The 115,343-nt window shown below is 68.8% G+C and carries 98 protein-coding genes, 2 tRNA genes and 1 riboswitch (1 of these 101 only partly in view); of the genes, 56 read left to right on the top strand and 44 right to left on the bottom strand.

The window, feature by feature from the left end; genetic code table 11:
* Nucleotides 1–72 precede the first annotated feature (72 nt).
* The 3 genes from ACFUO4_RS33875 to ACFUO4_RS33865 all read left to right on the top strand — a co-directional run bounded on the left by ACFUO4_RS33875 (nt 73) and on the right by ACFUO4_RS33865 (nt 2,466).
* On the top strand, nt 73–516 hold the full coding sequence (locus ACFUO4_RS33875) for a hypothetical protein (RefSeq protein ID WP_383491988.1): 444 nt from the start codon (nt 73–75) through the stop codon (nt 514–516).
* A gap of 73 nt (nt 517–589) precedes the next feature.
* The gene (locus tag ACFUO4_RS33870; RefSeq protein ID WP_383491986.1) at nt 590–1,492 is read left to right on the top strand and encodes an LLM class flavin-dependent oxidoreductase; all 903 of its coding nucleotides are present in this window, start codon (nt 590–592) and stop codon (nt 1,490–1,492) included.
* A 77-nt stretch (nt 1,493–1,569) separates the two neighbouring features.
* A complete protein-coding gene (locus ACFUO4_RS33865; RefSeq protein ID WP_383491984.1) occupies nt 1,570–2,466 on the top strand; it encodes an HAD-IIB family hydrolase in 897 nt (298 codons plus the stop codon).
* Here the strand turns inward: ACFUO4_RS33865 and ACFUO4_RS33860 are convergent.
* The 5 genes from ACFUO4_RS33860 to ACFUO4_RS33840 form a co-directional block, all read right to left on the bottom strand.
* Entirely contained in the window at nt 2,463–3,527 is a 1,065-nt protein-coding gene (locus ACFUO4_RS33860; protein WP_383491982.1) for a M23 family metallopeptidase, read from the bottom strand. The two genes, ACFUO4_RS33865 and ACFUO4_RS33860, sit on opposite strands and share 4 nt — an antisense overlap.
* Nucleotides 3,528–3,811: 284 nt before the next feature.
* The gene (locus tag ACFUO4_RS33855; RefSeq protein WP_383491980.1) at nt 3,812–5,503 is read right to left on the bottom strand and encodes a GAF domain-containing sensor histidine kinase; all 1,692 of its coding nucleotides are present in this window, start codon (nt 5,501–5,503) and stop codon (nt 3,812–3,814) included.
* An 82-nt stretch (nt 5,504–5,585) separates the two neighbouring features.
* Nucleotides 5,586–9,164 (bottom strand): thiol reductant ABC exporter subunit CydD, encoded by a 3,579-nt coding sequence (gene cydD, locus ACFUO4_RS33850; protein WP_383491978.1) that lies wholly within the window; start codon nt 9,162–9,164, stop codon nt 5,586–5,588.
* 12 nt (nt 9,165–9,176) lie between these two features.
* Nucleotides 9,177–10,181: a cytochrome d ubiquinol oxidase subunit II gene (gene cydB, locus ACFUO4_RS33845; RefSeq protein WP_383491976.1), complete on the bottom strand. Its 1,005-nt coding sequence runs from the start codon at nt 10,179–10,181 to the stop codon at nt 9,177–9,179.
* Between the two features lie 18 nt (nt 10,182–10,199).
* Entirely contained in the window at nt 10,200–11,714 is a 1,515-nt protein-coding gene (locus ACFUO4_RS33840; protein ID WP_383491974.1) for a cytochrome ubiquinol oxidase subunit I, read from the bottom strand.
* Between the two features lie 228 nt (nt 11,715–11,942).
* Between ACFUO4_RS33840 and ACFUO4_RS33835 the strand changes: the two genes are divergently transcribed.
* Nucleotides 11,943–12,317 carry a cyclophilin-like fold protein gene (locus ACFUO4_RS33835; RefSeq protein WP_383491973.1) on the top strand — a complete coding sequence of 125 codons (375 nt, stop codon included), beginning with the start codon at nt 11,943–11,945 and terminating at the stop codon, nt 12,315–12,317.
* 44 nt (nt 12,318–12,361) lie between these two features.
* Here the strand turns inward: ACFUO4_RS33835 and hisC are convergent, their stop codons facing one another.
* The gene (gene hisC / locus ACFUO4_RS33830; protein WP_383491971.1) at nt 12,362–13,441 is read right to left on the bottom strand and encodes a histidinol-phosphate transaminase; all 1,080 of its coding nucleotides are present in this window, start codon (nt 13,439–13,441) and stop codon (nt 12,362–12,364) included.
* Nucleotides 13,442–13,870: 429 nt separating this feature from the next.
* Here hisC and ACFUO4_RS33825 point away from each other — a divergent pair, with 429 nt between their 5' ends.
* From ACFUO4_RS33825 to ACFUO4_RS33815, 3 genes are all read left to right on the top strand, one after another.
* Nucleotides 13,871–14,983 carry a LacI family DNA-binding transcriptional regulator gene (locus ACFUO4_RS33825; RefSeq protein ID WP_079083271.1) on the top strand — a complete coding sequence of 371 codons (1,113 nt, stop codon included), beginning with the start codon at nt 13,871–13,873 and terminating at the stop codon, nt 14,981–14,983.
* 222 nt (nt 14,984–15,205) lie between these two features.
* Nucleotides 15,206–16,288: a metallophosphoesterase gene (locus ACFUO4_RS33820; RefSeq protein ID WP_383491969.1), complete on the top strand. Its 1,083-nt coding sequence runs from the start codon at nt 15,206–15,208 to the stop codon at nt 16,286–16,288.
* Between the two features lie 193 nt (nt 16,289–16,481).
* Nucleotides 16,482–17,348, top strand: coding sequence for a hypothetical protein (locus ACFUO4_RS33815; protein ID WP_079307485.1), 867 nt, complete (start codon nt 16,482–16,484; stop codon nt 17,346–17,348).
* 71 nt (nt 17,349–17,419) lie between these two features.
* Here the strand turns inward: ACFUO4_RS33815 and ACFUO4_RS33810 are convergent, their stop codons facing one another.
* The 3 genes from ACFUO4_RS33810 to thiC form a co-directional block, all read right to left on the bottom strand.
* Entirely contained in the window at nt 17,420–17,947 is a 528-nt protein-coding gene (locus tag ACFUO4_RS33810; RefSeq protein WP_383491967.1) for a hypothetical protein, read from the bottom strand.
* 155 nt (nt 17,948–18,102) lie between these two features.
* A complete protein-coding gene (locus tag ACFUO4_RS33805; RefSeq protein ID WP_383491965.1) occupies nt 18,103–19,080 on the bottom strand; it encodes a hypothetical protein in 978 nt (325 codons plus the stop codon).
* Between the two features lie 99 nt (nt 19,081–19,179).
* On the bottom strand, nt 19,180–21,003 hold the full coding sequence (gene thiC, locus ACFUO4_RS33800) for a phosphomethylpyrimidine synthase ThiC (protein WP_383491963.1): 1,824 nt from the start codon (nt 21,001–21,003) through the stop codon (nt 19,180–19,182).
* Nucleotides 20,996–21,185, bottom strand: a riboswitch (TPP riboswitch). It overlaps the preceding gene by 8 nt.
* Before the next feature lie 71 nt (nt 21,186–21,256).
* Here thiC and ACFUO4_RS33795 point away from each other — a divergent pair.
* Entirely contained in the window at nt 21,257–23,080 is a 1,824-nt protein-coding gene (locus ACFUO4_RS33795) for a YibE/F family protein (RefSeq protein WP_383491961.1), read from the top strand.
* A gap of 134 nt (nt 23,081–23,214) precedes the next feature.
* Here the strand turns inward: ACFUO4_RS33795 and ACFUO4_RS33790 are convergent, their stop codons facing one another.
* The 4 genes from ACFUO4_RS33790 to ACFUO4_RS33775 form a co-directional block, all read right to left on the bottom strand.
* Nucleotides 23,215–23,652, bottom strand: a complete 438-nt coding sequence (locus ACFUO4_RS33790; RefSeq protein ID WP_079307495.1) for an SsgA family sporulation/cell division regulator — start codon at nt 23,650–23,652, stop codon at nt 23,215–23,217.
* Between the two features lie 99 nt (nt 23,653–23,751).
* Nucleotides 23,752–24,603 carry an IclR family transcriptional regulator gene (locus tag ACFUO4_RS33785; RefSeq protein WP_383491959.1) on the bottom strand — a complete coding sequence of 284 codons (852 nt, stop codon included), beginning with the start codon at nt 24,601–24,603 and terminating at the stop codon, nt 23,752–23,754.
* Between the two features lie 350 nt (nt 24,604–24,953).
* Entirely contained in the window at nt 24,954–25,166 is a 213-nt protein-coding gene (locus ACFUO4_RS33780) for a DUF5326 family protein (RefSeq protein WP_079307499.1), read from the bottom strand.
* Between the two features lie 147 nt (nt 25,167–25,313).
* Nucleotides 25,314–25,631, bottom strand: a complete 318-nt coding sequence (locus ACFUO4_RS33775; protein WP_079307501.1) for a cupin domain-containing protein — start codon at nt 25,629–25,631, stop codon at nt 25,314–25,316.
* Between the two features lie 60 nt (nt 25,632–25,691).
* Between ACFUO4_RS33775 and ACFUO4_RS33770 the strand changes: the two genes are divergently transcribed.
* The 5 genes from ACFUO4_RS33770 (at nt 25,692) to ACFUO4_RS33750 (ending at nt 29,410) form a co-directional block, all read left to right on the top strand.
* Nucleotides 25,692–26,069 (top strand): phage holin family protein, encoded by a 378-nt coding sequence (locus ACFUO4_RS33770; RefSeq protein ID WP_079307503.1) that lies wholly within the window; start codon nt 25,692–25,694, stop codon nt 26,067–26,069.
* A gap of 8 nt (nt 26,070–26,077) precedes the next feature.
* Complete coding sequence (locus ACFUO4_RS33765; RefSeq protein ID WP_383491956.1) at nt 26,078–26,569, top strand: low molecular weight protein-tyrosine-phosphatase; 492 nt, start codon at nt 26,078–26,080, stop codon at nt 26,567–26,569.
* Nucleotides 26,566–27,705 carry a cystathionine gamma-lyase gene (locus tag ACFUO4_RS33760; protein WP_383491954.1) on the top strand — a complete coding sequence of 380 codons (1,140 nt, stop codon included), beginning with the start codon at nt 26,566–26,568 and terminating at the stop codon, nt 27,703–27,705. The genes ACFUO4_RS33765 and ACFUO4_RS33760 overlap by 4 nt, the downstream gene beginning before the upstream one ends.
* A gap of 228 nt (nt 27,706–27,933) precedes the next feature.
* A complete protein-coding gene (locus ACFUO4_RS33755) occupies nt 27,934–28,839 on the top strand; it encodes a LysR family transcriptional regulator (protein WP_383491952.1) in 906 nt (301 codons plus the stop codon).
* Between the two features lie 88 nt (nt 28,840–28,927).
* On the top strand, nt 28,928–29,410 hold the full coding sequence (locus tag ACFUO4_RS33750; RefSeq protein ID WP_079307510.1) for an NUDIX domain-containing protein: 483 nt from the start codon (nt 28,928–28,930) through the stop codon (nt 29,408–29,410).
* 15 nt (nt 29,411–29,425) lie between these two features.
* On the opposite strand, the gene ACFUO4_RS33745 is transcribed toward ACFUO4_RS33750, so the two are convergent.
* Nucleotides 29,426–30,763, bottom strand: a complete 1,338-nt coding sequence (locus tag ACFUO4_RS33745; RefSeq protein WP_383492257.1) for a globin domain-containing protein — start codon at nt 30,761–30,763, stop codon at nt 29,426–29,428.
* Nucleotides 30,764–30,926: 163 nt separating this feature from the next.
* Nucleotides 30,927–31,559 carry an HAD family phosphatase gene (locus ACFUO4_RS33740; protein WP_079307512.1) on the bottom strand — a complete coding sequence of 211 codons (633 nt, stop codon included), beginning with the start codon at nt 31,557–31,559 and terminating at the stop codon, nt 30,927–30,929.
* A 221-nt stretch (nt 31,560–31,780) separates the two neighbouring features.
* Here ACFUO4_RS33740 and ACFUO4_RS33735 point away from each other — a divergent pair, with 221 nt between their 5' ends.
* Nucleotides 31,781–32,647: a GNAT family N-acetyltransferase gene (locus ACFUO4_RS33735; RefSeq protein WP_383491949.1), complete on the top strand. Its 867-nt coding sequence runs from the start codon at nt 31,781–31,783 to the stop codon at nt 32,645–32,647.
* An 88-nt stretch (nt 32,648–32,735) separates the two neighbouring features.
* Here ACFUO4_RS33735 and ACFUO4_RS33730 read toward each other — a convergent pair whose 3' ends face one another.
* Entirely contained in the window at nt 32,736–33,956 is a 1,221-nt protein-coding gene (locus ACFUO4_RS33730; protein WP_383491947.1) for an MFS transporter, read from the bottom strand.
* A gap of 142 nt (nt 33,957–34,098) precedes the next feature.
* On the opposite strand from ACFUO4_RS33730, the gene ACFUO4_RS33725 reads away from it, so the two are divergent.
* Together ACFUO4_RS33725 and ACFUO4_RS33720 are read left to right on the top strand one after the other, a co-directional pair.
* On the top strand, nt 34,099–34,557 hold the full coding sequence (locus ACFUO4_RS33725; RefSeq protein WP_079307516.1) for a MarR family winged helix-turn-helix transcriptional regulator: 459 nt from the start codon (nt 34,099–34,101) through the stop codon (nt 34,555–34,557).
* 9 nt (nt 34,558–34,566) lie between these two features.
* The gene (locus ACFUO4_RS33720; protein WP_383491945.1) at nt 34,567–35,019 is read left to right on the top strand and encodes a GNAT family N-acetyltransferase; all 453 of its coding nucleotides are present in this window, start codon (nt 34,567–34,569) and stop codon (nt 35,017–35,019) included.
* 52 nt (nt 35,020–35,071) lie between these two features.
* Here the strand turns inward: ACFUO4_RS33720 and ACFUO4_RS33715 are convergent, their stop codons facing one another.
* Nucleotides 35,072–36,457 (bottom strand): serine hydrolase domain-containing protein, encoded by a 1,386-nt coding sequence (locus tag ACFUO4_RS33715; RefSeq protein WP_383491943.1) that lies wholly within the window; start codon nt 36,455–36,457, stop codon nt 35,072–35,074.
* A gap of 61 nt (nt 36,458–36,518) precedes the next feature.
* Nucleotides 36,519–37,991: a replicative DNA helicase gene (gene dnaB / locus ACFUO4_RS33710; protein ID WP_383491941.1), complete on the bottom strand. Its 1,473-nt coding sequence runs from the start codon at nt 37,989–37,991 to the stop codon at nt 36,519–36,521.
* A gap of 458 nt (nt 37,992–38,449) precedes the next feature.
* On the opposite strand from dnaB, the gene ACFUO4_RS33705 reads away from it, so the two are divergent.
* Nucleotides 38,450–39,787, top strand: a complete 1,338-nt coding sequence (locus tag ACFUO4_RS33705; protein WP_383491939.1) for an MATE family efflux transporter — start codon at nt 38,450–38,452, stop codon at nt 39,785–39,787.
* A gap of 159 nt (nt 39,788–39,946) precedes the next feature.
* On the opposite strand, the gene rplI is transcribed toward ACFUO4_RS33705, so the two are convergent.
* The 4 genes from rplI to rpsF all read right to left on the bottom strand — a co-directional run bounded on the left by rplI (nt 39,947) and on the right by rpsF (nt 41,693).
* Nucleotides 39,947–40,393, bottom strand: coding sequence for a 50S ribosomal protein L9 (gene rplI, locus ACFUO4_RS33700; RefSeq protein ID WP_059194386.1), 447 nt, complete (start codon nt 40,391–40,393; stop codon nt 39,947–39,949).
* 18 nt (nt 40,394–40,411) lie between these two features.
* Nucleotides 40,412–40,648 (bottom strand): 30S ribosomal protein S18, encoded by a 237-nt coding sequence (gene rpsR, locus ACFUO4_RS33695; RefSeq protein ID WP_003949403.1) that lies wholly within the window; start codon nt 40,646–40,648, stop codon nt 40,412–40,414.
* Nucleotides 40,649–40,727: 79 nt separating this feature from the next.
* Nucleotides 40,728–41,321, bottom strand: a complete 594-nt coding sequence (locus ACFUO4_RS33690; protein WP_194078746.1) for a single-stranded DNA-binding protein — start codon at nt 41,319–41,321, stop codon at nt 40,728–40,730.
* Between the two features lie 81 nt (nt 41,322–41,402).
* Nucleotides 41,403–41,693, bottom strand: a complete 291-nt coding sequence (rpsF, locus tag ACFUO4_RS33685) for a 30S ribosomal protein S6 (protein ID WP_005482942.1) — start codon at nt 41,691–41,693, stop codon at nt 41,403–41,405.
* Between the two features lie 264 nt (nt 41,694–41,957).
* Here rpsF and ACFUO4_RS33680 point away from each other — a divergent pair, with 264 nt between their 5' ends.
* The 3 genes from ACFUO4_RS33680 (at nt 41,958) to ACFUO4_RS33670 (ending at nt 44,671) form a co-directional block, all read left to right on the top strand.
* Nucleotides 41,958–42,272: a hypothetical protein gene (locus tag ACFUO4_RS33680; RefSeq protein ID WP_079307524.1), complete on the top strand. Its 315-nt coding sequence runs from the start codon at nt 41,958–41,960 to the stop codon at nt 42,270–42,272.
* Nucleotides 42,273–42,452: 180 nt separating this feature from the next.
* Entirely contained in the window at nt 42,453–43,574 is a 1,122-nt protein-coding gene (femX, locus tag ACFUO4_RS33675; protein WP_059194383.1) for a peptidoglycan bridge formation glycyltransferase FemX, read from the top strand.
* A 65-nt stretch (nt 43,575–43,639) separates the two neighbouring features.
* Complete coding sequence (locus ACFUO4_RS33670; RefSeq protein WP_059194382.1) at nt 43,640–44,671, top strand: alanine racemase; 1,032 nt, start codon at nt 43,640–43,642, stop codon at nt 44,669–44,671.
* Between the two features lie 111 nt (nt 44,672–44,782).
* Here the strand turns inward: ACFUO4_RS33670 and ACFUO4_RS33665 are convergent, their stop codons facing one another.
* The gene (locus ACFUO4_RS33665) at nt 44,783–46,279 is read right to left on the bottom strand and encodes a glycosyltransferase family 87 protein (RefSeq protein ID WP_383491936.1); all 1,497 of its coding nucleotides are present in this window, start codon (nt 46,277–46,279) and stop codon (nt 44,783–44,785) included.
* Between the two features lie 154 nt (nt 46,280–46,433).
* On the opposite strand from ACFUO4_RS33665, the gene ACFUO4_RS33660 reads away from it, so the two are divergent.
* Nucleotides 46,434–47,006, top strand: coding sequence for a DUF6461 domain-containing protein (locus tag ACFUO4_RS33660; RefSeq protein ID WP_383491934.1), 573 nt, complete (start codon nt 46,434–46,436; stop codon nt 47,004–47,006).
* A gap of 86 nt (nt 47,007–47,092) precedes the next feature.
* Here the strand turns inward: ACFUO4_RS33660 and ACFUO4_RS33655 are convergent, their stop codons facing one another.
* Complete coding sequence (locus ACFUO4_RS33655) at nt 47,093–51,397, bottom strand: hypothetical protein (RefSeq protein WP_383491932.1); 4,305 nt, start codon at nt 51,395–51,397, stop codon at nt 47,093–47,095.
* Nucleotides 51,398–51,888: 491 nt separating this feature from the next.
* On the opposite strand from ACFUO4_RS33655, the gene ACFUO4_RS33650 reads away from it, so the two are divergent.
* The 3 genes from ACFUO4_RS33650 (at nt 51,889) to ACFUO4_RS33640 (ending at nt 53,177) form a co-directional block, all read left to right on the top strand.
* Nucleotides 51,889–52,071 (top strand): LuxR C-terminal-related transcriptional regulator, encoded by a 183-nt coding sequence (locus ACFUO4_RS33650; protein WP_383491930.1) that lies wholly within the window; start codon nt 51,889–51,891, stop codon nt 52,069–52,071.
* Nucleotides 52,068–52,553 (top strand): DUF2690 domain-containing protein, encoded by a 486-nt coding sequence (locus ACFUO4_RS33645; protein ID WP_383491928.1) that lies wholly within the window; start codon nt 52,068–52,070, stop codon nt 52,551–52,553. The genes ACFUO4_RS33650 and ACFUO4_RS33645 overlap by 4 nt, the downstream gene beginning before the upstream one ends.
* 207 nt (nt 52,554–52,760) lie before the next feature.
* Complete coding sequence (locus tag ACFUO4_RS33640; RefSeq protein WP_383491926.1) at nt 52,761–53,177, top strand: hypothetical protein; 417 nt, start codon at nt 52,761–52,763, stop codon at nt 53,175–53,177.
* Nucleotides 53,178–53,293: 116 nt separating this feature from the next.
* Here ACFUO4_RS33640 and ACFUO4_RS33635 read toward each other — a convergent pair whose 3' ends face one another.
* Nucleotides 53,294–55,912 carry a transglycosylase domain-containing protein gene (locus ACFUO4_RS33635; RefSeq protein WP_383491924.1) on the bottom strand — a complete coding sequence of 873 codons (2,619 nt, stop codon included), beginning with the start codon at nt 55,910–55,912 and terminating at the stop codon, nt 53,294–53,296.
* Between the two features lie 366 nt (nt 55,913–56,278).
* Between ACFUO4_RS33635 and ACFUO4_RS33630 the strand changes: the two genes are divergently transcribed.
* From ACFUO4_RS33630 to ACFUO4_RS33615, 4 genes are all read left to right on the top strand, one after another.
* A complete protein-coding gene (locus ACFUO4_RS33630; protein ID WP_383491922.1) occupies nt 56,279–56,968 on the top strand; it encodes a PadR family transcriptional regulator in 690 nt (229 codons plus the stop codon).
* Nucleotides 56,969–57,012: 44 nt separating this feature from the next.
* Entirely contained in the window at nt 57,013–58,095 is a 1,083-nt protein-coding gene (locus ACFUO4_RS33625) for an inositol-3-phosphate synthase (RefSeq protein ID WP_079307530.1), read from the top strand.
* 98 nt (nt 58,096–58,193) lie between these two features.
* Nucleotides 58,194–59,456, top strand: coding sequence for an MFS transporter (locus ACFUO4_RS33620; RefSeq protein ID WP_383491920.1), 1,263 nt, complete (start codon nt 58,194–58,196; stop codon nt 59,454–59,456).
* Nucleotides 59,457–59,580: 124 nt separating this feature from the next.
* Nucleotides 59,581–60,102 (top strand): hypothetical protein, encoded by a 522-nt coding sequence (locus ACFUO4_RS33615; protein ID WP_383491918.1) that lies wholly within the window; start codon nt 59,581–59,583, stop codon nt 60,100–60,102.
* Between the two features lie 112 nt (nt 60,103–60,214).
* On the opposite strand, the gene ACFUO4_RS33610 is transcribed toward ACFUO4_RS33615, so the two are convergent.
* Entirely contained in the window at nt 60,215–61,657 is a 1,443-nt protein-coding gene (locus ACFUO4_RS33610; RefSeq protein WP_383491916.1) for a CCA tRNA nucleotidyltransferase, read from the bottom strand.
* 265 nt (nt 61,658–61,922) lie between these two features.
* Here ACFUO4_RS33610 and ACFUO4_RS33605 point away from each other — a divergent pair, with 265 nt between their 5' ends.
* The 7 genes from ACFUO4_RS33605 (at nt 61,923) to trxA (ending at nt 71,641) form a co-directional block, all read left to right on the top strand.
* Nucleotides 61,923–64,295: a DUF6049 family protein gene (locus ACFUO4_RS33605; protein WP_383491914.1), complete on the top strand. Its 2,373-nt coding sequence runs from the start codon at nt 61,923–61,925 to the stop codon at nt 64,293–64,295.
* Nucleotides 64,296–64,339: 44 nt separating this feature from the next.
* A complete protein-coding gene (murJ, locus tag ACFUO4_RS33600; RefSeq protein WP_383491912.1) occupies nt 64,340–66,607 on the top strand; it encodes a murein biosynthesis integral membrane protein MurJ in 2,268 nt (755 codons plus the stop codon).
* A 138-nt stretch (nt 66,608–66,745) separates the two neighbouring features.
* Nucleotides 66,746–68,467: a protein kinase family protein gene (locus ACFUO4_RS33595; RefSeq protein WP_383491910.1), complete on the top strand. Its 1,722-nt coding sequence runs from the start codon at nt 66,746–66,748 to the stop codon at nt 68,465–68,467.
* Nucleotides 68,468–68,498: 31 nt separating this feature from the next.
* Complete coding sequence (gene sigM, locus ACFUO4_RS33590) at nt 68,499–69,224, top strand: RNA polymerase sigma factor SigM (RefSeq protein ID WP_079307541.1); 726 nt, start codon at nt 68,499–68,501, stop codon at nt 69,222–69,224.
* Nucleotides 69,221–70,129, top strand: a complete 909-nt coding sequence (locus ACFUO4_RS33585) for an anti-sigma factor family protein (protein WP_383491908.1) — start codon at nt 69,221–69,223, stop codon at nt 70,127–70,129. The genes sigM and ACFUO4_RS33585 overlap by 4 nt, the downstream gene beginning before the upstream one ends.
* 163 nt (nt 70,130–70,292) lie before the next feature.
* Complete coding sequence (gene trxB, locus ACFUO4_RS33580) at nt 70,293–71,261, top strand: thioredoxin-disulfide reductase (protein WP_079307545.1); 969 nt, start codon at nt 70,293–70,295, stop codon at nt 71,259–71,261.
* A gap of 47 nt (nt 71,262–71,308) precedes the next feature.
* Nucleotides 71,309–71,641 carry a thioredoxin gene (trxA, locus tag ACFUO4_RS33575; protein WP_007383275.1) on the top strand — a complete coding sequence of 111 codons (333 nt, stop codon included), beginning with the start codon at nt 71,309–71,311 and terminating at the stop codon, nt 71,639–71,641.
* Nucleotides 71,642–71,737: 96 nt separating this feature from the next.
* Here trxA and ACFUO4_RS33570 read toward each other — a convergent pair whose 3' ends face one another.
* From ACFUO4_RS33570 to rpmH, 9 genes are all read right to left on the bottom strand, one after another.
* Nucleotides 71,738–72,355, bottom strand: a complete 618-nt coding sequence (locus ACFUO4_RS33570) for a GNAT family N-acetyltransferase (RefSeq protein ID WP_383491905.1) — start codon at nt 72,353–72,355, stop codon at nt 71,738–71,740.
* A gap of 344 nt (nt 72,356–72,699) precedes the next feature.
* On the bottom strand, nt 72,700–73,800 hold the full coding sequence (locus ACFUO4_RS33565) for a ParB/RepB/Spo0J family partition protein (protein ID WP_079307547.1): 1,101 nt from the start codon (nt 73,798–73,800) through the stop codon (nt 72,700–72,702).
* Complete coding sequence (locus tag ACFUO4_RS33560; protein ID WP_079083284.1) at nt 73,797–74,870, bottom strand: AAA family ATPase; 1,074 nt, start codon at nt 74,868–74,870, stop codon at nt 73,797–73,799. Before ACFUO4_RS33560 ends, ACFUO4_RS33565 begins: the two co-directional genes overlap by 4 nt.
* A gap of 341 nt (nt 74,871–75,211) precedes the next feature.
* Nucleotides 75,212–75,931: a 16S rRNA (guanine(527)-N(7))-methyltransferase RsmG gene (gene rsmG, locus ACFUO4_RS33555; protein WP_079307549.1), complete on the bottom strand. Its 720-nt coding sequence runs from the start codon at nt 75,929–75,931 to the stop codon at nt 75,212–75,214.
* Between the two features lie 128 nt (nt 75,932–76,059).
* Nucleotides 76,060–76,572, bottom strand: a complete 513-nt coding sequence (locus ACFUO4_RS33550; RefSeq protein WP_079307551.1) for a R3H domain-containing nucleic acid-binding protein — start codon at nt 76,570–76,572, stop codon at nt 76,060–76,062.
* A 15-nt stretch (nt 76,573–76,587) separates the two neighbouring features.
* The gene (gene yidC / locus ACFUO4_RS33545) at nt 76,588–77,886 is read right to left on the bottom strand and encodes a membrane protein insertase YidC (protein WP_383491902.1); all 1,299 of its coding nucleotides are present in this window, start codon (nt 77,884–77,886) and stop codon (nt 76,588–76,590) included.
* A gap of 3 nt (nt 77,887–77,889) precedes the next feature.
* Entirely contained in the window at nt 77,890–78,267 is a 378-nt protein-coding gene (gene yidD, locus ACFUO4_RS33540; protein WP_079307554.1) for a membrane protein insertion efficiency factor YidD, read from the bottom strand.
* Nucleotides 78,264–78,635 carry a ribonuclease P protein component gene (rnpA, locus tag ACFUO4_RS33535; RefSeq protein WP_079307556.1) on the bottom strand — a complete coding sequence of 124 codons (372 nt, stop codon included), beginning with the start codon at nt 78,633–78,635 and terminating at the stop codon, nt 78,264–78,266. The genes yidD and rnpA overlap by 4 nt, the downstream gene beginning before the upstream one ends.
* A gap of 21 nt (nt 78,636–78,656) precedes the next feature.
* Nucleotides 78,657–78,794 carry a 50S ribosomal protein L34 gene (gene rpmH / locus ACFUO4_RS33530; protein ID WP_015659252.1) on the bottom strand — a complete coding sequence of 46 codons (138 nt, stop codon included), beginning with the start codon at nt 78,792–78,794 and terminating at the stop codon, nt 78,657–78,659.
* Between the two features lie 376 nt (nt 78,795–79,170).
* On the opposite strand from rpmH, the gene dnaA reads away from it, so the two are divergent.
* From dnaA to ACFUO4_RS33485, 9 genes are all read left to right on the top strand, one after another.
* Complete coding sequence (dnaA, locus tag ACFUO4_RS33525) at nt 79,171–81,210, top strand: chromosomal replication initiator protein DnaA (protein ID WP_079307558.1); 2,040 nt, start codon at nt 79,171–79,173, stop codon at nt 81,208–81,210.
* Between the two features lie 968 nt (nt 81,211–82,178).
* Nucleotides 82,179–83,309: a DNA polymerase III subunit beta gene (dnaN, locus tag ACFUO4_RS33520; RefSeq protein WP_126273083.1), complete on the top strand. Its 1,131-nt coding sequence runs from the start codon at nt 82,179–82,181 to the stop codon at nt 83,307–83,309.
* Nucleotides 83,310–83,484: 175 nt separating this feature from the next.
* Entirely contained in the window at nt 83,485–84,360 is an 876-nt protein-coding gene (gnd, locus tag ACFUO4_RS33515) for a phosphogluconate dehydrogenase (NAD(+)-dependent, decarboxylating) (protein ID WP_079307560.1), read from the top strand.
* Between the two features lie 53 nt (nt 84,361–84,413).
* A complete protein-coding gene (recF, locus tag ACFUO4_RS33510; protein ID WP_383491898.1) occupies nt 84,414–85,535 on the top strand; it encodes a DNA replication/repair protein RecF in 1,122 nt (373 codons plus the stop codon).
* Nucleotides 85,532–86,062 carry a DUF721 domain-containing protein gene (locus ACFUO4_RS33505; protein WP_079307564.1) on the top strand — a complete coding sequence of 177 codons (531 nt, stop codon included), beginning with the start codon at nt 85,532–85,534 and terminating at the stop codon, nt 86,060–86,062. The genes recF and ACFUO4_RS33505 overlap by 4 nt, the downstream gene beginning before the upstream one ends.
* A 392-nt stretch (nt 86,063–86,454) precedes the next feature.
* Entirely contained in the window at nt 86,455–88,518 is a 2,064-nt protein-coding gene (gyrB, locus tag ACFUO4_RS33500; protein ID WP_079307566.1) for a DNA topoisomerase (ATP-hydrolyzing) subunit B, read from the top strand.
* Nucleotides 88,519–88,560: 42 nt separating this feature from the next.
* Nucleotides 88,561–91,155 carry a DNA gyrase subunit A gene (gyrA, locus tag ACFUO4_RS33495; protein WP_383491895.1) on the top strand — a complete coding sequence of 865 codons (2,595 nt, stop codon included), beginning with the start codon at nt 88,561–88,563 and terminating at the stop codon, nt 91,153–91,155.
* Nucleotides 91,156–91,172: 17 nt separating this feature from the next.
* The gene (locus ACFUO4_RS33490) at nt 91,173–92,009 is read left to right on the top strand and encodes a DUF3566 domain-containing protein (protein WP_383491893.1); all 837 of its coding nucleotides are present in this window, start codon (nt 91,173–91,175) and stop codon (nt 92,007–92,009) included.
* Between the two features lie 100 nt (nt 92,010–92,109).
* Nucleotides 92,110–92,183, top strand: a tRNA-Ile gene (locus ACFUO4_RS33485).
* Between the two features lie 205 nt (nt 92,184–92,388).
* Here the strand turns inward: ACFUO4_RS33485 and ACFUO4_RS33480 are convergent.
* Together ACFUO4_RS33480 and ACFUO4_RS33475 are read right to left on the bottom strand one after the other, a co-directional pair.
* A complete protein-coding gene (locus ACFUO4_RS33480) occupies nt 92,389–96,402 on the bottom strand; it encodes an AAA family ATPase (RefSeq protein ID WP_383491891.1) in 4,014 nt (1,337 codons plus the stop codon).
* Between the two features lie 776 nt (nt 96,403–97,178).
* Nucleotides 97,179–97,553, bottom strand: coding sequence for a DUF6344 domain-containing protein (locus tag ACFUO4_RS33475; protein WP_079307600.1), 375 nt, complete (start codon nt 97,551–97,553; stop codon nt 97,179–97,181).
* Nucleotides 97,554–97,934: 381 nt separating this feature from the next.
* On the opposite strand from ACFUO4_RS33475, the gene ACFUO4_RS33470 reads away from it, so the two are divergent.
* Both ACFUO4_RS33470 and ACFUO4_RS33465 read left to right on the top strand, forming a co-directional pair.
* Nucleotides 97,935–98,063, top strand: a complete 129-nt coding sequence (locus ACFUO4_RS33470) for a DLW-39 family protein (protein ID WP_003999697.1) — start codon at nt 97,935–97,937, stop codon at nt 98,061–98,063.
* Between the two features lie 249 nt (nt 98,064–98,312).
* Nucleotides 98,313–99,590 (top strand): hypothetical protein, encoded by a 1,278-nt coding sequence (locus ACFUO4_RS33465; protein ID WP_383491889.1) that lies wholly within the window; start codon nt 98,313–98,315, stop codon nt 99,588–99,590.
* A 295-nt stretch (nt 99,591–99,885) separates the two neighbouring features.
* Here the strand turns inward: ACFUO4_RS33465 and ACFUO4_RS33460 are convergent, their stop codons facing one another.
* Both ACFUO4_RS33460 and ACFUO4_RS33455 read right to left on the bottom strand, forming a co-directional pair.
* Entirely contained in the window at nt 99,886–101,742 is a 1,857-nt protein-coding gene (locus tag ACFUO4_RS33460; RefSeq protein WP_383491887.1) for a protein kinase, read from the bottom strand.
* Nucleotides 101,743–101,988: 246 nt separating this feature from the next.
* Nucleotides 101,989–102,537 carry a DNA-binding protein gene (locus tag ACFUO4_RS33455; RefSeq protein WP_079312260.1) on the bottom strand — a complete coding sequence of 183 codons (549 nt, stop codon included), beginning with the start codon at nt 102,535–102,537 and terminating at the stop codon, nt 101,989–101,991.
* A gap of 183 nt (nt 102,538–102,720) precedes the next feature.
* Here ACFUO4_RS33455 and ACFUO4_RS33450 point away from each other — a divergent pair.
* Nucleotides 102,721–102,796: transfer RNA gene (locus tag ACFUO4_RS33450), tRNA-Ala, on the top strand.
* 337 nt (nt 102,797–103,133) lie between these two features.
* Complete coding sequence (locus ACFUO4_RS33445) at nt 103,134–103,277, top strand: hypothetical protein (RefSeq protein WP_383491885.1); 144 nt, start codon at nt 103,134–103,136, stop codon at nt 103,275–103,277.
* 127 nt (nt 103,278–103,404) lie between these two features.
* On the opposite strand, the gene ACFUO4_RS33440 is transcribed toward ACFUO4_RS33445, so the two are convergent.
* Nucleotides 103,405–104,106, bottom strand: a complete 702-nt coding sequence (locus ACFUO4_RS33440) for a DUF5324 family protein (protein WP_079312256.1) — start codon at nt 104,104–104,106, stop codon at nt 103,405–103,407.
* A 282-nt stretch (nt 104,107–104,388) separates the two neighbouring features.
* On the opposite strand from ACFUO4_RS33440, the gene ACFUO4_RS33435 reads away from it, so the two are divergent.
* A complete protein-coding gene (locus tag ACFUO4_RS33435; RefSeq protein ID WP_079312254.1) occupies nt 104,389–104,922 on the top strand; it encodes a peptidylprolyl isomerase in 534 nt (177 codons plus the stop codon).
* Between the two features lie 91 nt (nt 104,923–105,013).
* Nucleotides 105,014–105,901: a rhomboid family intramembrane serine protease gene (locus ACFUO4_RS33430; RefSeq protein WP_383491882.1), complete on the top strand. Its 888-nt coding sequence runs from the start codon at nt 105,014–105,016 to the stop codon at nt 105,899–105,901.
* A gap of 265 nt (nt 105,902–106,166) precedes the next feature.
* On the opposite strand, the gene crgA is transcribed toward ACFUO4_RS33430, so the two are convergent.
* Complete coding sequence (crgA, locus tag ACFUO4_RS33425) at nt 106,167–106,421, bottom strand: cell division protein CrgA (RefSeq protein WP_059194346.1); 255 nt, start codon at nt 106,419–106,421, stop codon at nt 106,167–106,169.
* 141 nt (nt 106,422–106,562) lie between these two features.
* On the opposite strand from crgA, the gene ACFUO4_RS33420 reads away from it, so the two are divergent.
* The 6 genes from ACFUO4_RS33420 to ACFUO4_RS33395 are packed head-to-tail and all read left to right on the top strand — an operon-like array spanning nt 106,563 to nt 110,699.
* A complete protein-coding gene (locus tag ACFUO4_RS33420) occupies nt 106,563–107,342 on the top strand; it encodes a DUF881 domain-containing protein (protein ID WP_383491880.1) in 780 nt (259 codons plus the stop codon).
* Between the two features lie 19 nt (nt 107,343–107,361).
* Nucleotides 107,362–108,063 carry a class E sortase gene (locus tag ACFUO4_RS33415; RefSeq protein WP_079312248.1) on the top strand — a complete coding sequence of 234 codons (702 nt, stop codon included), beginning with the start codon at nt 107,362–107,364 and terminating at the stop codon, nt 108,061–108,063.
* Between the two features lie 17 nt (nt 108,064–108,080).
* Entirely contained in the window at nt 108,081–108,278 is a 198-nt protein-coding gene (locus ACFUO4_RS33410; protein ID WP_165951216.1) for a hypothetical protein, read from the top strand.
* A complete protein-coding gene (locus ACFUO4_RS33405; RefSeq protein WP_079312246.1) occupies nt 108,275–108,913 on the top strand; it encodes an aminodeoxychorismate/anthranilate synthase component II in 639 nt (212 codons plus the stop codon). The genes ACFUO4_RS33410 and ACFUO4_RS33405 overlap by 4 nt, the downstream gene beginning before the upstream one ends.
* Complete coding sequence (locus ACFUO4_RS33400) at nt 108,910–109,947, top strand: class E sortase (RefSeq protein WP_383491877.1); 1,038 nt, start codon at nt 108,910–108,912, stop codon at nt 109,945–109,947. The genes ACFUO4_RS33405 and ACFUO4_RS33400 overlap by 4 nt, the downstream gene beginning before the upstream one ends.
* Nucleotides 109,948–109,961: 14 nt before the next feature.
* On the top strand, nt 109,962–110,699 hold the full coding sequence (locus ACFUO4_RS33395) for a class E sortase (protein ID WP_079312242.1): 738 nt from the start codon (nt 109,962–109,964) through the stop codon (nt 110,697–110,699).
* 80 nt (nt 110,700–110,779) lie between these two features.
* Here ACFUO4_RS33395 and ACFUO4_RS33390 read toward each other — a convergent pair whose 3' ends face one another.
* The 3 genes from ACFUO4_RS33390 to ACFUO4_RS33380 all read right to left on the bottom strand — a co-directional run.
* Nucleotides 110,780–111,787: a restriction endonuclease gene (locus ACFUO4_RS33390; protein ID WP_383491875.1), complete on the bottom strand. Its 1,008-nt coding sequence runs from the start codon at nt 111,785–111,787 to the stop codon at nt 110,780–110,782.
* Between the two features lie 167 nt (nt 111,788–111,954).
* Nucleotides 111,955–113,934: a Stk1 family PASTA domain-containing Ser/Thr kinase gene (gene pknB / locus ACFUO4_RS33385; RefSeq protein ID WP_383491873.1), complete on the bottom strand. Its 1,980-nt coding sequence runs from the start codon at nt 113,932–113,934 to the stop codon at nt 111,955–111,957.
* Nucleotides 113,935–114,103: 169 nt separating this feature from the next.
* Nucleotides 114,104–115,343, bottom strand: partial view of a peptidoglycan D,D-transpeptidase FtsI family protein gene (locus tag ACFUO4_RS33380; protein WP_383491871.1) — the 3' portion only. Its footprint extends 236 nt past the window's final position; the window shows 1,240 of its 1,476 coding nt (coding positions 237–1,476); its start codon lies beyond the right edge, outside the window; the stop codon is at nt 114,104–114,106.

Genomic DNA, 115,343 nt, shown 5'->3' with positions numbered 1-115,343 from the left:
TCGCCGAGCACCACCGACGAGGGCCCCGTAATTCCCTCCGCGGCCCGGGGCGGACCCGGCATGATCAGCGGCATGGACCGTCTTCCCACCACCGAGGCCGCCGTCACCGCCCTCCGCGCGCTCGCCGCCGAGTACGCGCTCGCGATCGAGGTGACCCATGACATCGGCGCCGACCAGACCTCGCGCCGCACGGCCGCGGGCGTCGGCGTCACCGCGGACCCCGACGGCTCCCTGCCCCACGAGGCCTACGTCGAGCTCGGCGGCCGCCCCCGGGTGGACGTGCGGCTCTACGCCGACGACGACGCGCTGATCACCGTCGACGGCGTCGAATGCCCCGACATCGCCCGCGACGACGTGCCCGCGTTCCTGCGCGCCCTCTACGAAGGACACGCCTGGGTCAAGACGCGCCGCTTCCCGCCGGGCAACTTCCTGATGGTCCCGCTGCCGGGCGACCGGGTGCACAAGGAGTTCATCCTGGTCGGCCTGAGCCCATGGCTGAGCGGCCGCGCGCGGTGACCCCAGGGCGGTCGGATCATGACCGTGGGTCACTGTTTCACGTGAAACCCGATCGGCCGCATACGCTCGAAACATGAGTCTGCGTCTGAGCACCGTGATCCTCCCGTACCGCCGCTGGTCCGAGGGGGGCCGTGCGGCATGGCAGCGGGCGGAGCAGCTCGGCTTCCACACCGCGTACACCTACGACCACCTGTCCTGGCGGACCTTCCGTGACGGACCCTGGTTCGGTGCCGTGCCGACGCTGACCGCCGCCGCGGCCGTCACCGACCGGCTGCGCCTGGGCACGCTGGTGACCTCGCCGAACTTCCGGCACCCGGTGACCCTCGCCAAGGAACTGATCTCCCTCGACGACATCTCCGGCGGCCGTGTCACGCTCGGCATCGGTGCGGGCGGTACCGGCTTCGACGCCACCGTCCTCGGCCAGGAGCCGTGGACGCCGCGCGAGCGCGCCGACCGGCTGGCGGAGTTCGTGCCGCTGCTGGACCGGCTGCTGACGGAGGACTCGGTGTCGTACGAGGGCGACTTCTACTCGGCGCACGAGGCCCGCAACATCCCGGGCTGTGTGCAGCGGCCGCGGCTGCCCTTCGCGGTCGCCGCCACCGGACCGCGCGGGTTGCGGCTCGCCGCACGGTACGGACAGGCGTGGGTGACCACCGGCGACCCCAAGCTGTACGAGAACGGCACTCCTGAACAGTCGATTCAAGCCATTCGCGGACAGGCCGAGAAGCTGGCCGACGCGTGCGCCGAGATCGGGCGGGACACCAACGAACTCGGCAAGATCCTTCTCACCGGATTCACCCCGGACCGCGGCCGGCCGCTGGAGTCGCTCGACGCGTTCGTGGACTTCGCGGGGCGCCACCGGGACCTGGGCTTCACCGAGATCGTGATCCACTGGCCCATCCCCGACTCGGACTTCGCCGCCGACGAGAAGGTCTTCGAGCAGATCGCCATGGAGGCCCTGGCGCAGCTGCGCTGAGACCACTGTGGGTGAGGGGGCAGGTGGGAGGCTGTAATCACTCACCTGTGCAGCCTCCTGCACGACCGTGCAGGCATATGCGGGAGAATGGCCGGGTGACTTCAGCGACTCGACAGCCCGAGACCCCGGCCGCCGCCGTCCCGCCGCGCCTGATAGCCACCGACCTCGACGGCACTCTGCTGCGCGACGACAAGTCCGTCTCGCCCCGCACGGTCGCGGCGCTCGCCGCCGCCGAGGACGCGGGGATCGAGGTCTTCTTCGTCACCGGCCGCCCCGCTCGCTGGATGAACGTCGTCAGCGACCACGTCCACGGCCACGGCCTTGCCATCTGCGGCAACGGCGCCGCGGTCGTCGACCTGCACGGCGGCCCCGGCGCCCACCGGTTCGTGAAGGTGCGCGAGCTGGCCAGGGAGAACGCGCTGGACGCCGTACGCCTGCTGCGGGACGCGGCGCCCGGCACGGTGTACGCGGTGGAGCAGACGTACGGCTTCCACCAGGAGCCGGACTATCCGAAGCTGCACATGGAGATCCCGGACGAGCTCCAGCCCGCCGAGAAGCTGCTGGCGGCGGACGGGCCCGGCGCCGCCGAGCCGGTCCTGAAGATCCTCGCCTTCCACCCCACGCTCGACCCGGACGCCTTCCTCACCCTGGCCCGTCTCGCCATCGGCGACATCGCCAACGTCACCCGCTCCAGCCCCAGCGCCCTGCTGGAGATCAGCGGCCCGGGCGTCTCCAAGGCCAGCACCCTCGCCCTGTGCTGCGCCGAGCGCGGCATCTCGCACGAGGAGGTCGTCGCCTTCGGCGACATGCCCAACGACGTCGAGATGCTGACCTGGGCGGGCCGGTCGTACGCCATGGGCAACGCGCACCCCGACGTGCTCGCCGCGGCCTCCGGCCGGACGGTCGACAACAACGAGGACGGCGTCGCGGTCGTCATCGAGCAGTTGGTGGCGCAGCGCGAGGGCCTGTCCTAGCCGACGGGCACACCCCGGGCCGCCAGCCACGGCACCGGGTCCACTCCCGAGCCCAGTTCCGGAGTGACCCGCACCTCGAAGTGCAGGTGCGGGCCGGTGGAGTTGCCGGTGGTGCCCGACTGACCGATCCACTGCCCCGCCGCCACGTGCTCGCCCTGGTCGACGGTGACGGCGGCGAGATGGGCGTACTGCGTGTAGTAGCCGCCCGGGTGCTCGATCACGATCTCGATCCCGAAGGCGCCCCCGCAGGAGACCGTCACCACCCGGCCCGCGCCCACCGACCGCACCGGCGTGCCGATCGGCACCGCGAAGTCCTGCCCGGTGTGCCGGTTGGCCCACCGCGAGCCACCGCTGCCGAAGCCCGCGGACAGCTCGTACGTCTCGACCGGCGTGACCCAAGGACTCGTGGCCTGGAACTCCGGCTGATCCAGCCGGACGGCTCCGGGACAGGAGCCCGCCGCGACCGAGGCGTCCGCCTGGTCCTGCAACTGCCGGCGCGCCTCTTCGAGTTTCTGCTCGATCCCCGTCTTCAGCTCGGCGAGTCCGGCGTTCCGCTGCTCCAGCGACTGCCACGCGGTCGCGGCCTCCGCCTCGTCCGCGGCGAGCTTCGCCTCGGCCCGCCGGCTCTTCTCGATGGCGTTGTCCACGGCCAGGTTCGTCTGGGAGAACACCTGCTGACCGCGCATCAGCTGCTCGGGGCTGCCGGCGAGGATGATCTGTGCGGTGAGCGGAAGGTCGCCGCCGCTGCGGTACTGGGCGCGCGCGATCCGGCCCAGATCCTCGTGCAGGGCGGCGATGTCCCGGCGCTCCCGGTCCAGCAGCGCCTCCAGCCGCTGTACCTTCGCCCGCTGCGCCTCCGCCTCCAGCCGCCCCGCCTCGTACTGCTGCGTCGCCACCGCCGCGTCCTCGTACAACCGCGCCACCTGCGCGCTGATCCCGGCATCCGTACCGCCGTCGACGGGCGCCTGCTTCTCCGCGGCATCCGTCGGGCGGGCCGCCAGGACGGCGAGCGCGCACAGCAGGGCCGGGACGAGCAGCGGATGGCGGCGGGACGGTCGCATGCCAGCGATCCTGACCCGGGCCCTCGCGGGCGGTCCTGTTGGAGTCGTACGGCCGGGGGACAGCCGGCCTCGGACGAGTCAGTCGTACGACTGAACGGCCGCCGTGGGGATGCGGAGTGACGGACCGTCATGCTGGGCGGCTCAGGCCTGACCGGCCGATCAGGTCGCAGGAGATCGGCGGTGCCTCATTGGCGCCGGCGAGCGGGGTCTGGCGCGTTGGAATGCGACACGGCAGGCCGGCGTGCCAGACCCCGCGTCTGCGGGCATGATCCGCCGGCCAGGCCCTAGGCGAGCGGTGCCTCCCACACCACCGTCGTACCGCCTCCGTCCGCTCCGATGCCCGGCCCGTGCCGGCTGTCGCCGCCGAGGGACTCCGCGCGTCGCTTGAGGTTCTTCAGGCCGCTGCGGCACCCGCCGAGCGGGATGCCCACGCCGTCGTCCGCGACGGTCAGGCGGACGCCCTTCCGGCCGTCCGGCAGGATCACGTCGGCATCCACGACGACCTCGATACGGGAGGCCCGGGCGTGCCGGAAGGCGTTGGAGAGGGCCTCGCGCAGGGCCGCGATGAGGTTCTTGCCGGTGAGGTCGCCGACCAGGGCGTCCACGGGTCCGACAAATCGGTGCGAGGGCCTGAAGGCGAGCGGCACCGCGGCCGTGTTGATCTCCCGCAGCACGCGGGTGCGCAGCCCCGAGGGCGCCTCGGCCGGCCCCTGCTGGAGCGCGAAGATCGCGGTGCGGATCTCCTGGATGGTGACGTCGAGTTCGTCGACGGCGTTGCCGACGCCCTCGCGCACCTCCGGCACGACCGATCTGCGCTGCGCGCTCTCCAGCATCATCCCGGTGGCGAACAGCCGCTGGATGACGAGGTCGTGCAGGTCACGGGCGATGCGGTCGCGGTCCTCGTAGACGGCGAGCCGCTCCCGGTCGCGCTGCGCGTCGGCCATCATCAGCGCGAGCGCGGCCTGCGAGGCGAACTGGATCGCCAGCGTGCGGTCGGTCTCCGTGAACGGCCGCTCCCCTCGCGCCCGCGGGGTGACCAGGGCGCCCAGGATCCGGCCGTCGCTGTGCAGGGGCACCATCATGGTGGGGCCGTAGCCGTGCGCCAGCGTGGTGATCATGCGGGGGTCGCCGGCCGCGTCCTCCAGGAACACCGCCTGTCCGTCGAGGAGTTCGGCGACGATCCCGCTCTCCGGCGGCACGACCGTGCCCAGCATGGCCGACGGACGGTCCGCGGCCACGGCCGCGATCTCCAGACCGCCCTCGTCCGCGGGCAGCAGCACGATGCCGGCGGCCGAACCCGACAGCTTGCGGGCCTGCTCGGCGACCACCTGGAGGGCGTCATCGGCGTCGCCGCCCGACAGCAGGGCGGTGGTGACGGCGACCGAGCCGTCGATCCAGTGCTCGCGCTGCTGGGCCGCCTCGTACAGCCGGGCGTTGCCGATCGCGATCCCGGCCTCGGTCGCCAGCACCCGGACCATGGTGAGGTCGTAGTCGTTGAACGGCTGCCCGCCGTGCTTCTCGGTGAGGTACAGGTTCCCGAAGATCTCCCCCTGGACGCGGATCGGGAGGCCGAGGAAGCCGCGCATCGGCGGATGATGCTCGGGGAAGCCGCAGGAGCGCGGGTCGGTGGTCAGGTCCGCGAGCCGCACCGGCTCGGGATCGCGGACGAGGGCGCCCAGCAAACCCCGGTGCCCGTCCGGCAGGCGTCCGATACGGCGCGCGGTCGCTTCGTCGACCCCGTGGTAGACGAAGTCCGCCAGGCCCCGCCCGTCCTCGTCGACGACCCCGATGGCCGCGTAGCGGGCACCTGTCAACTCCGCCGCGGTCTCGCAGATCCGGTCCAGCGTGGAGTGCAGTTCGAGCCCGCTGCCGACGGACCGCATGGCCTCCAGCAGCTGCGGCACCCGCGCGGTCAGCTCGGCCGACAGCGTGGGAGGCAGCGGACCGGAGCCGAGGCGGCGCGTGGTGTCGGACATGAGCCGAGCGTAATTAGTCCTATTTGATACAGAAAGTCGGAGACAGGTCGCGTGGGAGGCCGCGCTGAAGGTCGCCCGCTGCCTACGCCGTGAGCGCCGGCGCCTCCGCATCCGACTCCCGATCCGCCATCTCCCGCAACGGCCCCTCCTCCGCGGCCAGCTCCGCGTAGGAGCCCCGCTGCACGACCCGCCCCTCGTCGAGCACGACGATCTCGTCCACCGCCTCCAGCCCGGCGAGCCGGTGGGTGATGAGCAGCGTCGTACGCCCCTCGGTGGCGGCCAGCAGATCGGCGGTGAGCGCGTCGGCGGTGGGCAGGTCGAGATGCTCGGCGGGCTCGTCCAGGACGAGGACGGGGAAGTCGGCGAGCAGCGCCCGGGCCAGCGCCAGCCGCTGCCGCTGCCCCCCGGACAGCCGCGCCCCGTGCTCGCCGACCAGCGTGTCCAGCCCGTCGGGCAGTCCGTCGGCCCAGTCGAGCAGCCGGGCCCGCCGCAGGGCGTCACGGAGGTCCGCCTCGGTGGCGGTCTTCTTCGCGAGCAGCAGGTTCTCCCGCAGCGAGCTGTCGAAGAGGTGCGCGTCCTGGGCACACAGTCCGACGAACCGCCGCACGTCGTCCCCCTCCAGGCCGTACGCGTCCACGCCGCCGAGCGTGTACGAACCGGCCTGTGCGTCCAGGAACCGCAGCAGCACCTGCGCGAGGGTCGTCTTGCCGGACCCGGACGGGCCCACGACGGCGATCCGGCGGCCTTCCGTGACGGTCAGGTCGAGATCCACGAGGGCGTCCCGCTCCTGCCCGGCGTACCGGGCGGACAGCCCCTTCACGACGACCGGGAACGGCGACGCGGGCAGCTCGCACGGCCGCTCCGGCTCCCGTACGGGTTCCGGGGCGTCCAGCACCTCGTACACCCGCTCCGCGCTCCTGCGGACCCGCTGGCGGGACTGCACGGCGAGCGGGAGGCCGAGGACGGCCTCGAAGGCGGCCAGCGGGGTGAGGACGACGACGGCCATGGCGACACCGCCGAGCCGTCCGGCGGCGACCGCCTGAGCACCCGCGAGCGCGGTGGCGGCGACGGTGAGGCCGGAGACCAGCGCGGTGAGGCCGTCACCGAGGGCGGTGGCGGTGGCGCCGCGCGAGGCGATCCGGGTGAGCACGCCGTCGGCTTCGCGCGCTTCGGCGGTACGTGCGGGCAGGGCACCGGCGACGGCCAGTTCGGCGGTCCCGGTCAGCAGGTCGGTCACTCGCGTCGCCAGCACCCCGCGCGCCGGCGCCAGCCTGCGCTCCGCACGCCGGGCCACCGCACCGGTGACCAACGGCACCCCGGCCCCGGCCGCCAGCAGCCCCACGGCGAGTGCCGCACCGGCCTCGGGCAGCAGCCAGGCCGTGAAGCCGACGGACGCGGCGGACACGGTCAGCGCCGCACCCGCGGGCAGCAGCCAGCGCAGCCAGTAGTCCTGGAGAGCGTCTACGTCGGCGACGAGCCGCGACAGCAGGTCACCCCGGCGGGTCCGACGCAGCCCGGCGGGCGCCAGCCGCTCCAGACGCCGGTACACGGCGACCCGGGTGTCGGCCAGCATCCGCAGCACGGCGTCGTGCGACACGAGACGCTCGGCGTAGCGGAACACGGCCCGCCCGATCCCGAAGGCGCGCGTCGCCGTGACGGCCACCATCAGATAGAGCACGGGCGGCTGCTGCGAGGCCCGCGAGATCAGCCACCCGGAGGTCGCCATGAGCCCGACGGCACTGCCGAGCGCGAGGCTCCCGAGCAGCAGGGCGAGCGCGAGCCGACCGCGCCGGGGACCGGACATGGCACGGACGCGGGCGAGGACACGGCGGCTTTCGGCTGCGGGGACGGCCACGTCGGCGGGGTCGGCGGTCCTGGCTGTAGCGGCGCCCGAGGGGCCTGCAATCTCCACGGCGTCCGCGGCCTCTGTGGACGAACGCGTCGCCGCCTCGACCTGACGACGGCCCTGAGCCTCACCAGGGGCCTGAGTCGTGCCGGCCTCGGCGGGGACCGCGGGCACGGGCTCGGCCAACCGCACCACCCGGTCCGCCACCCCCAGCAACGCCGGCCGGTGCACGACGAGGAGCACGGTGCGCCCCACCGCCAGCCTCCGCACCGCCGCCACGACCTCGGCCTCGGTGGCCCCGTCGAGCGCGGCGGTCGGCTCGTCGAGCAGCAGTACGGGCCGGTCCGCGAGGAACGCCCGCGCCAGCGCGATCCGCTGCCGCTGACCGGCGGACAGCCCGGCCCCGTCCTCGCCGAGCACGGTCTGGGCGCCCTGCGGCAGCGCGCCGACGAAGTCCAGGGCCCCGGCGTCCGCGAGCGCCTGCCGTACGGCGGCGTCGTCCGCGTCGGGCCGTGCCAGCCGCACGTTCTCCGCGATGGTCCCGGCGAACAGCTGAGGCCGCTGCGGCACCCACGCGACCCGTGATCGCCACTGGTCGGGGTCGGCGTCGGCGAGATCGACTCCCCCGGCCAGCACCCGCCCCTCGGCGGGCCGCACGAAGCCCAGCAACACATTCAGCAGCGTGGACTTGCCCGCCCCGCTCGGCCCCACGAGGGCGACCGTCTCCCCGGGCTCGACAGCGAACGACACGTCCCGCACGGCGTCTCCGGACCGCCCCGGGTAGCGAACGGTGACGCCTTCGAAGGCCAGCGCACCGGCCGACGCTCCGCCCGGCACGACAGCCGTACCCGCCGTCGGCGCAGGCGTCTCCAGCACCTCGAAGATCTCCTCGGCGGCGGCCAGCCCCTCCGCCGCCGCGTGGTACTGCGCCCCGACCTGCCGCAGCGGCAGATACGCCTCCGGCGCCAGCACGAGGATGACCAGCCCGTCGTACAGGGCCATCTCACCGTGCACCAGCCGCATGCCGATCGTGACGGCGACAAGGGCCACCGACAGCGTGGCGAGCAGTTCCAGCGCGAAGGAGGAGATGAAGGCGATCCGCAGCGTCCGCATGGTCGCCTGCCGGTACTCGCCGGTGATGCGCTTGATCGACTCGGCCTGCGCCTTGGCCCGGCCGAACACCTTCAGGGTCGGCAGTCCGGCGACGACGTCCAGGAAGTGCCCGGACAGCCGGGACAGCAGCTGCCACTGACGGTCCATCCGGGACTGGGTGGCCCAGCCGATCAGCACCATGAAGACCGGGATGAGCGGGAGAGTGCCCACGATGATGGCGGCCGAGACCCAGTCCTCGGTGACCACCCGCGCCAGCACCGCCACCGGCACGACCACGGCCAGCCCCAGCTGCGGCAGGTAGCGCGCGAAGTAGTCGTCCAGGGCGTCGACGCCCCGCGTGGCGAGGGCGACCAGCGAACCGGTCCGCTGTCCGGTCAGCCACCCCGGCCCGAGCGCCGTGGCCCGCTCCAGCAACCGCCCCCGCAGTTCGGACTTCACCGCCGCACTCGCCCGATGAGCGGCGAGCTCGGTGAGCCAGGACACCAGGGCGCGACCACCGGCCACGGCGACCAACAGCAGCAGGGGAGTGCGGAGTTCAGCGGCCGACATCCCGTGCTGGAAGGCGCCCACCACCACCTCGGCGATGAGCATCGCCTGGGCGATGACCAGCGCCGCTCCGACGACGCCCAGACCGACGACCGCCGCCATGAAGAGGCGAGTGGCGCGGGCGTAGCGGAGCAGACGCGGATCGATTGGTTTCACGTGAAACACACCTCAATGCGTGGCTTCGGCGATGTGCTGCGTTCCGATGCGCTTGCGGAACACCCAGTAGGTCCAGCCCTGGTAGAGCAGGACGACCGGCGTGGCGATCGCCGCACACCAGGTCATGATCTTCAGGGTGTACGGGCTCGACGAGGCGTTGGTGACCGTCAGGCTCCAGTCCTCATGGAGCGAGGACGGCATGACGTTCGGGAAGAGCGACAGGAAGAGCATTGCCACGGCGGCCACGATGGTCACGCCGGACAGCGCGAACGACCAGCCCTCACGCCCGGCCTGATTGGCCACCAGGGCGGCGACCAGGGCGGCGACGGCCACGACCAGGGCCACCAGGCTCTTGCCGTCACCGCTGTCGACCTGCGTCCACAGCAGGAAGATCACCGCGAACACGGCCGTGACGAGCCCGACCTGGAGCGCCAGCTTGCGGGCCCGTTCCCGGATGTCCCCGACGGTCTTGAGCGCCGTGAACACCGCCCCGTGGAAGGTGAACAGCGTGAGCGTCACCAGGCCGCCGAGGAGGGCGTAGGGGTTGAGCAGGTCCCAGAAGGTGCCGACGTACTCGAAGTTCTCGTCGATCTTCACGCCCCGCACGATGTTGCCGAAGGCAACGCCCCACAGGAAGGCCGGGATGAGCGAGGTCCAGAAGATCGCGGTCTCCCAGTTGCGCTGCCAGTTCTCCTCGGGCCGCTTCGCCCGGTACTCGAAGGCGACACCGCGGACGATCAGGCAGACCAGGATGATCAGCAGCGGCAGGTAGAAGCCGGAGAAGAGCGTGGCATACCACTCGGGGAACGCGGCGAAGGTCGCGCCGCCCGCGGTGAGCAGCCAGACCTCGTTGCCGTCCCAGACGGGGCCGATCGTGTTGATCAGCACCCGCTTCTCGGGCCGGTTGCGGGCCAGCAGCTTGGTGAGGATGCCGACCCCGAAGTCGAAGCCCTCCAGGAAGAAGTAGCCGGTCCACAGGACGGCGATGAGCACGAACCAGACGTCGTGAAGTTCCATGACTCGATCTCCCTCGGCCTAGTACGAGAAGGCCATCGGCTTGTCGGCGTCACGGGTGTCGCCGCCGATCTTCGTGGGCGGGTTGAGGTCGGCCTCGGTGAGCTCGGGCGGTCCCGCCTTGACGTACTTCACGAGCAGCTTGACCTCGACGACGGCGAGGATGGCGTACAGCGTGGTGAAGACGATCATCGAGGTGAGGACCTCGGCCTGGGAGACACCGGGGGAGACCGCGTGGCGGGTCTGCAGGACGCCGTAGACGACCCACGGCTGGCGGCCCATCTCGGTGAAGATCCAGCCCCAGGAGTTGGCGATCAGCGGGAAGCCCATGGTCAGGACGGCGATCCGCCAGTACCACGTGGTGAGCTTCGGGCCGAGGGCCTTCTTGCCGCGGGGCAGCAGCACGAGATGCGGCACCTCGTCGTCGGCCACCCGCAGGTGCTGCGGCAGCAGGAACTTCTTGCGGGTCAGCCAGAGTCCGAGCAGGCCGATCGTGAAGGACGTCATGCCGAAGCCGATCATCCAGCGGAAGCCCCAGTAGGCGACGGGGATGTTGGGCCGGTAGTCGCCGGGCCCGTACTTCTCCTGCTCCATCTTGTTGATGTCGTTGATGCCGGGGACGTACGAGGTGAAGTCGTCCTTGGCCAGGAAGGACAGCAGGCCCGGGATCTCTATGGCGACCTTGTTGTGGCCCTTGTCGACGTCACCGACGGCGAAGACCGAGAAGGGTGCCGGCTTCTCGCCGTCCCACAGGGCCTCGGCGGCGGCCATCTTCATCGGCTGCTGCTCGTACATGATCTTGCCGAGGGTGTCGCCGCTGACCGCGGTGAGCAGACCACCGACGATGACGGTGACCAGGCCGAGCCGCAGCGAGGTCTTCATGTCGCTGATGTGCTTCTTGCGCAGCAGGTGGAAGGCGGAGACGCCGACCATGAAGGCGCCACCGGTCAGGAACGCGGCGGACAGGGTGTGGAAGGCCTGGGCGAGCGCGGTGTTCTGCGTCAGCACCGCCCAGAAGTCGGTGAGTTCTGCCCTCCCCTTCGCCTCGTTGATCTTGTAGCCGACCGGGTGCTGCATCCACGAGTTGGCCGCGAGGATGAAGTACGCCGACAGGATCGTGCCGATCGAGACCATCCAGATGCAGGCCAGGTGGATCTTCTTCGGCAGCTTGTCCCAGCCGAAGATCCACAGCCCGATGAACGTGGACTCGAAGAAGAAGGCGATCAAGGCCTCGAAGGCGAGCGGGGCGCCGAAGATGTCACCGACGAACCGCGAGTAGTCGGACCAGTTCATGCCGAACTGGAACTCCTGCACGATGCCGGTGACCACACCCATCGCGATGTTGATCAGGAAGAGCTTGCCCCAGAACTTCGTCGCTCTGAGGTACTTCTCCTTCTCCGTGCGCACCCAGGCGGTCTGCAGGCCGGCCGTGAGGGCCGCGAGCGAGATCGTCAGGGGGACGAAGAGGAAGTGGTAGACGGTGGTGATGCCGAACTGCCATCGCGCCAGTGTCTCCGGCGCCAGAGCCAGGTCCACGTCGTCAGTCTCCTTACGTGCCGTGGTACATCGGCAGTTTGCCCCTTATGTCACACATCAATGGAGCAACCGGGACACGCTTGTGAACGCGTTCACATTCACAAGCAATTATGACGCACTGATTTTCGACGCCGACCCGGGGGCCCCGATTGGGCCGTGTGGCACTGCACACACGGGCCGCGCGGCACCTCTTGGCAGCAACTTCAACATATTGTTGAATGACCGGCCATGCAGATACGGATCTCCTGGCCCTCCGGCCATCTCACCGCGACCCTCGACGACACTTCGACAGCCGAGGCTCTCGCCAAGGCGCTGCCGCTCGTCTCCACCGCCCACACCTGGGGACAGGAGGTCTACTTCGACACCGGCGTCTCGGTTCCACGTGAAACAAGCGCCCGGCAGATCGTGGAGCCCGGCACCGTGGCCTTCTGGACCGACGGCGACGCCCTCGCGCTCCCCTACGGGCCCACGCCGATCTCGCGGGGCGACGAGTGCCGCCTCGCGAGTCCGTGCAATGTTGTGGGCCGGCTGGACAGCGACCCGGATCTGTTGGCGTCCGTGCGGGACGGCGACCCCGTCCGCGTCGAACGGGTGGAGAGCTAGAGCTCCTTACGGACGGAGAGCTAGAACTCCTTGCGAAAGGAGAACTAGAGCTCCTTGCGGAACCCTTCCGCCACCTTCAGGAAGATGTCGTTCGCCTCGGCTTCCCCGACCGTCACCCGCACACCCTCGCCCGGGAACGGCCGGACCACCACGCCGTGCCGTTCGCACGCCGCCGCGAAGTCCACCGTGCGCTCCCCCAGCCGCAGCCACACGAAATTGGCCTGGGTCTCGGGCACCGTCCAGCCCTGAGCGCGCAGCCCCTCGACCACGCGGTTGCGCTCACACACCAGGGAGCCCACCCGGCCGAGCAGTTCGTCCTCCGCACGCAGCGACGCGATCGCCGCCTCCTGCGCGAGCTGGCTGACGCCGAAGGGCACCGCGGTCTTGCGCAGCGCCGCCGCCACCGGCTCATGGGCGATGGCGAACCCGACACGGAGGCCGGCGAGACCGTAGGCCTTGGAGAAGGTCCGCAGAACGCAGACGTTGGGACGGTCGCGATAGAGCTCCACGCCGTCCGGCACCTCGTTGTCGCGGATGAACTCGCGGTACGCCTCGTCGAGGACGACGAGCACATCGCTGGGCACCCGGTCGAGGAAGCGCTCCAGCTCCGCCCGCCGCACGACCGTGCCCGTCGGGTTGTTGGGGTTGCAGACGAAGATCAGCCGCGTCCGGTCGGTGATGGCCGCGGCCATCGCGTCCAGGTCGTGCACATCACCGGGCGTCAGCGGCACCTTCACCGAGGTCGCACCGCTGATCTGCGTGATGATCGGGTACGCCTCGAAGGACCGCCAGGCGTAGATGACCTCGTCGCCGGGTCCCGAGGTCGCCTGGATCAGCTGCTGGGCGACGCCGACCGAACCCGTGCCGGTGGCCAGGTGCGCGAGCGGGACGCCGAAGCGCTCGGACAACTCGTTCATCAGGCCCGTGCAGGCCATGTCCGGGTAGCGGTTGAAGGACGAGGCCGCCGCCGTGACGCTCTCCATCACGCCCGGAAGGGGCGGATAGGGGTTCTCGTTGGAGGAGAGTTTGTAGGCGACCGGGCCGCCGGCCGCGGCGGGCTTGCCCGGCTTGTAGGTGGGGATACCCTCCAGCTCGGCGCGCAGCTTGGGGCTCGTCTCGCTCACCGCAGTCCTCCTCGCGACCACCGGCGGCCCCGTCGCCGCCGCCGGCTTCCAATACTCCACACCTTATGAGGATTCGGCGCCGGTGCGTACAGGGGAGACGCAGGAGATCTCGAACCCCACCAGCCACACAGGCATCAGGGGCATCACCGCCCGAAGGCAGACGAATCGCAGGGCGCTCTCACATATATCTATGCGCCGGTGGTGCGCGCCGTGGCGCGCATCCCTCGTGAAGGTGAGTTGAGACCTCTTCGAAACATCGAGGACTTGGCAGGCTCATGCGTGCCGACAAGTCACGTAGTGGCATTGAATCGCTCAACTCCCTTTTATTCGAAGGGAATTGACGGGTAATGACCATGCAGAAACGTGCCTGTCAACGCGTGCATATGCGTCCGCACTACCCCACCGCATGAGCCCTACTATCGGCTCGCCATGACAGCAGCAGGGAAGCACCAGGTGAGCCGCGCGGAAACCTCACGTCGAGGCAGCCGGCCGGGCCGGGCGGGCATCAGAGATGTGGCCGCCGCCGCCGGAGTCTCCATCACGACCGTCTCCGATGCCCTCAACGGCAAGGGCCGGCTCCCGGACGCCACCCGGCGCCATGTCCGAGAAGTCGCCGACCGACTGGGGTATCGCCCCTCGGCGGCGGCCCGAACCCTCCGTACCGGCAAGTCGGGACTCATCGGCCTGACCGTGACGACATACGGGGATGAACCTTTCACCTTCACGGAGTTCGCGTACTTCGCCGAGATGGCCCGGGCCGCCACCTCGGCCGCGCTCGCCCGCGGCTACGCGCTCGTGATCCTCCCGGCCACCTCGCGCCACGACGTGTGGTCGAACGTCGCCCTGGACGGCACGGTCGTCATCGATCCGTCCGACCAGGACCCGGTCGTCAGCGAACTGGTCCGGCAAGGACTGCCGGTGGTCTCCGACGGCCGCCCGGCCGGCGAGCTCCCGGTGACCGCGTGGGTCGACAACGACCACGAGGCCGCCGTGCTCGGCATCCTCGACCACCTGGCCGACGCCGGCGCCCGCCGCATCGGCCTGCTGACGGGGACCTCGACCGACACGTACACCCATCTGTCCACGACGGCGTACCTGCGCTGGTGCGAACGCGTCGGCCAGGACCCCGTGTACGAGGCCTATCCGGCCCACGACCCGTGTGCGGGCGCCGTCGCCGCCGACCGGCTGCTGGCCCGGCCCGACCGGCCGGACGCCGTCTACGGGCTGTTCGACCCCAACGGCACCGACCTGCTCGCCGCCGCCCGCCGCTACGGACTGCGCGTACCGGAGGACCTGCTTCTGGTCTGCTGCAGCGAATCCACCGTGTACGCCAGCACCGAGCCGCCCATCACCACCCTCTCGCTGAAGCCGCGGCGCATCGGCACCGCGGTCGTCCAGCTCCTCATCGACGCCATCGAGGGGGTCGAATCGGACCAGCCGGTCGAGCAGGTGATACCGACCGAGCTGATCGTGCGCACGTCGTCCCAGCGCCGCCCGCCGCGGACGACCGTCAGCCCGCCCCGGTCACCGGAGGAGAAGTAGAACGCGGACGTCGTACGGCCGTCACCGGGTCGTCAGCAGGTGGCCGAAGCCCGGCCCAATCGGGGCGAAAGCCGCGGTGAACTGGACTCTTGCGCCGATTCACCACCCCTGGGTCATCACATGGCGCGATCCGCATTCCTATGATGGGCCCACGACACCGCGGGCCGCTGCGACCAGGCAGTCCGAAGCGGTGCAGATGCGGCGCGATGGTGGAGGGGTCTGATGACTCAGGGGGCCGGTCAGGGACCCGAGGCGGAGCGGACGGCGACGTTGCGCGACTTCCGGGTGCCCGCGTACGTCCACGAGACCGGTCCGTACGGCCACAGCACGCACCCCGGCGACGTCGCGCCGCCCCACGAGGAGGCGTACCCCGAGGCCTACCCGGAGGGGTACACCCCGACGGAACGGAACCTTCCGGTCGTCAACCGTGGTGACACGCTTCAGGTGAGCGTCGACCCGACCGTGGTCCCGCAGCCCGTGGACGGACCGGGCGCCCTGTTCGTCGTAGGCGATGTCCACGGCTATCTCGACGAGCTGGTGGCGGCCCTCCACGAGAAGGGCCTCATCGACTCCGCGGGCAACTGGTGCGCCGGCACCGCCCGGCTGTGGTTCCTCGGCGACTTCACCGACCGCGGTCCGGACGGCATCGGCGTCATCGACCTCGTGATGCGGCTGTCCGCGGAGGCCGCCGCGGCCGGCGGCTACTGCAAGGCCCTCATGGGCAACCACGAGCTGCTGCTGATCGGCGCGAAGCGCTTCGGCGACACCCCCGTCAACTCCGGCGCGGGCACCGCCACCTTCCAGGCGGCCTGGCTGCTCAACGGCGGGCAGAAGACCGACATGGACCGCCTCCAGGACCACCACCTGCAGTGGATGGCCCGCCTCGACGCCATGGAGGCCGTCGACGGTCATCTGCTCGTCCACTCGGACACCACCGCCTACCTCGACTACGGCGACTCGATCGAGGCGGTCAACGACACGGTCCGCGAGACCCTCACGCGCAACGACGCGGACGAGGTGTGGGACCTGTTCCGCAAGTTCACCAAGCGCTTCTCCTTCCGCGACGAGGGCGGCGCCGACCATGTGCGCTCCCTGCTCGATACGTACGGCGGGACCCGGATCGTTCACGGGCACAGCCCGATTCCCTACCTCCTGGGCGAAGTCGGCTCCGAGGACGGCGAGGACGGGGGCGGCCCCGTGGTCGAGGGACCGCACGTCTACGCCGACGGGCTGGCCATCGCGATGGACGGCGGCGTGACCATGGCCGGAAAGCTGCTGGTCCAGCAACTTCCGCTGAATATCTGAAGGTTCAGCGGGCAGACGATCCCCCATGCCGGAGCGATCGGAGACCGCGCAGGCCAGGGCCCAATTTCTGGAAACCCCCTGTCAACCTGTGCGGTGACCGCTCTACCATCGGCTTATCCGTAGCAGGCTCCCCTCCGTTTCTGCCCGACGGCTCACAGTCATGCGAGCCCCAAGCCCTACGGAGCATCGGGGGATGCACATGAACAGCGTTCCGCAGCACCTGCTGAGCGAGGACCGCCAGGAATACGAGCGGATCCTCGATGAGGCGCTGCGCTCCGCCCCACACCGCCCGGAACTGGCCGCTGTGGGACAGCGGCTCAATCCCGAACAGCTGCGCACCATGGCGCTGAACGCCACCGCGATCATCACGGCGGCCGCGGCGACCGAGTACCAGCACTACGTGAAGGTCCGCGAGGAACTGCGCCAGCCGGCGCCGTCCACCCCGACGTCCGTGCGCGAGACCGGCTCCGCGGAGTCCGGTTCCGGCGCGGCGGGGCTCGCCGCCACCATGGGAGAGGTCGCCGAGACCGCCGGCGCGGGCGCCGTCGCCGTCGTCGCGGTGCTGGCTCCCGTCCTCGCCGGAACCGCCGCGGCGATATTCCTGCTGGTCGGCTACATCCTCAAGATGCTCGACCCCGAACAGGCGTTCGCGAAGACGATGCTGACCACGGGTTGGGTCTTCGGTGCGATGACGGCGGTGGCGATCCTGGTCGCCGCCGTGGGGCTCCTCCTCACCGCTCTGCGCAACCGCCCCTCGCTCGTCGACACCGGGCCGTACGCCGAGCTGACCGGGGAGGTCGCCCGCGCCAGGGAAGCCTGGCACGACGCCCTGCTGGAGCGGGGTGTCCTGCCCTTCCTGCGGGACGCCCTGGCGGACCCCGGCACCGCGGCCGCCCTGCACCGCACGCCACCGCAGACGCCCAGCCGCATGCCGAACCTCGGCTACGACCGGCCGGGCTTCAGCAGCCCGGACGACGGCCCCTCGGGCTCCCGCCCCAGCTTCACCAGCCCGGACTACACCAGCCCGGACTTCGGCGGCCCCGAACACCAGCCGGAGTGACCTCCGGCTTGCGCCCCTCGCCGCGACCAACGCCTCCGGGGGAGCGCAAGCCGGATGTCCGGCGGTCGGCTTCAGAACGTCGCCCATTCCGAGGCCGGGAGACGGTGGTAGGCGTCGTCGATCCATTCAGGCGAGAGGAAGACCGGCCGGGTCAGGACGACGTCTCCGGCCCTCTGTCCGCACATCACGAGCCCGAGCGACTGTGAGCCGGGGTCGGCCCCGGGCATGAAGAAGAGTTCGGTGTAGGGCTCTCTCACCTCGGCCCGATCGATGAGCCACTGCTCCATCTCCGAGGGCGCCCGCCCAACCAGCGCCGTACCGTCGGACAGGACCTGAGGTCCAAAGCGCGCGTCCACCGTTGCGCCGGCCAAGCGGACCTCATCCGCGTAGTAGACCGTCAGGCCCACCCCGGTGAACCGCTCCTGACGCGTCACGGTGTCGCCCCACGGAATGCTCGTGGAGTGGTCGGCCGCCGCCTCGCCAAGTACATCGGCGACCTCGGCGGGGTCCATCCCGAACCTCAAAGGTCCAATGCCCATGAGTGGTTCCAGAGCCCATCGCAACCGCTCGTCGTCAGGCTTCACATCCCATATGCCCATGCCCGCAGCCCACCCGCTCCTACCGATCCAGCATCAGGCCGGCAGCCTACGGTGGCTTCGTCACCGAGCTGCTCGGCGAAGCGCCGTCGGCAGATCCACCCGGTTCCCGCTCGCCGCGAACTCCTTTGCCTTCTGGTGCAACCCGTCCGCGATCTCTAGTCCTCCCTTCCCGGAAGGGTGATGACCGCGATGATGTCCGGCTGGGCCACGGCCAGGCGGGTGCCGTCCGGGTGCAGGGCGGTGACGGGGGTCGGAATGTGAGTGACGCCGTAGCTGCCGTCTCTTCGGGGCACCTCCACGGAGGGCCACTCCGCCACCACGGCACCCGTCGTGACGTCGAGCAGCCGCGGATGCCCGTACAGCGAGACGACCGTGTCGCCGCGTGGGATCAGAGTGCCGAGGCAGAAATCGACAGTGCTGCGATGGATCCACCGCCCTGCGGAGAGCGACCACACCCCCAGTTGCCGTGGGCCGAGAGCAGGGGTCTCCTCATCGTCGAGAGGCTCCTCGCCGGTGGTCGCGACAGCCAGGCGGTCACTGTCGAGCCAGCAGGCCGAGGCGACCTCCGCGACGATGCCCGGGTCCTCAGGCAGCACACCACGGCCGTCGAGCACCGCAGGGTCGGTCAACGCACTGGTCAGGTCGAAGACTTCGACCACCCCGTACGGATGCCACACCCAGCCGGCCGACAGCAGGTGAGTCCCATCGGGGCTCACCGCCAGCCGGGAGTGGAAGACGTCCTTGGGTTGACGGTCGCCATCGGTGAGCCGCTCTCCCGAATCCGCGTCCTCGATCTCCAGGACGTTGTATTCCTCCGGGCAGTGGACCAGAACCTCGCGGCCGTCCCGCAACGTCCCGAGCGCCACCGGATAGTCGTAGGCATCAGCCTGGTAGTAGCTCCGGTTCAGCTCCCGGACGAGCCGGTCACCATCGAGCAGCAGGGCCTTGGTACCGCGCTCGGCATAGATGACGGAGTAGCGACCGGACGGGGAGACGACACTCCGGTCGAAGGGAGACCCGTAAATGACCGAAGCAGGCCGCTCCACGCCGTCGGGACCCCATCGGCGGCCCCCACCCACCACATCGACCAGTTCATCGCCGTCCCACACCAGCGACTGCGCCTCAGCCGTCACTTTGAGAACGATCAAGACCCCACCACCCCCTCTTCCCCTGGCGCACTATGGCGCCGCTCCGAAGGCACTCTCCTTCGGAGCAGCGCCAATTGACGGACGTCAGTCCGCCAGCGGCAGGTACACCCGGTTCCCGCTCGCCGCGAACTCCTTCGACTTCTGCAGCATCCCCTCCGCGACCTCCTCCGGCGAGGCCCCTTCGGCCGCCGCACCACCGAACCGCTCCGTGATGCTCTGGCTGATCTTCATCGAGCAGAACTTCGGACCGCACATCGAGCAGAAGTGGGCCGTCTTGGCCGGCTCCGCCGGGAGTGTCTCGTCGTGGAACTCCCGGGCCGTGTCGGGGTCGAGGGCCAGGTTGAACTGGTCCTCCCAGCGGAACTCGAAGCGGGCGTCCGACAGGGCGTCGTCCCACTCCTGTGCGCCAGGGTGTCCCTTGGCGAGGTCCGCCGCGTGGGCCGCGATCTTGTAGGTGATGACGCCGGTCTTCACGTCGTCACGGTTGGGCAGGCCCAAGTGCTCCTTGGGCGTGACGTAGCAGAGCATCGCTGTGCCCCACCACGCGATCATCGCGGCGCCGATGCCCGACGTGATGTGGTCGTACGCCGGGGCGACGTCCGTGGTCAGCGGGCCGAGCGTGTAGAACGGAGCCTCCTCGCAGATCTCCTGCTGAAGGTCGATGTTCTCCTTGATCTTGTGCATCGGGACATGCCCCGGGCCCTCGATCATGGTCTGAACGTTGAAACGCTTGGCGATCGTGTTGAGTTCCCCGAGCGTCCTCAACTCCGCGAACTGCGCCTCGTCGTTGGCGTCCGCGATCGAGCCGGGCCGGAGGCCGTCGCCGAGCGAGTACGTGACGTCGTAGGCGGCGAGGATCTCGCATAGTTCCTCGAAGTTCTCGTAGAGGAAGCTCTCCTTGTGGTGTGCGAGGCACCACGCCGCCATGATCGAGCCGCCGCGCGAGACGATGCCCGTCTTGCGGTTGGCGGTCAGCGGGACGTACGGCAGACGCACGCCCGCGTGGACCGTCATGTAGTCCACGCCCTGCTCGGCCTGCTCGATGACCGTGTCCTTGTAGATCTCCCAGGTCAGCTCCTCGGCCTTGCCGTCGACCTTCTCCAGCGCCTGGTAGAGCGGCACCGTGCCGATGGGGACGGGGGAGTTGCGCAGCACCCATTCACGCGTGGTGTGGATGTTGCGGCCGGTGGACAGGTCCATGACCGTGTCGGCGCCCCAGCGGGTCGCCCAGGTCATCTTCTCGACCTCCTCCTCGATGGAGGAGGTGACCGCGGAGTTGCCGATGTTGGCGTTGACCTTCACCAGGAACCGCTTGCCGATGATCATCGGCTCGATCTCCGGGTGGTTGACGTTCGCGGGGAGCACCGCGCGCCCCGCCGCGATCTCCTCCCGCACGACCTCGGGCGCCACGTTCTCCCGGATGGCCACGTACTCCATCTCGGGCGTGATCTCGCCACGGCGCGCATACGCCAGCTGCGTCACCGCCCCGCCGTCACGGCTCCGGCGCGGCAGCCGGGGCCGCCCCGGGAAGACCGCGTCGAGGTTGCGCAGATTGCCGCCCCGCGGCGAGGTGTGCTTGATGCCGTCGTCCTCAGGACGGACGGGACGGCCCGCGTACTCCTCGGTGTCGCCGCGGGCGATGATCCAGTTCTCCCGCAGCGGGGCCAGGCCCCGGCGGACATCGGTATCGACCAGCGGATCGGTGTACGGGCCCGATGTGTCGTACAGCGTGACCGACTGCCCGTTGGTGAGGTGCACCTGACGGACCGGCACTCGAAGGTCGGGGCGCGAGCCCTCGACGTACCCCTTGTGCCAGCCGATGGACTTCCCGCTCTCCGAGGACTGTTCGCCCGCGATGAGCTGTTCGTCCTGGCTGGAGGCAGGCGTGCGTGCGTCCTTGATGGTCATGAGACCTACTCCCTACGCCGGCATTACCCGGTAACAGGTTCGGCGGTCGACGCAGCGGTTTCCGTCTGTCGATGTTTCGTGGGCAACGTCACTCACTGGTGACGACGTTCCACGTGAAACATCGCTGGGACGGAGGTCAGCGCCCTCTCAGCCCGGTGCTCCGAGCTCCCGCGTGTACAAAGGTGGCTCCACGCTAGCGTCAATTCGGGCGCGGTGAACAGGGGGCCCCTGCCGTTCTTGCGATGATCGGTCGGTGACCACGACACCGCAGCCCCCGTATCCGCCCGAGCCACCCCGTGGCCCCGGCCGCAGAGGCGGCGCTCAGCCCGGGCCGGATGACTGGAACAGGCCTGGGTCGGACGAATGGCACGAGTCCGGGTCGGATGACTGGAACGGGTCCGGGTCGAGCGGCTGGAACGGGCCCGGCCCTGGCGGGGGATTCGAGCACGGCCCCCGACCCGGCGGCCGGGTCGAACGCGGGTCGGCAAGCGGCGGCGGATACCACCCTGGTCACGACCCCGGTCACCGCTCTCCCGGCGCACCCGGCCACAGCCACGAGCACGCCCACGACACGGGTGGCGGGCACGGCGGCCTCCCAAGGGAAGGCAGCGGCGCAGGGGATGCCGGTGGCACGGGAGGTGGCGGTGGCGCGGGAGGTGGCGGTGGCGGTGGCGGTGGCGGTGGGCACGGTCACTCGCACGGCCACAGTCACAGCCACGGCCCCGCAGCCCCCGTCTCCCAGCACCTGCGCAAGGTCATCGCGGCGATCCTCATCCCGTTCGGCGCCGCCGTTCTGGTGGGCCTCGCCGTGCTGTGGCCCGGCGGTGCCCCCGCGCACGAGCGCACCGGCGTCGGCTTCGACCGGCAGACCCAACAGGCCACCGTCACCAAGGTCGACGAGGTGAGCTGCAAGTCCGTCAACGCCTCGGGCGAGACGCCGACCGGCGACACCTCTACCGCCGAGGGCTCCTCCGCCCAGCAAGAAGCCGGCGGCACCTGCAAGAAGGCCACCATCCGCGTCGACACCGGGAAGGACAAGGGCCGTACGTTCACCGAGATCGTGCAGCCGGACCAGTCGCGGCAGCTGCACGAGGGCCAGAAGGTCGTGGTCGCCTACGAGCCCTCCGCCCCGAAGGACCTGCAGTACTCGGTCACCGACGTGAACCGCCGGTTCCCCATGGCCCTGCTCGCCGGCATCTTCGCCCTGGCCGTCGTGATCGTGGGTCGGTTGCGCGGTGTCATGGCCCTGGTCGCGCTGGCGATCAGCTTCATGATCCTGAACTTCTTCATCCTGCCCGCGATCCTCCAGGGCTCGAACCCGCTGGTCGTGGCCGTGATCGGGTCGAGCGCCATCATGCTGATCGCGCTGTACCTGTGCCACGGGCTGTCGGCGAGAACCTCCGTCGCGGTGCTCGGCACGCTGATCTCGCTGCTGTTGATCGGCATCCTCGGCTCGCTGTTCATCGGCTGGGCGGCGCTCACCGGCAACACCGACGACAACACCGGTCTCATCCACGGCCTGTATCCGTCGATCGACATGAGCGGTCTGCTGCTCGCCGGCGTCATCATCGGCTCGCTCGGTGTACTCGACGACGTGACGGTCACGCAGACCTCGGCGGTCTGGGAGCTGCACGAGGCCAACCCCTCGATGGGCTGGCGCGGGCTGTACCGCGCGGGCATCCGCATCGGCCGCGACCACATCGCCTCGGTCGTCAACACCCTCGTCCTCGCCTATGCGGGCGCGGCGTTGCCCCTGCTGCTGCTCTTCTCGATCGCGCAGAGCAGCGTGGGGACGGTCGCCAACAGCGAGTTGGTCGCGGAGGAGATCGTGCGGACGCTGGTCGGCTCGATCGGCCTGGTGGCGTCCGTCCCGGTCACGACGGCCCTCGCCGCGCTGGTGGTCTCGGCCGACCGGCCTGGCTCCGGCACGGATCCGGCGGGCGGCGAGCCGACTCCGGCGGGCACGCAGGCCTCCTCACAAGCGGGGACACAGGCCGGGTCCTACGGCACACAGGGCGCCCAGGCTCCGCAGCCGGCCGCCGCAAGGGGTGGCCGCGGGCGTCGCCGCAAGCACTGACGCCGGGCCGGCCCCGAGCCGGCCAGAACACACAGAGCGACACCCGCACAACGCCACCCCTCCCCCAGAAGAAGCGTTCCTGCGCTCCTCCACACTCGCGCTGAAGCGTTCCGCCTCCCTGCCGGTGTGATGCTTCAGCCCGCGCTCTGCTCCTCCGCCAGGATGCGGTCCAGCGCCTCGTCGAGGTGGGCGTCGAAGTCCGCGAGCGCCCCTTCCTGTCCCAGTGGCACCAGCTTGTCGGTGCGGTCGAGGAAGGCGATGAGCGGCGCCGTCGACGAGCGGAACAGCGCCTGGTCGACGCCGACCTGAAGCCGGATCAGCACCTCACCGAGCGTCTCGTGCTCGGCCGGCGCGATGCGCACGTCCCCGTCGCCGCTCGGCCGCCCCACGCCGTCGATCAGCAGCTCACGGCCGAAGGCCCAGGTCACAGGGGCGTCCCCGGGGAGGTGGAAGGTCAGTCGCACCGCGTAGGGATCACAGGTCTCGTAGCGCAGCTCCACCGGGATACGGAACGACAGCTCCTCGGACACGAGAAAGCTCATCATGACCTCTGCCTGTACGGACTCGTCCATCGTCTACCCCGTCATCTGCGGTCGACTGGCCGGGAATGATCCCTCTGACTCTGATGGAATCTTGCTGAACGTATACGAGAGATCACAAGGAGTGAGTTTTCAGATACTGATAGAGATCGCGAGCGACCCCAGAAGCTGTCCGATCTCGCTCTGCAACTGACGTGTGGCGTCCATCAGACGATCCGCCTGATGGGAGGGGAGAGAAATGGCCAGGGTCGCAGCGGTCGGTCCGATCGTGATCGGGATCGCCGCGCACACCGTGCCGAGCGCGTACTCCTGGTGCTCGAAGACCGGCTCCATCCGCCCCACCCGGTCAAGGCGCCGGAGCAGGGTGTGGTTGTCGTGCACGGTGTACGGGGTGATCGCCTGCACCGGGTAGCGCTCGAGGTGGTCACGGCGGGCGCTTTCGTCGAGTTGGGACAGCAGACACTGACCGATGGCGTGCGCGTGCCCGGTCTCCCGGAAGTCGGCCCACTCCTCCACCGCGGGGTTGCCCGGGGTGTCGGAGACGCACATGACCTCGATCTCGCCCTCGCGGTACGTCGCGTAGTACACGGGTACGCCGATGACGTCCCGCCAGTGGGCCAGCGCCTCGACGACCGTGCTGCGACGTTTCTGCTTGGCCCCGCTGCTGCTCAGCCGCTCGGTTGCCTCGCCGAGGAAGAACAGGCCCTTGTCCCGGCGCAGATAGCCCTCGTGCACGAGGGTGCGCAGCAGGTGATAGGCGGTCGGTAGGGCCAGGCCGGTCTCGCGGGCCAGTTGCTTGGCGGGGGCGCCGTGTTCATGCCCGGCGACGGACTCCAGCAGACGCATCGCGCGCTGGACGGAGCCGATCAGGGTCGTGGAGTGGGTCTGCTCCCGCTGGTCGGCGTGCTCCGCCTGCTCCTGCCGTTGGGCAGGCCGTTCGGCAGGCGTCGCCGGGTGCCGCCCGACGGAAGTTGCCGGTCGCACGGGGGCCGTTGGTCGTACGGGAGGAGCTTCTGGTCGTACAGGCGTGGCCTGTCGAGCGGAAGTCGCCGGTCGTGGCGGAGGCGCCGTCTGTACGGGGACGTGGAGTTCTGCGGGTGCGGTGTCAACCGTGGCCAAGGGTCACTCCCGAAGCGCGAGGGGGCTGCCCGTGCGGGGGGACACGGGAGGGGGTGTACGCCGCTCGCGGGGGATCGTCCCCGCGTCGAATTCCGGACTTTAACCGCCCGCCACCGCTCACAGACGGCCTGAGCCGAAAACTTCCCTCTCGCGAGGGAACCGGTGATTCCTGTTACCGATCACCGATGCCCGTCACACCGATGCCCCCTCGGACCTCACCAGTCGCTGCGCGACGAGGAACTCGTCGTGAACTTCCGTACGACGTAGATGAGCCCGCCGACCAGGGCCACGAAGACGAGTGCCTTGAACAGCAGCCAGACGACGAAGTGCAGGACGCTGGCTATCAGCCCGCCGAACACGACCAGAGCGATGACGGGCACCGCGACCCACTTCACCCACCACGGCAGTCCCGCGAAGATCTCACGCATCGCCCTTACCTCTCTCGTCCTGGCTTCTCTTGTCACCGGATCTTCCGATGTCCTGCTTCGATGCTAGGACGGGCAAGGGCCCGAACGGGGGCCTCGCACCCCTCGTCCTCCCCTGATCGAACCCCTAGGGAACCCCGAGGCGACGGCTCAGCTCTCCGGGGGAGAGAAGACCACCAGAACCCGCAGATCCTCGCTGATGTGGTGGAACTTGTGGGCGACACCGGCCGGCACGTACACGACGCTGCCACGGGCCACCTGGGTCGTCTCCAGACCCACCGTGATCGCGGCACGGCCGCTCACGACGAAGTAGACCTCGTCCTGGTTGTGCGGCTTCTGTGGATCATGCGCACCGGCATCGAGCGCGTACAGGCCGACGGACATGTTCCGTTCCCGCAGAAACTGCAGGTAGGCGCCCTCGTTGGAAGCGCGCTCCGCCTCCAGTTCGTCCAGCCGGAATGCCTTCATCGCCGTTGTCCACCCTCGTCACACTGCTGGTAACCGATCTCTTCTGCCACGATCAGACACATGAAGAATTTCGTAGTCAAGACGATCGCCAACGCGGGCGCCCTGGCGGTCGCCGTATGGCTGCTCGACAAGATCACCCTGACCGGTGACAGCACGGGCAAGAAGATCGGCACCCTGATCCTGGTCGCGCTGCTCTTCGGCGTGGTGAACTTCCTGGTCAAGCCGGTCGTGAAGCTGCTCAGCCTCCCGCTGCTCATCCTCACGCTCGGTCTGTTCACCCTGGTCGTCAACGCGCTGATGCTGCTGCTGACGTCGTGGCTGGCCGACAAGCTCGATCTGAGCTTCCACGTCGACGGCTTCTGGACCGCCGTCGTCGGTGGCCTGATCATCTCGATCGTGTCCTGGGCGCTCAACGTCGTCCTTCCCGACGGGGACTGAGCCCGAGGATGACCTACCGCGTCTGCTTCGTGTGCACCGGCAACATCTGCCGCTCGCCCATGGCCGAGTCCGTCTTCCGCGCCCGCGTTGCGGAGGCCGGGCTCGACGACCGGATCGAGGTCGACAGCGCCGGCACGGGCGGCTGGCACGAGGGCGACGGCGCCGACCCGCGCACCGTCTCCGTCCTGGAGGAGCACGGGTACGACAGCGCCCACACGGCCCGCCAGTTCCAGCCGTCGTGGTTCGCCCGCCTCGATCTCGTCATCGCCCTCGACCACGGCCACCTCAAGGCCCTGCGACGCCTCGCGCCGACGCCGGAGGACGCGGCGAAGGTGCGCCTGCTGCGCTCGTACGACGCGTCGGCGGGCGACGATCTCGACGTCCCGGACCCGTACTACGGAGGCATGGACGGTTTCGAGGAGTGCCTTGAGATGGTGGAGACGGCGAGCACGAGCCTGCTCGACGCCGTACGTGAGGACGTGGAAGGACAGGCGGCATGACGGAGACGACCGGGACCACAGGGGAGGGCACGCGCGCGGTGCGGGCCGGGCTGCCCGAGCCCGTCAAGAACGAGCCCACCCTTCCCGGCCCGGTCTTCGCCGCTCACTTCCATCTGCCGGGCGACGTCGAGGGGCCGTACACCTACGGCCGCGACGAGAACCCCACCTGGACCCTGTTGGAACGGGCCGTCGGCGAGTTGGAGGCTCCCGGGCAGGACGATGTCGAGACGCTCGTGTTCGCCTCCGGCATGGCCGCGATCTCGTCGGTGCTGTTCTCGCAGCTGCGCGCCGGCGACGCGGTCGTCATGCCGGACGACGGCTACCAGGCGCTGCCTCTGGTCCATGAGCAGCTGCGGGCGTACGGCATCCAGGTGCGGACCGCGCCGACGGGCGGGGACGCCCAGTCGGCCGTGCTGGAGGGCGCGCGGCTGCTGTGGATCGAGACGCCGTCGAATCCCGGGCTCGACGTGTGCGACATCCGTCGGCTCGTGGACGCGGCCCACGCGCGTGGTGCCCTCGTCGCGGTCGACAACACGCTCGCCACACCGCTCGGACAGCGCCCGCTGGAGCTCGGGGCCGACTTCTCCGTGGCGAGCGGCACCAAGCAACTCACGGGACACGGAGACGTCCTGCTGGGATACGTCAGCGGCCGCGACGCCGAGACGATGACGGCCGTACGACGCTGGCGCAAGCTCGTCGGGGCGATCCCCGGTCCCATGGAGGCCTGGCTCGCGCACCGGTCGATCGCCACGCTCCAGCTGCGCGTCGAGCGGCAGAGCGCCAATGCGCTGGCCGTCGCCGAGACGCTGCGCGACTGGCCCGAGGAACTCGGAGTGCGCTACCCGGGGCTGCCCAGCGACCCGTCGTACAAGATCGCCTCGCGGCAGATGCGCCGCTTCGGGTGCGTCGTCTCCTTCACGCTGCCCACGCGCGCGCGTGCCGAGCGTTTCCTCGACGCCCTGCGGCTCGTGGACGACGCGACCAGCTTCGGCGGGGTGCGTTCGACGGCCGAGCGTCGGGGGCGCTGGGGCGGCGACGCGGTGCCGGACGGTTTCGTCCGCTTCTCGGCCGGCGCCGAGGACACCGAGGACCTGGTGGCGGATGTGCGGCGAGCCCTGCGTGAGTCGGCCGATTGAGCCGTACACGTACCCGCCGGTCGGTGTCCGGCTACGTACAACGGACGGTCCGAGCCTCCCCCCTCGTGGCTCGGACCGTCCTCGGTTCCGCGCGCGAAGAACCGCGCGAACAAGGCTAGTTGACTCTGTGTCAGTGTCCAATCACAGTAGCGACAGAGACCTATCGACATATTTATAGTTGGGGCCCGGCCGGGGGCCGGCACAGGGCTCGGATGCGGAGGGCGTGGCATGGATCTGGCCTTGTTGCGGACCTTCGTGACCGTGCACCGGGCCGGCTCCTTCACCCGCGCCGCCGCACTGCTCGGTCTGTCGCAACCGGCTGTGACCTCGCAGATCCGCACTCTGGAACGGCAGTTGGGCCGGCCCCTGTTCCTGCGGCAGGCCCGCGGCGTGACCCCGACGACCATCGGCGACGAGCTCGCCCACAAGGCGGCGCCTCATCTGGACGCCCTCGTGGAGATCGCCGAGACCGGCCTCGACGACGAGTCCTCCTTACGGACCCTGCACCTCGCCGGGCCACCCGAGTTCACCGCGGAACGGGCCCTGCCCGCGCTGACCGAGCTGACCGGCGAGGACGGCCAGGGCTTCGCACTGCGCGCTTCGTTCGGAAACGCCGAGGAGACGCTGGAAGGGCTGGCCGCCGGGCATCACGATCTGGCCATCAGTACGGCCCGTCCACGCGGCGCCCTGCTCACGGCGACTCCGCTCTGCGACGAAGTGCACGTCCTGGTCGCCTCCCCCCGCCGGGCGGAGCAGATCGGCTCGAGCCTGCTGCGCCGCAAGGGAGCGCACGCCCTGGAGGACGTCCCGGTGGTCGAGGTGCACGAGTCACTGCCATTCGTCTCCCGCTACTGGGCGTCCGTCTTCGACTCCCGTCCGGCCGCCCCGGGCACGGTCATCGTCCCCGATCTGCGTGCGGTGCTGGCCTGTGCGGTGGCGGGGGCGGGGCTGGCGGTGCTGCCCAGATACCTGTGCGCCGAGGCCCTGGAGCGGGGGGACGTGGTCGCGCTGCACCATCCCGCGGTGCCACCGCTGCGCACGTACTTCCTGGTGGTCCGCACCGGCACCCTGGCCATGCCACATGTCGCACGGGCCCACGACTGGTTGCTGAGGGCGGCCGACGACTGGGGCTGACCTGCGGTTCTCCATGGGTCACCGGGTGCACTCGATCAATGACCGCATGCGATGTTTCACGTGGAACCAAGCGGGCCACATTTCACCCATGACCGTCCGACCCGTGGTCAAGCGCACCGCACGTGCCGTTCTCCTGGACGGCGACGACTTGATCCTGATCAAGCGCACCAAGCCCGGTGTGGATCCCTACTGGCTCACCCCCGGCGGGGGCGTGGAGCCGAGCGACACGACCGTCGTCGACGCCCTGCACCGCGAGGTGTACGAGGAACTCGGCGCCAAGATCACCGACGTGGTGCCCTGCTTCGTCGACACCGTGGAGCACATCGGCGAGGACGGCGGCGCGAGCGGAGTGAAGGTCCAGCACTTCTTCGTCTGCCGTCTGGAGTCCATGGACACCTCACTGCGGCACGGCCCCGAGGTGGACGAGCCCGTCGGGGAGTACGAGATCGTGCGGGTGCCGTTCACCCGGGTCGGGATCGCCTCCGTCCATCTGGTGCCGCTGTCGCTGCGGCACTACCTGGACGGCAACATCGAGGGCGTACGTGCCATGCACGCGCCGGACCTGGGATGAGGCGGCTGCGGGCACTCAGTCGCCGATGACGACGAGCTCCTCCACCGAGTCGTGGCGGATGCGCTCGGAGGGGACGCCGCTGTCCCTCAGCGCGTCCACACCCTTGCGGATCATCCCGGGCGGGCCCGAGACATAGGCGTCGAACTCCTTCCAGGGGCCGTACCGGCGGATCGCGTCGGGGAGCTGGAGGCGCGCCTGCTCATCGATGACGGCGCGCACGGAGAGCCACGGGTGGGACTGCTGGAGGCGGAGCATCGTGTCGATGTCGTACAGGTCGACGTCGGTGCGCGCGCCGTAGAACACCTCGACCGGCCGCCGCTCGCCGTGTTCGGCCACGTCCTCGACCAGCGCCTTGATGGGCGCTATGCCGGTGCCGCCACCCAGGCAGAGAAGACCGCTGTCGGTGGTGTGGTCCACGGTCATCGAGCCGGCCGGCGGGCCGAGGCGGAGGACGTCACCGGGCCGGGCGCGGTGCACCAGGGCGCCGGAGACCCAGCCCGCGGGGACGGCCTTCACATGGAACGACAGCAGGCCGTCGGAGCGGGGCGCCGAGGCGAAGGAGTAGTGCCGCCAGATCCGCGGCCACCAGGGCGTCTCCAGGCTGGCGTACTGCCCGGCGAGGAAGGGATAGGGCTGGTCCGGGCGGACGGTGACGACGGCGACGTCCGGGGTCCTCAGGTCGTGCGCCACGACCTCCGCGCACCACCAGGCGGGCGCCCGCCGTTCGTCCGCGGCCGCCGCGTCGATCATCATCTGCGAGATCGTCGTGTACGCCCGGACCCAGGCCGCCTCGAACTCCGGGCCCCAGATGGGCTCGGCGTACTGGTGCAGGGCGCCGATGAGGCACTCGCCGACGGCCGGATAGTGCTCGGGACGCGTGCCGTACTTGCGGTGGCCGCGGCCCAGGTTCTGGAGGTAGTCGACGAGGACGGGGCTGTTGTCGATGTGTTCCGCCGCGGTGAGCAGCGCCTTGAGCAGCCGGTCCCGCTGGGTGGCCATCGCCGCGGGGAAGAGCGAGCGCAGTTCGGGGTGGCGTACGAAGAGCAGGGCGTAGAAGTACGAGGTGACCTTGTCGGCGACCGGGGCGACCTCCGCCATGGTCCTGCGGATGAGAACCGCGTCCGGGGAGGTTTCCTGGGCCCTCGCGGGGGCGGCCCACTGAGGGGGCACGCACTGTTCGGCGGGCGCGGCCGTCTCCGGTGACACGGGGACCGGCACGGGAGACGCCGGCTCGTCGCCCGGTGGCGTCGCCGGCTGCTGGTGCGGCGTGAACCAGCCGCCCCGGCCACCGGAAGTGCCGTTCTCGGCCGATGTGGTGGTCGGAGCGTCCATGGTGTGCCTCGCCTCGAACATCTTCATTGGCCGCAGCGCGCTCAGCGCAGCATCGCATCGTGCGGGGACACCCCGGCCGCATAACCGAAAATGCGGGTCTTCGATCTCTCCGTCGCGTTAGGCTGCGTCGCCTCGTTCTCGGTCCCCATGGACAGGCAAGGGCGCGCATCATGGATGCACGCAATTACCTTGCGCGGCGCACCAGTTCATAGGCTTCCCACAGGTCCTTCCCCGCGTAGGAGTGGGTCGCGAGACCGGCCAGATGACGGTCGGCATTGACCGCGACGGAGACCGGAACCACGCCGAAGAGGTCCTTGTCCGACGACGAGTCTCCATACGCGACACATTCAGCCCGGGTGACCCCGAACTCCTCGCACAGCCGATCGGCGATCAGCACCTTGGCCGCGGCGTTGAGCGCTCCGGCCGGATCCACCGGCTCGGTGAACGGCACGGCCGGAAAACGCGATCCGTATGCCGCATGCGCACCCCAGGCCATGAGCCGCTCGACGAAGAAGGAGGGAGAAAGCGACACAACGGCGCAGTAGTCCCCGCTGCCCCGGATCTCCTCCCAGACCTCACGAATACGGGCCAGCCACGGCGCGCCCTCGAATGCGGCCGTCACATGGGCGTCCGTGAGATCCGCCCACAGGGTGTAGACCTGCGCCGCATAGTCGGCCGGCTCGATAAGCCCCGACGAAACCGCCTGATCGAGGGCCACGGTCTCGGCCTCCAAGCCGAGTTGCCGGGATATCTCGACCGGAGCGGAGGTGCCGTGCAACAGCGTGCCGTCGAGATCGAAGAGATGAAGTCTGGCCATGGAACCCGAGGCTAACGGGGTTGGCTGAGGCCCGAGGCTGCCCGGTCGGCTTTCGTGCGGTGTCGCGAACGGGGCGGCTGCCTGCGGTTCGCCCATGTTTCACGTGAAACAACGGGCAGCTGTCGCCGGGCTGTGCAGGCGGCTACGGCATGGCCAAAAGCTCGTACCTCTCCCTGGAAACGGGTGGACGTCAGGGGTGCCCGTCAGACAGCCTGACCTGCGTGTCGACACCTTCCCCCGCCGCTCTGCCCATCCGCCGTCTGACGCATCGCGATCTCGCCGCCTGCGCCGACCTGTCCGAGAACCGGGGGTGGCCGCGAGAGGAGCACAAGTGGGGCTTCCTCCTCGCCGCCGGGACGGGATACGGCATCGACGACCCCGAGGGTGGTCTCGTCAGTGCCTGTGTCGTCACCGAGTACGGACCGCAGGAGCGCCCGGATCTGGGGGCCATCGGCATGGTCCTGGTCGCCGAACGGCACGCCCGCCAGGGGATCGGGCGCCGGTTGATGCGCCATGTGCTCGCGGCCATGGGCACCACGCCCCTGACCCTGCACGCGACTCCCAACGGCCGCCCCCTCTATGAGGAACTCGGCTTCAAGGCCACCGGGCGAGCGGAAATGGTGCGTGGGCATTTCAGGGCCGCCGGCTACCGGCCCACCGTCGTGACACGGGCGGCCACCGGTGGGGACCTCTCCGCCATTCTCCGGCTCGACGAAGAGGTGTTCGGCGCCGACCGCACCCACATCGTCACGCGGCTCCCCGCCTTCGCCGACCATCTGCGGGTCGCGGAGGAGAACAGCCGGATCATCGGGTACGCGGCCGCGTGGCCCAACATGGACACCCACGTGGTGGGACCGCTCGTCGCCCGGGACACCGACACGGCGAAGGCTCTGATCGCCTCCCTCGCCGCCCACACCGACCGACCACTGCGCACCGACATCGATGTACGACACGAAGAGCTGCTGGCGTGGGCGCGGGCACACGGCCTGGAGTCCGTCGCCTACAACGCGGTCATGACCTACGGCATCCCGGAGTTGCCGGGTGACTGGAGCCGGCGGTTCGCGCCGGTAACGGTGGCGGCGGGCTGAGGTGGCCCCGGTCTCGGGGTGAGAGGGTCCGGCATACGACTGCGTCGGCCCCCCGAACTCCTCGTGGGACCGACGCTTCCGTCTCGGATCAGTGGTGAGCGGCGGCTCGCTGTTCGGCCGTCGGCACGGCTCCGGCGACGACCGCGCTGGGCGTGCCGGACCTGTCGTCCCGGCGCTCCAGGGCCGCCGAGAGAACAGCGAGGCCCAGAGCACCCGCGGCGAGGGCGGCGCCCACCCAGTTGGGGGCGGTGTAGCCGAGGCCCGCGCTGATGACCAGGCCGCCGAGCCAGGCGGACAGCGCGTTGCCGAGGTTGAAGGCGCCGATGTTCACGGCCGAGGCGAGCGTCGGGGCGCCGTGTGCCTGGTCCAGGACGCGCTTCTGGAGCGGCGGGACGGTGGCGAAGCCGAGGGCGCCGATGAGCGCGATCGTGACGGCCGCGAGCACCTTGTTGTGCGCGGTGACGGTGAACAGCGCGAGGACGATCGCGAGAGCACCCAGGGAGACATACAGCATGGGCATCAGGGCGCGGTCCGCGTACTTGCCGCCGACGAGGTTGCCTCCGACCATGCCGAGCCCGAAGAGGACGAGCAGCCAGGTGACCGAGCCGTCGGCGAAACCGGTGACATGGGTCATCATCGGTGCGATGTAGGTGATCGCCGCGAAGACGCCGCCGAAGCCGAGCACGGTCATCGCCATGGCGAGCAGGACCTGGGCGTTCTTGAAGGCGGCCAGCTCGTGGCGCAGGTGCACGCCCTCGGGCTTGGGCATGTCGGGGACGAGCTTGGCGATGCCTGCCAGGCCGAGGACGCCGAGGGCGGCCACGATGGCGAAGGTGACGCGCCAGCCCACGGTCTGTCCGACGAGGGTGCCCAGCGGCACGCCGACCACGTTGGCGACGGTGAGGCCGGTGAACATCATCGCGATGGCGCCGGCCTTCTTGTCCGGGGCTACCAGGTCGGCGGCGACGACCGACCCGATGCCGAAGAAGGCGCCGTGGGCGAGCGAGGCGACGATCCGGCCGATGAGCATGACGCCGAAGGCGGGGGCGAGGGCGGAGAGCAGGTTGCCGACGATGAACAGGCCCATCAGCGCCATCAGCATGCGCTTGCGGGAGACCTTGGTGCCGAGCACCGTCATGAGCGGGGCACCGAACATGACGCCGAGCGCGTAGCCCGTCACCAGGAAGCCGGCCGTGGGGATCGAGACACCGAAGTCGCCCGCGACCTCGGGCAGCAAGCCCATGATCACGAACTCGGTGGTTCCGATGCCGAAGGCCCCGATCGCGAGGGCCAGGAGCGCGAGAGGCATGGAGGTCTGCACCTTCCCGGTTGATTGCATGAGCGCTTTACGTTCGATGACAATACTTGCAGACGCGCGCTAATTGCAAGCGCAGGCTATTGCGGGCCTGCCCTATCCTGGTTTCAGCCGTTCCGGGACGAAGGAAGCGCCAATGACAGCGACGGACCCCGCACTCACCGCCCTCGCCCAGGGCTGGTGCGCCCTCTCCCTGCTGCACGGGAGGATCGAGGCCCACATCGAGCGGGCCCTCCAGGCCCGGCACGACCTCAGCGTGCGCGAGTACTCCCTGCTCGACGTCCTCAGCCGGCAGCACGACGGCGACGGCGGGCACCTCCAGATGAAGCAGGTCGCCGACGCGGTCGTGCTGAGCCAGAGCGCCACCACCCGACTGGTGACGCGTCTGGAGGACCGCGGCCTGCTGACCCGGTACCTGTGCCCCACCGACCGCCGCGGCATCTACACCAACGTCACCGCGGAAGGCCTGGCTCTGCTGGAGGAGGCGCGACCGACCAATGACTCCGCCCTGCGCGAGGCACTGGACGAAGCGGCCAAGAACCCCGAGCTGGAACCTCTGGTGAAGGTCGTCGAGTCGCTGAAGGTGCCCGCATAGGCTGACGGCATGGGAGATCTTGAAATACGCGCCGCCGGTGCCGACGACGTCGCCCCGATCGTCGCCATGCTCGCCGACGATCCGCTGGGTGCGCAGCGCGAGTCGCCGGACGACCTCGCGCCCTATCTGACCGCGCTGGAAAGGCTCAGCGCCGACCCGAACCAGCATCTGGTCGTCGCCGTCCGCGAGGGCCGTGTCGTCGGCACCCTTCAGCTCACGATCATTCCCGGGCTGTCCCGGCGCGGCTCGACCAGGTCCATCATCGAAGGCGTCCGTGTGCATGCCGATGAGCGCGGCAGCGGACTGGGAACCCAGCTCATCGAATGGGCCATCGAGGAATCCCGGCGCCAGAACTGCCAGTTGGTGCAGCTGACCTCTGATGCCACCCGCATCGACGCCCACCGCTTCTATGAGCGACTGGGCTTCGAGGCCTCGCACGTGGGCTTCAAACTGCCGCTCTGACTTCCACACAGCGGCGGGGGCCTGTTTCACGTGAAACAGGCCCGCGCATCGCTCAACCGATGCCGCGCCACCCTTCCGGGTCCACCCCACCAGGCACAGGCGCCCCCTCGTCGTACGGCTCACGCGTGAACACGAACGACCCGAGGTCCAGATGGCTCACGCTGCCGTCAGGCCGCCGTACGGCCCGCAGAAGCTCTCCGGCGTAGTAACCCTCCAGCCCGGTCCAGGTGCCGTCGATGTTGGCGCGGAAGCGCGAGCGTCGGCCGCCGCCGGACAGCGGCCCCATCGAGACGCCCCCCTCGGAGGTGAGCCGCAGGGCGAAGACATGGGTGCCCCAGTACCACTGACCCGCCAACTCCAGGACGTCCGCGTCGACTTCGGGCAGCGGGCGCCACGGCTCGGGAAAGCACGGCTCGGCGTCCGCGACGATCCGGACCAGGTCGGCGCCCACGGCGGACAGTGCCGGGCCGGACGTGCAGTTGGCCAGCACCACCGCAGCGACATCGTCCGCCACGCTGATGGTGAGATTCGCCAGGAACCCCGGCAGAGAACCGGAGTGCCCCACGAGCAGCCGGCCGTCCCGGTGCTGGATCTGCATCCCGAGACCGTAAGTGGCGCCGTCGACCACATCGGCGGCCTCGGCCGGTGCGGCGGGCGTGCGCATCTCCCGCACCGACTCCGCGCTCAGCACCCGGTCGTCCCCCTTCGCCAGGAAGGCCGCGAACTTGGCCAAGTCGTCGGTGGTGGACCAGAGTTGGCCCGCCGCCGCCATCCTTCCTAGGTCCTCGGTGGGTTCCGGCAGCATCACATCGGCCCACGGATGCACGGCCCAGCCGCCCGCGTGCGGGGCCGACGGATGGGCACTCGTGCGGTCCAGGCCCAGGGGCTCGAGCACTTCACGCCGCAGGACCTCCTCCCATGAGGCGCCGCGCACCTTCTCCACCAGAGCGCCCAGCAGGGTGTAGCCGGGGTTCGAGTAGTGATGGCGGCGGCCGGCCGGATGCAGGAAGGGCTGTTCGCCGAGAACGTCGGACAACTCGGGACGCAGGGCCCCCGGGGTCCGCTCCCACCACGGGCTGGGTGCCTCGGCAGCCAACCCGGCCGTGTGCGCGAGCAGTTCGGCGATCGTCGCCTCCCCCGCGCCGGTGCCCGGAAGGTGCTTCTCCAAGGGGTCGCCGAGGTCGAGCAGTCCCTCGTCACGCAGCCTCAGCACCAGCACGGCGGTGAAGGTCTTGGTGATCGAGCCGATCCGGTACTGGACGTTCTCGTCCGGGCCGTGGCCGTCCACCGAGGTCCGTGAGCCGTGCCAGACGGCCCGGCCGTCCCGCACGACCGCCGCGACCAACGACGGCGCCCGTCCCTCGGCCTGCGCCACGGCGATCCGGTGCAACAGGGCACGACGCGTGCCGGGAAGCAGCAGTTCCTGAGATGTCGTCATGGCCCCAGTCCACCCCGCCAGGTACCCGGGCGTCGAGTTCATTCCGCCCGGGCCGGGCGGCTCAGGTCTGGGCCATGTCCACGAAGCGTGAGTAGTGGCCCTGGAAGGCGACCGTGATCGTCGCCGTCGGGCCGTTACGGTGCTTGCCCACGATGATGTCCGCCTCGCCCGCGCGCGGCGACTCCTTCTCGTAGGCGTCCTCGCGGTGCAGCAGGATGACCATGTCGGCGTCCTGCTCAATGGAGCCGGACTCACGCAGATCGGACACCTGGGGCTTCTTGTCCGTGCGCTGCTCGGGGCCACGGTTCAGCTGCGAGAGCGCGATCACCGGGACCTCCAGCTCCTTGGCCAGCAGCTTGAGGTTTCGCGACATGTCCGAGACCTCCTGCTGACGGCTCTCGGAGCGCTTGCCGGACTGCATCAGCTGGAGATAGTCGATGATCACGAGCTTGATGTCGTTGCGCTGCTTGAGCCGACGGCACTTCGCACGGATCTCCATCATCGACAGGTTCGGGGAGTCGTCGATGTAGAGCGGCGCCGCCGAGACCTCCGGCATCCGGCGCGCCAGACGCGTCCAGTCCTCGTCCGTCATGGTGCCGGACCGCATGTGGTGCAGGGCCACCCGCGCCTCGGCCGACAGCAGACGCATCGCGATCTCGTTGCGCCCCATTTCGAGGGAGAAGATGACGCTCGGCAGGTTGTTCTTGATGGACGCCGCCCGGGCGAAGTCGAGCGCGAGCGTGGACTTACCCATGGCGGGACGGGCCGCGATGACGATCATCTGGCCGGGGTGCAGCCCGTTGGTGAGCGAGTCGAGGTCCGTGAAGCCGGTCGGCACACCCGTCATCTCACCGGTGCGGGAGCCGATCGCCTCGATCTCGTCGAGCGCGCCCTCCATGATGTCGCCGAGCGGGAGGTAGTCCTCGCTGGTGCGCTGCTCGGTGACCGCGTAGATCTCGGCCTGGGCGCGGTTGACGATCTCGTCGACGTCGTCGTCGGCCGCGTATCCCATCTGGGTGATGCGCGTGCCGGCCTCCACCAGCCGTCGCAGCACCGCTCGTTCATGGACGATCTCCGCGTAGTACTCGGCGTTCGCCGCCGTCGGGACCGTCTGTACGAGGGTGTGCAGATACGATGCGCCGCCGACCTTGTTGATCTCGCCGCGCTTGGTCAGCTCGGCGGCGATCGTGATGGGGTCGGCCGGCTCGCCCTTGGCGTAGACGTCGAGGATCGCCTGGAAGATCGTCTCGTGGGCCGGCTTGTAGAAGTCGTGGCCCTTGATGACCTCGACGACGTCGGCGATGGCGTCCTTCGACAGGAGCATGCCGCCGAGCACGGACTGCTCCGCGTCGAGATCCTGCGGTGGCACACGCTCGAACGACGAGCCCCCACCGTCCCATTCACCGTTCTCCCGGCCGCGGTCGTGCTGCTCGTCGCGGCCCCGGCCTGCGTCGCCGCGTCGGCGCGAGGCAGGCAGGCGATCACTGGGACCGCTGTCGGCCCACGGATCGTCCAAGGGCTCGGAAATGCTCACCGAGCCACCTCCTCCCGTCCGCCGAGCGGACCTCGCCGTGCCTCTCTTTCTACGGCACGGCACTGACAAATAAGAGGCCCAACTCCGTTTGCGGCGCGTCGGTTTTGTGATGGTTTTCGGGCCGACGGACGGAGCGGGCGCCGGACCACGGTAGGCCTGTCGGCACCGTCAGCCAATCTGGTTATCCACAGGCCATGTGGACGACGGCCCCGATGCTGTGGAGAACTCGGCGAAACCTGTGCACGACCCGGTGGACAGGCCTGTGAACAAGCTCGCCCTCCTCTCGAAGGAACCGCCCTGACCTGCACACTTCCCGTCCACCGGCTGTGCAGAAGAAAAACTTTCTCAGTCGGACCAAGATCAGGCCTCGCGACGTCCACAAGCGCGCGGCACAAGACTTCGAGTAAGGGTCACTAATCAATTGCATCTATTACCTGTGGACGATTAGATTGATGCTCATGACACACGCTCCCGCGACCTCGCGCGCCGCACGTCGACAGCACGACCGAGAGATCGTCGCACTGGCCGTTCCGGCCTTCGGCGCGCTTGTCGCCGAGCCCCTCTTCGTCATGGCGGACAGCGCGATCGTGGGTCACCTCGGCACCGCACAACTCGCCGGTCTGGGCGTCGCCTCGGCCCTCCTGACGACCGCGGTCAGCGTGTTCGTCTTCCTCGCCTACGCCACCACCGCGGCCGTCGCCCGGCGGGTCGGCGCCGACGACCTTCAGGCCGCCATCCGCCAGGGCATGGACGGCATCTGGCTCGCCCTCCTGCTCGGCGCCGCGGTCATCGCCGTCGTGCTGCCCACGGCACCCGCCCTGGTGGAGCTCTTCGGCGCCTCGGACACCGCCGCCCCCTACGCGACCACCTATCTGCGGATCTCGTCCCTCGGCATCCCGGCGATGCTCATCGTCCTCGCCGCCACAGGCGTCCTGCGCGGCCTGCAGGACACGAAGACGCCGCTGTACGTCGCCATCGGCGGCTTCGTCACCAACGCCGCCCTCAACGCAGTCCTCGTCTACGGAGCCGACCTCGGCATCGCCGGCTCCGCCTGGGGCACCGTGATCGCCCAGTGCGGCATGGCCGCCGTCTATCTGGCCGTGGTCGTACGCGGGGCGCGTGCCCATGGGGCCTCCCTGCGTCCTGACGCGGCAGGCATCAGGGCCTCGGCCCAGGCCGGTGTCCCCCTTCTCGTCCGCACCCTCTCACTCCGCGCGATCCTGATGATCGCCACGGCGGTGGCGGCCCGCCTCGGCGACGCGGACATCGCGGCACACCAGATCATCCTGTCCCTGTGGAGCCTGCTCGCCTTCGCCCTGGACGCGATCGCCATCGCGGGGCAGGCCATCATCGGCCGCTATCTCGGTGCGGGCGATGCGCAGGGCGCCCGCGAGGCCTGCCGCCGCATGGTGCAGTGGGGCATCGCGGTCGGAGTCATCCTCGGCCTGGCGGTCGTGGTGACCCGGCCCGCGTTCCTACCGCTGTTCAGCAGCGACTCCGCCGTGAAGGACGCCGCCCTGCCGGCCTTGCTCGTCGTGGCACTCTCACAACCGATCTGCGGGATCGTCTTCGTCTTGGACGGTGTGCTGATGGGGGCGGGCGACGGCCCGTATCTGGCCTGGGCGATGGTGCTGACCCTGGCCGTCTTCACCCCCGTGGCGCTGCTCGTCCCGACACTCGGCGGAGGTCTCACCGCCCTGTGGGGAGCCATGACGCTGATGATGGCGGTCCGCATGCTGACGCTGTGGATGCGCGCCCGGTCGGGACGCTGGATCGTCACGGGAGCCACCCGCTGACGTTTCACATGAAACATGCTCGAGCGGGGTGCCGGGTTCTGCGGTGTTTCACGTGAAACGTCGCGGGCGAACGTGTTTCACGTGAAACAGCCAAGCAAGAGGGGCCGTACCCGATGCGGGTACGGCCCCTCTCACGACTACTCAAACCGAGCGCAGCGATCAGGCCGCGACGACCTCGATGTTGACCTTGGCGGCAACCTCGGGGTGCAGACGCACGGACGTCTCGTGGGCGCCCAGGGTCTTGATGGGCGAGCCCAGCTCGATGCGGCGCTTGTCGACCTCGGGGCCACCGGAAGCCTTGATCGCGGAGGCGATGTCGGCGGGGGTGACGGAACCGAAGAGACGACCGGCGTCGCCGGAGCGAACGGCCAGACGGACCTTGACGGCCTCGAGCTGGCCCTTGATCTGGTTGGCCTGCTCGATGGTCTGGATCTCGTGGATCTTGCGAGCGCGACGGATCTGCTCGACGTCCTTCTCGCCACCCTTGGTCCAGCGGATAGCGAACTTCCGCGGGATCAGGTAGTTGCGAGCGTAGCCGTCCTTGACGTCGACGACGTCGCCGGCGGCACCGAGGCCGGAGACCTCGTGGGTGAGGATGATCTTCATTTGTCGGTCACCCTTCCCTTAGCGCGCGGTGGACGTGTAGGGCAGCAGCGCCATCTCACGGCTGTTCTTGACGGCCGTGGCGACGTCACGCTGGTGCTGCGTGCAGTTGCCGGTCACGCGGCGGGCACGGATCTTGCCGCGGTCGGAAATGAACTTCCGCAGCATGTTCGTGTCCTTGTAGTCCACGTACGTGACCTTGTCCTTGCAGAAAGCGCAGACCTTCTTCTTAGGCTTGCGCACAGGCGGCTTCGCCATGGTGTTTCTCCTGTGTGATCAAGAAGTTTGGGTACGACCCGCCCTCGACCGATCAAGCCCGGGAACCGGGCCCGAAGGTCTAGAAGGGGGGCTCGTCCGAGTAGCCGCCGCCACCGCCGCCGCCGGAGTTTCCACCCCAGCCGCCACCGCCGCCGCCCTGCTGGCCACCGGCGGGAGCGCCGGTCGCCCACGGGTCGTCGGCAGGAGCGCCGCCGCCCTGCTGGCCGCCGCCGGAGTTTCCACCCCAGCCGCCGCCACCCTGGCCGCCACCGCCGCCGTAACCACCCTGGCCACCGCGGCCGGCACCGCCGGCGGTCTTGGTGACCTTGGCCGTGGCGTTCCGCAGGCTGGCGCCGACTTCCTCGACGTCCAGCTCGTAGACCGTGCGCTTGACGCCCTCACGGTCCTCGTAGGACCGCTGCTTCAGCCGGCCCTGCACGATGACGCGCATGCCTCGCTGGAGCGACTCGGCGACGTTCTCCGCCGCCTGACGCCAGACCGAGCAGGTCAGGAACAGGCTCTCGCCGTCCTTCCACTCGTTGGTCTGACGGTCGAAGGTGCGGGGGGTGGACGCGACACGGAACTTCGCGACCGCCGCACCGGAAGGGGTGAAGCGCAGCTCGGGGTCGTCGACAAGATTGCCGACGACCGTGATGACGGTCTCGCCTGCCATGGGGGAACCTCTCGGCGGGTTTGCTGCTGGCTGCTTTGTGGTGCTGCTACTCGAATCCCGAGATCAGCTGAGCGGGAGAGCTCAGTGGGTCTCGGGGCGGAGGACCTTGGTCCGGAGGACCGACTCGTTCAGGTTCATCTGGCGGTCGAGCTCCTTGACGACCGCAGGCTCGGCCTGCAGGTCGATGACCGAGTAGATGCCCTCGGGCTTCTTCTTGATCTCGTACGAGAGACGACGACGGCCCCAGGTGTCGACCTTCTCGACCTTGCCGTTGCCCTCACGGACGACGGAGAGGAAGTTCTCGATCAGGGGGGCGACAGCGCGCTCCTCCAGATCGGGGTCGAGGATGACCATCACCTCGTAGTGACGCATGTGGAACCCACCTCCTTTGGACTCAGCGGCCACGGTCGTTCCGTGGCAGGAGGGTTGTGATGCGTACGCAACGGTATCGGCCGCCACTGACAATCGGGGCTTCCTCGCGGTAGTCCCGGTCGTGGCATGGGCAGACACCAGTGCAGACGGTACAGACTACCCGCACACCGGCTTCCGGTTGAAATCCGGCCGCCGACGGCGACAATCTGTACACATCGGGTGTGTATGGCGCTACGATGCGCCGCCTTCCGCAGGAGGTGCCCTATGGCACAGGCAATGCGACCCAACACCGTCGGAGGCCTCTTCGCCACGGACGGAAAACCCCACCCCCTCCAGGACACGCTGCTCGCGGTGACCCTGGTGCTGGGCATCACGGCGTTCGTCACGGCGATGTTCCACAACCTGCACCTGCTCAGCTCCTGGACCGGCCTGGTCGGGATCTGCACCGGCGCGTACGGCCAGTGGATCTCGGAGACGACCCGTGAGCGCTTCGGACTGATCCTCGGTCTCGGCGCCTCGGCGGTCGGCTTCTTCCTCGGCATGGCCCACGGCGGTCTGTTCGGCGGAGTGATCAGCTGACGCCAGGGGCACCGCCCTCTTCACATCACCCAAAGCACCACGGAACACCTCGGCGGCCCTTCGAGCCGGGGCGCAGGTTCCGTACGCCCAGACGGGGCGCTCGCAAGGCGCAGTAGGCTTCGGCGCGAGAGCCGGAGCCCCTGTACCCATGGGGACACACCAGCCCGAGGAGCGCCCCGAATGAGCCTGACCCTGAGGACGATCAGCCGCGAGCAGCATCTGGCGTACATCCAGAGCCTGCCGTCGGCGAGCCACATGCAGGTTCCGGCCTGGGCAGACGTCAAGGCGGAGTGGCGCTCGGAGAACCTCGGCTGGTTCGACGACAAGACTGGCGAGATGGTCGGTGCGGGCCTCGTCCTCTACCGCCAGCTGCCCAAGATCAAGCGCTATCTCGCCTATCTGCCCGAGGGCCCGGTCATCAACTGGTTCGCGCCGAATCTGACCGACTGGCTGGAACCGATGCTCGCCCACCTCAAGCACCAGGGCGCTTTCTCCGTGAAGATGGGCCCGCCGGTGATCATCCGGCGCTGGGAGGCTCCCTCCATCAAGGCGGGCATCCAGAACCCGGACGTGAAGCGGCTGCGCGACATCGAGGCCGACTTCATCGAGCCGCGCGCCTTCGAGGTCGCCGACAAGCTCCGCCGGATGGGCTGGCAGCAGGGTGAGGACGGCGGCGCCGGCTTCGGTGACGTCCAGCCGCGGTACGTCTACCAGGTACCGCTGGCGAACCGGTCCCTGGAAGAGGTCCACAAGAACTTCAACCAGCTGTGGCGCCGCAACATCAAGAAGGCCGAGAAGGCCGGAGTCGAGGTCGTCCAGGGCGGCTACCACGACCTCGAGGAGTGGCAGCGGCTCTACGAGATCACGGCTGTGCGCGACCACTTCCGGCCCCGCCCGCTGTCGTACTTCCAGCGCATGTGGACGGCCCTCAACACCGAGGACCCCAACCGCATGCGGCTCTACTTCGCCCGCCACAACGGCGTGAACCTGTCGGCGGCGACGATGCTGATCGTCGGCGGGCACGTCTGGTACTCCTACGGCGCCTCCGACAACATCGGCCGTGAGGTCCGGCCCTCGAACGCGATGCAGTGGCGGATGCTGCGCGACGCCTACGCGCTCGGCGCCACCGTCTACGACCTGCGCGGCATCTCCGACTCGCTGGACGAGACCGACCACCTCTTCGGTCTGATCCAGTTCAAGGTCGGCACCGGCGGTCAGGCCGCCGAGTACCTCGGCGAGTGGGATTTCCCGCTCAACAAGCTGCTCCACAAGGCGCTCGACATCTACATGTCGCGTCGCTGAGCCGCCACAATTCGCTTTCATACCTCTGATACACCGCAGCCACGAGAAAGGTTCCAGGTCCGGCCATGGCGCTCACGCTCTACGTCGACACCGCGCGCTGGCGTGCGCACCACAAGCACGTGCAGGACCAGTTCCCAGGGCTCGTCCCGGTCTGCAAGGGCAACGGCTACGGCTTCGGGCACGAGCGGCTGGCGGAGGAGGCCACGCGGCTCGGCTCGGACGTCCTCGCCGTCGGCACGACGTACGAGGCCGCGCGCATCAAGGACTGGTTCGGCGGTGACCTGCTGGTGCTGACGCCGTACCGGCGCGGCGAGGAGCCCGTCCCGCTGCCCGACCGCGTCATCCGCTCGGTGTCGTCGATCGACGGGGTCTACGGCCTCGTCGGTGCACGAGTGGTCATCGAGGTGATGTCCTCGATGAAGCGGCACGGCATCAGCGAGCAGGACCTGCCGCAGCTGCACGCCGCCATAGAGAACGTCCGCCTGGAGGGCTTCGCCATCCACCTGCCGCTGGACCGCACCGACGGCTCGGACGCCGTCGAGGAGGTCATCGGCTGGATGGACCGCCTGCGCGCGGCCCGGCTGCCGCTGCACACCATGTTCGTCAGCCACCTCAAGGCCGAGGATCTCGCCCGGCTCCAGCAGCAGTTCCCGCAGACCCGCTTCCGCGCGCGGATCGGCACGCGGTTGTGGCTGGGGGACCACGAGGCCACCGAGTACCGCGGGGCCGTCCTGGACGTCACGCGCGTGGTCAAGGGCGACCGCTTCGGCTACCGGCAGCAGAAGGCCGCCTCGGACGGCTTCCTGGTCGTCGTGGCGGGCGGTACATCGCACGGGGTGGGCCTGGAGGCCCCGAAGGCCCTGCACGGCGTCATGCCGCGCGCCAAGGGCGTCGCCCGCGCGGGCCTGGCCACGGTGAACCGGAACCTTTCTCCGTTCGTCTGGGGCGGCAAGCAGCGCTGGTTCGCCGAGCCGCCGCACATGCAGGTGTCGATCCTGTTCGTGCCCTCCGACGCCCCCGAGCCGAAGGTCGGCGAAGAGCTGGTGGCCCATCTGCGGCACACCACCACGCAGTTCGACCGGATCGTCGACCGCTGAGGGTCGTACGGCCACCTGAGAAGCCGTAAGCAGACAGCCGAAAGGCCGTACACGGACTGCCCGTGTACGGCCTTCGCTTGGTTCTGCCGGGGGGCATCAACCCCCGTTCGCTCAGAGCGAACTACCCCCGGAAGGGGAGTCTCCGCGCTCGCCCCACTCGACCTGCGGGCCCGCGAAGTGGGCCGCGTGCCGCGGGGGATGGGCGGCGGGGCCGAGCACGAACACGTCCTCCGCCCCGTCGAGCACACCGCCCGAGGGGTCGTCGTCGCCCGCTCGTCGTACGACGTCCCGCTCCGGCATGAGGATGTCGCGTACGACGACGACGCACAGGTACAGCGTGCCCAGCAAATGCAGGCCGATGGCCCAGTGGTAGCCCTCCTGGGGCAGACCCTTGTGGGCGTCCGCGCTGGTCGTGTACGCGAGGTACATCCAGATGCCCAGGAAGTACGCCACCTCGCACGCCTGCCAGATCAGGAAGTCCCGCCACTTGGGCCGGGCCAGCACCGCCAGCGGGACCAGCCACAGGACGTACTGCGGCGAGTAGACCTTGTTGGTGAGGATGAAGGCCGCGACGATCAGGAAGGCCAGCTGGGCGAAGCGCGGTCGGCGCGGGGCGGTCAGGGTGAGCGCGGCGATGCCGACGCAGCACAGCAGGACCAGCAGCGTGGCGAGCGTGTTCACGGTGTCGGTGGTCAGCGGGTCGGACGAGTTCTGGGCGAGGATCAGCCAGAAGGACCCGAAGTCGACGCCCCGCTCCTGGCTGAACTCGTAGAACTTCGCCCAGCCGTCCCAGGCGAGCAGCATCACCGGAAGGTTCACGACGAGCCAGGCGACCGCGGCACCGCCGAACGCCTTCCCGAAGTCCCGCCACTTGCCGGCGCGCCAGCACAGTACGAACAGCGGGCCGAGCAGGAAGACGGGGTAGAGCTTGGCGGCCGTGGCGAGGCCCAGCAGGACGCCGAACGCCAGCGAACGGCCCCGGGACCACATCAGCATCGCGGCGGCCGTCAGGGAGACCGCCAGGAGGTCCCAGTTGATGGTGGCCGTCAGCGCGAAAGCGGGCGCCAGGGCGACCAGCAGACCGTCCCAGGGGCGCCGGGCGTGCGTACGGGTCACACAGACGGCGATGACGGCCGCGCAGGCCATCAGCATCCCGGCGTTGACCATCCAGTACCACTGCTCCTGGTCCTGGATGCTGCCGCTGCCCGGCGTGAGCCAGGCGGCCACCTCCATGAACACACCGGTCAGCACCGGGTATTCGAGGTACTCCATGTCGCCGTTGAGCTTGTCGAAGTACGGCACGAGCCCGTCGGCGAAGCCGCGCCCCGCATAGAGGTGCGGGATGTCCGAGTAGCAGGCGTGCGTGTACTGCGAGCTGGCGCCGAAGAACCAGCCGCCGTTGTAGCAGGGCGCCTTCTGGATCAGGCCGAGGGCGAACATGCCGATCGCCACGAGCGCGATGACCCGCACGGGGGTCCACCAGGACGTCCCGAGCAGTGCGAGCCGCCCGATGGGGCCCCCGATCAGCTCACTGCCGGTCGTGGCGACCTCGTCCTCTTTGGTCGGCCGCACCGTTCGCTCGTCGCGCACGCTCGTCATGGGGGTCATCCTGCCGTACGTGGCTGTGTGGGCGCACGACCGGAAAACCCGCGGCGCCTCCCGCCCGGGGCCGTCGGTCACGGGCCAGGATCACTTGACATCGTGGATCTCCGACGAGTTCCCTCAGGGGGGAGCCAGACTCACAGCGCCCCCTGGGGAAACTATGACCAACGACGGCATCCAGTGGCTGCCAGACGTCTTCAAACTGGGTTTTTCCGTTACATTCGCACGTGCACTGACAAAGAATGAACTGGTGACGCGCATGGGTGGCGACCCACGTTCCGTTTCTCCTCTCACCCGTGTCAAGGCCGAGCAGCTGGAGCTCGGGGACCGCGATGCCGGACCGGTCGTCCGCTTCGGCGAATCCGGGGACTGGGTCTTCGGAGTGGAGAGCTGGGGAAGCCACGGCGGCAGGAGCGCCGTCGTCTGCAGGGTTTCCGCCGGCACTGAAGCCGTTGTCGTGGCCATCACGGCGAAGGCGACCAAAATGCTGACCTACGCGCGCGATGGGAACGTCGTCTGCCGCTTCGACGCGGACACGCCTCATATCCGGTCGGGAACCGACCGCGACTTCCTGCTGCCTCATATGGAGCGCGTCGGTCTGATGTCGCTGGAGACCGAGGACGTGAACACCCGACTGGCCATGCTGGCCGTCGCCGAGCAGGCCTTCGGTCTCGCCCTCCCGCGGAGTCCTGTCGAGAAGGGCGAGCTGATCGGTACCAGGGTCACCGTCTGAACGCCGGTCAGCCTGAGCATGAAAGGCGATTGAGTACCGGCCGAAGCAAGCCGGGGCAGGGCAGGGCTGCCCCGGCTCAGCCTCGGCTAAGGCAGCCGAATCTCACAGAGGGTGTTCGTCCCGCAGTCCGCGAACCCTGGTGTCTCCACCCAGTAGGGATCACCGTCCAGCAGACGGGCTTCCTGCGTGAACCGTCCGAGGTCGCCGCCAGCGCCCTCGTTCTGCTCGCTCGGAATGTTCCCTCGCCCGCAGGGCTCGTCCCAAGTCGGCGGACCGACCCTGTCGTCGTCGCGCAGAACCCAACGCCCGTTGTCAGTGAACGCGTAGAACTGCGCGCACTGGTCCCCCGTCAGACCGGAGATCTGGCCCCCACTCTCCCGCGACGCGGCGAAGGGGTACTCGTCGCACGAGGCATCGGGTGTGTCGGGATGGGGATCGAACTTGGCGCTCACGTTCTGGCACATACGACGCCGGTTGCCGTCCTGGGCGGAGGTGTCTTCCAGACGGTGCAGCGGCCTGTTGTCCGCCTTACTGCCCGGGTGAGTCCTGAGCTTCGTCTTGAGCACCCAGTACAGGGCGCTTGCGGCCGGGTACTTCTCCGTGTTCACGGTGAAGGACGGGACGTACGCAGGGAACACGCATCCGCGATAGGAGCCCACCTTCGCGTCGCACCGGATGTCGAAGTCCTCGTCCTGGATCCATACCGTCGACTGGTTGGCCGCGTCGGGCGAGGAGCCGGTGATGAGCCAGTCGACCGTCATGGCGTCGGAGGTGGAGCCGGTCCACTCGTGGGTGAAGAGGGCCTCCGTAGTGTGCTGGTCCCCCTGCGTCCACGTAGTGGAACCGTTGAAGAGCGGCGGGTCGGACGTGCATGCCGGGTAGCAGTCCGTGAGCCACTGGAGGGAGACGGCTTTGATCCCGGGATCCATCCGTACCGGAATGATCTTCAGGACTTCCCGGATCAGATCGTCGTCCGGATAGAGTTTGATCTGCCGCTGCATGGCCCAGTGGACCTCACCGATCGGTTCCCCATCGCCGTCGATGAAAGTCGCGATGAGGGGGCTGCTGTCCTGCATGCACCCCTCGAACCGGTTGAACGAGTTGTGCACGCGGTTCTTGCACCACGGGACCAGATCGAGCTCGGTCGTACCGACGCTGGAGGTCTCCTGCGTGAAGGGGGATCTACCCGAACTCGGCTTGCCGAATCCGAGGCACATCCGAACGCCCTTCTGTGACGGAACGGACGTGCATTTGCTCGGCGGAGTTCCTTGCTGCCGTGCCAGGGCGGTCGGACCTGCGTGCGGTGTCTCCTCGACCTCCTGCTGGGTGTAGTCGATGTTCGGGGCGTTGGGGTTCGCGGCAGGCAGAGAGAGTTCGGTGCCGTTGACCGCGTAGTCGCCCGGATGAACGGCCACGGCATCGAAGGCGATGTCCTGATCGCCAGTCCCGTCCGGTGTGATCGTCGTCAGCCGAACCTTGGGTACGCCGCTGAATCGGAACGCTCCGAGGGAGACCCAACGGTTGCTTGAGCCGACCTGGGAGACGGTCCGCCGACTGGTCCACCGTCCGTTGTCGACCTCGTACTGTGCGTACTTCGTCTGTGCCCCGTGATCGGGGATGTGGACCCATACCTTCGCCGTGCTGTTCAGCGACTTGTTGAGGGTCCAGGTGCCCGTGATCTTCAGGCGCTGGCCCTTGGCGTCGTCGGCCCGGGTGTGGCCGAACCAGAAGTGCCCGCCGAAGCCGGCCCCCAGCTGATGCAGGTCGACCTTGGCCGGGTACACGGTCTCGACCCCGTTGTTCGCGAAGCCGAGGGTGAAGGTGCCGGAGTTCGTCCAGGAGTTGGTGCACCCCGCACGGACCACGGGCGTTCCCGCGGGAACGTCGTCGACGATCAGGGCGCCGTCCGGGAGGCCGCTGGTGGTGCAGCTGGGCGGATAGGCGGTGCCGTCGGGCTCCTCCGGCGACGTGTCGCCGAAGCGGACGAACTCGTATCCGCAGGTGTCGACGCAGTCGCTCTTCCAGGTCACCGGCTTGTTCCACCAGCACTTGAGGTCGTCGCGGCCACAGGGGCCGCTGGACGCGGTGTCGTTGGAGGCGCCGTCGGAGATCCGGCTCGGGTTGCAGCTGTTGGAGGAGTCGCAGAACGCGTCCTCGGGGGCCTTCAGGTGGGCGCGGTTGTAGAGCGCGCTGCCCTTGACGGTGACGGCCGAGTTGGTGCCGTTCCAGGTGGCGGGGCGGAAGGCGGGGACCAGTGTGCCGGGGGATTCCAGGAAGGAGGGCGGGTGTGCGGCGAAGCCGAGGACCTTCTCCTGGTAGGGCCAGTTCTGCGGACGGGCGGCGGCGCTGGCGTCCTCGCCGCCGGCCGCGTTCTCCATGAAGGGCAGCCGTCCGGCGTCCCACTCGGGGTTGGCGGGGTTGTTGGCCCAGCCGAGCCCCCACGGTGAGCCGTCACCGGCGTTGACGTGGAAGCCGGAGTTGTAGGACCACAGGGCGAAGTACCAGTTCTCCGGGCGACCGGTGGTGCCGTGGTTGGCGATCATGCCCGCCGCGCGCGTCTCGTTCCACTTGGAGACGAGGGTCTGCAGGCCCGCAGCGATGTTCGCGGTGTAGTCCAGGGCCGCGGCACGTTGCTTCTCGTACGGCCAGGCCTCGCCGCCGTGGCCGTCCTCACGACCGGCCATCCGCATGTGGTCGGTGATCTGCGTGATGCCGTACCCGCAGTCCGCCTTGGCGAAGTTGATGTCCCAGTCGTTGCTGGTGTTGCCGTCGTAGAGGTCGATGCCGTAGTAGTTGCCGATCAGCGGGTTGGCGGTGACACCGGGGACGGCCTCGCGGCCCGCCTGCCACATGTTCGACTCCTGGGTGGTCACGCCGAGCATGACCTGCGCCATGGCACGGCCGCCGCCCTCCAGCGCCGGGTTCAGGAAGAGGGTCTGCGGCTGGTAGGCCGGCATCCCGAGGTTCTTCCAGTTGGCCGGGCGCGAGATGTGCGTGTTCAGCAGTCCCTTGACCGCCATGTCCACGGCCCACTCCACCTGGCGCGGCTTGGGCTGCATCGCCTGGTTGTGGGGGTCGTTGCGGGGCACGGAGCAGGTGCGTTCCGCCTCGACGGGGTCGTTCGGATCACCGGCGGCGGCCGCCTCCGATGTCCTGGCTCCGTCTCCGGATCCGGTCGACAGCCCCGGCGACACGGCACGGTCCTGGCCCGCGGGTGCCAACACCTGCCGGGCCGGGTCGACGGTGAACGAGGCCTTGCGGCCGGTGGCGCGCGTGGTCAGGGACAGCTTCACCGTACGAGCCCTGGTGGCCTCGCCGGGCTGCAGCAGCGTGCCCTTGCCGTCGGCCCACTCCGTGTGGGTCAGGACGGCCTCGCCGCGTGTGGAGACGGTGACGTCCTTCGGGGTGGCCGCCAACCACCGTACCGACGACGGCAGGTGGCCGGCCTTCACCGACTGCCTCGTGGTGCCGGTCACGTACACGGTCCCGGCGCTGCGCGTCAGTCCCGTCTCGGTGGCACGTCCCTGGGCCAGTACCGCCGCACGCGTCCGGCGTGCGTCCGGATGGGCCAGGGCGGCAGCGCCGACGCGCTTGACCTTGGATATGAGGCCCCGCTTGTCGAGGAAGGTGAGCCCGCCCCGGCCGTCCGGGCTGAGCCGGTAGGGCACCCCGTCCGTCCGGACCAGGGCCTTGCGGCCGCCGTCCGCCGTCACGCGTACGACCTCCGCTCCCGAGGCCGCGGCTATGGAACCGTCCGCCACGGGCACCGCGGACGTGTACTGCCCCTTGAGTGTGATCGCCTTGCCGAGCTTGCCCGTAGACGTGTTCAGCTTGATCAGCCGAGTGCCGCCCAGGTCATCGCCACCGGACTGGGTGAGGACGGCTGTTTCCCCCGTGCCGCAGCCCGGGTTGTAGTACGACAGCGAGGCCTTGAGCCCCAGTTTCCTGACTCGGCCGCTTGTCAGGTCGACGATCGCCGTGAAGCCGCCTCGAGCCATCAACTGCGGCTTGTTGGTGAACGTACGCGGCGCGTAGACCACGACCGCCCGCCGGCCCGAGCCGGTGACGCACACGTTGCCGATCCAGGCGTCCGCGTCGACCCCGGGTTCGGACAGCGACGCGGCCGTGCGCCAGGTGTAGCCGTCCTTCTTCCAGGCGGTGAGGAGATGGAAGCCGTCGGCGTCCCCGGACGTGGTCCACGCCAGGTCGTCCGACTTCTTCCAGTTCTTGCCCAGCAGCTCGGAACGCCTGTCCGCCGGTACCGAGAACGGGGTGTGCCCGCTGTCCGCGGCGTCGGCCGCAGGGGCAAGTGTCCGGTCGGACGCCATGGCGGGCGGTTGTATCAACCCCGCCAAGGCCGCGATGGCCGCCACGGCGACCGCGGCGGCCATCCTGCGTCTTCTATGTGTCAACGCAACTCCCTCGAAGGTGGATTGCTGCGCAGTTCACACTCGGCCGCCGATTCCGAATGATGCGGTTAATTCCACTTCATTCGCCCCAAAGGGAACGGAACGACGTTCACCGAGTGAACCCAGCAAAGGCGAATCATCGACATGACACCATGAGGGAACTCCCGAAAACACAGATATCGTTGGCGTATTTGCGCCCAGTCGCCAGGAATACGAACGAGGAAGCAAGCAAATCCACCGGAAGCCGGAAAAATACCCAGATCCGGGCCCGGAAAAACCGAATGACATGGCGCAATTACGCCAAACTTTCGCCCGTTATGCACAGAAGGTTGGCTTTAAACGTCTTGCTCGCCCTCCGTCGCAACACATAAAGTGAAGTGCACGCACCGGCAATCGGCAGCACACTAAAGCGGTAAAGAACACGCAAACGGGGGTCCTCATTGGGCCGCAAATTATTTACCGATGACCTGGATATGGAGATCCTTCGGCTTATGCGAAGCGGCCTCCCGGACAAAGCCATTGCTCAGCATCTCGCCCTCGGCCACAGGACTGTCCAACGCCGCGTGAACAGGCTGATGGAAGAGCTGGAGGCACGTGGGCGATTCGCACTGGGCCTGCGCGTCAGCGAGATCGGACTGCTGGACGAATCCGTATGACCGAAGACCACATAGCCAAAGAGGGATCCATGAAGAAGAATTCAATGATCAAGGCCGCTGCCGTCACCGGAGCGGCGATGACCGCCGTGTTGATTCCACTGGGCGGAACGTCGTACGCGGCAGGTTGCAACAGCACGGGATGCGACAACAAGGGCCCTGTGTCCATGAACTGCGACGACCAGTACACATCTACGGTACGGACCGTGAACAACAACGAGCGGATCGCCGAGCTCAGATGGTCGAGCACCTGTGACGCCGCCTGGGTCCGCGTGCACAACACGTCGAGTAATCCGACCTACAACGCCTTCGGGTACATAGAGAAGTACAACTCGTCCGGGACACTTCTCAAGTCGCTTTCCGTCGCAGTGCCGGACTCCGGAAACGACTGGTCGAACATGCTGGGCGGCGCTTCGTACTACTACCGCGTGTGCATCAGTTTCCAGGGCAACGAGTACCCCCTGAAGTGCAGTACGAAGTTCTGAGTGACCTCGGGGCCGGCCGAGCGAAGGGTCCCGGGGATCATCAGCCTGCGGGTCCTCCGAAGATGCCGTTGCCGTTGCCTCGGGTGGTGTCCGTCTCCGTTTGTTTGAGCACTGCCAGCTGAACTTGCAGGACTCGCTAGCCGAGGGCGAGGGAAGGGTCTCGGTCTCGCTGGACGTCGGGCTCGGCGTCTCATTCGAGGGGATGTAATGAACAAGAGAATGAAAGCTGGGCTACTCGCGGCGGGCGCTGGAGTCTTCATGGTTATGGGGATATCTCCTGCAAGTGCCGCAACCTACACTGCAGCCTGCCACGCCACTGGCGTGAACGGAAGCCTCTACTCCACCGGGTGGGATTACGGCGAAGAGAAGATCCCCTACATCAGCCTCGTAGTGAGTGACTCAGCCGCAGACGGACACCATGTAGCTATCCGCCTCGTAACGTACGGCTTCGCACCGGATGATGTCGTTTACTGGCCATGGCACCACTACTACGGCGGAAACGGTGGCACAGGCTCCTGGGAAACTTCGGCCACTACAGGACGAGACCTTGTCGGGTTCGCAATTCAGGCTGCGACGTTCGAAGGCAGCACACGGCTGAACTATTGCGAAGACAGCGCCTCGTAACACCCAAGCAATAGTAGCCTCTCGCGAGGTTCGTAATCCGAACAGGCCCCGGCGCTGAACCGGGGCCTGTTCTTTCTTATGTCAGATTCGCTTGGACGACCGTGGTGCTCGACTAATCAACCCGTTGAGCCTCCGAAGATGCCTCCGTTTTGATTTCCTCTGCTGTTGCTGTCCGTCGCCGTGGCGGTCGGTGAGGAGGTCACGCCTCCGTCCGCACCGCCGGTGTCTGTGCCTCCGGTGTCAGTGCTGCACTGCCAGCTGAACTTGCAGGACTCGCTGACCGACGGCGAGGGAAGGACCTCGGTCTCGCTGGGCGTCGGGCTCGGCGTCGCGCTCGGCGTCTCACTCGGCGTCGCGGTGACGGACGGCGTGGGAGACGGCGCACCCTCCTCGTCCTGGATCTCACCGATCTTCTCGGCTTCCGGGAACCCGGTGTCGCTGGCGTTCTTGAGTGCGGCCTTCATGTACTCGGTCCAGATGGACGTCGGGATGTCACCACCGTGGATGGACTCCACACCCGCCGTGCCGTTCATGGAGAGCAGCTTGTTGGTCTTGGGGTCTTCTCGGAACATCGCGACCGACGTCGACAACTGCTGGGTGTAGCCGACGAACCAGGCGGACTTGTTGCTGTCGGTAGTACCGGTCTTGCCGGCAGCCCTACGGCCCAGGGCCAGCGCGTTCTTACCCGTACCGTTCTTGATGACGTTCTCGAGGGTGTCCGTGACGTTGTTCGCCACGTTCTCGGGCATCGCCAGGGTGACCTTCGGCTTGCTGAAACCGGGTACCGGCTCACCGTTCTTCTTGACCTGCGTCACCGAGTACGGGTCCGCGTGCTTCCCGGACGCGGCGAAGGTGGCGTAGGCGTCGGCCATGCGGATGGCACTGGGGGTCGACGTACCGAGAGCGAAGGAAGGGTTCAAGTCGGGGGCGAAACTGTCCTTGAGAATGCCGGACTTCTCGGCCACGTTCGCGACGTTGTCCATCCCCACGTCCACGCCGAGCTGCACGAACGGCGTGTTGATCGACTGTTCCATCGCCTTGCGCAAGGTGACGTATCCCCAGGGATAGTCGCTCTCGTTCTCCTGGTAGAAGATCGAGTTGTCCTTGCGCAGGTAGTAGGTGCCGTCGGGCTTCCTGACCTTGAGATGGTCGTTGCCGTTGTACTTGCTCAGGGGCGAGACACCCTCCCCCTCACTCTTGTACGTCCCGTACTCCATCGCCGCGGCCAGCACGAACGGCTTCCACGTGGAACCGACGGGCACACCCGAGGAGTCCGCGTTGTTGTTGAAGTGGCCGTTCTCGTACCCCGCACCGCCGTACAGCGCGACGATCGCACCGTCATTGGGCCTCACCGACGCGGCGCCGAACTGGACGTGCTTGTCCAACTCCCGCTTCTTCGGGTCGATGCGCGCGTCCTCGATCTTCTTGACGGCCTTGGCCAGATCGTTGACCTTGTCCTTCTCGAAGGTCGTGTAGATCTGGTAGCCACCCTTGTCGAGGTCTGCCCGCGAGATGTCCGAGTGGGCCAGCACGTACTTCTTGGCCGTGTCGACGAGGTAGCTGATCTGGCCGGTCATGCCCTTGGTCGCCTTGAGGCCCTGGGGCGTGGGGTACTCCTTGATGGCGCCCTGATACTCGGCGTCCGTGATGCGCTTGTCGTCGTGCATCTGCTCGAGAATCCAGCTCCAGCGCTCCTTGGAACGCTCGAGGTTCTTCGCCTTGGTCGCCGACGGATCGATGCCCGTGTTGTCGATAGGGTCGTAGTACGTCGGCCCCTTGAGCAGCGCGGCCAGGAAGGCGCACTGGGACACCGAGAGATCCTCGGCGTTCTTGCCGTAGTACGTCTGCGCGGCGGCCTGGATGCCGTAGGCACCACGGCCGTAGTACGAGGTGTTCAGGTAACCCTGGAGGATCTCGTCCTTCGTGAGCTTCGTCCCCACCTTTATGGAGATGAACATCTCCTTGAACTTCCGGGAGACGGTCTGTTCCTGGCTGAGGTAGGTGTTCTTCACATACTGCTGGGTGATGGTCGAACCGCCCTGCGTGTCGCCGCCTCGAGCCATGTTGGCCAGAGCCCGGGCGATACCCATGGGGTCCACGCCCTTGTCCTGGTAGAAGCTCTTGTTCTCCGCGGAGATCACGGCCCACCGCATGGCCTTGGGGATCTTGGAGATGTCGACGTTCTGCCGGTTCGCGCCGCTGCCTGTCGCCACCATCTGGCTGCCGTCGGCCCAGTAGAAGACGTTGTTCTCGGACTTGGCGGCAGCGTTCTCGCTGGGGATGCCAACCATGGCGTACCCGATGCCGGCGATGGCGACCAGGCTGCCGAAGAAGGCGAGGCTCAGTCCGGAGACGAGGCGCCAGGAAGGAACCCAGCGCTGCCAGCCGTACTTGCCGGCGCGTGGGTAGTCGATGAACCGGTTCTTGGTGGAGGTGGCGGCTCGGCCGCGTCCAGGGCCGGTGGAGCCGCGACGCGCGCCGCGGGCCGTGGGCTCGGGCGCTCTGCGTCGGCTGCCCCCACCTCTCTGCGCCGCGCGGCGGGCCTCGGCGCGGCCGCCGTACGACCGCTCCTCCGCACCCGACTCGTGGGAACCCGACCCGTACGCGTCGGAAGGAGATCCGGTGGCGCCACGCGGTGCCGCACGGCGGCCGGAGGACGAGCCGGACTGGCCGCGTCGGGCCGCGGCACGTCCGCCTCCCTGCGGCTGCGGCGGTTTGCGACGGTGCTCGCTCATCGAACGACTACTCCTAGGGCAGGCGCACCTTTGCGCGCCTGGAAACGGCGGCTGCTGGTTTCCGGTCCCCCCGAAGTACGGATGTGGTCGCTTTCGCATTCACCCGTACTGCACCGAGGACGACGACGCCCCCATGCGTCACTCGGTTCCCGGTGGTGTGCATGCCGCACAGACTACGCACCGTCAAAACCCGCCTAGCCCCGAAGTTCACCCCAAATCAGGCAACTTGCCTCCAACGAATCGGTGATGTGATCCCGTTCACCGTTCCCGCACTTGTCGCATCCGGAAGGCCGTTCTATCGTCGTGATGTATCGAGTCGATACATCAGAGCGGCATAAGCGAGCGGAAGACCGAGAGGAGGCGACCATGAGCCGGCGTTCCGGGATCCTGGAGTTCGCCGTACTCGGTCTCCTGCGCGAGTCCCCGATGCACGGCTACGAGCTGCGCAAACGACTCAATACGTCACTGGGCGTGTTCCGTGCGTTCAGTTACGGCACGCTCTACCCCTGCCTCAAGACGCTGGTCGCCAACGGCTGGTTGATCGAGGAGTCGGGGCACGCTCCCGAGGACGCCCTCGCCGCATCACTCGCGGGGCGCCGCGCCAAGATCGTCTATCGGTTGACGGCGGAAGGTAAGGAGCACTTCGAGGAGCTGCTCTCCCAGACCGGCCCCGACGCGTACGAGGACGAGCACTTCGCCGCGCGTTTCGCCTTCTTCGGGCAGACGTCGCGCGATGTGCGCGTGCGGGTGCTGGAAGGCCGGCGCAGCCGGCTGGAGGAGCGCTTGGACAAGATGCGCGTCTCGTTCGCGCGCACCCGGGAGCGCCTCGACGACTACACGCTTGAGCTCCAGCGCCACGGAATGGAGTCCGTGGAGCGCGAAGTGCGCTGGCTGAACGAGCTCATCGAGAGCGAGCGGGCCGGACGGGACCTTCGTGGTTCCACCGGGGGGCCCGCTCAGTCCTCTCAGCAGAACAACACCACTGGAGCGACGGGCAACCTGCCACGGCCCGGGGACACCCCCCGGACCGATCTGCCCGACGACACCGCCACGTGAGCGCCCAGTCAGGGCCTCACTCGTACACACAGGGAGCAACCGGAATGGGTTCGGTTCGCGTAGCCATCGTCGGTGTGGGCAACTGCGCCGCGTCGCTGGTTCAGGGAGTCGAGTACTACAAGGACGCCGACCCGGCGTCCAAGGTCCCCGGACTGATGCACGTCCAGTTCGGCGACTACCACGTCGGAGACGTCGAGTTCGTCGCCGCCTTCGACGTCGACGCGAAGAAGGTCGGCCTCGACCTCTCGGACGCCATCGGTGCCAGCGAGAACAACACCATCAAGATCTGCGACGTCCCGAACAAGGGCGTCACGGTCCAGCGCGGTCACACGCTCGACGGTCTCGGCAAGTACTACCGCATGACCATCGAGGAGTCCGCCGAGGAGCCGGTCGACGTCGTCCAGGTCCTCAAGGACAAGCAGGTCGACGTTCTCGTCTGCTACCTGCCGGTCGGTTCCGAGGACGCGGCGAAGTTCTACGCCCAGTGCGCCATCGACGCCAAGGTCGCCTTCGTCAACGCCCTTCCGGTCTTCATCGCCGGCACCAAGGAGTGGGCCGACAAGTTCACCGAGGCCGGTGTCCCGATCGTCGGTGACGACATCAAGTCGCAGGTCGGCGCGACCATCACGCACCGCGTGATGGCGAAGCTGTTCGAGGACCGCGGTGTCCGCCTCGAGCGCACGATGCAGCTCAACGTCGGCGGCAACATGGACTTCAAGAACATGCTGGAGCGCGACCGCCTCGAGTCCAAGAAGATCTCGAAGACGCAGGCCGTCACCTCGCAGATCCCCGACCGCGAGCTGGGCGAGAAGAACGTCCACATCGGTCCCTCGGACTACGTGGCCTGGCTCGACGACCGCAAGTGGGCCTACGTCCGCCTCGAGGGCCGTGCCTTCGGCGACGTCCCGCTGAACCTGGAGTACAAGCTCGAGGTCTGGGACTCCCCGAACTCCGCGGGTGTCATCATCGACGCCCTGCGCGCCGCGAAGATCGCCAAGGACCGCGGCATCGGCGGCCCGATCCTGTCGGCGTCCTCGTACTTCATGAAGTCCCCGCCGGTCCAGTACTTCGACGACGAGGCCTTCGCGAACGTCGAGAAGTTCATCAAGGGCGAGGTCGAGCGCTAAAGCTCACCCCCGCTCAAAAACGCTCCTGCCAGGGCTGTGTCGAGGGTCCCCGGGTTTGTACCGCCCGGGGACCCTTCCCTTGTGTGAGGCTGTGCCCCATGGCCGTCGTACGTGACCTGCGCGTCCTGCTCCGCTTCCAGGGTTTCAGACGCCTTCTCGCCGTACGCCTGCTCTCCCAGGGCGCCGACGGCGTCTTCCAGATCGCGCTCGCCGCGTACGTCGTCTTCTCCCCGGAGAAACAGACCTCGGCCGCCGCCATCGCCTCCGCCATGGCCGTCCTGCTGCTCCCCTACTCCCTGGTGGGCCCCTTCGCCGGCGTCCTGCTGGACCGCTGGCGCCGCCGCCAGGTCTTCCTCTACGGCAACCTGGTGCGTGCGGCGATGGCTTCGGCGACGGCCGTCCTGATGGTCAGCGACGCGCCCGACTGGCTCTTCTACGTCTCCGCGCTGTCCGTCACCGCCGTCAACCGCTTCGTGCTGTCGGGCCTGTCCGCCGCTCTGCCGCGCGTGGTCGACACCGAGCGCCTCGTCATCGCCAACTCCCTCTCCCCGACCGCCGGCACGCTCGCGGCGACCGCGGGCGGCGGCCTCGCCTTCGTCGTACGCCTGGTCGTGGCCGACTCCGACGCGGCCGTCGTGCTCCTGGGGGCGGCCCTGTACCTGTGTGCGGCGCTGGCAGCGCTGCGCATCTCGAAGGAACTGCTCGGCCCCGACCGCGCGTTGGCGCACCCCGGCCTCGCAGCAGCCTTCACCAGCACCGCTCGCGACCTGGCGGCGGGCGTCCGCCACCTCGCCGGGAAACCCCGCCGGGAAGCCACCTGGGCGCTCTCCGCGATGACACTGATGCGCTTCTGCTACGGCGCCCTGTTGGTGATGCTCCTGATGCTGTGCCGCTACGAGTTCTCCTCGACGACCGACGACGGACTCGCCCTGCTGGGGCTGGCGTTGGGCATCTCGGGCGCGGGCTTCTTCGTGGCGGCTGTGGTGACACCGTGGGCAGCAGGGCGTCTCGGCCCCGGCCGCTGGATCGTCGTATGCGCGGCAGCCGCCGCAATCCTGGAACCTGCTCTGGGCCTCCCCTTCGCCGTCACGCCGATGCTCGTGGCGTCGTTCGTCCTGGGACTGATCACCCAGGGCGCGAAGATCGCGACGGACACCCTCGTGCAGTCCTCGGTCGACGACGGCTTCCGTGGCCGGATCTTCTCCGTCTACGACGTCCTGTTCAACATCGCCTTCGTCGGCGCCGCCGCTGTCGCCGCCCTGATGCTGCCGCCGGACGGGCGCTCTGTGGTGTTGGTGGTCACAGTGGCCGTTATCTACGGGGCAGTTGCTGTAGCTATGACCCGCTTTGGACGCCAGTAAGTGTCACATCAATGACACAGAGTCCCCCTGGGGTACAGGGGTGTCAGTGGGGCCCGGTAACTTACGTGCGTCTTACTCGCGCCTAGTTGCGCATCACTCACCCATGTTCTAGGGGGACCCCCAAGTGTCTACTCCGCCGCCCCAGGGCCAGAACCCGTTCGCCCAGGGCCAGCAGCCCTACGGCCAGCCGCAGGCCCAGGCCCCGTACCCGCCCCAGGACGGCAACCCCTACGCGCAGGGCCAGCAGCCGGGCTTCCCGCAGCAGCAGGGTGGCGTCCCCTACGCGCCGGTCCCGCCGGCGCAGCCGAAGCGCAAGCTGAGCTTCAAGACGATCAAGAACATCGTCATCGTCGTGGTCGTCGCCGCTTTCGCTATCGGCGGCTGGATCGCCAGCCGCGACGACGCCAACACTGCGGCGGTCGGCGACTGCATGCACCGCGGCAGCACTGACGACAACAACCCGGACCTTGAGGTCGTCGACTGTGGCTCTTCGAAGGCCCAGTTCACGGTGCTGGCCAAGATCGAAGGCACGTTCAGCGGCTCCCTTGCCGAGACCAAGTGCGCGGCCGAGGCCAAGGACTTCCAGTACGTCTACACCGAGTCCGGCGACGGCACCGACTTCCTGCTCTGCCTGAAGGACAAGTAGTAGGTCCTGCGGTATCGCAGACACATCGAGGGGCGACGTTTCACGTGAAACGTCGCCCCTCGATGCTCTCCGGGGTCATGTTTCACGTGAAACATGACCCCGTTTCACAGCCTCAGCCCTGCTCGGCCCACCACTCCTTGAGTGCTGCGGCCGCAGCCTCCTCGCCCATAGGCCCGTTCTCCAGCCGCAGCTCCAGCAGGTGCTTGTACGCACGGCCAACCGCTGGGCCCGGGCCGACGTCGAGGATCTTCATGATCTGGTTGCCGTCCAGGTCCGGGCGGATGGCGTCCAGTTCTTCCTGCTCCTGGAGTTGGGCGATGCGCTCCTCCAGGCCGTCGTAGGCACGAGAGAGCGCCGTCGCCTTGCGCTTGTTGCGGGTCGTGCAGTCCGAGCGCGTCAACTTGTGGAGGCGGTCGAGGAGCGGGCCGGCGTCACGGACGTAGCGGCGGACCGCGGAGTCCGTCCACTCGCCCGTGCCGTAGCCGTGGAAGCGCAGGTGGAGTTCGACCAGGCGAGAGACGTCCTTCACCAGGTCGTTGGAGTACTTCAACGCCGTCATGCGCTTCTTGGTCATCTTCGCGCCGACCACCTCGTGGTGGTGGAACGAGACACGGCCGTCCTTCTCGAAGCGCCGCGTGCGCGGCTTGCCGATGTCGTGGAGGAGAGCGGAGAGGCGGAGGACCAGGTCGGGGCCGTCCTCCTCCAGTGCCATCGCCTGCTCCAGGACGATCAGTGTGTGGTCGTAGACGTCCTTGTGGCGGTGGTGTTCGTCGCGTTCCAGACGCAGCGCCGGCAGCTCGGGCAGGACGTGGTCCGCGAGGCCCGTGTCGACCAGCAGGGTCAGGCCCTTGCGCGGGTGCGCGGACAGGATCAGCTTGTTCAGCTCGTCCCGGACGCGCTCGGCCGAGACGATGTCGATACGCCCGGACATCTCCTTCATGGCCGCAACCACCTCGGGGGCCACCTCGAAGTCGAGCTGGGCGGCGAAGCGCGCGGCACGCATCATCCGCAGCGGGTCGTCCGAGAAGGAGGCCTCGGGAGTGCCGGGAGTGCGCAGCACCCGCTCCGCGAGATCCTCCAAACCGCCGTGCGGGTCGATGAACTCCTTCTCCGGCAGCGCCACCGCCATCGCGTTCACCGTGAAGTCACGCCGGACGAGGTCTTCCTCGATGGAGTCGCCGTACGACACCTCCGGCTTGCGCGAAGTCCGGTCGTACGCCTCCGACCGGTACGTCGTCACCTCGATCTGGTAGCCGTCCTTCTGCGCACCCACTGTGCCGAAGGCGATCCCGACCTCCCACACGGCGTCCGCCCACGGGCGCACGATCTTCAGCACGTCCTGAGGGCGGGCATCGGTCGTGAAGTCCAGGTCGTTGCCGAGCCGGCCGAGCAGCGCGTCCCGCACCGAGCCGCCGACCAGGGCGAGAGAGAACCCGGCCTCCTGGAAACGGCGGGCGAGGTCGTCGGCGACAGGAGCGACCCGCAGCAGTTCGGTGACCGCGCGGTGCTGCACCTGATTCAGGGCGCTGGGCTTGTCTTCGTTGGCGTTCGGCACAACAGAAAAGGGTACGTGGCCCCGGCGACCGAGAGCGCCTCCATTAAATCTGCACAGACCCGTACGCCGGGTCGCAGGCAAGGACCACCTGGAGGACGTACGGATTCGCTCCCCTTTATACGCACACATACAGGACGGCCCGGCCCCGCTTCCCGATCTTGTGGAGCAGACCGCGGCACTTCCCCTCAGCGCGCATCGTTACCATGCGTGGACGCACATTGCGACGACCACTGACGACCACTGACGACGAGGGACGGGCGAGCGCGTGGCCGAGGCGGCAGACTTCCAGGGGATGAGTCCCTCACCTGCCCGCCGGTGGCTCCGGCGCACGGGAGCACTGCTCGCCGGCGCGCCTCTGCTGGCCGGACTGCTCCAGCTGCCTGCCGCCGCGCCCGCCAGCGCCGCGTCCGGCTCCAGCACCGTGTCCGTGGACATCAACACGCTCACGCCCAGCGTCCCCACGGACGGCGACACGGTGACCGTGTCCGGCACCGTGACCAACGAGAGCAAGCAGACGGTCACGGATGCCCAGGTGGATCTGCGCGTCGGCCCCGAGCTCAGCACCCGCTCGGATGTCGACAGCGTCGCGCAGCGCACCGACTTCCAGCCGGGTCTCGACGGGACGATCGTCGGCGGCAAGTACGTCAAGAAGTTCGCCAAGCTGGCACCCGGCGTCGCCCAGAGCTTCAGCATCGCCGTCCCGGTCGACGAGCTGGACCTCGGCTCGGACGGCGTCTACCAGCTCGGTGTCTCCCTGACCGGTCAGACCTCCGCACAGCAGTGGCAGCAGGTCCTCGGCATCCAGCGGACATATCTGCCCTGGCAGCCCGAAGGCGCCGACACCAAGACGAAGACGACGGTCCTGTGGCCGCTGATCTCCACCGCCCACATGACGGCCGAGACGGGGTCGAACGCGGAGCAGACGCCGGTCTTCCTCAACGACGACCTGGCCAAGGAGATCTCGCCGGGGGGCCGGCTGGAGCAGATGCTGTCGCTGGGCAAGGGCCTGGACGTCACCTGGGTGATCGACCCGGACCTGCTCGCCTCCGTCGACGCGATGGCAGGCGCCTATCGCGTCGAGTCGGGCACCGGCACGGTGGCGGGTACGCACCAGGAGGTCGCCAAGCAGTGGCTGGCCGATCTTCAGGACGCGGTGACCGACAAGGAGGTCGTCGCCCTTCCGTTCGCCGACCCGGACCTCGCCTCCCTCGCCCACAACGGCACGACCGTCACCGGCTCCCTGAGCCACCTCAAGGAAGCCACCGACGCCGCGGCCACCACGGTGCAGACGGTGCTCCACGTGACGCCCGACACGGACTTCGCCTGGCCCGTGAACGGCGCCGTCGACCCGTCGATCGTCCAGGTCGCCACCTCCGCGGGCGCCGACAAGGTGATCGCGCGCAGTGACAGTCTCGAAGAGACCGCCGGGCTGCCGTACACGCCCTCCGCTGCCCGCCCCATCGGCGGCGGCACCACCGCGGTGGTCGCGGACGCCCGGCTGTCCAGGGCGTTCGAGGGCGACCTGACCTCGGCCTCCGCGTCCACTCTCGCCGTGCAGAAGTTCCTTGCCTCGAGCCTGGCGCTGAACCAGCAGGTGGACAAGCAGCGAAGCATCGTCGTCGCCCCGCAGCGCACGCCGACGGCGAGCCAGGCGCAGACGATGGCGGCGGCAGTGGCCGCCCTTCAGGGCGGGGACTGGACGCAGACCCAGACCCTGGCGTCGGCGGCGGCCGCCAAGCCGGACGCGAGCGCCACCACCAAGGTCCCGCCGGCCTCCGCCTACCCCGCCAAGCTGCGCAAGCAGGAGCTGTCGAAGCCGGCCTTCGAGCAGATCGCGGCCGTGCAGGACAAGCTCGACAAGTTCAAGGTGATCCTCACCAAGCAGTCCCGCGTGGTGACCCCCTTCGGGCGGGCCATGAACCGTGAGATGTCGACGTCGTGGCGCGGCCGCCCCGCCGAGGCGCAGAGCTACCGGGACGGTGTGAGGAACTACCTCGACAGGCTGACCAGCCAGGTCAAGCTGATCGACAAGTCCGAGACCAAGCTCTCCGGGCGCAGCGCCACGATCCCCGTGACCGTGCAGAACAACCTGGTGCAGGGCGTCGACCACCTCATCCTGCGTCTCACCTCCACGAACCCGACCCGTCTGAAGATCGACGACGGCGACTACGAGGAGCAGCCGGTCACGGTCAACGGGGGCCACAGCCAGACCGTGAAGTTCACCACCTCGGCCCAGGCCAACGGCCAGGCGACGGTGGTCGCCCAGCTCTTCACCGAGGACGGCCAGGCGTACGGCGATCCCGTCCGGTTCGACGTGAAGGTCACCGAGTTCACGGCCACCGTGATGCTGGTCATCGGCGGCGGTTTCCTCCTTCTCGTCCTCGCCGGTTTCCGCATGTACAAGCGGCGCAAGCAGGCCGCCGAGCGCGAGGCGGCGGAAGGCGAATCCGACGGCCCCGATGACGCCGGGGAGTCGGCGGACGGTCCGGAGAACCCCGAAGGGCCCGAAGACCGTCTCTCTGAGGAGTCCGGCACCCGGCCCGGGGCAGGCGACCCGCAGCAGCCGAGTGACCCGACACCGGACACCGCAGCGGAAAGCACCGACCCTTCCGGCACGGGTGAGAGAGTGGACCGTTGAGGATGTCGTGGCCGGTGGGCCCGGGACGATGAGGTGGGGTAACCATGAACGCGCCGTACGACGGTGACCGCGGCCAGGCCGCGGGCAGCTCGGGTCACCCCGAGGGCCCGCCGCCCGAGCACGGCCAGGTACCGCCGCAGCCACCCGCGGACATGTACCTCCAGGACGCCTACGCCCAGGACCCCTACCGGGCCCAGGACATCTCTGCCCAGGACCCGGTCGCCGAGGCGCTCTACGACCGCGCCGCGCACCCCCCGCCGCCTCCGGGCACGTACCAGCCGCAGCAGCCGCTGTACGCCCAGCCTCCGCAGTCCCCGTACGCCCCCGACCCGCATGTGTGGGCCCAGACCCCGGCGCCCGAGCCGGACGGCGCGACCCAGTACCTGCCGTACGGCGACGATCCGCGCACCACGCAGTACGTGGGCGTCGACGACCTCGTCACGCACTCCGCCGAGGAGCGCCACGAGCCGGACGCGTTCGCCCACCTCTTCCGGGACCAGCAGCAGGGCGGCGGCCAGGAGCCGTACCAGCCCGCGTCGGTGCCGGCTCCGTCTCCGGCCCCGCCGGGCGCCGAGCCCCCCGTGCCGCCGTCCGCGGACAGGACCATGAACCTGGGCACGGCACCCGTACCGCCTCCGGCATCGCCGGCTCCGGCGGCTGCCGCGGCTTCGGCGAAAAAGGGCGGGAAGGCCGGGGGCCTCCTGAAGTCCAGTGCGGTGATGGCGGCGGGGACGCTGGTGTCGCGGCTGACCGGGTTCGTGCGCTCCGCCATGATCGTCTCCGCTCTGGGTCTCGGCCTCCTCGGCGACTCCTTCCAGGTCGCCTACCAACTGCCGACGATGATCTACATCCTGACCGTCGGTGGCGGTCTCAACTCCGTTTTCGTGCCGCAACTCGTGCGGGCCATGAAGGACGACGAGGACGGCGGCGAGGCCTACGCGAACCGCCTGCTGACCCTGGTGATGGTCGCGTTGGCCGCACTCACGGCCCTGGCGATGTTCGCGGCACCTCTCCTCGTCCGCGCGCTGTCCGCGAAGGTCGCCAATGACCCGGCCGCCAACGAGGTGGCCATCACCTTCACCCGTTACTTCCTGCCCTCGATCTTCTTCATGGGCGTCCACGTGGTGATGGGCCAGATCCTCAACGCCCGCGGCCGCTTCGGCGCGATGATGTGGACCCCGGTCCTGAACAACATCGTCATCATCGTGACGCTCGGCATGTTCCTGTGGGTCTACGGCACCTCGGAGCACTCCGGGATGAGGGTCACGAGCATCCCGCCGGAGGGCCAGCGGCTCCTCGGTGTCGGTGTGCTGCTCGGCCTGGTCGTCCAGTCCCTGGCGATGATCCCTTACCTGCGCGAGACCGGCTTCCGCCTGCGACTCCGCTTCGACTGGAAGGGCCACGGCCTCGGCAAGGCCGCGATGCTCGCCAAGTGGACGATCCTGTTCGTCCTCGCCAACCAGGCGGGCGCGCTTGTGGTCACCCAGCTGTCCACCGCCGCCGGCTTCGACTCTGGTGTCGAGGGCACCGGTTTCGCCGCCTATGCGAACGCCCAGCTGATCTGGGGCCTGCCGCAGGCCATCATCACGGTCTCCCTGATGGCAGCCCTGCTGCCGCGCATCTCCCGCTCAGCCGCGGAGGAGGACAGCGGAGCCGTGCGCGACGACATCTCGCAAGGCCTGCGCACCACGGCTGTCGCGATCGTTCCCATCGCCTTCGGGTTCGTCGCCCTGGGCATCCCGATGTGCACCCTGATCTTCGGCTCCTCGGGTGCCGACCAGGCCACGAACATGGGCTACATGCTGATGGCCTTCGGCCTCGGCCTGATCCCGTTCTCCGTGCAGTACGTCGTCCTTCGCGCGTTCTACGCATACGAGGACACCAGGACTCCCTTCTACAACACGGTCATCGTGGCGGCCGTCAACGCCGCCGCCTCGGCCGTCTGCTACTTCGTCATCCCGGCGCGCTGGGCGGTCGTCGGCATGGCGGCCTCGTACGGCCTCGCCTACGCCGTCGGCGTCGGTGTCGCCTGGAGTCGCCTGCGCAAGAAGCTGGGCGGTGACCTGGACGGCGCCCGCGTCATGCGGACGTACGCCCGGCTCTGCATTGCCTCCGTACCGGCCGCGATCCTCAGCGGCGCGGCCTGCTACGGCATCGCGCAAACCCTCGGCCAAGGCGTCATCGGCTCGTTCGCCGCTCTGATCGTCGGCGGAGCGGTCCTGCTCGGGATCTTCTTCGTGGCGGCCCGCAAGATGCGTATCGAGGAGCTGAACTCCCTGGTCGGCATGGTGCGCGGACGGCTGGGGCGCTGATAAGGGGGTACGCGCACAACCATCGCCCGCCACCGTGTGTCGTGCATAGCGGCGGACTGTGGGCACAATTGGTTTCGGCGTCGGACGGCGCGCACGGATGTCGGTCGGCGCGCAATGAATGGGGAGGCAGGAACGACGGTGGCGGAACGGAGCACGGCTGCCGTCGACGTGGCAGACAACAGCGGCGACGAGCCGCTGACCGCACAGGCGGACCAGGCCACGGCCGACGGGGTGGCCACTAACCGGGAGCGGGACACGGACATCGACGAGGCACAGGGGAGTGGCGGGACCGAGGGTCCCGGGAAGGCCTCACCGCCCGAGCTGCACAGCGGCCACAAGCTCGCCAGACGCTACCGGCTCGAGGAGTGCGTCACCCGGCTGGACGGGTTCAGCAGCTGGCGTGCGGTCGACGAGAAGCTCCGTCGCGCCGTCGGTGTGCACATCCTGCCCGCGGACCACGCGCGCGCTCGCTCCGTGCTGGCCGCGGCCCGTTCGTCCGCGCTGCTCGGCGACCCGCGCTTCGTCCAGGTCCTGGACGCCGTCGAGGAGAACGACCTCGTCTACGTCGTCCACGAGTGGCTGCCCGACGCCACAGAGCTGACCACCCTCCTGGCCCCCGGTCCGCTGGAGCCGCACGACGCCTACCAGATGGTCAGTCAGGTCGCCTCCGCCATGGCCGCCGCCCACCGCGAAGGGCTCGCGCATCTGCGCCTGAACCCGAACGCGGTCCTGCGAACCTCCAGCGGCCAGTGGCGCATCCGCGGCCTCGCCGTGAACGCCGCGCTGCGCGGCATCACGTCCGACACTCCGCAGCGCACGGACACCGAGGCCATCGGCGCCCTGCTGTACGCGGGCCTGACCCAGCGCTGGCCGTACGAGGACGACGCCTACGGTCTGTCCGGCCTGCCCAAGGACATCGGGCTCATCGCACCCGACCAGGTGCGTGCGGGCGTGCACCGCGGCCTGTCCGAACTGTCGATGCGCGCGCTCGTCAACGACGGAGCCACCGCGTCCCGCCACGAATCCGCGTGCACCACACCGGAGGAGCTGGTGAAGGCGATCGGCGAGATGCCCCGCATCCGCCCGCCGGAGCCGGCGTTCACCGCACCGCCCGAGTACCAACGCACGACGTACCAGCAGGGCACGTACGGCCGGCCGGCGCCGCACCCGGGCGTCACCCAGCCGCTGGCGCCCCCTCCGCCACCGCTGCAGAGCCGGACTGGCAAGGTGCTCAAGTGGGCCGTGTCGGCACTGCTCATCGCCGCGCTGGGCCTCGGCAGCTGGCAACTCGCGGATGCCCTCATGGAACAGAACAACAAGTCCGACGAGACCAACAAGACCCAGACGACGGACGACAACGACAAGAGCGGCGACAAGACCAAGCCGGCCAAGCCGCTCAGCATCGCCGGCGCCCAGGAGTACGTGGCCGAAGGTGAAGCTCAACACCCCGGCGATGTAGGCCTGACGTACGACAGCAGCACATCGACGGGATGGCGGACCAACAGCTACAAGGACGGCCCGAAGATAGTGATCAAGCCCGGTGTCGGGATCATCTACGACCTCGGCTCCGCTCAGGAGGTGTCGGCGGCGACGCTCGCACTCCGGTACGGCGGCGATCACACCACCGTCGAGCTGTACGCGGCCGACTCACCCAGGTCGTCCACACCGCTGAGCTCGATGAAGAAGCTGGGCACGGTGACCACGAGTGACACCTCGGCGAAGGTGTCGGTCGACAAGCCGGTGAAGAGCCGTTACGTACTGGTCTGGCTGACCGCGATGCCCTATTCCGGGAACGACTCCGCCAACTACAGCAACGCCGGCTACAAGCAGGCCATCACCGATGTGAAGTTCACCGGCTGACAACTCACCGCATCCCAGGGGAGGGGGTCCGATGGCAGATGGCACCGCATACGGCGACGCAAGCGATCAGGACCTCCTCGCCGCGCACGTGGACGGCGACCCCGACGCGTTCGGCGAACTCGTAAGACGTCACCGTGATCGGCTCTGGGCCGTCGCCCTTCGCACGCTCGGAGACCGCGAGGAAGCCGCTGACGCCGTTCAGGACGCCCTGGTCTCCGCCTACCGCGCCGCACACACCTTCCGCGGCCAGTCGGCGGTCACGACGTGGCTGCACCGCATCACGGTGAACGCCTGCCTCGACCGCGCCCGCAAGGCCGCCTCCCGCAAGACCTCACCGGTCGACGACACGGAGCGCCTGGAACAACTCCTGGAGCCGCACGAATCGGCCTCGGCGCCGGCGGAGCGCAACGATCTGCACCGCCAGCTGCTGGAAGCCCTCGGCACGCTGCCGCACGACCAGCGGGCCGCTCTCGTCCTGGTGGACATGCAGGGCTATCCCGTCGCCGAGGCCGCCCGCATGCTCGACGTGCCGACCGGCACCGTGAAGAGCCGGTGCGCCCGCGGCCGCGCCAGACTCCTCCCCCTCCTCACGCATCTGCGACCGGAAAAGACCGGTGACAGCAGAGAACCGGGCGAGGGACGGAACCGGATGCACGGGACATCCGTCCCACCGGCAGCGGGATCCCCTGACCCGGGTCCCCATGAGACAGGTCCAGGCGATTCAGCTGCTGTGAAGGGCGGAGGTGGGCGAGCGTGACATCCACGACAGACACGACCGGGCACCCGGACGTCGCGGAGCTCTCCGAGCTCACCGAGGGCCTGCTCACGCCGACCCGCAGCGCGGACGTACGACGACACCTCGACGAGTGCGAGCTCTGTGCCGACGTGCACGCCTCGCTGGAGGAGATCCGGGGCCTGCTCGGCTCACTGCCGGGTCCGCCGCGCATGCCCGACGATGTCGCAGTCCGTATCGACGCCGCTCTCGCTGCTGAGGCTCTGCTCAGCGCGACGGCTCCCGAGCCCGCCGATGTTCCCGGCTCGGATCACGCCGCCGATCTTGTGACGACCCACGCACTCGCCGGTACGCATGTTTCACGTGAAACATCGGCGTCGGCGGACCGTCCCGCCGGCCGCGCCCGTACCTCCAGCACCGGCCCCGGCCGTAAGGGGCGTGCCCGTGGTGGGCGACGCAGGATTGCCGTGCTGGGCACCGTATTCACGGTCGCCGCTCTCGGACTCGGTTCTGTGCTGGTGTCGTCCTTCAACGACGGCAAGCCGTCCGACCCGACCGCGCAGGCCGACGCCTTCTCCGGCAAGAAGGTCGAGACTCAGGTCTCCGAGCTTCTGGCCCAGGGTTCCGGTAAGGTCGCCCGGTCTCCCCAGAGTTTCGGGGCCAACAACGTGCCCGAGAACCACATCAAGAACCAGCCCGTGCCACAGGTTCCTTCTTGCGTACTGAAAGGCATCGGTCGCGACGATGACACGGCACTGGCCGCCAAGGAAGGCACCTACGACGGTGACCCGGCGTACCTCGTGTTGATGCTCAACGCGAAGGACACCAGCCGTGTCGATGCCTACGTGGTCGACGCCGCCTGTGAGAAGGACCCGTCCTCCTCCGCGAAGGTTCTGCTGACGCATTCCTACGCGCGTTCCTCGCACTGACGCTTCGTCTCTCTCCGCCGTGGTATCCCGTACGGTGGCGCCTCTCCGTGTGCCCGGACACACCGGGAATGCGCGCCCCGTAGGATCCGTTGGGTGGGGTGAGAGTTCTGAGAGGGGCTCCCACCGGTCGTACTGACGCAGTCCAGAGACGAGGAATCAAGCCGTGAGCGACGTCCGTAACGTGATCATCATCGGCTCCGGGCCCGCCGGCTACACGGCGGCGCTCTACACCGCGCGCGCGTCGCTGAAGCCGCTGGTGTTCGAGGGCGCCGTCACCGCGGGTGGTGCGCTGATGAACACCACCGAGGTGGAGAACTTCCCGGGCTTTCAGGACGGCATCATGGGCCCCGAGCTCATGGACAACATGCGCGGCCAGGCGGAGCGCTTCGGCGCCGAGCTCGTCCCGGACGACATCGTCAGCGTCGACCTCACGGGTGAGATCAAGACTGTCACGGACACGGCGGGCACGGTCCACAAGGCGAAGGCCGTCATCGTCGCCACCGGCTCGCAGCACCGCAAGCTCGGCCTGCCGAACGAGGACGCGCTCTCCGGCCGCGGTGTCTCGTGGTGTGCCACCTGTGACGGCTTCTTCTTCAAGGACCAGGACATCGCCGTGATCGGTGGCGGTGACACCGCGATGGAGGAGGCCACCTTCCTCTCGCGCTTCGCCAAGTCCGTGACGATCGTCCACCGTCGTGACACCCTGCGTGCCTCCAAGGCCATGCAGGAGCGTGCCTTCGCCGACCCGAAGATCAAGTTCGTGTGGGACAGCGAGGTCGCCGAGATCCAGGGTGACCCGAAGCTGGCCGGCCTGAAGCTGCGGAACCTCAAGACCGGTGAGCTGTCGGACCTGCCGGTGACCGGCCTGTTCATCGCGATCGGCCACGACCCGCGCACCGAGCTCTTCAAGGGCCAGCTCGACCTCGACGAGGAGGGCTACCTGAAGGTCGCCGCGCCCTCCACGCGGACGAACGTCACCGGTGTCTTCGCCGCCGGCGACGTGGTCGACCACACCTACCGCCAGGCGATCACCGCGGCCGGCACCGGCTGCTCCTCCGCCCTCGATGCAGAGCGCTACCTCGCCGCCCTCGCGGACGAGGAGCAGGCCGAGCCCGAGAAGACCTCTGTCTGATCCCCTCCCACCCACCACCCCACGCAACAAGAGTTAAGGAGCCCGCCGTGGCCGGCACCCTGAAGAACGTGACCGACGACTCCTTCGAGCAGGACGTCCTCAAGAGCGACAAGCCCGTCCTGGTGGACTTCTGGGCTGCCTGGTGCGGCCCGTGCCGCCAGATCGCTCCGTCCCTTGAGGCGATCGCCGCCGAGTACGGCGACAAGATCGAGATCGTGAAGCTCAACATCGACGAGAACCCGGGTACGGCCGCCAAGTACGGCGTCATGTCCATCCCGACCCTGAACGTCTACCAGGGTGGCGAGGTCGCCAAGACCATCGTCGGTGCGAAGCCGAAGGCCGCCATCGTGCGCGACCTCGAGGACTTCATCGCCGAGTGACGCACTGAGCCATCGAGTCGATGGCAGATGTTTCACGTGAAACACGAATGGGCCGACCCGAGAGGGTCGGCCCATTGTCGTCAGAGGAGCGGGTGGTCAGAGGGGACGGAGAGCGGGTTCCTTCTGTACCGCGCCCAAGAGCCGGTCCAGCGCCATCTCCACGTCTTCCTTCCAGGAGAGCGTCGTACGCAGCTCCAGCCTCAATCGCGGGTGCACCGGGTGGGGACGGACCGTCTTGAAGCCCACCGCCAACAGATGATCGGCGGGCAGCAGACAGGCCGGTTCCTTCCAACGGGCGTCGCCGAAGGCCTCGATGGCCTTGAAGCCCCGTCGCAGCAGATCCTTGGCCACCGTCTGGACCATCACCCGGCCCAGCCCCTGTCCTTGGTAGCCCGGCATGATGAACGCCGTCATCAGCTGCACCGCGTCGGGTGAGACGGGGCTCGTGGGAAACGCCGTCGATCGCGGGACATAGGCCGGAGGCGCGTACAGCACGAAGCCCACCGGCACGTCATCGACATAGACGACCCGGCCGCACGATCCCCAGTCCAGCAGGACGGCGGAGATCCAGGCTTCCTTCTCCAGGGCTGCTGTGCCCCCTCTTACCGCGGCTTCGCCGCTGACGGGGTCCAACTCCCAGAAGACGCACGAGCGGCAGCGCTGGGGAATGTCCTGAAGGTTGTCCAGCGTGAGCGGTACGAGCCGACGCCCCATGAAGGCTGTTCCTCGCTTCCCTCGCCCGCAGCATCGCGGGCGGCTGTCAAAGCGCTCCGTTCCCGGAGCAGGCTGCCGACGAAGCCGCCGACCGCGCCCAGTCCCAGACCCGCGCTCACCAGTCCGCTGCGGCTCACCGTTCGCATGACACCTGCCTCCCCTGAGAGGTGCTGCCGGGTGGATGCGCCGTACCGATCGCATCGTATCCACGATGCGAGGGCATCGACACCGCATGAAAGCAAAGAGCGGGCCGTGTCCGGTCGCTGCCGAACCCAGCCCGCTCTGCCGTTGAACACGGCCCGCTCTCCTGGCCGACGGACACTCTCGCCCCATCGGCCGGAGGCTCAGTCCTCCGTGTCCTCGGAGTCGCCGTCCAGAAGGCTCTTCTGAAGGACCGGCCCCTCGCCCGGGGCGAGTGTGCCGAGGATGCGCTCGAGGTCCTCCATGGAGGCGAACTCGACCGTGATCTTGCCCTTCTTCTGACCCAGGTCGACCTTCACCCGCGTCTCGAAACGGTCCGAGAGCCGGCCCGCCAGGTCGCTCAGTGCCGGGGAGACGCGGGTGCCGGCCCGCGGCCCCTTGGCGCGCTGAGCCGTCTGCGGACGCGAGCCCATGAGGGTCACGATCTCCTCGACGGCACGCACCGAGAGTCCCTCGGCCACGATCCGGTGGGCGAGGCGATCCTGCTCCTCCGAGTCCTCGACGGAGAGCAGCGCCCGTGCGTGCCCGGCGGAGAGAACTCCGGCGGCCACCCGGCGCTGGACGGCCGGGGAAAGCTTCAGCAGACGCAGGGTGTTGGAGACCTGCGGGCGGGAACGGCCGATGCGGTCCGCCAGCTGGTCGTGCGTGCAGTTGAAGTCCTTCAGGAGCTGGTCGTAGGCGGCCGCCTCTTCCAGCGGGTTCAGCTGCGCCCGGTGCAGGTTCTCCAGAAGGGCGTCCAGGAGAAGCTTGTCGTCCTCCGTCGCCCGGACGATCGCGGGGATCGCCTCCAGGCCCGCCTCACGGCTGGCCCGCCAACGCCGCTCGCCCATGATGAGCTCGTAGCGGGCGGGGCCCACCTGCCGTACGACGACCGGCTGGAGGAGGCCGACCTCCCTGATGGAGGTGACCAGCTCCTGCAGGGCGTCCTCGTCGAAGACCTCACGCGGCTGGCGTGGGTTCGGCGTGATGGAGTCGAGGGGGAGCTCGGCGAAGTGGGCACCTACCGGAGACGCGAACGCCTCCACGGCACCGTTCAGCGACGGCTCCTCCGTTTCATGTGAAACAGGCGGCAACGTGGCCACCTTCGCCGCGGCCACCCCACGGTCGGTCGTCAACACCGGGACAGCTGCCGGGGACGCGGAACCCGCGCCACCCATCGCGGCCGGAGTCGGTGTCTTCTCCGTCGGGGCAGCGGGGATCAGTGCGCCGAGACCACGGCCCAAACCCCTCCGTCGCTCGCTCACTGAATGCCCTCCACCATGCTCGGGTTGCTCTGGGCGCCGATGTGGGCCTGGGTCGGGTCATAGCTGACGCCCACGCCCTTCAGCGCGATTTCACGTGCCGCCTCAAGATAGGAGAGGGCACCACTCGATCCTGGATCGTAAGTCAGCACCGTCTGCCCATAGCTCGGTGCCTCCGAAATACGGACCGAGCGGGGGATGCTCGTCCGCAGCACCTCGTCACCGAAGTGCGTGCGCACCTCTTCCGCGACCTGGGACGCGAGCCGCGTCCGGCCGTCGTACATGGTGAGCAGGATCGTCGAGACATGCAGGGCGGGGTTGAGGTGCCCCCGCACCAGATCGACGTTGCGCAGCAGCTGGCCCAGCCCCTCCAGCGCGTAATACTCGCACTGGATCGGGATGAGGACCTCGGCTCCCGCGACCAGAGCGTTGACCGTCAGCAGGCCGAGCGAAGGCGGGCAGTCGATGAGGATGTAGTCCAGGGGGTGCTCGTACGCCTGGATCGCCCGCTGGAGACGGCTCTCGCGCGCCACCAGCGACACCAACTCGATCTCCGCACCGGCGAGATCGATGGTGGCGGGCGCACAGAAAAGCCCCTCCACATCCGGGACCGGCTGAACGACCTCGGCCAGCGGCTTGCTGTCGATCAACACGTCATAGATGGACGGCACTTCGGCGTGGTGGTCGATCCCCAGGGCCGTGGACGCATTGCCCTGCGGGTCCAGATCGATCACCAGGACCCGGCCACCGTGCACAGCCAGCGAAGCGGCAAGGTTGACGGTTGTCGTCGTCTTGCCCACGCCGCCTTTCTGGTTGGCGACCACGATGACACGCGTCTGCTCAGGCCGCGGCAGGCCCTCGCCGGCGCGGCCTAGAGCCTCTACCGCCAGCTGGGCAGCGCGACCGATGGGAGTGTCGTCCATCGGGGGCGGTGTTTCACGTGAAACATCGTCCCCGATCGACTCGGTACGGGGACCGGGGACCGGATCGGTCATCGGTCCCGCGATGTTGGCGTCGGACCGCAAGGATTCACTCTCCTCGACTTCAGGCTCGCAATGAACAGAGCCTCCCATGTCTTCGGGGTCGTGAACCAGTGAGGCCTGGTGTTCTGTGGAGAAATCCACCTCTGTGGACAACTCCGTGCCCCTCAAAGGGGACGGAGTGTCATCTGAGCGGTCCTCCCCGAGAGAACCTAGGGGTTTACGTTCGCGAGGTTCGGCCGCGGCGCGGCCACGGCTGATGATGCCGTGCAGCAATGAGCGACGTTTCACGTGAAACACGATGCACAGCACTGGGAGCCGAACTGTCGCGACACTCCGGCATGCGTAGGTTTGGCAGCTTGTGTGGAGTACGTCTCGTCGTCAGGACGGATCAGCGACGACCGCGTCCCCACCCGCTCGCGACAGCGACTCAGCTATCCGCGACGGCGCCGCGCTCGCCCCGTACGGGCCGCCTTCGCCCGCTTGGCCGCGAACCGGACCCCGCCAGGGCTCTCCCCGACCTCGACACGGACGACCGTGGACAGGGGATCCACGACACCTTCACCCACCTGGAGCACAGATGTCTCCACAGCACCCAGCTTGCTCAGCGCCGTGGAGGCCGCCTTGAGCTCCTCCTCGGCGGTGTCGCCCTTGAGGGCGAGCATCTCGCCGTACGGGCGCAGCAGCGGAACGCCCCACGTGGCCAGCCGGTCCAGCGGCGCCACGGCCCGTGCCGTCACCACGTGCACCGGCGGCAGCTTGCCCATGACCTCCTCGGCTCGGCCCCGCATGACGGTCACATGGTCCAGGCCGAGCAGTTCCACGACCTCGGTCAGGAAGGTCGTACGCCGCAGCAGGGGCTCCAGGAGCGTGATCTTCAGGTCGGGCCGGACCAGCGCCAGGGGAATGCCCGGGAGGCCGGCGCCCGAGCCGACGTCGCAGACGGTCACGCCCTCGGGGACGACTTCAGAGAGCACCGCGCAGTTCAACAGGTGCCGTTCCCACAGCCGGGGCACCTCGCGCGGGCCGATCAGACCGCGCTGCACGCCCGCCTCAGCGAGCAGTTCCGCGTACCGGACCGCGTCCGCGTAGCGATCACCAAACACCGTGCGCGCCTGCTCGGGCGCAGGGGGGAGCTCCGCTGCCTCCGTCACGGGAACCGTCCTTCCGTACCGCGATGGGCGCTCACGGCGCCGATCACCACAACCACCATGAACTATCAGGCTGACAAAGTCCGGCCCCGTCTGCCGGGCAGACGGGGCCGGAGGAACCTACGGTCCGATCAGGCAGGCAGTACGACGACGAAGCGCTGCGGCTCCTCGCCCTCGGACTCGCTGCGCAGACCGGCAGCCTTGACGGCGTCGTGGACGACCTTGCGCTCGAACGGCGTCATCGGCTTGAGCTTCACGGGCTCGCCGCTGCTCTTGACCTCGGCGGCGGCCTTGGCACCCAGCTCGGAGAGCTCGGCACGCTTCTTGGCCCGGTAGCCCGCGATGTCCAGCATCAGGCGGCTGCGGTCGCCGGTCTCCCGGTGCACGGCCAGGCGGGTGAGCTCCTGGAGGGCCTCGAGCACCTCGCCGTCCCGGCCGACCAGCTTCTGCAGGTCGCGGCTGCCGGCGTCGCTGATGATCGAGACAGCGGCGCGGTCGGCCTCGACGTCCATGTCGATGTCGCCGTCGAGATCGGCGATGTCCAGCAGACCCTCGAGGTAGTCCGCCGCGATCTCGCCCTCCTGCTCCAGGCGGGTCAGGGTGTCTGCACCCTCGGCAGCGGCGGAGGTGGTGCCTTCCGTCACGGGTTGGACTCCTTCTTACTTCTTGGACGGGGACTTGGGCCGCTGCGGGCCCTTGCGCTGTCCGGACTGGGCCTTGCTGCGGGTACCGGCGCCGGGCTGCTGCTTCTGAGCGGCCTTCTTGGCGGGGGCGGGCTTGGCGTCTTCGGGCTCGTCGTCGGACTTGCTCAGCGAGGTGGGCTCACCGGCAGGCTTCGCCGCACCGGCGCCGGCGGCGCCGCCCGACTGCCGCTGGGACTTGCTCTGCCGCTTGGGCTGCTGGCGCTTCGCAGTGCCGGTGCCACCGGTGGTCGGCGTACCGTCCTCGGCCTGGGCGGCGGCCTGGCTCTCGCTCTTGATCACAGCGCCGTCGGCCTGGGCGGCGAGACCGGCCTTGCTCAGGGCGTTGATGAACTTGCGCTCGAACTCGTTGCGGTCGCGGCCCTTGGCGACGATCGCCTTGACGATGGTCTTCTCGCTGCGGCGGCGGACCTTGCCGTGGTGCGTGACGTGCTTGGTCAGACGCTCCAGGTAGGCGGCCTGGGCCTTGGAACCCGGGGTCGGGTTGTTGTGGATGACGTACATCTGCTGGCCCATGGTCCACACGTTGGTGGTCAGCCAGTAGACGAGGACACCGACCGGGAAGTTGATGCCGAAGACGGCGAACATGACCGGGAAGACGTACATCAGCATCTTCTGCTGCTGCATGAACGGCGTCTTCACCGTGGTGTCGACGTTCTTCGTCATCAGCTGGCGCTGGGTGAAGAACTGCGAGGCCGACATCATGACGATCATGACCGCGGTGACGATGCGGACCGTGGTCAGCGAGGCGTCGAGGGCCGAGACGTCGGCGGCGCTGTCGGTGAACTTCGCCGCCAGCGGGGCACCGAAGATGTGCGCCTTCTGGGCGCTCGCCAGCAGGCTCTCGTTGATGACACCGATGGTGTCGTTGTTCGCGATGCCGTTGAGCACGTGGTACAGGGCGAAGAAGAACGGCGACTGCGCCAGGATGGGAAGGCACGAGGAGAGCGGGTTGGTGCCCGTCTCCTTGTACAGCTTCATCATCTCTTCGGACTGGCGCTGCTTGTCGTTCTTGTAGCGCTCCTGGATCTTCTTCATCTCGGGCTGCAGCGTCTGCATGGCCCGAGTCGACTTGATCTGCTTCACGAAGAGCGGGATCAGGCAGATACGGATCAGGATCACCAGGGACACGATCGACAGGCCCCAGGCCCAGCCGGTGTCAGGGCCGAAGATGGCGCCGTACACCTTGTGGAACTGGACGATGACCCAGGAGACCGGTGTCGTGATGAAGCTGAACAGGCTGGCAATCGTGTCCACTAATCATGCTCCTTGGGCATGGGACGGAGTCTCTGCGGCCGGGCTCGAAGGAGGATTCTCTTCGGTGGTCGAAGAGGGATTCTCCTCGGTGGCCGTTTCGGCGGCGGAGTGCCCGCCCCTGCGTGCACGCCAGGCGTCACGCAGCATTTCGTGCCACCGCGGGCGCTTGCGGGGCGGGACATGGTCCACGCCTCCCAACGACCACGGATTGCAGCGCAGGATGCGCCAGGCGGTGAGCGCCGTGCCCTTGATCGCACCGTGCCGGTCGATGGCCGTGTAGCCGTAGTGGGAGCACGACGGGTAGTACTTGCACACGGGCCCCAGCAGCGGACTGATCGTCCACTGGTACAGCTTGATCAGAGCCAGCAGCGGGTACTTCATCGCGCGCCCCCTCCCAGCAGCCGCTCGATGGCGGCATCCAGGTCTCGGGCCAGCTGTGCATGGTCGGCGTCACCCGCACCGGGCAGCGCTCGTACGACTACCAGGCTACCGGGGGGCAGCAGGTCGACCCGGTCGCGCATCAGATGGCGAAGCCTGCGCTTCACCTTGTTGCGCACCACCGCACCGCCCACAGCCTTGCTCACGACGAAACCCGCACGCGTCGGGGGAGCGCTCTCCCCAGGCGCGTGCGGGTCCGTTGCACCGCTACGAAGATGGACTACGAGGGACGGGCGGCCGGCCCGGCGCCCTCGTCGTACCGCGGTCGCGAAGTCCTCGCGCCGCCTCAGCCGGTTCTCGGTGGGCAGCACGACGGCATGACCTGACCGGAATCAGGCGGACAGGCTGGCGCGACCCTTGGCACGGCGGTTCGCGAGAATCGCGCGACCGGCACGGGTGCGCATCCGCAGGCGGAAGCCGTGGGTCTTGGCGCGACGGCGGTTGTTCGGCTGGAAGGTGCGCTTGCTCACTCGGGGGCTCCAGAAATCAAATCGGTGGTGGCGGGTGCCGTCCTGGCTGTCACCGTGCGCCCACGAGTAGCTCTCGCTTACGCCCGAGTGCACCGCTTCCCGATCACCTGACGCGATCTGTGCCCATCGGAGGCAGGCGGCAGCAGCCATCGACAACTCGACCTGGTTACGGTACGCGCGGCTACGCCATCCGGTCAAACCAGCCGCCTCCGGGAGACACTATCCACAGCCTGGGGACAACAACTTGAACCGCACCCGTCGCCCTGACTACCGTGGCTGAACTCCGATTCGTTCCTTTGTCCCCCGCGCCCCGCGGTGTAGATCCCGACCCGTCCCACCATCACACGTTCGTGGGACCTGTGAGAGAGCGTGCCCTGTGGCTGACGTACCTGCCGATCTTGCCGCAGTGTGGCCACGAGTACTGGAGCAACTCCTCGGCGAAGGCCGCGGGCAGGGCGTGGAGGTCAAGGACGAGCACTGGATCCGCCGCTGCCAGCCGCTGGCGCTGGTCGCGGACACCGCGCTGCTCGCCGTACCGAACGAGTTTGCGAAGGGCGTCCTCGAAGGCCGCCTCGCCCCGATCGTCAGCGACACCCTGAGCCGCGAGTGCGGCCGCCCGATCCGGATCGCGATCACCGTCGACGACTCCGCCGGCGAGCCCCCGTCCCCGCCGGCACCCCAGCCCGCGCGCCCCCAGCAGCCGCGTTACGAGGAGCCCGAGCTCCCCGCCGGCCCGTACGACAACCAGTACGACAACGGCAACCAGTACGAGGGCTACGGCCGCCACCGCGCGGACGACCGCCACCGGGGCGACGACCGCCAGCCGGGCCGCCCCGAACAGCTCCCCGGCGGCCCCGGCGACCAGCTGCCCAGCGCCCGCCCCGCCTACCCGGGCGAGTACCAGCGTCCCGAGCCCGGCGCCTGGCCCCGGCCGCAGCAGGACGAGTACAGCTGGCAGCAGCCACGGCTCGGCTTCCCGGAGCGGGACCCCTACGCGACCCCGCCCGCGCAGGATGCGTACGGCCAGGAGCCCTACCCCAAGGACTCCTACGCCTCGCCGACGCAGGACTACCGCCCGCAGCCGATGGACCGCCCGTCCTACGACGGCCAGCGATCCGACTACGAGCAGCAGCGCGCGGACTACGACCAGCCCCGGCGCGACGACTACGACCAGCCCGGCCCCAGGCGTGACGACTACGACCAGCAGGGCCCGCGCCGCGACGACTACGACCAGCCCGGTCGCCGCCGTGACCTGCCCGAGCCCCCCTCCGGCAGCGGGCACTCCCACCGCGGCGGTGCCGGCGGCTCCACCCTGCCCTCGGCCGGCGGCGCCCCCGGCCCGCTGGCCGCGCAGCCCGCGCCGGCGAGCGGCCCCGGTGAGCCCACCGCCCGACTGAACCCGAAGTACCTCTTCGACACGTTCGTCATCGGCGCCTCCAACCGCTTCGCGCACGCGGCCGCGGTGGCCGTCGCCGAGGCGCCCGCGAAGGCGTACAACCCCCTGTTCATCTACGGGGAGTCGGGACTCGGCAAGACGCACCTGCTGCACGCGATCGGTCACTACGCGCGGAGTCTGTATCCCGGCACGCGCGTGCGCTACGTGAGCTCGGAGGAGTTCACCAACGAGTTCATCAACTCCATCCGCGACGGCAAGGGCGACAGCTTCCGCAAGCGGTACCGGGAGATGGACATCCTGCTCGTCGACGACATCCAGTTCCTCGCGGACAAGGAGTCGACGCAGGAGGAGTTCTTCCACACCTTCAACACGCTCCACAACGCGAACAAGCAGATCGTGCTCTCCAGCGACCGGCCGCCGAAGCAGCTGGTGACGCTGGAGGACCGGCTGCGGAACCGTTTCGAGTGGGGTCTGATCACCGACGTCCAGCCGCCCGAGCTGGAGACCCGGATCGCGATCCTGCGCAAGAAGGCGGTCCAGGAGCAGCTCAACGCCCCGCCGGAGGTGCTGGAGTTCATCGCCTCCCGGATCTCGCGGAACATCCGTGAGCTGGAGGGCGCGCTGATCCGGGTGACGGCGTTCGCGTCGCTCAACCGGCAGCCGGTGGACCTGGGCCTGACCGAGATCGTCCTCAAGGACCTGATCCCCGGCGGCGAGGACTCGGCGCCCGAGATCACCTCGACGGCGATCATGGGCGCGACGGCGGACTACTTCGGCCTGACCGTCGAGGACCTGTGCGGCACCTCGCGCGGACGCGCGCTGGTGACCGCCCGGCAGATCGCCATGTACCTGTGCCGCGAGCTGACGGACCTCTCGCTGCCGAAGATCGGCGCGCTGTTCGGCGGCCGCGACCACACGACCGTCATGCACGCGGACCGCAAGATCCGCAATCTGATGGCCGAGCGGCGCTCCATCTACAACCAGGTGACGGAGCTGACGAACCGCATCAAGAACGGCTGACACAGGTCGGCGCAGGCGTACGCACGGCGCTCAGGGCGCTCCGGGACACGGTCCCGGGGCGCCCTTCGTCATGCCGCCCCAGGAGGTCCAGGAGAGCGTTCGTCATGCCGCCCCAGGAGGCCCAGGACGGCGCTCGTCCTGCCGCGACGCCCACGGACGCCGTCCGCGCCGTCACGTCCTCGTAGCCGCACGTTCGATTACCTGCCGAGTTACGGCCTCCCTCCACAGATTCACCGACTTTCTGCCGTCCACATCCTGGGGACTGTGAAGTTGTCCAGATCGCCGTCCACAGGAGGGCTGTTGAAAGGCCATCAGGCCAGGTCAAGTGGTTGTGGATTCGTGGACGAGCGATCTCCACAGACTGTGGACGACGAAAAGATCCACAGGCTGTGCATCGAGTTGTCCACCGGCAACCCACAGGCTGAGCCAGGTTGTCCCCAGCGATCCCCAGCTTCTCCACATGGCTATCCACTGTTCGGCAACGCGACGCGGCTGCTCACCGTGTCGAGTGAAAGGCGTCACACGAAGGTGCCGGGTTGGGGTGTGGGAAACGCGGGTAAAGCTGGGGACGCAGCTGGGGAGAACTCGGCTCAACCTGTGCACGGGGTGTGCAGAACTTTCTGTTCTCCACAGACACCCCGAGTTGTCCACCGCCTCCGCCCACAGGGCCCGTGGACAAAATTTCCGGTCTGACCTGCGAAAACGAAGTTATCCACGGTATCCACAGCCCCTACTACTACTCCCAACTAGAGAGAGCTGGGAATCCGTTTCGAAGGGGGTCCTGTGCACAACTCGCTGTCCGGCTCCCGACTGCCCCTCGTCACGACTTGACCCCGAGAGGCACCTACTGTCAGTGGGGTGCGTCAGACTGTTCCCCGGTGTCCTTCCCCTCACAGGGGCCGACGACACCGAGACAGACGACGAGGCCAGGCAGAGCGAAGCGCCGGCAACAGCAGGAGGCGGCAACAGTGAAGATCCGGGTGGAACGCGACGTACTCGCGGAGGCAGTGGCCTGGGCGGCACGCAGCCTCCCGGCCCGTCCGCCGGCGCCTGTCCTCGCCGGCCTTCTGCTGAAGGCCGAGGACGGCCAGCTGAGCCTGTCCAGCTTCGACTACGAGGTCTCCGCGCGGGTGAGCGTCGAGGCCGAGGTCGAGGAGGAGGGCACGGTCCTGGTCTCCGGCCGCCTGCTCGCCGACATCTGCCGCGCCCTGCCCAACCGCCCGGTGGAGATTTCCACAGACGGTGTACGGGCGACCGTGGTCTGCGGCTCCTCGCGGTTCACCCTCCACACCCTGCCGGTGGAGGAGTACCCGGCGCTGCCGCAGATGCCGACCGCGACCGGCACCGTCCCCGGTGAGGTCTTCGCCTCCGCCGCCGCCCAGGTCGCCATCGCGGCCGGACGCGACGACACGCTGCCGGTGCTGACCGGTGTGCGCATCGAGATCGAGGGCGACACCGTCACGCTGGCCTCCACCGACCGCTACCGCTTCGCGGTCCGCGAGTTCCTGTGGAAGCCGGAGAACCCCGAGGCGTCCGCGGTGGCCCTGGTGCCCGCCAAGACGCTCCTGGACACCGCCAAGGCCCTCACGAGCGGCGACAGCGTCACCCTGGCGCTCTCCGGCTCGGGCGCGGGCGAGGGCCTCATCGGTTTCGAGGGCGCGGGCCGGCGTACCACCACGCGTCTGCTCGAGGGCGACCTCCCGAAGTACCGCACGCTGTTCCCGACCGAGTTCAACTCCGTCGCCGTGATCGAGACGGCCCCCTTCGTGGAGGCCGTCAAGCGTGTGGCCCTGGTCGCCGAGCGCAACACCCCGGTGCGGCTGAGCTTCGAGCAGGGCGTGCTGATCCTGGAGGCCGGTTCCAGCGACGACGCACAGGCTGTGGAGCGCGTCGACGCCAACCTCGACGGCGACGACATCTCGATCGCCTTCAACCCGACGTTCCTGCTGGACGGCCTGAGCGCCATCGACTCCCCGGTCGCCCAGCTGTCCTTCACGACGTCCACGAAGCCCGCGCTGCTCAGCGGCAAGCCGGCCCTGGACGCGGAGGCGGACGAGGCCTACAAGTACCTGATCATGCCGGTGCGCCTGAGCGGCTGAGTCGGCGGAAGTTATCCCCAGGTTGTGGGCGCGAGGACCCTGGCCTGGGGAGAATCCGCAGGTGGGGGCGTACGTATGAGCGCGTATGCCCACAGGTGTGCGTGAGCGTCCGGGTTTAGGCTCGGACGTAGGTACGAAGGTGCCACACACGCCACAGCAACCTAAGGAACAACTGATGGAGCTCGGTCTCGTCGGCCTCGGCAAGATGGGCGGCAACATGCGCGAGCGGATCCGCCGCGCAGGCCACACCGTCATCGGATACGACCGCAACCCGGACCTCGCCGATGTCCACAGCCTGGAAGAGCTTGTGGGCAAGCTCAAGGGACCGCGCGTGGTCTGGGTGATGGTTCCGGCCGGCGCCCCGACCCAGTCGACCGTCGACGAGCTGGCCGAGCTCCTGGAGCCGGGTGACGTCGTCGTGGACGGCGGCAACTCCCGCTGGACGGACGACGAGAAGCACGCCGAGGAGCTCGCGGCCAAGGGCATCGGCTTCGTGGACTGCGGTGTCTCCGGCGGCGTGTGGGGCCTGGAGAACGGCTACGCGCTGATGTACGGCGGCGACGCGGAGAACGTCGCCAAGGTGCAGCCGGTCTTCGACGCGCTCAAGCCCGAGGGCGACTTCGGCTCGGTGCACGCCGGCAAGGTCGGCGCCGGGCACTTCGCGAAGATGGTCCACAACGGCATCGAGTACGCGATGATGCAGGCCTACGCCGAGGGCTGGGAGCTCCTGGAGAAGGTCGACTCCGTCACCGACGTGCGCGAGGTCTTCCGGTCCTGGCAGGAGGGGACGGTCATCCGTTCCTGGCTGCTGGACCTGGCCGTCAACGCCCTCGACGAGGACGAGCACCTGGACAAGCTGCGCGGCTACGCACAGGACTCCGGTGAGGGCCGCTGGACCGTGGAGGCCGCCATCGACAACGCGGTACCGCTGCCGGCGATCACCGCGTCCCTGTTCGCGCGGTTCGCGTCCCGGCAGGACGACTCGCCGCAGATGAAGATGATCGCGGCGCTGCGCAACCAGTTCGGCGGCCACGCGGTCGAGAAGAAGTAATCCACAGGGCTGTTGAGAACGGTCCACAAGCTGGGGGAGGTCGGCGCCCGACCATGCACGTCACGCATCTGTCGCTGGCCGACTTCCGCTCGTACGCCCGGGTCGAAGTTCCGCTCGACCCGGGCGTCACGGCCTTCGTCGGCCCCAACGGGCAGGGCAAGACGAACCTGGTCGAGGCCGTCGGCTATCTCGCCACCCTCGGCAGCCACCGCGTCTCCTCCGACGCTCCCCTGGTCCGCATGGGCGCCGACCGTGCGATCGTCCGGGCGCAGGTCCGGCAGGGCGACCGGCAGCAGCTGATCGAGCTGGAGCTGAACCCGGGCAAGGCGAACCGCGCGCGCATCAACAGGTCGTCGCAGGTCAGGCCGCGTGATGTGCTCGGCATCCTCAGGACGGTCCTGTTCGCCCCCGAGGACCTCGCCCTGGTGAAGGGCGACCCAGGGGAGCGGCGGCGCTTCCTCGACGAGCTGATCACCGCCCGTTCCCCGCGCATGGCGGGCGTGCGCTCGGACTACGAGCGGGTCCTCAAGCAGCGCAACACCCTGCTGAAGTCGGCGGCGCTCGCGCGTCGGCACGGCGGCCGCTCGATGGACCTGTCCACGCTCGACGTGTGGGACCAGCACCTCGCGCGCGTGGGTGCCGAGCTGCTCGCCCAGCGGCTCGACCTGATCGCCGCGATCCAGCCGCTGGCCGACAAGGCGTACGAGCAGCTGGCGCCCGGCGGCGGCCCGATCGCCCTGGAGTACAAGCCGTCGGCTCCGGGTGAGGCGCACACGCGTGAGGATCTCTACGAGCAGCTGATGGCGGCGCTCGCGGAGGCCCGTAAGCAGGAGATCGAGCGCGGTGTCACCCTCGTGGGCCCCCACAGGGACGATCTGCTGCTCAAACTCGGTCAGCTGCCCGCCAAGGGCTACGCCTCGCACGGGGAGTCCTGGTCGTACGCGCTGGCGTTGCGGCTGGCGTCGTACGACCTGCTGCGCGCGGAGGGCAACGAGCCGGTGCTGATCCTCGACGACGTGTTCGCCGAGCTGGACACCCGGCGCCGGGAGCGGCTGGCGGAGCTGGTGGCGCCCGGGGAGCAGGTGCTGGTGACGGCGGCGGTCGACGACGACGTACCGCATCTGCTGGTGGGGGCGCGGTATGCGGTGTCCGGTGGGGTGGTGGAGCGCGCGTGAACGCCGAGGAGCCGAAGAAGCAGGCGCCCGAGCCGTCCGGCATCGACCTCGCGCGCGTGGCGCTGCGCGCGGCCAAGGAGCAGGCACGCGCGCGAGGGGACGCGGCGCAGCAGAAGAAGCAGGCGCGGCGGGGCGGTCTGCGCTCCGGCGCGCGCGCCGACGGGCGCGACCCGATGGCGCTGGGGTCGGCGATCAACCGGCTGATCAGTGAGCGGGGCTGGGAGGCGCCGGCGGCGGTCGGCGGGGTGATGGGGCGCTGGCCGGAGATCGTCGGAGAGAACCTCGCCAAGCACTGCGTGCCGCAGAAGTACGACGAGGACGAGCGGGTGCTGGTCGTGCAGTGCGACTCCACGGCGTGGGCGACCCAGCTGCGTCACCTCGCGCCCGCCCTGGTCGCCCGTCTCAATGAGGATCTGGGCCAGGGCAGTGTGCGGATGATCAAAGTGCTCAACCCCGGCGGGCCCCCGCGGCGCTACGGCCCCTTGCGTGCCCCGGGCAGCACAGGCCCTGGTGACACCTACGGATGAGCCCGCAAACCTGTGGGTGACAGACATCACATCGACGGCCGTCGGCGGTCCTCCGGGACCTTCGGCGGCCGTCGTGTCGTACACCCGCACGCGGTTGCGAATTGCGACCTGACTCCCAAGTAGCCAAGGGTTGACAGCCGGAAGCGCTGAGTGCCTCCGTGAGCCTCTTGGAGCCCCGCTCCGTATATGGGGACCCGGCGGAGCGGTATTTCGGGCGGCACATGAGGACTCAGGTACCGGCAAACCCCCATCACTGTCAGCGCTACCGGTAGACTGGAAGCCAATCCCGCCCCATTCGTGGGGACCGCCGGGACAAGCTGAGCAACGCTGATCAAGGCTTACCAACGCAACATGCCGCAGCCGCTCCGGCAACCCGCCGCCGAGCTTGGCTCGTGCTGTGCCAGAAAGGGCGCTTCGTGGCCGATTCCGGCAACCCCAACGAGAACATCCCGTCCACCGACGCCGGCGCGAACGGCGAGGTCACCGCTTCGTACGACGCCAGCGCCATCACCGTCCTCGAGGGTCTGGACGCGGTCCGCAAGCGACCCGGTATGTACATCGGTTCCACCGGTGAGCGCGGTCTGCACCACCTCGTGTACGAGGTCGTCGACAACTCCGTCGACGAGGCGCTGGCCGGGCACGCGGACACGATCGACGTGACGATCCTGGCCGACGGCGGCGTGCGCGTCGTGGACAACGGCCGTGGCATCCCGGTGGGCATTGTCCCGTCCGAGGGCAAGCCCGCCGTCGAGGTCGTGCTGACCGTGCTGCACGCGGGCGGCAAGTTCGGCGGCGGCGGTTACGCCGTCTCCGGTGGTCTGCACGGCGTGGGTGTGTCCGTCGTGAACGCGCTGTCGTCGAAGGTCGCCGTCGAGGTCAGGACCGACGGCCACCGCTGGACGCAGGACTACAAGATGGGCGTCCCGACCGCGGCCCTCGCCAAGCACGAGGCCACGGACGAGACCGGCACCTCGGTCACCTTCTGGGCCGACGGCGACATCTTCGAGACCACGGAGTACTCCTTCGAGACGCTGTCGCGGCGTTTCCAGGAGATGGCGTTCCTCAACAAGGGTTTGACGATCAAACTCACTGACGAGCGCGAGTCGGCGAAGGCCACCTCCGGTGCGGACGAGGCCGGCGCCGACGAGAAGGCCGAGGTCAAGCACGTCACGTACCACTACGAAGGCGGCATCGTCGACTTCGTGAAGTACCTGAACTCCCGCAAGGGCGACCTGGTGCACCCCACGGTCATCGACCTGGAGGCCGAGGACAAGGACAAGAGCCTGTCCCTCGAGGTCGCGATGCAGTGGAACACGGGCTACAGCGAGGGCGTGTACTCCTTCGCGAACATCATCCACACCCACGAGGGCGGTACGCACGAGGAGGGCTTCCGTGCGGCGCTGACCTCGCTCATCAACAAGTACGCGCGCGACAAGAAGCTGCTCCGCGAGAAGGACGACAACCTCACGGGTGACGACATCCGCGAGGGTCTGACGGCGATCATCTCGGTGAAGCTGAGCGAGCCGCAGTTCGAGGGCCAGACGAAGACCAAGCTGGGCAACACGGAGGCGAAGACCTTCGTGCAGAAGGCCGTCTACGAGCACCTCAACGACTGGCTGGACCGCAACCCGGTCGAGGCCGCGGACATCATCCGCAAGGGCATCCAGGCGGCCACCGCGCGCGTGGCGGCCCGCAAGGCGCGCGACCTGACCCGTCGCAAGGGCCTGCTCGAGTCGGCGTCCCTGCCGGGCAAGCTCTCCGACTGCCAGTCGAACGACCCGACCAAGTGCGAGATCTTCATCGTCGAGGGTGACTCCGCCGGCGGCTCGGCCAAGTCCGGCCGCAACCCGCAGTACCAGGCGATCCTCCCGATCCGAGGCAAGATCCTCAACGTCGAGAAGGCGCGGATCGACAAGATCCTGCAGAACCAGGAGATCCAGGCGCTGATCTCGGCCTTCGGCACGGGTGTGCACGAGGACTTCGACATCGAGAAGCTCCGCTATCACAAGATCATCCTGATGGCGGACGCCGACGTCGACGGTCAGCACATCTCCACCCTGCTGCTCACCTTCCTGTTCCGCTTCATGCGGCCGCTGGTCGAGGCCGGGCACGTGTACCTCTCCCGTCCGCCGCTCTACAAGATCAAGTGGGGCCGGGACGACATCGAGTACGCCTACTCGGACCGCGAGCGCGACGCCCTGCTGGAGATGGGCCGCCAGCGCGGCAAGCGGGTCCGTGAGGACTCCATCCAGCGCTTCAAGGGTCTCGGCGAGATGAACGCCGAGGAGCTGCGCGTGACGACCATGGACGTCGAGCACCGCGTCCTCGGCCAGGTCACCCTCGACGACGCCGCCCAGGCCGACGACCTGTTCTCGGTCCTCATGGGCGAGGACGTCGAGGCCCGCCGCGCGTTCATCCAGCGCAACGCCAAGGACGTCCGCTTCCTCGACATCTGAGTCGGTCTCAGCTGACCGCACCAGGAAGGATCTTCACCAGCAATGGCCGACGAGAACACTCCTGTCACCCCTGAAGAGGGCGGCGACGTCGTCATGCGGATCGAGCCCGTCGGGCTCGAGACCGAGATGCAGCGCTCGTACCTCGACTACGCGATGTCCGTCATCGTGGCCCGCGCCCTGCCGGACGTCCGGGACGGTCTCAAGCCCGTCCACCGCCGCGTCCTGTACGCGATGTACGACGGCGGCTACCGCCCCGAGCGCGGCTTCTACAAGTGCGCCCGCGTGGTCGGCGACGTCATGGGCAACTACCACCCGCACGGCGACTCCTCGATCTACGACGCCCTGGTGCGTCTCGCCCAGCCGTGGTCGATGCGCATGCCGCTCGTCGACTCCAACGGCAACTTCGGCTCCCCGGGCAACGACCCGGCGGCCGCCATGCGCTACACCGAGTGCAAGATGGCGCCGCTGTCGATGGAGATGGTCCGTGACATCGACGAGGAGACCGTCGACTTCACGGACAACTACGACGGCCGCTCCCAGGAGCCGACCGTCCTGCCGGCCCGCTTCCCGAACCTGCTGATCAACGGCTCGGCCGGGATCGCGGTCGGCATGGCGACCAACATCCCGCCGCACAACCTGCGCGAGGTCGCGGCCGGTGCCCAGTGGTACCTGGAGAACCCGGAGGCCTCGCACGAGGAGCTCCTGGACGCGCTCATCGAGCGCATCAAGGGCCCCGACTTCCCGACCGGCGCGCTGGTCGTCGGCCGCAAGGGCATCGAGGAGGCGTACCGCACGGGCCGCGGCTCGATCACCATGCGGGCGGTCGTCGCGGTCGAGGAGATCCAGAACCGCCAGTGCCTGGTGGTCACGGAGCTGCCGTACCAGACCAACCCCGACAACCTCGCGCAGAAGATCGCCGACCTGGTGAAGGACGGCAAGGTCGGCGGCATCGCGGACGTCCGCGACGAGTCCAGCTCGCGCACCGGCCAGCGCCTGGTCATCGTCCTGAAGCGGGACGCGGTCGCCAAGGTCGTCCTGAACAACCTGTACAAGCACACGGATCTGCAGTCGAACTTCAGCGCCAACATGCTGGCCCTGGTCGACGGCGTGCCGCGCACCCTCTCGCTGGACGCGTTCATCCGCCACTGGGTGACGCACCAGATCGAGGTCATCGTCCGCCGGACCAGGTTCCGGCTGCGCAAGGCCGAGGAGCGGGCGCACATCCTGCGCGGTCTGCTCAAGGCGCTGGACGCCATCGACGAGGTCATCGCGCTCATCCGGGCCAGTGACACGGTCGACATCGCGCGCACGGGCTTGATGGACCTCCTCCAGATCGACGAGATCCAGGCCAACGCCATCCTCGAGATGCAGCTGCGCCGGCTCGCCGCCCTGGAGCGCCAGAAGATCATCCAGGAGCACGACGAACTCCAGGCGAAGATCACGGAGTACAACGAGATCCTGGCCTCGCCGGTCCGCCAGCGCGGCATCGTCAGCGAGGAACTCGCCGCGCTCGTCGAGAAGTACGGCGACGACCGCAAGACCATGCTGGTGCCCTACGACGGTGACATGTCCATCGAGGACCTGATCGCCGAGGAGGACATCGTCGTCACCGTCACGCGCGGCGGCTACGTCAAGCGCACCAAGACGGACGACTACCGGGCGCAGAAGCGCGGCGGCAAGGGCGTGCGGGGCACGAAGCTCAAGGAAGACGACATCGTCGACCACTTCTTCGTCTCCACCACCCACCACTGGCTGCTGTTCTTCACCAACAAGGGCCGCGTCTACCGGGCGAAGGCGTACGAGCTTCCCGACGCCGGGCGTGACGCGCGTGGACAGCACGTCGCCAACCTGCTGGCCTTCCAGCCGGACGAGTCGATCGCCGAGATCCTCGCCATCCGCAACTACGAGGTGGCGCCGTATCTGATCCTGGCCACCAAGGGCGGTCTGGTGAAGAAGACGGCTCTGAAGGATTACGATTCGCCGCGTTCCGGAGGTGTCATCGCGATCAACCTCCGGGAAACGGACGACGGTTCGGACGACGAACTGATCGGAGCCGAACTCGTTTCGGCCGACGATGATCTGCTTCTGATCAGCAAGAAGGCGCAGTCGATCAGGTTCACGGCCACGGACGAAGCACTCCGTCCCATGGGCCGCGCGACCTCGGGTGTCAAGGGCATGAGTTTCCGTGAGGGAGACGAGCTGCTCTCGATGAATGTTGTTCGACCCGGTACGTTCGTGTTCACTGCCACAGACGGTGGGTACGCGAAGCGGACCGCCGTCGACGAGTACCGCGTCCAGGGTCGCGGCGGCCTCGGCATCAAGGCCGCCAAGATCGTGGAGGACCGGGGTTCTCTCGTCGGCGCGCTGGTGGTCGAGGAGACCGATGAGATCCTCGCCATCACACTGGGCGGCGGTGTGATTCGTACGCGAGTCAACGAGGTCAGGGAGACGGGCCGTGACACCATGGGCGTCCAACTGATCAACCTGGGCAAGCGCGATGCCGTCGTCGGTATCGCACGTAACGCCGAGGCGGGGCGCGAGGCGGAGGAGGTCGACGGCGAGGACGCCGTCGACGAGACCGCCGAAGACGCCGCGACCACCGGCACGGACGAGGGTGAGGCGCCCTCGGCCGAGTAGCACGAGGAGTGAGTCACGTGAGCGGAGCCACGGGCGCCGGACCGTCCAGTACCCCTTCCGGTACGGACACGGACGACGGCGGTCGTGGCTCCGCCGCGCGTACGAACGCTGCGCGTACGACCGACGCGCACGCCACGGACGGGCGGGGCACGGACGGGCGGGCGACAGATTCGCACACGACCCAGCTCAAGGCGATCAAGGTGCCCGCCAAGGACTCTCCCTCGCCCGACGCACCTGGATCACAGGGGGGAACTGTGACGGACACCCGAGGCCCGCAGACCCAGCAGTACGCGGCCGGCGCGGGCCCGGCTGCTCCGGGCCCGCAGCCGCAGCCGCCGGCCCAGCAGCCGCCGTCGCCGCTGCCGGGGGAACGCCGGCCGGAACAGGCCGCGGGCCCTTACCACCCGCCGCAGGCCTACCCGGCGCAGGCCGCCGCCACCGGCGCCGTACGCCGGCCGCGCACCGGCGCGCGCACCATGCCGCGCACCCGCAAGGCGCGGCTGCGGGTGGCCAAGGCCGACCCGTGGTCGGTGATGAAGGTCAGCTTCCTGCTCTCCATCGCGCTCGGCATCTGCACGATCGTCGCGGCCGCCGTGCTGTGGATGGTCATGGACGCGATGGGCGTCTTCTCGACGGTCGGCGGCACCATCTCCGAGGCGACCGGCTCGAACGAGTCCAACGGCTTCGACCTGCAGTCGTTCCTCTCCCTGCCCAACGTCCTGATGTTCACGACGATCATCGCGGTCATCGACGTCGTCCTCGCGACGGCCCTCGCGACGCTCGGCGCGTTCATCTACAACCTCTCCGCGGGCTTCGTCGGCGGCGTCGAGCTGACGCTCGCCGAGGACGAGTAAGAGGACGGGTAAGCGGCCCTGACTATCGATTTTGGGACTGCCCCGGTCGTGCGCTAATCTTCAGGAGTCAGCGCGCGGGACACACACCGCAGAGCGCGGCGGGGCTATAGCTCAGTTGGTTAGAGCGCATCCCTGATAAGGATGAGGCCACAGGTTCAAATCCTGTTAGCCCCACAGAACGAGGACCCCCAGTCGATTCGACTGGGGGTCTTTCGTATGTGCGGAAGTCGTCGTGCGGGTGGCATGCGAACGCCCGGTCGCTGGCGACGGGGGATGCACCAGCGACCGGGCTATGGCCAAGGCTAACAACGGTGATGGTGCTGGGGGAGGCGGCTGCTCGGGACCGGTGAGGTGTTGTGATGGGGATCACGTGATCCCGTCAGTCCTCGCACGGGGGTTCATAGGAGAGTCGCGGCAGGTACTCGTGCCATTTCCCCGGCGTCAGGACGCCGCGCGTGGCCGCGCAGATGCGGCGGACCGCCGTGTCGGTGTCGAGGTTCCACAGCCGTACGGTGTCGACGCCGCTGGAGATGCCGAGCAGGTCGGCGTGCGGGCTGAAGGACAGGAAGCTGCCCGTCTTGCCGCCCGGGTTCATCGCCTGGCCGATGGGTGTCGCGAGCGCCGGGTCGGTGACGTCCCAGGCGCGGACCGTGTTGTCGTTGCCGCCGCTGGCGAGGGTGTCGCCGTCCCTGCTGAAGGTGAGGGACACGATCGCCTCGGTGTGTCCGGTGAGGACGGGGCCGACCTCGGACGTGTCGCCGGGGTGGGCGACGTTCCACAGGCGGACGGTGTCGTCGTCGCCGGCGCTGGCGAGAGTGCGGCCGTCCGGGCTGTAGGCGAGGGTGTCGACGGGTCCGGAGTGACCCGTGAGCGGGGCGCCCAGCGGGGCCGCGTGCCCGGGGGCGGTGACGTCCCACAGACGGACGGTGTCGTCGGCGCTGCCGCTGGCCAGGGTGCGGCTGTCGGGGCTGAACAGCAGGGAGTTGACGTACCCCTTGTGCCCGGTCAGCGGGGCGCCGAGCCGGGTGAGGCGGGCGGGGTCGGTGACGTTCCACAGCTGGATCGTGCGGTCGTCGTGGGCGGTTGCCAGCAGGCGGCCGTCCGGGCTGAACGCCAGCGCCTCGGGGCCCGGGAAACGGGTCCGCAGGGGGACCGGGCGGCCGTAGGGGACCGGGTGGCGGGGGTCGGTGACATTGAACAGCTGCACCGCGTGGCTGCCCGTCAGGACCGCGAGGGTGCGGCCGTCGGGGGCGTACGCCAGCGCGCGGATGTCTCCCTCCCCCGGCCTGAAGGGCGCCGCCAGCCGCCTGGGCCGGTCGGGGTCGGTGACGCTCCACAGGCGGATGTTCTCGTCGCGGGCCGCCGTGGCGAGGACACGGCCGTCCGGGCGGAACGCGCCGAGCCTGCCGGTCATGTCCGAGGTGGGGAGCGACCACAGGCGGACCTTGTTGTCGCCGTTGCCGGTGGCGAGCGTACGGCCGTCCGGGCTGAAGCCGAGTGCGTACATCTCCCCGCTCGCGCCGGACAGCGGCTTCCCGATCTGGGACGGGGACGCGGGGTTGGCGACGTTCCACAGGCTGGCCGTGGAGTCCGCGCTCGCGGCGGCGAGACGCGTGCCGTCGGGGCTGAACGCCACCGACCAGACGGGGCCGGTGTGCCCGGCCAGCGGGGTGCCCAGCGGCTCGGGCGCCCGCGGATCTGCCACGTTCCACAGGCGTACGGTGTCGTCCGTGCTGCCGCTGGCGAGGGTGCGGCCGTCCGGGCTGAACGCCACGGAGTGGATGATTCCGGTGTGCCCGGTCAACGGGCTGCCCAGCGGCTCGGGTTCGCGCGGGTCGCTCGTGTCCCACAGCCGGATCGTGTCGTCGTCGCCACCGGCCGCCAGGGTCCGTCCGTCCGGGCTGAACGCGACGGACCGCACGGCCTCGGTGGGGCCGGTGAGCGGTCTGCCGAGCGGCTCGGGGCGGGCGGGGTCGGTCACGTTCCACAGGCGGACGGCGTGGTCGTCGCCGGCGGAGGCCAGGGTGCGGCCGTCCGGGCTGAAGGCGACCAGGTAGATCGTGCCGCTGTGGCCGGTCAACGGGGCGCCGAGGGAACGCGGGTGGCCCGGCCGCCGTACGTCCCACAGGCGAATCGTTCCGTCATCCGAGGCGCTGGCGAGAGTGTGTCCGTCCGGGCTGAAGACCGCGCTGCTGACCCAGCTCGTGTGGCCGGTCAGGGGCTTGCCGAGCGGCTTGGGACGGCCGGGGTCGGCGACGTCCCACAGGCGGACGGTGCGGTCGTAGCTGGCGGTGGCCAGCGTGCGGCCGTCGGGGCTGAACGAGGTGAGGTAGACGGCGCCGGTGTGGCCGAGCAGCGGGGTGGCCAGCGGGGCGTTCGCCGCCGACAACACGCGGCTGCGGGCGCCCTCGTCGTCCCCGCGCAGCCGGTGCGCGACCAGGGCGAGCTGCGCGGACAGCGAGGGGTCGGTGTCCTCGAAGCGGTCCGTCTCGGCGACGACCTGCTCGAAGACGGCGTCGTCCCGCTGCTTCCACGCGATGACCGCCGCACAGACGGCGACGAGCGTGAGCGCGAGCAGCGCGGAGATCGCGGCCCGGCTGATCCACACCGTGCGCCGGCGCAGCCGTACCGAGGCCGCCAGGAACTCCACCGCGCTGCGGGTCAGGAAGGTGTCGCCGGCCGACTTGGCCCAGGCGTGGGCCTGTTCGAGGCGCGAGCCGCGGTACAGGAGCGCGGAGTCACGCTCGGAGGCTTCCCAGGACCTGCCGTCCTCCTCCAGGCGCTGGCGCAGCAGGTTGCCGCTGCGGTCCTCGTCGATCCACTCGCGCAGCCGCGGCCAGGCATGCAGGAGCGCCTCGTGGGTGATCTCCACGGTCTCCGCGTCCAGGGTCACCAACCGGGCCCGGACCAGCGCCTCCAGGGACTCCTCGGTCTTGTCGGGGTCAGCCGACTCCGCCGCCAGCTGACGCCGGGTGCCGCGCCTGCGGGTCGCCTGGGTGTCTTCGCTGAGCCGCACCAGCCGCAGCAGGAGCAGCCGCGCGGCGGTACGGGCGGCCGGGTCGAGCCCGGACCAGGCACGCTCGGCGGTGGCCGCCACGGCGCCCTGGATGCCGCCCGCCGCTCTGTACCCGGCCAGCGTCAGCCGCCCCGACTTGCGGCGCTGCCAGGTGGCCAGCAGCGCGTGGGAGAGCAGCGGCAGCACGCCGGCGTCGTGTGCCCCGCGCGGCCCGTCGGCGCTCACCTCCCGCACGATCAGCTCCGCGAGCCCCGGCTCCAGCTCAAGCCCCACGGCCTTCGCCGGGGCGGTCACTGCCTCGCGCAGTTCGGCGGCGGTCAGCGGGCCGAGCACCATGTGCCGGTGCTGGAGCGCGTCGGCGAGTTCGGGATGGGAGAGGCACTGCTCGTAGAAGTCGGCGCGGACACCGAGGACGACCAGCAACGGAGCCGGATCGTCCGGATCATCCGGATCGTCCGGGCCGTCGCCGGGTGCGGACACGGCATGCAGGAGCTGGATGAACGTACGGCGGTCCGCCTCGTCGCCGCAGAGAGTGAACGTCTCTTCGAACTGGTCGACGATCAGGACAGGCCGGCCCGCGCCGGACGAGCCCTCGCCGGCCCACGCGCGCACGGCGCCCCGTACGGTCCGGGCGAATGCGGGGTCGGATGGGTCCGGTAGGGCGGGGGCCGGGGCGGCGGCGAGTGTGGGATCGGGCGGGTCCTGGACCGCGGCGAGGGCGGGGATACGACGGGTCAGCTCGGCGAGCGGATCGGCGCCCGGCACGAGCTGGACCACCTCCCGGCCGCCGTCCGCCAGGGCGGGCACCAGACCGGCGTTGAGCAGGGAGGACTTCCCCGCTCCCGAGGCGCCCACGAGCATGATCAGTCCCCCGGTCCGCTCCGCGCACAGCAGCTGGGCGAGGAGGGCGTCGGTGCTGCGTTCGCGGCCGAAGAACCAGCGGGCGTCCTCGCGGCGGTACGAGGCGAGGCCGCGGTAGGGACACACGCCCGCCGCGGGCGGGGGCGGGGACTCGGCCGGGGGGCGCTCCTCGTCGTCGGCGCCGCTGATCGCCCGCTCCCACAGGTGCTGCCAGTGAGTGAGGTCGTAGAGCCCGGCGGAGACCGGGGTGGGCTGGGCGCGGCGCGCCTGGGGTATCAGGATGTGCAGGACGGCCGCGAGCGCGGTGAACTGTGCGGGTACGTTCCTCGCCCGGCGCCAGTCGCTGATCCGCTGCGCGGACACCCGTACGGGACGCCCCCGCTCATCGACGCGCTGGAGTCGGCCGACCGCCTCGGACACGCTCTTGAGGGGCGGGTTTCCGGCCTCCCGGTACAGCAGCGCGAGGCGTTCGGCGAAGACCGTGCGTGCCCCTGAGTCGGAACTCAAGGCCTCCACCCCTTACTTCCCTCGCCACTGGACATCCGGACCGGAAAACTCACTCTATAGGGCTGACCTGCGGAAAAGTCGACCCTTCAGGTCCGGAACCTCCCCGTCGGCGACACCAGGGGGCAGGATCAAGCCACCGCAACGCGTTGACTGTGTGTTGCCTGAACTTCCGCCGGAGTAATCACCGGCCGCATCCGGACTGCCATGTTCCGGCCATCGCCCGGCCCACGCCGCCCTGGCGCAGGCCGACGCTGCCCCACGGTTCGGCACCGGTCCCCACGAGGGGAGGGACCGGTGCCGGACGATGGGACGGTCCGGCGTGCTCCCCATAGGCGGAAGGCGTCAGCGGATGACGTCGTCGAGCGGGGACCTCGGCAGCAGGGCCCTCGGTGTCGTACGCCATGGAGAGGCGGCGCGTGCGCGCGCTCTTTCCTCTATGACGGACATACGGGCCTCGTATGACGGACATACGGGCCTCACGTTCGACCGGGTCCCTGTGCGGGGCGTGTGTGCGCGGAGCGTCGTGGGGCGACGGTGCGCGGAAGTCGTCGGTTCTTCGGTGGAGCGGTCGTCGTCTGGTGCCCAGTGCCCTTCCCGGCCGTGGGGCAACCGCTGCTCGCAGTGGGAGCGGTAGGCCTCCGGCGGGTAGCCGGCAGGGGGCGTGTACAGCCGTGGCGTCGAGTGGTGCGTGGGTCCTGCTGTGTCGAGTGGTGCGTGGGTCCTGCTGTGTCGAGTGGTACGTGGGTCCTGCTGTTACGTCGGGGTCGTGCGCGTGGGCCGGGTGTTCAGCGGCCGTGCGGGGCGGCCGGCTCGGCCTGCGGGGCGGCGGCGGTGTCGTCGCAGAGGGCCGTCGCCTCGTCGGCCGACTCCGTGTCCGACGGGGAGCGGTGGCGGCAGCTCGGGGTCTTGCCGTGGGCCTCGGCCCGGATGCGCTGCTTCATCGTGGGCGGCAGGGACCTGGCATGGGTCAGGGACCAGGACCAGGCCGCGGCCCACGGGGTGAGCTCCGGGGTCGTGACCGGCGCGGTGCTGTTGCGCGTGGTGTCGGCCTGCGGCACGGCCGCCGCGGCGCTGGTGGTGACGAGTCCGAGCGTCGTGCACAGCGCCAGGAAGGCGGTGACGATCGCGGTCCACAGCTTCATGACCTTGTTCCGGTCCATGGTCCCTCTGCTTTCGGGTTGGGTGGTTCGCCTTGGGTATTTCGCCTTGGGTATTTCGGCTTGGGCGATTTGCGTACTTTCCTCATGATGTGTATGTGGGTCGCGAAAGCACGGACCGACGCCCATGGCGCGTCGATCTTCAGATGAACACCACCCGGATGGGCGCAAGGGGCCCGAAAACCGGAGCAGAGGGGAGGGATCGCGTCAAAATCACCGTGTGTGGAGGTGTGATCACCCTCCGATCGGAGCGGCGTCATCCACTTCTACTGCGGTGCGGAAGGCGGAAGTTGAGGGGCTGACGCAGGTCACCGATCGGTATCGGACGGTGTGTATAGTCGGGCGCCAGAGGTCCCCTACGTCAAGGAAAGACGAGGTCGCGCGGTGAAGAAGCTTCTCCTGGTCGCACTGGCCGCCATCGGCGGGCTCCTCGTGTACCGCCAGATCCAGGCGGATCGCGCCGAGCAGGATCTGTGGACGGAGGCGACTGACTCCGTGCCCACGGGTTCGTGAGCACCGACACCCGATTCTGAACAGACCCCGGCCGCCGTTGCGGTCGGGGTTTTGCGTTGCCCGGCCTACGGGGTGGCCGGAACACGGGGGTGAGCGCCGCCCCGGCTGGGCAGGATGGGCCACGGTCCGGCGACGGTCCGATGACGGTCCGGTGATGAGGAAAGGTGGCGGGTTGCGGTGGGGCGGCGTACCGTGCGGTGGCGTTCTCGGCCGTGGACCGCTCTGCGTCCGGCACTCGTGGGAGTGGTCGTGGCGACTGTCACCCTGATGGGGCAGACGGCGTCGGTTGCGGCCGAGGGGGCGAAGGGGGCGAAGGCCGACGGGTCGTACGGCTTCTCGTCCGATGATCAGCCGGTCGACGGTGCCGCGGGTACCGGGGACGCCGAGCTCCTCGTCCCCGGCAAGACCTACAAGAGCTCCCTTCCGGCGGACGGCGACGTCTACTACCGCCTCGACCTCGACGACACCTCCGACGCCTACGTCTCCGTCACCGCCGTCCCGCGCGCGGGTGCGACGGTGACCGCGTCGGACGGCATCAGGGTGACCGTGCAGGACGCCGACAGCCGTAACTGCTCCATCGACAGCGATCTGATGGGTGCGGGGCGCAGCCCGCGGCCGGTCGTGGTGTCGGGGACGCGGGAGATCTCCCCCCGGCGGACGGCGTGCCAGGACGACGGCTCCTACTACGTGATCGTCCACCGCATCGCCGGGACGGGCGGGACGCCGGACGACTGGGATCTGGAGCTGGCGCCGTTCCTGGAACCACGGCTCGAGAAGGCCGTGGGCACCACTCCGCCGTCGAGCCCGGACCCGGACTCCGACTCCCCCGGCGGCGTGACGGGCGCGGCCACACCCCGCTCCGGAGGCGCGGGCTTCGGCTCGGCCGCGCCGGTGCACCAGGGGGTCTGGAGGGCCGACATCTCCCCCGGCCAGACGCTCTTCTACGCGGTACCGGTCGCCTGGGGGCAACGGCTCGGCGCCACAGCCGAGCTGGGCAGCACGATACGCGGCGCCTATGTGGGCGGTGCCCTGACCATGTCCCTCTACAACCCCGCGCGCGGTCCCGTCACCGACGTGAGCTTCGGCTACAGCGGCAGCCAGAAGACGGCCGCCCTCCGCCCGGTGCCGCCCGTGGCCTACGCCAACCGCTACGACTCCTCCGGCGCGGTGCGCGGCATGCGGTTCGCCGGGTCGTACTACCTCGTCCTCCATCTTTCCGAGCAGATGGGCGAGGAGTTCGGTGCGGGGCCGTTCGGAGTGACGTTGCGCGTACGGGTCGACGGCTCGGCCGAGGCGGGGCCCGCGTATGCGGGGCGATTCCGGCCTCCGGGGCCTTTCGAGGTAGCGGCGCAGGGGCAGGGACCGGGGGCTGGGGCTGGGGTTGCCGGGGGAGGTGGCGGGGCTGCGGGGGGCGATGCGGTGATGACGGTGGTCGCAGTCACCGGGATCGGGGGCGGGACGGTGGTGCTGGCGGTGCTCGGGGTGTGGACGGTGGTGGCTCGGCGGCGGGCGGGGGGTGCCGCGTAAGGGGGCCGGGCCTGGGGTGGCTGGGCGGGGAGTTGGACCTGGGGTGGCTGGGCGGGCGTTGGGCCTGGGGGGGCGGGCGTTGGGACGGTGGCGGGTGCTGGCACTGAGGGGCGTCAGTGGCCGTTTGGGTCTGGGGTTGCCGGGGGCCGGTGGGTCCGGAGGCGGTGGGTGCTTGGTTGGGCCGCGCGGCGGCTGGTCGGGCGGTGAGCCGGGGGTGTGGCTGAGGGATGCGCCGGGAGCGAGGGGGCTGGCCGGCGGGGCCGGCGTCCTCGGTTGCCTGTGAGTGGTGGGTTGATCAGATGCGGGTCAGTGCCCAGAAACCCACGGCGTAGCAGGTCAGTGCCAGGAGCAGGAGGGGGAGCGCCACCTTGGCCGGGGGGCCCGGGCGGCGTCGGGCCCTTGAGCCGCGGCGGCGGGGGACTGCCTGGGCCGGAGGCGGAACCTGCGGGACTCGAGCGGTGTATGAAGCGGTAGAGGCATCGGCGGGCTGACGCGGGAGCGGTGGGGTCAGGGGCGGTGCCGGGTGGGGTGACTGGTGCGGTTGGTGCGGTTGGTGTGGCTGACCGGGCTGATCGTGGTGGTCGGGCTGGTGGAGTGCTTCGGGACGGGGGGTGGGCAGGACGTGCGTGGGGTCGTGGGGGGCGATCGAGGCTGGGCGTGGGGGCTGCTGTGGTGTGCCGCTGTGCTGTGGTTCTGGGGCAGTCGTCTGTGGCGGCGGGAGGTGGAAGCTGCCGGTGTCCGACATGGAGGACGGCCGGGCTCCGATGGACGGGTCCGTGGTGGGAGGGTGCAGGGGGCGGGGTGGCGTGATGTTCGCCGTGGGGCCGGTGGAGGTGCCTTGTCGCGGATCGGGCGGTACGACTCCGGGGGCGGCGGTGTGACGCGGGCCGGTCGTCGTCGGACTCGCGGCGGAGAGATGCGGGTCAGCCGTCCCCGGACTCGCGGCAGCGCGATGCGGGTCCGTCGTCGTCGAACTCGACGCGGCGTGATGCGGATCGTTCGTCGTCGGACCCGCGGCGGCGTGGCGGGGGTCGGTCGTGACCGAACCCGTGCCGGGCCATACGGAGTCGGAGGAGCTGTCCGGCCAGGAAGAGTCCGTCGGCTTGCGGGGCGCGCCCCGTGGAGCCTCTGGGCCGCTGATGCCCTGCGTCCCCGTCGCTCCCTGCGGTTCTGTCGCTTCCCCGGCTTCCCCAGCTTCCCCGGCTTCCCGGGCTTCTCGCGCCTCCCGCGCTGCCCTCGCCCCCCGGGTCGTCTCCACGCCCGGTGCCGGCTTGAGTGGTCCCTCGGGGCCGAACCCCGGTGGCAGGGGGCCGAGTTGGTCGAAGATCTCGATCAGCTCGTCGTCGGGGCCCGGTTCGGGAAGGAGTTCCATGGCCGAGGCGAGCGCTTTGCGCGCCCCCGTGGCCGTGCGGAACCGCGCCTGTGGATCGGGCTGGAGCAGGGTGGCCACGACCTGCCAGAGCGGCTCGGGTATGCCCTTGGGCGCCCCCGGTGTGCCGTGCGCCGCGAAGTACTGCACGAGCGCCTTGGTGTCGGGCCGCGCACCCTCCAGGAGATAGAGGGCGACCAGTCCTACGGCGAACAGGTCGGCGGGGAAGTCCGGTTCGGAGCCCATCATCTGCTCGGGCGAGATGTATCCCGGCGTGCCCACCACGAGGTCGGTCTCCGTCAGGCGCGGCTCGCCCAGCCGCATGGCGATGCCGAAGTCGGACAGCCGCAGCCGGGGGCGGCCCGCGCCGGTGGCTTCCAGGAGCAGGTTGGCCGGCTTGATGTCCCGGTGGACGACGTCCTCCGCGTGCACCGCGGCCAGCCCGGACAGCAGCTGGTCCAGCAGCGTGCAGACGAAGAACGGCGGCAGCGGGCCGTAGTCCCCGACCAGGTGGACCAGCGATCCGCCGCGGACCAGGTCCATGGTGAACAGGACCTTGTCGTCGTCGGCGGCCCAGCTGGCGGGCGCGAGCACATGAGGATGGTCGATCCGCAGCGCCTGCTCACGGACGAACCGCAGCAGGGAGTGCGCGTCGCTCTGCTGGAGCACCTTGGCGGCGACATAGCGCCGACGTCGGTGGTCCCAGGCACGCCAGACCGCGCCGACGCCACCGCGCCCGATCGGGTCGACGAGTTCGTACCGGCCGGCGAAGACCTCACCCATGGCTGTGCGTCGCTCCTCCCCCTTCGGTCTCCCCCCTTGCTTCCCCCACTGCGGGGGATACGACTCCCGTCGCATCCCCCGGAGATGAGTGACACCCCTCATGTACCCCTCACGCACGGGAGATGAGAGCCCGCGCGATGAGAACCCGGTGCTGAGGCCCGGGCGGGCCCGGTGGAAGGACACGCCCCCACGTGTCGTTCTCCGGTCCCCCCGTGGTGAGGCGCGACCCCCTCGCGCCTCACCGTGTCAGCTCTGGTGGGACTGGTAGTGCGTGACGGCGTCGGAGGTGCGGCCGGCGCCGTAGACCCGGAGGAACTCTGCCAGTTCCGGGTGGGTCGGGGCGAGGGTGTCGGCGGCGTCGATGATGTCGCCGGCGGCCGCGACCGAGCGCAGCAGCGACTGGATCTCGCGGACGACCCGCTTGACCGTCGGCGCTCCCGAACTGCTCGTCGTGGTCGTGGCGTTGCTGAGCACCGAGCCCCCCTGGGACTTCTTGATCTCGTCCATCCGTTCCGTCGCCTCGGCGGCGCTGACGCTGCCGTCCGCGACCTGCCTCGCCAGGTCCTGGAGCAGCTGCACGCGCTGCACCACGGCCGGGTTGCCGATCTTCGCCCGCTGTCCGCTCATCAGCTGCGACAGCATCGGTGCGGACAGTCCCAGTACCCCCGCGAGACGAGCCTGGTTGAGGCCAAGATCGTCTATGAGCTTACGGAAGAGCGCCCCCAGCGGCTCCCCGTACCAGTTCCGCTGCAGTTCCCGCGCTCTTGCGGTGGCTTCCTGCTGTGCGGCGTCCATTGCGTCTCCCCATCGCTTCCCCAAATACGGCGGTTCGCTGTAGCGAACCACGCCGAGCATCTTACGGAGAGTGGTCATTCACCGGGACCCCCAATCTTTTTGCGAGATACCCCGGGTGACCCGGTACTCTGGTCTGCGGCGCCCGCCGGTGATGTGACTCTGCCGGACGGACGCTCCTTTTCCGGGGCCTTAGCTCAGTTGGTAGAGCGCTGTCTTTGCATGGCAGATGTCAGGGGTTCGACTCCCCTAGGCTCCACCATGAGGAACCCCCTGACCTGCGGGAACGCGGTCAGGGGGTTCTTCTGTCCGTTTTCCGTGTGCACAGCGGTGAGCGCGTCGGTGAGCTCGCCCGGCGGAGTGCGCGGAGACCTGACGACGTCTGGATGACGACAGCGACGTGCTCCAGCCAAGCCCCCTGGGTTTAGGGGGCGATGACGTCTGAAGCTATGGGCCTCCTCGAGAAGCTCGTCGCCGAAGGGGTCGCGCCGTGGAGCCGTGGCCACTGCCCGGCTGATGTACGGGGCGCGGGAGACCGCGCTGGGCCCTCAACTCACCGTCCGGTAGGCCTTGAGGGACGCGCCGACCGGCAGGTCAAGGTGCGCGTCCGTACCAACCTCCAGGAGGCCGAGGCGGTCATCACCGCCCGCCCCGATGTCGCCGGGGCGGGCGTCGTCACCCTCCAGCTCACCGCACCCGAGAGCGCCCAGGACACGGCGGAGGCCGGGAGCCTCTTCGGTTGACGTTTCACGTGAAACGTCGCTGTGGGGCGGGAGGTGCCTTCACACCTCCCGCCCCACAGCACTACTCACAAAGAGCCGAATGAATCCGAATGAATCCGAATGAACCCCTCGGCTCAGGAATCAGCTGTCACCGCTGTTCGTCGCGGTGCGCCGCCTCCTCCTCAGCCTGCTTGGCCTGCACCTCGGGGTCGAGAACGGACTGACCGCTGCCGTCCACCGACGTCAGCCGACCCGACTCGGGCACCTCCGTCGCGGCGGGCGGCTCGACCAACCAGTCAGGGTTGGCCTGCTTGTCCCACCACTTCCACGCGGCGAACGCGCCGCCGGCGAGCAGCCCGGCAACCGCCAACGCCTTCGCAAGACGGCCGGCCCTCGCCCGCCGCGCATGCTTACGCGCCAGCTTCTCGATCTCCTTCGGTGAAACCTGGCCACGCAACGCGGCCAGAGCGGCCACCCCACGCGAAGCAGCCTCGTCCTTCACGGGCCCGGCCGCGGCCACGGCCTGCTCGATCCTCGGCCGTGAATAGTCGGCGGCCTGCCGGGCAGCCTTACGGGTGCGCTCGGCGGCCTCATGGGCGGCCTGGTCGACCTTCGGCGGCACATGAGTACGGGCCTGTTCCAGACGCGGCGCGACATGCGCGCCGTACTGGACGCGGGCTTGCTCGGCTGCCAGTGACACCTTCGGCGCGAGCCGTACGCGCGCCTCGTGTGCGTACTGCGAGGCCCTGTCCTTGGCCGTGTCGGCGTAGGGCGCCACCACTTCCGCGGCGTGCAGCACGCTGTCCTTCGCCGAACCGGTCGCGGCGCGCACGCTGTCAATGCGGGTCACGGGAATCCTCCTCCTCGGTGGCGTACGGTAATTCGACTTTCCACCCTTTTACGGATCATGCATGCCAACAGCAGGAGAGGCATGCGAGGGCGGGCATACGGGGCAACGGGAGCTTGCCGTCGACAATGCCACGGATCGCCGGAGAGCGCGCCCGGCCCGGGAGGACTCGCCCCTTTTTCTCTGAACAGCGTCTGAACGAGACCTCCACGGAGGCGACGGGCGCCGAAGCGTCCGGGCCGTGCGAGGATCGGAGGGTCACAGAAAGACAACGGAAGGCACGCCGTGGCAGAGCAGCTCTACGCCACCCTGAAGACCAACCAAGGCGACATCGAAATCCGGCTGCTGCCGAACCACGCCCCCAAGACGGTCCGCAACTTCGTCGAACTCGCCCAGGGCGAGCGGGAGTGGGTCCACCCCGCCACCGGCGAGAAGTCCACCGCCAAGCTCTACGACGGCACAGTCTTCCACCGCGTGATCAGCAACTTCATGATCCAGGGCGGCGACCCGCTCGGCGACGGCACCGGCGACCCGGGCTACCAGTTCGAGGACGAGTTCCACCCCGACCTGCGCTTCGACCGGCCCTACCTCCTGGCCATGGCCAACGCCGGCCCCGGCACCAACGGCTCGCAGTTCTTCATCACCGTCGGCCCCACGACCTGGCTGAACCGCAAGCACACCATCTTCGGCGAAGTCACCGACACCGCCAGCCAGAAGGTCGTCGACACCATCGCCGCCACCCCGACCAACCCGAACACCAAGCGTCCCCTCAACGACGTCGTCATCGAGACGGTCATCGTCGAGACCCGTGCCCGCTGACCCCCGCACCCGCAGGGAACCAAACGCCCCGCCCGTCCGTAAGGATGGACGGGGCGGTTTCATTGCATACGACGACGTAGGGGACGACCTCATGGACCAGGCGCCAGGCAGCCCGCAGCAGGAACAGGGCCTGCCCGGCTGCTACCGCCACCCCGACCGCGAGACCGGCATCCGCTGCACCCGCTGCGAACGCCCCATCTGCCCCGAGTGCATGATCAGCGCCTCCGTCGGCTTCCAGTGCCCCGACTGCGTCCGCACCGGCTCCGGCACCGGCCACGCCCCGGACGCCGCGATGCCCCGCACGCTCGCCGGAGGCACGGTCGCCGCCGATCCCCGTCTCATCACCAAGTTCCTCGTCGGCATCAACGTCGCCGTGTTCATCGCCGTCCAGTACTCGGACTCGCTCCTCAGCGACCTCGTCCTCATCGGCTCCTGGCCACCGGCCCCCTTCACCCCCACCGAAGGCGTCGCCGACGGCCAGTGGTACCGCCTGGTGACCTCGATGTTCACTCACCAGGAGTACTGGCACATCGGCTTCAACATGCTGAGCCTGTGGTTCCTGGGCGGCCCCCTCGAAGCCGCCCTCGGTCGCGCCCGCTACCTCACGCTCTACCTGGTCTCCGGCCTCTGCGGCAGCGTCCTTGCCTACCTCGCGGCCTCCCCGACCACCGCCACTCTCGGCGCCTCCGGCGCGATCTTCGGCCTCTTCGGCGCCACCGCCGTCCTCATGCGCCACCGCAACTACGACATGCGGCCGGTCATCGCCCTGCTGGTGATCAACCTGATCTTCACCTTCAACCCGAGCTTCAACATCTCCTGGCAGGCCCACATCGGCGGCCTCGTCGGCGGCGTCGTCATCGGCTACGCCATGGTCCACGCCCCGCGCGAGCGCCGCGCCCTCGTCCAGTACGGGACCTGCGCGATCGTCCTCGTCGTGCTCGTCGCCATGACTCTGCTGCGCACAGCCCAGCTCACCTGAGCGCGAAAAGCCCCGTTGTCCACAGCGGGTTGCGAATCTTGTGCATAGTGTGCGCGAACAACTGTGCCCCCTGTCGCTGACCCGCGTTTCCGCAGGTCAGGCAGGGGGCGAACAGGTATGCGTAGGGCGGTGTGGCGGCGGTGTGGCAGTCGTACCGGCGTCAACCCTCTGTGAGTTATCCACAGATCGTCGTTCTATTGTCCCCAGGTAGCCTGTGGATACTTTCGTGATCTGTGGATAACTCAGCGAACAGCTCGGGGCAGAGCTACTTCCACTGGGTGGAGACGCCGAACCCGGCGGCGATGAAGCCGAAGCCCACCACGATGTTCCAGTTGTCCAGCGCGTCGATGGGCAGGGAGCCGTCCGTCACGTAGAAGACGACGATCCAGGCCAGACCGATGACGAACAGGGCCAGCATCACGGGCGCGACCCAGGCGCGGCTGTTCAGCTTGATGCTGGTCGCCTGCTTCGCCGGCGGCGGCGTGTAATCGGCCTTCTTGCGGATACGTGACTTCGGCACGAGGGTCTCTCCTGTCGATGCGCTGCGTGGCCGCGCAGGTAGCTGGGTCGGGCTCGGGGCAGCGTACAAGGGGACACTGAGTGCTCCCCCGGGCGTCCGTTAGCGTAGTGCTTCCGCGGCGCCGAAGGAGATAAGGGTACGTTGAGCAATTCTGCCAACCCCCAGGGGATGGGATCCAGCCCTGCCCGCGGCCGACGTTTCCGGCCCGTGCGGTTGCTCACGGTGGCCGTCTTCGCGCTCGCGGGGCTCATTTTCTTCACCAGCTTCAACACGGCCAAGGGCACCAACATCCGCACGGACGCCTCGCTGCTGAAGCTGTCCGACCTGATCCTGGAGCGCAGCCACAAGAACGGTCAGCTCGACGAGTCCAACGGTGCCCTGCGTGACGACGTCGAGGCGCTGGCCGAGCGGGACGACGGCTCGACCAAGGCCGAGGACGAGAAGCTGGCGGCGCTGGAGAAGAAGGCGGGCACCCAGCCGCTGAAGGGCGAGGCGATCAGCGTCACGCTCAACGACGCCCCGCCGGACGCGACGGCCAAGCTCCCCGGCTATCCCGAGCCGCAGCCCGACTACCTCGTCATCCACCAGCAGGACCTCCAGGCCGTGGTCAACGCGCTGTGGCAGGGCGGCGCCCAGGGCATCAAGGTCATGGACCAGCGGCTGATCTCCACCAGCGCCGTGCGTTGCGTGGGCAACACGCTGATCCTGCAGGGCCGGGTCTACTCACCGCCGTACAAGATCACGGCGGTCGGGAACCCGGACAAGCTGAAGCAGTCGCTGGCCGCCAGCAAGGCGATCCAGAACTACATGGTCTACGTCAACGTCTACGGCCTCGGATGGAAAGTCGAGGACGACGGAGCGGTGACTCTGCCCGGCTACTCGGGCACAGTGGATCTGCAGTACGCCAAGCCTGTGGAGTAGGTCTCTCCGGGAGCCGCCGGTGCGAGTACGTCTCGTCGTCAGGACCCTCAGCGAACTCTGCATCACCGTCGGCGCGGTCATAGTCCTCTTCGTGGTCTACGTGCTCTTCTGGACCGGCGTGAAGGCCGACAACGTCATGGGCGAGCAGATCGACCAGCTTCAGGAGCAGTGGTCGAAGGGGCAGATGGAGCGGCCGAGGGCCACCGGGGGCGCCGAGGCCTCCGTGAGTCCGTCCGCTCCGGCGCCGTACAGGAAGGACAAGCCCTTCGCGATCATGTACATCCCGCGTCTTGGTTTCACGTGGAACAAGCCCGTGCTGGAGGGCACCGGGGTCGGGACGCTGAAGAAGGGGCTCGGTCACTACGTGCGGACCGCGCAGCTGGGCCAGGAGGGCAACTTCTCGGTGGCGGGGCACCGGCGGACGTACGGCGACCCGTTCAAGGACTTCCCGAAGCTGCGGCGCGGGGATGCGGTGGTGCTGACGGACGGGACGACCTGGTTCACGTATCGGATCGACAAAGGGCCCTACAAAACCGTACCCACGGACGTTGAGGTGATCGATCCTGTGCCACGTAACTCCGGGTATACGCGGTCGGGTCGTTATCTGACCCTGACCACGTGCGATCCGGAGTGGGGTCACAGCCACCGGTTGATCGTGTGGGCGCATCTGGACTCCACACAGCCTGTGGAGGCAGGGAGACCGGAGGCGCTGCGCCGTTAGTCTGGTGGCTGTACGGCGTGAGTCTGGTGCCGTGGTGCGACGGAAGGGACGGCATGTACGGCTGGATCTGGCGGCATCTGCCAGGGAACGCGTGGGTGAAAGCGCTGCTCTCACTCGTGCTGGCGCTTGCTGTGGTCTATGTCCTCTTCCAGTACGTCTTCCCGTGGGCCGAACCGCTGCTGCCCTTCAACGATGTGACGGTGGACAACCAGTGAGTGCGCGGATTCTCGTCGTCGACAACTACGACAGCTTCGTCTTCAACCTGGTGCAGTACCTGTACCAGCTGGGCGCCGAGTGCGAGGTGCTGCGCAACGACGAGGTGTCGACGGCGCACGCTCAGGACGGTTTCGACGGGGTCCTGCTGTCGCCGGGCCCGGGGACGCCGGAGGAGGCGGGCGTCTGCATCGAGATGGTCCGTCACTGCGCGGCGACCGGGGTGCCGGTCTTCGGCGTCTGCCTCGGCATGCAGTCGATGCAGGTGGCGTACGGCGGGGTCGTGGACCGCGCGCCGGAGCTGCTGCACGGCAAGACGTCGCTGGTGGAGCATGAGGGCAGGGGCGTTTTCGCGGGCCTGCCGACTCCCTTCACGGCGACCCGGTACCACTCGCTCGCGGCGGAGCCGGAGACGGTGCCGGCCGAGCTGGAGGTGACCGCCCGGACGCACGACGGCATCATCATGGGCCTGCGCCACCGTGAACTGCCCGTCGAGGGCGTCCAGTTCCATCCCGAGTCGGTGCTCACCGAGCACGGTCACCGGATGCTGGCCAACTGGCTGGTGGAGTGCGGCGACCAGGGTGCGGTGGCGCGATCTGCGGGGCTGGCCCCGGTGGTGGGCAGGGCCACGGCGTGACCGCACTGCGCCCCGAGCGCGAGTCGGAGGCCTCGTACGGGGAGCAGCAGCCGTACGAGCCCTACGAGCCTTATGTGCCGCCCCTCGATGACGAGACGGTGGCACTCAGGCTCTCCGACCTGTCGGAGCGAATAGGAGAGGCTACGTCGGCCTCTGGCGCCTCGTCCGCAACAGGAGTCACGGAGAGCCCCACGGGTGGCCGTGCGGCCCGCAGAAAGGCCGCCAAGCGGCGTGGCGGGCGTCATGGGGCCGGAGCGAGCTCCTCCACGGGGCCCGCGGAGCCTTCGGAGCCTTCGGCTGGCGAGGTGTCCTCCGCGCCGCTCTCCCGTGTGGAGGCCCGTCGGCGGGCGAAGGCCCGCAAGCCCAGTCCCGGGGTGCTCGTCAGCCGGGCGATCGGTGAGGTGTTCATCACCACGGGTGTGCTGATGCTGCTGTTCGTCACCTACCAGTTGTGGTGGACGAACGTCAGGGCGCACGCGCAGGCCGGCAAGGAGGCGAGCAACCTTCAGGAAGAGTGGGAGAGCGGGAAGCGGGCGCCGGGTGAGTTCGCGCCGGGCCAGGGCTTCGCTCTGCTCCACATCCCCAAGCTGGACGTTGTCGTGCCGATAGCCGAGGGCGTCAGCAACAAGAAGGTGCTCGACCGGGGCATGGTGGGTCACTACTCGGAGGGCCCGCTGAAGACGGCGATGCCGGGTGCGAAGAGCGGCAACTTCGGGCTGGCGGGCCACCGCAACACGCACGGCGAGCCGTTCAGGTACATCAACCGCCTGTCCAAGGGCGACGAGATCGTCGTAGAGACGCAGGACGACTATTACGTGTACAAGATGACGTCATCGCTTCCGGTGACGTCGCCGAGCAACACGAGCGTGCTGAATCCGGTGCCGCCGCAGTCCGGTTTCAAGGAGCCGGGCCGCTACATCACGCTCACCACGTGCACGCCGGAGTTCACCAGCAAGTACCGGTTGATCGTCTGGGGCAAGATGGTCGAGGAACGGCCGCGCAGCAAGGGCAAGCCGGATGCGCTCGTCAGTTAAGGGCAGATGACCAAGTGGCAGCCACCACCGACCACCAAGAGCACACCGACACGCCCCCTGCTCCGCGCCGCCGCCGCGGCATGGGCCCGATCGCGACGGCGGTCAGTGTCTTCGGTGAACTCCTCATCACGGCGGGTCTGGTCCTGGGCCTGTTCGTCGTCTACTCCCTGTGGTGGACGAACGTCATCGCCGACCGCGCGGCCGACAAGCAGGCCGACAGGGTCCGCGACAACTGGGCCCAGGACACGGGTCCGGGAGCCCTGGACACCGGCGCCGGCATCGGCTTCCTGCACGTCCCGGCGATGAAGAACGGCGAGGTCCTGGTCGAGAAGGGCACGTCGACGAAGATCCTGAACGACGGCGTGGCCGGCTACTACACGGACCCGGTCAAGGCCACGCTTCCCATGTCCGACAAGGACGGCAACTTCTCCCTGGCCGCCCACCGTGACGGCCACGGCGCCAAGTTCCACAACATCGACAAGATCGAGAAGGGCGACCCGATCGTCTTCGAGACGAAGGACAAGTGGTACGTCTACAAGGCGTACGCGATCCTCCCGGAGACGTCGAAGTACAACGTCAAGGTGCTCGGCGCGATCCCCAAGGAGTCCGGCAAGAAGAAGGCCGGCAAGTACATCACCCTGACGACCTGCACGCCGGTGTACACGTCGCGGTATCGGTATGTGGTGTGGGGGGAGTTGGTGCGGGTGGAGAAGGTGGATGGGGAGCGGACGTTGCCGAAGGAACTGCGCTGACTGAGCTCCTTGAAGGAGCCCAGTCGCCTAGCATGACGGAGGCCCGAAGCCGCAACTATCCTTTGCGGCTTCGGGCCTTGTCACGTCTTCGTGCCTACCCCCAGGGCCTTCAGAGGTTCCCCGGTGCTCCACTCCTCCAGCACGCCGCGGTGTACGGCGGTGATGCCCGTCTCGGCGGCGAGGGCGAGGGCCTCGGGAGTGAAGGGGCACGTTGCGACGAAGAGGGCCACTTCCGCGCTGTACAGCACCTTTGCCGAGCCGATGAACTTCTGGATGTCGGAGCTGGCGATGCTGAGGTAGGGGGCGCGCCTCTTGCACTGGACGACCATGCGTCGTCCGTCGGCTGTGAGCCCGATGAGGTCGACGCCTCTGTCTCCCTGACCACCCTGTACGACGACGTTGGTGCAGCCGTCCCTGATCAGCAGCTTGGCGATGTGGCGCTCGAATGTCTGGCCGTTCATGGCGTCCATGGCGGCCATGACGCCGATGGCGGGCCGGTCGTCCCGTACCCCTTCGAGCCGCTTCAGTCGCTCGTGGTGCTGGTGGAGCCGCCGCTCGATGCGCTGGACTCCTGACCGCAGGGCGATCAGCTCCTTGCGGTGTTCGCCCGAGGTTTCGATCAGGGCGTTGAACATGGGGACGACCGTCTTGCCGAGGATGTGGGTGATGCGTTGGTCGATGCGGGTGTCGAGTTCGTCGGGGGCTGTGGGTGCTGTGGGGGCCGGGTTTTCCACAAGCTGGGTGCGGGCCAGGTACTCCATGTCCAGGAGGTACACACGCACCTGACGTGCGACTTCGCTGTCGCGGAGGAGCATGGCGACGTTGAGGACGGCTCGGCGGGAGAAGAGCGCGAGAGCTTTGGAGCGGGACTGAATCCCACTGGCCCTCTTAAAGAGGGCCAGTCGCGTACCTGTGAGAACTTGGTAGCCATTGGCTGCCAGCTCCTCCCGATGATCCTCCACGAGTGACTCAAGGGTCTTGACGGTGACCTCGAAGTACGCCGCCACCATCGCCGTAGCCACATGCATCCCATCCGGCAGCAGCGACAACGCCTTGACTCTGTCGAGTACGTCCGTGCGCTCCAGCACGCTGTTGCGCAGGCTCTTCGACTCCAGCAGCGCGGATTCGTTGATCATGACTCGCCTTTCCGTTCGGGGTGTGGACTGATCAACGAGTTGTCGTATGTAAGGGCACGAGCACGACCGAGCCCCGGCCCCCTGAGATTCAGGGAACCGGGGCTCAGTCGTGCGGGCGCCTATCCGGTGGTGCCTCCGAAGAAGCCTCCGCCGCCGTTGTTGCCGCCGCCCTGGTCGGTGGTGAACAGGGTGACGGTGTCGCCCTTGTTGACCGTGCTGCCCGGTTGCGGGTTGGAGGTGACGACCGTGGCGTTGCCGTCCTGGGAGCCCTGGACCTGAACCTGCAGGCCCAGGCCCTGGAGCGTGTTCCTGACGTCGTTCAGCTTCTTGCCCGCGATGTCCTGCGGGATCTGGACCTGCTGGTTCTCCTTGGCCTTGCCGATGTGGATCGTCACCGTGGAGCCCTTGTCGACCGAGTTGCCGATGCCGGGGTCGGTGCTGATGACCTTGTTGACCAGGTTGGCGTCGTCGGTCTCCGTGTCGGTGACGCAGTTGCCGGTGAGGTCGTTCTCGGTCATCGCGGCCTTGGCTTCGTCGCACGACTTGCCGGCGACGTCCGGGACCGTGGACTTCTTGACCTCGACGGCGACCGTGAGGGTGATTTCGGAGCCCTTCTCCACCTGCTTGTTGAAGACCGGGTCCTGGTCGAGGACGGAGCCTGCTTCCTCCGTGGACTCCTTTTCCTTCTTCTTGACGACCAGCCCGAAGTCCGGGCCCTCGAGCCTCGCCTTGGCATCGTCGAACTGGTCGCCGATCACGCTCGGCACGGTGACCTTCGGGGCGCCTGTCGAGACCACCAGCTCGACGGTGGACTTCTTCTCGACCTTGGTGCCCGGGTCGGGGTTCTGGTCGCAGATGTTGCCCTTGGGCTGGTCTTCGCACTCCTTCTTGGTGAAGGTCAGCTGTAGATCGCTGTTCGTCGCCATGGTCTTGGCGTTCGCTTGCGTCTCGCCGACGAACGTAGGCACCGCCACCTTGTCATCGGCCGCGTTGTTGCCACTGAACGCCCACTTCCCGATCAGGATCGCGCCGATCAGGACCAGGACGGCCGCCACGACCAGCAGGATTGTGGAGGTGTTGTTCTTCTTCTGGCGGCGGCGGTCGGGGCGGTCGTCGTAGCCGTAGCCGTCGTCGCCCGGGGGCATCGGCGGGAGCATCGACGTGGCGCCGGCGTCCGTGGAGCGGAGCGCGGTGGTCGGCTGGTCGTCGGGGTAGCCGCCGTAGCCGACCGAACCCATCGCCGCCGTCGCCGCGACCGGCTGGCCGTCGAGGCATGCCTCGATGTCCATGCGCATCTCGTCGGCGGACTGGTAGCGGTAGTTCGGGTCCTTGACCAGGGCCTTCAGGACGATGGCGTCCATTTCCGGAGTGATCTCCGGGTCGAAGACCGACGGGGGCTGGGCCTCTTCGCGGACGTGCTGGTAGGCCACCGCGACAGGGGAGTCGCCCACGAACGGGGGGCGGACCGTCAGGAGCTCGTAGAGAAGGCAGCCCGTCGAGTAGAGGTCGGACCTCGCGTCGACCTGCTCGCCCTTCGCCTGCTCCGGTGACAGGTACTGTGCCGTGCCGATCACCGCGGACGTCTGGGTCATCGTCATGCCGGAGTCGCCCATCGCGCGGGCGATGCCGAAGTCCATGACCTTGACCTGGCCGTTGCGCGTCAGCATGACGTTGGCCGGCTTGATGTCGCGGTGGACGATCTGGTTGCGGTGGGAGTACTCGAGGGCCTGGAGGATGCCGATCGTCATCTCCATGGCCCGCTCCGGCAGGAGCTTGCGGCCGGAGTGGAGCAGCTCGCGGAGAGTGGAGCCGTCGACGTACTCCATGACGATGTACGGGATCGAGACCCCGTCGATGTAGTCCTCGCCCGTGTCGTAGACCGCGACGATCGCGGGATGGTTGAGCGAGGCGGCCGACTGGGCCTCCCGGCGGAACCGGGCCTGGAAGGACGGGTCGCGCGCGAGGTCGGCGCGCAGCGTCTTCACCGCCACGGTGCGGCCGAGACGGGTGTCATGCGCGAGGTAGACCTCCGCCATGCCACCACGACCGAGCACCTGGCCCAGTTCGTACCGGCCGCCGAGGCGACGCGGCTCTTCCATAGTTCCCTACCAGCCCTCTCCGTCGGTCCCGACCGGCACTGGTGTGCGGTCGGGGGCTGCCGTCCGGGCCTACCGTACCCGGCTGGCTTTGTGTGACCTGGCCAAGCCCGTCACCCGATACAGGACCGGTATCGCAACGTGCACCGATGTGAAGGGGACGTGATGGGGGTCACTTCTTGGAGTTGATGACCGCCTCCATGACGCTCTTGGCGATCGGTGCCGCGAGGCCGCTGCCGGAGATGTCCTCGCGGACGGCGTTCTCGTCCTCGACGACCACGGCCACGGCGACCGGCTTGCTGCCGTCGCTGAGCTTGGCGTACGAGATGAACCAGGCATACGGGTTCTTGCTGTTGTTCTCGCCGTGCTGGGCGGTACCGGTCTTGCCGCCGACCGTGACTCCGTTGCCGATCTGGGCGGTCTTGCCGGTGCCCTTCTCGACCACGGTCTCCATCATCGACTGCAGGATCTGCGCGTTGTCCGGAGACAGCGGCTGGCTCAGCTCCGCCGGGTCGTTCTTCGCGATGGTGTCCAGGTTCGGGGCCTGGAGTTCGTCGACCATGTACGGCTTCATGAGCTTGCCGTCGTTGGCGACCGCGGAGGCGACCATGGCCATCTGGAGCGGGGTGGCGGCGGTGTTGAACTGGCCGATGGAGGACAGGGCGACCTGGGAGTCGTTCATGTCGTCGGAGAAGACGGAGGCGCTGGAGCGGACCGGGGTGAACTGCTCCTCGGTGAAGCCGAACTTCTTGGCCTCGTCCAGCATCTTGTCGTTGCCGAGGTCGTAGCCGGCCTTGCCGAAGACGGTGTTGCAGGACCACTGCAGGGCGACGCGCAGGGTGGCGTTCTTGCAGGGGATGTTGCCCTCGTTCTTCAGCTCGGTCCTGGTGCCGGGCATGGTCCAGGGCAGCGGCGACTTGGTGTTCTCGTCGGCGCTGGAGTACAGGCCGTTCTCCAGGGCCGCTGCGGCGGTGACGACCTTGAAGGTCGAGCCGGGCGGGTAGACCTCGCGCAGGGCCCGGTTGAGCATCGGGTCGTCGGGGTTGTTCTTCTTGTCGAGCTTCTTCCAGGCCTCGGCGTCCGAGTCGCCGCCGCCGGCGATCGTCCCGGGGTCGTAGGACGGGTAGGAGGCCAGTGCCAGGATCTTGCCGGTGGACGGCTCCAGGGCGACGACAGCGCCCTTGCCGCGCTTGGCGAGGCCCTCGTAGGCGGCCTTCTGGGCGGCGGCGTTGAGGGTGGTGACGACGTTGCCGCCCTCCTTCGCCTTGCCCGTGATCATGTCGAGGGTGTTGCGGAAGAAGAGCCGGTCGTCGTTGCCGGTGAGGATGCCGTCCTCGATGGACTCGAGCTGGTTGGCGCCGTAGGCCTGGGACACGAAGCCGGTGACGGGCGCCCACATGGCGCCGTTCTTG

It is taken from the genome of Streptomyces sp. NPDC057280, assembly GCF_042668605.1.
GTDB lineage: Bacteria > Actinomycetota > Actinomycetes > Streptomycetales > Streptomycetaceae > Streptomyces.
This window is presented reverse-complemented; position numbering and strand designations above follow the sequence as displayed.

Bases quoted from the DNA above. Each gene is read 5' to 3' on its own strand.
- ACFUO4_RS33645 (WP_383491928.1), top strand. From the start codon at position 52,068: ATGACCGAAGACCACATAGCCAAAGAGGGATCCATGAAGAAGAATTCA.
- ACFUO4_RS33740 (WP_079307512.1), bottom strand. From the start codon at position 31,559: ATGGCCAGACTTCATCTCTTCGATCTCGACGGCACGCTGTTGCACGGC.
- ACFUO4_RS33455 (WP_079312260.1), bottom strand. From the start codon at position 102,537: ATGGACGCCGCACAGCAGGAAGCCACCGCAAGAGCGCGGGAACTGCAG.
- ACFUO4_RS33875 (WP_383491988.1), top strand. From the start codon at position 73: ATGGACCGTCTTCCCACCACCGAGGCCGCCGTCACCGCCCTCCGCGCG.
- ACFUO4_RS33755 (WP_383491952.1), top strand. From the start codon at position 27,934: ATGGATCTGGCCTTGTTGCGGACCTTCGTGACCGTGCACCGGGCCGGC.
- ACFUO4_RS33430 (WP_383491882.1), top strand. From the start codon at position 105,014: ATGGACCAGGCGCCAGGCAGCCCGCAGCAGGAACAGGGCCTGCCCGGC.
- ACFUO4_RS33670 (WP_059194382.1), top strand. From the start codon at position 43,640: ATGGCGCTCACGCTCTACGTCGACACCGCGCGCTGGCGTGCGCACCAC.
- ACFUO4_RS33655 (WP_383491932.1), bottom strand. From the start codon at position 51,397: ATGGCCGCCGCGGTCGCCGTGGCGGCCATCGCGGCCTTGGCGGGGTTG.
- thiC (WP_383491963.1), bottom strand. From the start codon at position 21,003: ATGACCATCAAGGACGCACGCACGCCTGCCTCCAGCCAGGACGAACAG.
- rpsF (WP_005482942.1), bottom strand. From the start codon at position 41,693: ATGCGTCACTACGAGGTGATGGTCATCCTCGACCCCGATCTGGAGGAG.
- ACFUO4_RS33825 (WP_079083271.1), top strand. From the start codon at position 13,871: ATGACAGCAGCAGGGAAGCACCAGGTGAGCCGCGCGGAAACCTCACGT.
- ACFUO4_RS33780 (WP_079307499.1), bottom strand. From the start codon at position 25,166: ATGCGTGAGATCTTCGCGGGACTGCCGTGGTGGGTGAAGTGGGTCGCG.
- ACFUO4_RS33705 (WP_383491939.1), top strand. From the start codon at position 38,450: ATGACACACGCTCCCGCGACCTCGCGCGCCGCACGTCGACAGCACGAC.
- ACFUO4_RS33620 (WP_383491920.1), top strand. From the start codon at position 58,194: ATGGCCGTCGTACGTGACCTGCGCGTCCTGCTCCGCTTCCAGGGTTTC.
- ACFUO4_RS33865 (WP_383491984.1), top strand. From the start codon at position 1,570: ATGCGGGAGAATGGCCGGGTGACTTCAGCGACTCGACAGCCCGAGACC.
- rpsR (WP_003949403.1), bottom strand. From the start codon at position 40,648: ATGGCGAAGCCGCCTGTGCGCAAGCCTAAGAAGAAGGTCTGCGCTTTC.
- recF (WP_383491898.1), top strand. From the start codon at position 84,414: ATGCACGTCACGCATCTGTCGCTGGCCGACTTCCGCTCGTACGCCCGG.
- ACFUO4_RS33725 (WP_079307516.1), top strand. From the start codon at position 34,099: ATGACAGCGACGGACCCCGCACTCACCGCCCTCGCCCAGGGCTGGTGC.
- ACFUO4_RS33560 (WP_079083284.1), bottom strand. From the start codon at position 74,870: ATGGGAGGCTCTGTTCATTGCGAGCCTGAAGTCGAGGAGAGTGAATCC.
- ACFUO4_RS33460 (WP_383491887.1), bottom strand. From the start codon at position 101,742: ATGGGTGAGGTCTTCGCCGGCCGGTACGAACTCGTCGACCCGATCGGG.
- ACFUO4_RS33625 (WP_079307530.1), top strand. From the start codon at position 57,013: ATGGGTTCGGTTCGCGTAGCCATCGTCGGTGTGGGCAACTGCGCCGCG.
- ACFUO4_RS33720 (WP_383491945.1), top strand. From the start codon at position 34,567: ATGGGAGATCTTGAAATACGCGCCGCCGGTGCCGACGACGTCGCCCCG.
- ACFUO4_RS33630 (WP_383491922.1), top strand. From the start codon at position 56,279: ATGAGCCGGCGTTCCGGGATCCTGGAGTTCGCCGTACTCGGTCTCCTG.
- pknB (WP_383491873.1), bottom strand. From the start codon at position 113,934: ATGGAAGAGCCGCGTCGCCTCGGCGGCCGGTACGAACTGGGCCAGGTG.
- ACFUO4_RS33760 (WP_383491954.1), top strand. From the start codon at position 26,566: ATGACGGAGACGACCGGGACCACAGGGGAGGGCACGCGCGCGGTGCGG.
- ACFUO4_RS33680 (WP_079307524.1), top strand. From the start codon at position 41,958: ATGGCACAGGCAATGCGACCCAACACCGTCGGAGGCCTCTTCGCCACG.
- ACFUO4_RS33660 (WP_383491934.1), top strand. From the start codon at position 46,434: ATGACCAACGACGGCATCCAGTGGCTGCCAGACGTCTTCAAACTGGGT.
- ACFUO4_RS33775 (WP_079307501.1), bottom strand. From the start codon at position 25,631: ATGAAGGCATTCCGGCTGGACGAACTGGAGGCGGAGCGCGCTTCCAAC.
- ACFUO4_RS33570 (WP_383491905.1), bottom strand. From the start codon at position 72,355: ATGGGGCGTCGGCTCGTACCGCTCACGCTGGACAACCTTCAGGACATT.
- ACFUO4_RS33745 (WP_383492257.1), bottom strand. From the start codon at position 30,763: ATGTTCGAGGCGAGGCACACCATGGACGCTCCGACCACCACATCGGCC.
- ACFUO4_RS33635 (WP_383491924.1), bottom strand. From the start codon at position 55,912: ATGAGCGAGCACCGTCGCAAACCGCCGCAGCCGCAGGGAGGCGGACGT.
- yidD (WP_079307554.1), bottom strand. From the start codon at position 78,267: ATGAAGTACCCGCTGCTGGCTCTGATCAAGCTGTACCAGTGGACGATC.
- ACFUO4_RS33835 (WP_383491973.1), top strand. From the start codon at position 11,943: ATGCAGATACGGATCTCCTGGCCCTCCGGCCATCTCACCGCGACCCTC.
- ACFUO4_RS33815 (WP_079307485.1), top strand. From the start codon at position 16,482: ATGCACATGAACAGCGTTCCGCAGCACCTGCTGAGCGAGGACCGCCAG.
- ACFUO4_RS33750 (WP_079307510.1), top strand. From the start codon at position 28,928: ATGACCGTCCGACCCGTGGTCAAGCGCACCGCACGTGCCGTTCTCCTG.
- ACFUO4_RS33765 (WP_383491956.1), top strand. From the start codon at position 26,078: ATGACCTACCGCGTCTGCTTCGTGTGCACCGGCAACATCTGCCGCTCG.
- femX (WP_059194383.1), top strand. From the start codon at position 42,453: ATGAGCCTGACCCTGAGGACGATCAGCCGCGAGCAGCATCTGGCGTAC.
- ACFUO4_RS33810 (WP_383491967.1), bottom strand. From the start codon at position 17,947: ATGGGCATATGGGATGTGAAGCCTGACGACGAGCGGTTGCGATGGGCT.
- ACFUO4_RS33790 (WP_079307495.1), bottom strand. From the start codon at position 23,652: ATGGACGAGTCCGTACAGGCAGAGGTCATGATGAGCTTTCTCGTGTCC.
- gyrA (WP_383491895.1), top strand. From the start codon at position 88,561: ATGGCCGACGAGAACACTCCTGTCACCCCTGAAGAGGGCGGCGACGTC.
- ACFUO4_RS33820 (WP_383491969.1), top strand. From the start codon at position 15,206: ATGACTCAGGGGGCCGGTCAGGGACCCGAGGCGGAGCGGACGGCGACG.
- ACFUO4_RS33870 (WP_383491986.1), top strand. From the start codon at position 590: ATGAGTCTGCGTCTGAGCACCGTGATCCTCCCGTACCGCCGCTGGTCC.
- sigM (WP_079307541.1), top strand. From the start codon at position 68,499: ATGGCAGATGGCACCGCATACGGCGACGCAAGCGATCAGGACCTCCTC.
- ACFUO4_RS33665 (WP_383491936.1), bottom strand. From the start codon at position 46,279: ATGACCCCCATGACGAGCGTGCGCGACGAGCGAACGGTGCGGCCGACC.
- ACFUO4_RS33715 (WP_383491943.1), bottom strand. From the start codon at position 36,457: ATGACGACATCTCAGGAACTGCTGCTTCCCGGCACGCGTCGTGCCCTG.
- ACFUO4_RS33690 (WP_194078746.1), bottom strand. From the start codon at position 41,321: ATGGCAGGCGAGACCGTCATCACGGTCGTCGGCAATCTTGTCGACGAC.
- ACFUO4_RS33860 (WP_383491982.1), bottom strand. From the start codon at position 3,527: ATGCGACCGTCCCGCCGCCATCCGCTGCTCGTCCCGGCCCTGCTGTGC.
- ACFUO4_RS33730 (WP_383491947.1), bottom strand. From the start codon at position 33,956: ATGCCTCTCGCGCTCCTGGCCCTCGCGATCGGGGCCTTCGGCATCGGA.
- ACFUO4_RS33770 (WP_079307503.1), top strand. From the start codon at position 25,692: ATGAAGAATTTCGTAGTCAAGACGATCGCCAACGCGGGCGCCCTGGCG.
- murJ (WP_383491912.1), top strand. From the start codon at position 64,340: ATGAACGCGCCGTACGACGGTGACCGCGGCCAGGCCGCGGGCAGCTCG.
- ACFUO4_RS33640 (WP_383491926.1), top strand. From the start codon at position 52,761: ATGAACAAGAGAATGAAAGCTGGGCTACTCGCGGCGGGCGCTGGAGTC.
- gnd (WP_079307560.1), top strand. From the start codon at position 83,485: ATGGAGCTCGGTCTCGTCGGCCTCGGCAAGATGGGCGGCAACATGCGC.
- ACFUO4_RS33475 (WP_079307600.1), bottom strand. From the start codon at position 97,553: ATGGACCGGAACAAGGTCATGAAGCTGTGGACCGCGATCGTCACCGCC.
- ACFUO4_RS33855 (WP_383491980.1), bottom strand. From the start codon at position 5,503: ATGTCCGACACCACGCGCCGCCTCGGCTCCGGTCCGCTGCCTCCCACG.
- cydB (WP_383491976.1), bottom strand. From the start codon at position 10,181: ATGGAACTTCACGACGTCTGGTTCGTGCTCATCGCCGTCCTGTGGACC.
- rplI (WP_059194386.1), bottom strand. From the start codon at position 40,393: ATGAAGATCATCCTCACCCACGAGGTCTCCGGCCTCGGTGCCGCCGGC.
- ACFUO4_RS33650 (WP_383491930.1), top strand. From the start codon at position 51,889: ATGGAGATCCTTCGGCTTATGCGAAGCGGCCTCCCGGACAAAGCCATT.